Raw genomic sequence first — 115343 nt, 5'->3', positions numbered from 1 at the left:
CAGGATTTTTGTTCTATGCGCGTTATCACCTTCAATACCCAAGGTATTGAACAGGCTGCCGATAATGGTTTTTTCGACTGGATGGTCCAGCAGGACGCAGACGTTGTGTGTCTGCAGGATCTGCGCGCAAAAGAGTATCAGCTGGATGCGGACCGTTTTCATCCCGAAGGCTATGAAGCCTATTTCTTTGATGCCTTCGAGGACGGTTTCAGCGGTGTAGCCATTTACACCCGTGAAATTCCCAAAGCCATTATGACCGGGCTGGGGTTTGAACAGTGCGACTTCCACGGCCGTTTCATTCAGGCAGACTTTGATAAAGTCAGCGTTGCCTCATGGAGCATGCCATCCGGCCTGAAGAGCGATGAAGCCCAGGCGGAAAAAGAAGAATACATGGACCTGCTGGCGGGGCACCTGACTAAAACCCTGCGCAAACGCCGTGAGTTTATCTTCTGTGGCCCGCTTCACATTGCTCACAAACCCGTTGACCTGAGTAACTGGTACGTGAATCAGAGCGTATCCGGTTTCCTGCCCCACGAACGGGAATGGATGGCGGATATATTTGATGAGATGGGCTATGTGGATGCCTTCCGTCAGGTGAACCACGCTGATCATCAGTACACCTGGTGGCCGGAATACAACCGTGCCCGGGAACTGAACGAAGGTGCCCGTCTGGATTACCAGATCACCACAGCAAACCTGCGCAAAACCATCAAGTCTGCCCGTATCTACCGGGAAAAAGCCTTCTCGGCACACGCACCGGTGATTATCGATTACGATATCTGACACATAAAAATGCCGGCATACGCCGGCATTTTTGTATCAGTTCATGCTGTTATTCAGCATCCTTCTTCGCGGCCCGACGCAGTGCACGCTCCTCAAGAAAGGCAGGAATAATCTCTTCCTTATAGCTGTCATAATGCTGGCTGATAAAGCTTTGCTCATCCCATTCGCCCTGCAAAAACTCACGGGACTTAGGCGTACCGGCATATACAAACACCTGTGCTTCCTGACCGTCTTCCAGACGGATAATGGCCAGCTTGCGCATATACAATCCCACGTCGGCTTCTTCAAAGTCATCCAGAATCGCCAGCGACTCATCATCGACTTCCAGCAATACAGAGCCCTGAATCTGATTACCCGGTGACGGCACCGCCACCCCCAGATCCGACCAGCCTTCCATATGCAGAGTCAGGCGCTGATGGTTCAGTAATTCTGCAGATACCTTCTGAAACGTATTACCGGTCAGCTGCTGCACCAGCTCGTCATATTGCAGCACACCATAAACAAAAATATTGGTCGACATGAGATTACCGTCACTTATTCACATTCTCTGTCCGCCGGACCGCCCGGCGGCAAGGGGGTGATAATAATCGCCTTCGCGGAACGATGAAAGTAATGTCGTGTGTAAGGGTCAGAAGCGCCTGTGCAGGAAGGCACATTTTTTCTGCGAAACGTCGTTATCAGACAAGACATTACCTGTTTTTCGACACATTTGTTCCGGATCATTGCATTCGTATAACAAATTTGTAACATGCCCGCGAGAATGGTTCTTCAGGGAAGCTTTCCGGCCACCACAGATGGCAGCCGCAACACTTTCCGACGGATTAAAATGGGAATAGGAAAAGGCATCTGTCGCCACAGAGACCTCACCCCTAGCTACCCCCGTAACTGTATGCAGCGAATTCTGTTTGTTCGACTCAGGCCACTGGAGAAACCGGGAAGGCTGAACATATACGCAGACCTGCAAGCCAGGAGACCTGCCATTCCGATCGTCACCTACTAACATTGCGGGGCGCTGTGTTGGGCGGAAAACGTAACGGTGACAATACATAAATCTATTGTTGCTGAACGTGCCGCCACCCTGTGCTGTCACGTCTGTTCGCTTGCGCGGACGCCAGTTACACGACAACACAGGTGCTTTATGCAATTACGACACTCATTGTTAGCCTGCCTGCTGGCCGGCACCACTGTTTCTGCCCAGGCGCAGGAAATCATCATCACCGCGTCCAAGGTTGAAGCCAGCCGTGAAGAAACCGGGTCTGCTGTCAGTATCATTGATGCCGAGCACCTGGAAAACAACCAGATCACCCTGGTAACAGAAGCCCTGCGCGAAGTACCGGGGCTGGCAGTTAGCCGTACCGGCGGGATTGGCAGCACAACACAGATACGGATTCGTGGCGCAGAAGCTAACCAGACCCTGGTACTGATTGACGGTGTTGAAGTAAACGACAACAGTACCGTTGCCGAATTTAATTTTGCCGATCTGCTCAGCCTGGATATCGAACGGGTCGAAGTGCTGCGCGGTGCCCAAAGCGCTATCTGGGGCAGCGATGCGGTTGGCGGGGTGATCAACATCATCACCAAACAAGGTAAAGGCCCACTGAACGGTAGCGTCACTTTCGCAACCGGCAGTTACAACACCAACCAGCAAAGCTTCACCCTCAAGGGTGGTGACGATGAATATAACCTGGCACTGAGCGGTTCACTGCTCGACAGTGACGGTATATCCGCCGCCAGCAGCGACCGGGGCAACAGTGAAAAAGACGGCTACAGCAACAGCACCCTGAACTTTAAAGGGGGCATGCAGGCCACAGACAACCTGGAACTGAATCTGGTATTACGGCACGTAGACGCTTTTCAGGAAACCGATAAATCTGACTTTAACACCGGCACAATTATCGATGATGACAGCCACGCTGAACGGCAACAAAACTCCGGACGGGTTTCCGCCAAACTGGATCTGATGGACGGCGACTGGCAACAGGAAATCGGCTACGCCGTCACAAAAAGCCGCACAGAGAGCTTTTCCTCCACCTTCAACTCCGATGCGCTTGGAAAAAAGCGCAAACTTGATTATCAGAGTAACTACTTCATCCATACAGATGCTGCAGAACACCGCCTGACCTTTGTCGCGGAACGAGAAGATGAAGACTTTGATTACAGCAGTACGTATTCAACGGTTAAACAGAGCACCGACAGCACCGGACTGGTTGCCGAATACGGCCTGAATCTGGACGAAACTTACTACTTCACGGTTGCCGGCCGCCGTGATCTGAATGACCGCTTCAGCGATACCGATACATACCGTTTCAGCTTTGCTGCCTGGCTGAATGATGACTGGCGCCTGCACACCAGCCGTGGCACCGGCATCAAGAACCCAACCCTGTTTGAGCTGTTTGGTTCAACCTCTACCTTTACCAGCAACCCGGACCTGAAACCGGAGAAAAACACCACCACAGATCTGGGCCTCGAATACCACTTCAGCGACATTGACGGCTATATCGACGTGACGCTGTTCGATACTGATGTGGAAGATCTGATCAGCACAAACGCCACAACCGCTACCAATCAGGCGGGCACATCTGACATTAAAGGTCTGGAGTTAACCGCAACCCTGAATCCAACCGACCGGCTGCGCCTGACCGCCAGCTACACCTATAACGACGCAACCGATGCTGATGATCAGCAACTGATTCGCCGGGCCACACATATCGCAGGCCTGAACGCCAGCCAGCTGCTGGCGAATGGCAAAACCCGGATCAGCGGCGGACTGCAATATAACGGTAAACAATACGACACAGTGTTCGCGCTAAGCGGTAATCGCAGGGTCACACTGGACAGCTATACCCTTGCGAACCTTGCGGTGACACACGCCTACTCCGATAATGTAGAAATCTTTGCCAAGGTAAATAACCTGTTTGATGAAGATTACGAAGAAGTTTATGGCTTTGGCACTGAAGGCATTAACTTTACAGTCGGTATTAAACTGAGCGGCTCTCTCTGAGACCTCACTCCTCATAAGGCAGCACTGTGACAAAAAACAGATCACTAATAGCAATTGTTGCTGTGCTGCTTGGCGCCCTGTTACTGAGCCAGCTGGATATCCGTGCCGGCCTGTTCAGTAACAACGCCCTGACCGCTACACAGATCGAAGGAGATACATTCCCCAAAACCCTGACGGATGCCATCGGCGCCCGCTACACACTCGAACAGCCACCCCGGCGAATCGTCTCAATGACCATTGGCACTGATGAAATTCTTGCCAGACTAGTCCCGCCGGACCGGGTTGTGGGCATCACAGGGCTGGCGGATTATCCCTCACTTTCAAACGTCACCGGACACTATCCCCCGGCGACTAAGCGCTTACAGGGTAACATTGAAGAAATCCTCAGTCTGGAGCCGGATCTGGTATTTATTGCCAGCTACACCCAGGCTGAAACTGTCCGTCAGTTACTGGGAGCCGGTATTCCGGTGGTGCGGCTGACGGACTTCAGCTCCTTTAAGGATCTGGCAACCAATATCCGACTGGTGGCCGCCGCCACCGGCAGCAGCCCGAAGGCAGAACAACAACTGACAGAGCTGCAGCAATTACTGAACCGCATTAAAAACACCTATCGCAATGCCCCACAGCCAAGAGTGCTGTATTACAACCTCGACGGCACCACCACAGGCCCGGGCACCACCATTGACGAAATTATCCGGCTGGCAGACGGGTTTAATGTCATCAGTGAAACCGGCATCCAGGGCTCACAGACCATCAGTGAAGAACTGGCGATCAGCCTGGCACCTGACATTATCCTGATGGGCACCGGCGCACCGGATAATCAGGACAGTACCGCGATGCAGCTGATGCAGCGTCCGGCCTGGAAAAATGTGCCGGCTGTTATCAACCGGCAGGTATACAGCCTGAAGGGCGCCTGGCTTTTATCCACATCCCAATACAGCTGGCTGGCAATCGAACCGGTTGCCCGGCTACTGCACCCGGAGATCAAAAAATGACACCCCGTCTGATCTTTATCATCATGCCGGTATTGCTGATCCTCGCTGCCCTGGGGGAACTACTACAAGGACCGGCACAGATTCCTGTGGCTGAAACCATCGGCATTCTGTTACACAGCCTGGGCATGGATACCGGTGCAGATATCCGCCCCTGGATGGAAAGCATTTTGCTGGATGTGCGCCTGCCCAGAGTAATTATCGGCGCCTGTGCCGGCGCCTCACTGGCAGTCTGTGGCGCAGTCATGCAGGGCATGTTTCGCAACCCGCTGGCTTCACCTTCAATTCTGGGGGTGTCTTCCGGCGCCTCTCTGGGGGCCGTAATTGCCATCTATCTGGGCCTTACCAGTTTGTCCGTATGGATTCTGCCGGCCTTTGCCTTCAGCGGGGCCGGCATCACCCTGTGGATTGTTTACCGCATTGCCACTCAGCGGGGGCACACAGCCATGGGGACACTGTTACTGGCCGGCGTCGCCATCGGTGCACTGAACGTCGCAGCCGCTTCCCTGATTCTGGCGCTGTCCCTGAACGACTGGGATACCGGAAAAATGATTGTGTACTGGAGCATGGGCGGGCTGGAAGGCCGCACCTGGGACCATGTCCGGCTGATCGTCCCCTTTGCCCTGCTGGGCTGTGCGCTGGTGCTTTGTTTCAGCCGGGATCTGGATGCTCTGCTCATGGGTGAGGTACATGCAGCGTCTGTGGGCATTGATGTCCCCCGCACCCGCCAGCACCTGCTGATCATCACCGCCATGCTGGTCGGGGTATCCATTGCAGTCTGTGGCGGCATCGGTTTCATCGGTCTGGTCGTGCCTCATATACTGCGTCTTATCCTGGGGCCAAGGCACCGTTACCTGCTGCCGGCCAGTGCGCTAGGCGGAGCCATATGTCTGGTGACGGCAGACTTGCTGTTACGGGTCACACTGCCTGAAAAAGCCATTCCGCTAGGGGTGGTGACCGCCACACTGGGCGCACCTTTCTTTGTTTTCCTGCTGTTAAGGCAACGGACCCGGGGAGAACTGTAAACCATGGACAAGCATTCTGTGACCACATCCCTTTCCCTGAGCTGCAGTCAGCTCAGCTTTGCTTATCAGCAGCGGCAGATCCTGCAAGGCATCAGTCTGCAGTTCAGCCCCGGACAGTTCATTGGCCTGATCGGCCCGAACGGTGCCGGCAAATCCACTCTGCTTAAACTGTTAATGGGGCTGCTGCCGGCGGATTCCGGCGAGGTACGTCTGAATGACAAACCCTTATCCGGCTACCCCCGGCGGGACATTGCCCGGCATATATCGCTGGTCCCTCAGGATGTATCCACCGGTTACGGCTTTACAGTGGAAGAGATTGTCGCCATGGGCCGTACCCCCCATCTGGGCGCCTTTCAGCCGGAATCAGATCAGGATCTGCAACGCATTAATGATGCACTGGACAAGACCGGTCTGACGGCGATGCGTAACCGTCGGGCTGATCAGCTGTCCGGTGGAGAACGCCAGCGGGTATTTATTGCCCGGGCACTGGCACAGGAAGCGCCGGTACTGTTGCTGGATGAGCCCACCGCCAGCCTGGACATGTGCCATCAGCTGGATGTGCTGAGTCTGGTAAGGGAACTGACCGAAGAAGGGCATCTGGCGATCGCGGCCATTCACCATATGGATATGGCATCCCGCTTCTGCCACCGCTTACTGCTGCTCTCCGGCGGCAGCATCGTTGCTGACGGGGCACCGGATGCAGTGATTACCGAAGCAAATATGCTGGCGCACTTCGGCATCCACAGTCAGATTGAAACATCGCCGTACGGCATACGGGTCACCGCACTGGCATCAGCCAGCCAGCGCAGTGATTTACTATAAGCCCTACTGCAAACGGAAAGTAAACGAGAAGGTTTGTGTGGAAGCCACCGCCAGACCGTTACGGGTCGCAGGAACAAAACGTTCCTGCTGAACAAAATTCTGTACCGCCCTGTCCAGCAGTTTATAGCCACTGCTTTCGATAACTTCATAGCGCTCAACCTCGCCCCGGGCATTCAGAAACAGACGTAACTTCACCTGCCCCTGCTGATCACGGGCAATGGCCCGGCGGGGATATTTCGGCTTCTGGTCAGACATAATCCGGGCTTGCAGAAAATCTCCGTCGGCAGGCTGAGCTGCATCACCGACCTGCGCCGCATCCTCTGCAGCGGATGCCTGTTCAGCACTTTGTGATCCGGACTCTGTAGCTGATAATGCCTCTGCAAGCGGCGGTGCTTTTTCTAGAAACGGTTCCACAGGCTCTTCTACAGTCGGCTCCACTGGCTGCGGCTCTGACTTAACCACCTCCGTTTTTTCAGCCGGAACAACCGGATCATCCACTTTTACCGGGGGCTTTACCTCAGCAACCTCTGACGGTTTTGCCGCAGGCAGCGGTTTGGTTATTTTCTTTTCCACCGCAACAGGGGCGGCATCAGCAATAGATTCAGGTTTGATCTTCTGAGGTGGCTCTGCAGTCGGTTCTGCCGGTGCAGCGATACGCTCTGTCACCTGCGGCTTACTGGCCTCAGGTTTGACTGGCTGCACTACCGGTTCAGGTTTTTTATCGCTGACCGCAGGCGCTGCTTTAGCAGATACATTTTCCACCACTTCCGCTGCCGTTTCCGGAGCTGTTTCTAGAGCAAGCTCCGGAGCTTGCGCAACCGGTTGCTCAGTTGGTAATTCAGCCGGGGCTTCTGATGGCGGCGAAGCAAGATCCTGTGATTGGGCAGTATCAGCCCGCTCTTTCGAAGACATTGCAGATGTCTCTCTGGCTGTTCCGGCAGACAGATTCACCGTAATACTGCCACCACCGGCAGCTTTCTCCGGCACGTACGAAAGCCAGCCCCATGCAAGCAGGGCATGCAGGGCCAGGGAAATCAGGATCCAGATAAACGTACGTGACATATACAACGGCAATTGCTCGGTGAGGGCTTAAAACCAGCGGTCAAATTATAAGCGCCGCAGCATAACCGGGCAATTCGTCCGGTTATACAAACGCGACCTGAACCGGCTTGCGGCTGACATACTGCCCGGCAGGCAGCCTCCGGAAACAAATCCGGACTTCACCGGTCATATGCCTATCCCTTCCCATCAGACAATAAGGATATCTGATATGCGTTTTCGCAACCTACTCCCCCTGCTGTTACTGGCTGGCAGTGTTCAGGCAGCAGAAACAGAACTGAATACTCAACAAATCGACAGCCTGCTGAAAGGTAACACAACAGCCGGCGTACACTTCGGCGGTAAAACCTCCCAGTATTTTTCAGAATCAGGCCTGACCCTGTGGATGAAAGAAGGAGACGCCAAACCGTCTGAAGGCAAATGGAAAGCAGAAGATAACCGCTACTGTTCAGATTTCGGCTCAGGCTGGGGATGCTATTCAATCGTCAGCGACGAAGCCCAGGGGGTGTATTACTTCATGAAAGATGATTTCCGGGCCCCGTTCATTATGCAGGCCGGCTATCAGTTCGGACACTGATCACCCGGAAATGACAACCGCTGCCAGTCAGTTCTGGCAGCGGCTTCAGCCACTCAGCCCCACTTCCCGGCCGGCGACTCATACCCCTGATACGCCGCCAGCAATTGCTGAGGCTCGCTGGCCACAATGATCATGTCGGCAAACGCTTCCCGGGTAAATCCGGCATCCTTTGCACTGTGGATAAACGTCAGCAGGCTGTCATAAAAGCCATTTACGTTATACAACGCACAGGGCTTACGGTGGAGCCCAAGCTGCGCCCAGGTCCAGATTTCAAAAAACTCTTCCATGGTGCCAGCACCGCCGGGCAGGGCTACATAAGCATCCGCCAGTTCAGCCATTTTGGCTTTACGGGTATGCATATCCGGCACTTCAATCAGCTCAGTCAGGCCCGGATGACCTATTTCTTTATGCTGCAGATGAGTGGGAATAACCCCGATCACCTCACCGCCATTATCCAGCACAGCATCGGCAACGACGCCCATCAGACCGACTTTACCGCCGCCATAGACCAGTGAGATATTTTGTTCGGCAAAGTATTTACCCAGTGCGCGGGCCGCTTCAGCATAAACTTCATCATTGCCCATGCTGGACCCGCAATATACGGCTACCTTCATCGTATGTCCTTATTATTCAAAGATATTGCCCGCTTCGAGCCGGGCCGGGTAAGTGGTACCGCCACCGATCCAGGTAATCCGGTCAGCACCGTCACCAGTCATTTTATAGCAGCTCCAGCGACCGCCCCATTCAGAGCAGTATTCGTTACCATCGGTCTTCCAGGTGCCCGTTTCCAGCGGACGTGGCTCGTGGAAATACAGCGTTTTGCCATTACTGCTGAAGGTCTGTACCGCCCCGTTATCCAGATACGCGGTTTTTCCCGCCAGCAGTTGCTGAATCTCAGCACCGCTCAGCGGACGCTCTTCAGCGGCAACGGCTGCACCGGCCAGTAACATAGCCAGCAGTGCTGACAGCCCTGCCTGTAGTATTGAATTGAATCCGGCTAGCGCCATCCTGTTGCTCCTTAATCTGTTCCGGGACTGAGATAATTTCCCTTACATTGCCCGGTTCTATCCAATACTATTAAAGCTGTGTGCCACCGGGGAACGCCATTGTGAAACGTCTTTATCCATCATTCTGTGACCGATTACAACCAGCAGTTTTAGCGCTGACAATTTGTATTTCCATACTCTTCACCCAGTTCGCCAGCGCCGACATAACTGAACAGATCAACAGTACCCGCCAACAGCTGGATGCACTGGATGCCGATAATCCGGCCAACAGCAAAGAGCGGGAAATTTACCAGCAAATCCTTTCCGCATTACAGGAAACCAAACGGCTGGAAACCCGGGTAACCCGGCTGCGGGACAACCTGGCCAACCTCCCCGGTCTGATTGAAGAACTGCAGACTCAGCTGGCTGCACCGGAACCGGCAGTTGGCGCAAAAAACTGGCGCTCACAGCCGCTGGAAAAACTGGAAAACCGGCTGGCTCCGGCACAGGCAAACCTGCTGGCACTGGAGCAGCAATTTAACACCCTCGATAATCAGGTCAGCAATTATCAGGATAAATCCACCGGCCTGCGTGACCAGCTCACCAAGCTGAAGCAAGACTCGGCACCACCGGCCAGCGGTGAAAACGGCAGCCAGACACTGGCGGAAGCCCGCTTCGTTCTCAATAACACCCGCATTCAGGCCTTCGAGCTCGAGATTCTCAACATACCCAGCCAGCGGGACTACGACCTGCTGCAACTGGAGCTGCTGTCCCGCCAGATTGCGGCCCACAAAGCCTATCTGCAGGAATTGCAGGATCTGATTCAGACCAAACGCCGCCTTGAAGCCGAACAGGCCCTGGAAGCCCTGAAGAAAGACCCCGGTGAAGAAGAGTACCCCGAAGCACTGCAACCGATCGTTAAAAGCAATCAAAAACTCTCTGAAAAACTGCGCCACAGCCTGCAAAGCAGTGAGCAGGCCATTGCCCAGCGACGGACACTGGAACGCCAGCAAGCCCTGTTACGGCAAAGTTATAAAGCCATTGAGCAACAACTGGAGCTCACCGATACCACCTTCAGTCTGGAGCTGAAACAGCTCTCGGAACGGTTCGCCACCACCCAGGATACTGAGCCTAACCTGCAGCGGATTAATCAGGTCCGGCTGGCAAATCTGGAGCTGAATCAGCAGGCACTGAATCAGGCATTTAATGTCTCTGACCTCAACCCGGAAGCACAGCAGAGCGCCAAACAGCTGCTGGATGATATGGAAGGGCTCACCACCCGGCTGGAAACCGCCTATGCGCAGGAACTGGACGAGCGGGCGAAACTGCTCGGGGTTCAGAACGATATCAACAAACAGATCGAACAGGGGCAGGCGCTGCTGGAGCGTTACCTGATCTGGTTGCCCAATACCACTGAGATAAACCGCCGCTTCCTGCAGGATGTCGCCGACAGTTTCGGGGCGATTCAGCAACACACCCAACAGATTATCAGCAACAGCCAGATGAATGCCTCTGGTGCCTGGTTGCGTTCCCTGTTTACGCTGCTAGTGCTAACCGGGATCAGTTTTTACAGCTTCCGCTACCTGATCCGCCATGAGCAACAGTGGGCAGAACAGCTGGGCAATGTGGTACAGGACAAATTTACCCGCAGCCTGCGGTTACTGCTGCTGGCACCGGTGATCAGCTTACCGGTTCCGGCAGGGCTGTGGTTTCTCACCCAGAAACTGATTGCGGTGCCTGCCCCCGTCATGCAACCAATGAGCATCAGCCTGTCACTGCTGATGTGGGCTTACCTGTCGCTGCTGCTCTGGCTGCGCCGCCCATACGGACTGCTGTACCGCCATCTGGATGTGCCGGAAGAGCTGTGTGCCACCCTGGCACGCATTGCCCACCCGCTGTATTTACTGGGTATCCCGCTCACCCTGGCACTGATTTATCTGACCGCCACCCCTTCCGCCGAAGTCCACTCAGGCCTTGGCCGGGTAGTATTTATCTTGCTGGCGATGCTGGCCGGCGGATTCTGGGCAGCCTTATGGCGGGTTGCCCCGCAAATCAACGAAGCCACCGAAACCCGCCGGTGGTGGCAGCGTGCCCGGTTATGGCTGGCCATTCTGGTGCTGATACACGGAGTGCTGATTGCCGAAGCCCTGCTGGGTTATGTGCTCACCGGCGGCATTATCATGCTGCTGTTGCTGATCACCACAATGATCTTCTTCTCCGTATTCACCTTCTACCGTCTGGGGATGCGCTGGTTGCTGATCGAAGAACGCCGGCTGGCCTTTGACCGCGCCAAAGCCCGGCGCAGTGAAATTCTGGAAGCCCGGGAAAACAACACTGAAGTGCCTCCTGTGCAGGAAAACTTCCTGAACCTGAGCACCATTTCCGATCAGGCCAAGGTGCTGCTGAAAGCCACCAGCGTCAGCCTGTTGTTCGTTGCCCTGTGGCTGCTGTTTAAAGAGTTTATCCCGGCATTGCAGATACTGGATGAAATCGTCCTGTGGAGTAACACCGTGGTCACCAGCGGCGGTGTGATTGCCGAGAATATCACCCTGCTGGGCATCATTACCGGTTTGCTGGTGATCTCCCTGAGCATCCTCGCCGCCTATAACCTGCCCGGGCTGCTGGAGCTGCTGGTGCTGAAACATCTGGACCTGACTCCCGGCACCTCATACGCAATCACCACCATCACCAAGTACAGCCTGATTGTGGTAAGTATCCTCGCCGGTGCTTCTCAGATCGGGGTAGAATGGGCCAAACTGCAGTGGCTGGTAGCCGCACTGGGTGTAGGCCTGGGCTTCGGTCTGCAGGAAATCGTCGCCAACTTTGTATCCGGCATCATCATTCTCTTTGAAAAACCGATCCGTATCGGCGATACCGTCACCGTCGGCGGCCTCACCGGCACCGTGACCCGGATTCAGATCCGCGCCACCACCATTACCGACTGGGACCGCAAGGAAGTCATCATTCCTAACAAAACCTTCGTCACCGATCAGCTGATCAACTGGTCCCTGAGCGATCCGATTACCCGGGTAGTAATACAGGTGGGGGTTGCCTATGGCTCCGATACAGATCTGGTGCGGGCACTCATTCTGCAGGCGGCACGCAACCATCCGAAAGTGTTGCCGGAGCCACAGCCAGCGGCGTACTTCCATGCCTTTGGTGACAGTACCCTGAACTTTGATTTGCGGTTATATCTGAACAATCTGGACGACCGACTACCGGTCACCCATGACATTCTGCAGCAGATTAATGCGGACTTTGAGAAGCACGATATCTGTATCGCCTTCCCGCAACTGGATGTACGCCTGATTAAACAGGATGATGATAAATAAAATACGACCTCAAACGCGGCGCCATATATAAAATGGCCCGCGTGTTGAGCAGTAACCGTTTACAGATCCTTGCCAATCCAGACAACCTTGCCGATTACCTGCAGGTCATCGGCTTCGTTGTACGACACTTCTACCCGTTCATATTCTTTGTTATCACTGATCAGGATAAAGCCCTTTAAGGTATTCTGGATACGCTTCACCACTAAGTGCTCATTATTTCGGATCACATAAATACTGCCATCTTCCAGGCGCTGCTTACTGGTATCAATCATCAGTGTGTTGTTGTCACTGATCACCGGTTCCATGCTATCTCCCTTAGCAAATACCAGGACCAGATCTTTTTCTTTCAGACCACGGTATTTCAACCACTTATGGCGAAACGCAAGCTTACGGGTCGCCTGCTCATGCTCTGGCACGATACCAGTTCCTGCAGCCACCTGAATGTTATAGCCAGGTATTAACGCAAACTCCTGCTCCAACTCACTGGAAGATTCTGTGGCGCTGGCAGACATCGAACCTTTTCCGGTAATCAGCCACTCCAGCGAAACATTGGCAGCCTGTGCAATCAGTGCCGCGCGGTCAATGCCCGGAAAGGAACCGGTCAGATAACTGCGTAATGAACTTTCCCCAACCCCGCATTTTTTTGCGAAAGCATTTGTCGATTCGCCGGCAAAAGCCTCTCTGAGCCGGAAAGCAAACTGTTCAGAATCAACTAAAGGCACATCTGAATTGTTGGAACGGAAATTAGATTTCGGCATAACACGCCCATAAGAATTTGATTTTTTGAGAACAGGCCAGAATAAGTTCGCAATATTAACCGAACCCCATCAGACATTCAAAATATTTTTTAATTAGCTCTTGTCTGTATCGCAAAATAAACCTAATATTCGCAAAAACAAACGAACATAGATTGTATTCACAGCGGCTCTTTCAGACGAACAGAATAGCTTTCTCAGGATAAATTTCGCTGTTTATAGCGAACAACAACATTAATAAACGGAATGCTCGCAATAAGTCGCGCCTCACACCTTTGCTGACTTAGCCTTCCCGACCCGTAAATGTCCGCACCCCGGTCAGCATAACCGAACCGGAGGTTGCCATTCATCACTTGCAATAAAGGACTATCAACATGCAAAACCTTACTCAACAGACACCGGCATCAACCTCTTCAACTGACTTCTCAGCAGACCTGTTACGCCGTCTGGAAGACATTCCGGAAGAAGTCCAAAAAAAATGGCCAAAGGATCTGTCAGCCCTCATCGATATCTACAGCGCTTCACTGCAACGTTTAGGCTATAACCAACAGGAAGCCAGCAAAATCAGCCACATACTGTTAGCAGAACAGGCAGTGTACTGTGGAGGACGTTATTTTTACCTTCCCAAACCTGATGCGCTAAAAAAAGCGGTCAGAGATGTCGAGATACACCGGGACTGGAGCGAACGAAACATGTTACCTGAAGCGCTGGCGGCCAAATACCAGCTCAGCAATATCCATATCTATCGCATTCTGAAACAACAACAAAATTACCGCCGTCACACACGTCTGAAGCAGAACGACGGATAACACCACGATAATCGACTGACAGCCTGGCACTTGAATATCTAACTCAGGTTAATCCTTCCAGCCGGGCTGTAGCACTAACCTTTCCCCTGTCATTCATTCAATTCAACTTACAGGGAGCATTATGTCTGATTGTATTTACTACCTGAGCCAACGCTCACAGAACAAACTTTCTCAGGTCCACCCGGATCTGCGCAAAGTGATTGAACTGGCCATTCAGTACACGCCTGTTGATTTTACGGTGCTCGAGACAGTTCGCAGCTCACAGCGTCAGCAACAACTTATCGATGCAGGCCACTCACGTACAAACAACAGCCGGCACCTTGCCAGAACACCAAAATACAGCCCTGACCTCGGCAGTGTTTCCCATGCGGCGGATCTTGGCGCCCTGGTCAATAACCAACTGAGCTGGAACTGGCCGGATTATTTTCAGATTGCCGATGCTGTTCGGCAAGCCGCTCAAACACTGGAAATACCTGTCGTCTGGGGTGGTTGCTGGCAATTACTCAATGATGAAACACCTGCAAAACAGGCTCACCAGAGCTACTTAGGCCGGAAAAAAGCCCGAAAGCAGCCGGCATTCGCTGATGGGCCTCACTTCGAACTCAGCTGGGAGGCCTATCCGATATGAGTATCTGGAATATTCTTGGTGAACTGGTACGTCCGGTCAGCACACTGATAGACGAAATCCACACCTCTGAAGACGAACGCCTGCAAATCAAAGCAAGTCTGTTCGAAATGCAAACACATCTGGCGACACAGGTAATGGCATACGAAGCCCAATTACTGAAAGCCAAAACCAGCGTGATTACTGCCGAAGCCCAGGGGGCCAGCTGGTTACAGCGCAACTGGCGCCCCATCACAATGCTGACCTTTCTGACTCTGGTCGTTGCCGACACCTTTGGCCTCACAACCTTCCGCTTAGCAAGTGAAGCCTGGAGCTTATTGCAAATCGGTCTGGGGGGATATGTGGTGGGCCGGAGCGCAGAAAAAATCATACCCAAAATTACTGAAATCATGAGGAAAGACTAATGCCTGACATGCTCGATCAAGCGGAGTTGCTGGAATCCCGGCAACGTCTGGAAGCACTGTTACACGTGCAACAAAATAATTATGAACCGGAACAGTACAACCATGACGGTGAAGTCATCTGTATTGACTGTGACCTGCCCATACAGCCAAAAAGACTGCGTGCAAAACCCAATGCGGCGCGCTGCATTGATTGCCAGGAACTCTGGGAATTCAGCCATGTTCGCTAACTGGGATGCTGCCAAGTTCTGGCTGGATGCATCCCAGTGGATCTTTACCCTGGCCACAGCACTGTTTGTCTGGCTACGCACCGGCCAGGACCAGAACCGACAAAAAATTCAGGCGGTGGATAACCAGCTGGAACAACTGGAACATCGCATCATCACGATGGAAGAAAACCTGAAACACGCCCCTACCCATGAAGACATCTCCAGCGTCAGGGCTGAAATTGCCGGGATTAAGGCAAACCTGCAGCAAAACACCTATATGTTGCAGCGCGTCCACGACCATCTGATGCAGAAGCACTGAAGCCAGCTATCTCCCCCTCCTTCCCCTTTGCGCCCTTTCCGGCGCTTTTTTTCGACCATTAACAAAAATGTCTAACTCAGGTTAAACCCGCTGCATTTTTGCCATCGGTATTCTGTGCTCATCAATCGGGAGCACCGGGCAACAGAGCCCACCAGCCCCCTGTAACGAACAACAGCTCAAGAGGCTCACGCCAATGCTGGCAAATACCGAAACCACATTAATCAGCACCATCAGCGATACGCTGAGTGCCACCGTGCCAAACATTGCACGGCATCCGGGACGCTGGGACGCAAAAACCGTTAACACCCTGCTGACGACCGCCCCCGCTATTTACGTCAGCTTTAGTCAGGGTAGCTATCAGGAACTGTGGAGCGATCAGTTACTGGGGCGGTGGCACATTTTCCTGTTTGCCAAACATCTGAACGGTAACGCTTCAGAAATCGGCATCTACCAGATGATTGAACAGCTACTGCCCGCTTTACACGGTCTGGAATTTGGTCAGGAAGACGTCCTGCGACTGAAGCAAATCCGCAACCTTCTCAACTTTAAGAACCTCGAGTTTCAGCTGGATACCAGCAGCGTCAGTGCAGGTATCAGCTGTTACGAAATGATCTTTGAACTCCCGATGCGCTGGACGCAAAACAGCAGCGGCAGCATCGATCCGTGGCAGCGTTATCACGCTACCCACAACGACCTTAACAACAAGCCCCTGGCATCCGGCCAGGCAGAACTTCCGCAAGGAGATTAACCATGAGCAACAAAACCCTGTACCTGAAACCGGCTGAAGGCCTGATGGTACGTATGGAAGACGGTACAGATATGCCAGCCGAAGGCTGTGCCGTTCCGAACAACAGTTATTACCGCCGACGTCATCTGGACGGTGATCTGATCGTATTTACCCCTACCACAGCCACTGCCCCACAGGAGTCCTGATATGGCAATTTCTTTTGACGCTATCCCCGCCAGCCTGCGTACCCCGGGCGCTTACATCGAATTCAACAATGAGCTGGCCGGTGCCACCGGTTTCATGCACAAAGTGTTAGCCTTCGGCCAAAAACTGAGCACAGGCTCCCAGGCCGCTAACCAGCCTGTTCGGGTTACTAATCCGGCGCAGGCAACCACACTGTTTGGCCGCGGCTCAATGCTGGCCAATATGCTGAGCGCCTTCTTCAAAGCGAACACCGAAACTGAGCTATGGGTTATCGCGCTGGATGATGCATCTTCCGGTGTTAAAGCAGCAGGCTCTGTACAAGTAACAAGCGCGCCTACCGGCAGCGGCACTCTGGAACTGTACATCGGTGGTGAACGGGTACGGGTCGGCATTACAGCCGGTGCAACTGCAGAAGCCGTCGCCACAGCCATTAACGCAGCCATTAATGCAAAAGCAGATTTGCCGGTCACTGCATCGGTAAGCGCTGCAACCGTTACCGTGACAGCCCGCCACAAAGGCGAAGCCTTTAATGGACTGGACATCCGTGCCGGTTATTACGGCGAACAGATGCCTGCCGGTCTGGCACTGACTATCAACGCACTCAGCTCCGGCAGCGGTAACCCATCCGTCACACCGGCTATCGATGCAATGGGAGACGAGTGGTACAACTGGATCATCAATCCTTACACTGATACTGCCAACCTGGTCGCGCTGGAAACCGAACTGGATTCCCGCTGGGGCCCAATGCGTCAGATCGGCTGCCGCGCTTTCACCGCCATTGCTGGCACGCATGCAGCAACCGGTACTTTTGGCCGTGCCCGCAATAACCCTCACGTCACCTGTCTGGGCACCGGTAGCAGCCCTACCCCGGCTTACATTGCGGCAACAATCAACGCTGCCGTTGCAAGTTTGTCATTGAGTATTGATCCGGCCCGTCCGCTGCAAACCCTGAAACTGACCGGCTTCCTTGCTCCTTCACAGGACAAAACCTGGACCCGCCAGGAACGTAACCTGCAACTGTATGACGGCATCAGTACATTTACGGTAGACCGCGACGGTACAACCCGCATTGAACGTCAGATCAGCATGTACCAAACCAACAGCGCCGGTCTGGACGACGCCAGCTATCTGGATATCTGTACCCCGGAAACCCTGGAACGTATCCGCTTCGAACAGCGCCAGATGATCACTCAGAAATACCCACGTCATAAGCTGGCTGGCGACGGCACCAACTATGGTCCGGGTCAGGCCATCATCACCCCGAAAATCATCCGCGGCGAACTGCTAGCGCTGTATCAGGAAATGGAACTGAAAGGCTGGGTAGAAGATTACTCCGGTTACGACAAACAGCTCATCGTCGAGCGTGACGTCAGTGACCGGAACCGCCTCAACTGGCGCGACACTCCAAACCTGGTTAACCAGGCACGGGTCTTCGCTGGCAAGCAACAGTTCATCGTTTAACCGCCTGATTACAAGGAAATCTTATGAAAATCGCAAAAAAACTCTACTTCGACATTCCCGGCCTGGGCCGGCTTCACGCATCTTCCGGCTCATTCGATCCCGGCGGTGAAAAACGGGACGCGGTCATGACTGATCTGGGCGTCGCCGGTTACACCGAAGAACCGGTCGCACCCACTGTTCAGTTCAAAATACCCAACATTGCCGGTACTGATTTGAACCAGCTACGCAATCTGACCAACGTTAACGTCAATATTCAGGACGATAACGGCCAGTCATGGCTGGTACGCAACGCATGGACATCTCAGCCACCCAAACTGTCCGGTGGCGAAATTGACATGCAAATGACGGGCATTTCTGCAGACCCTGTTAGCTAAAAGGAGCCGGGCACATGACTCAACACACGGTAACACTGGAAAAAGGCCTGACAATCGGCGATGAGCGACACACCAAAGTAGTGCTGCGCGAATTATCAGCCGGCGATCTGATCGCTGCCATGGAAGAATCCGAACGCCTGATCATGGTGCCCGGCGCCAACGGTGCAGAACCGGCACTGGTAACCAGCAATACGCTAATGGGTATTAACACCCTGCGGCGACAGGTTGCCAGTATCGGCTCCGTTGACGGTCCTCTGGAACGGGAGCAGCTCAGCCTGCTCTCCAACAAGGATCTGGAGATTCTGCACCAGGGCGTCGCCGCACTGGACACAGCCATCGTCAATGCGCTTGAGGCGCGGGGGCGATCTGCAGCTGCGGACCAGACAAATTGAACAGGCCATCGTGACGCTGTCACTGCGCCTGCACTGGTCCCGCAGCAATTACCTAAACCTTTCCGAGCGGCAACTGATCGGGGTATTTACCTCGGTCAGAACCGCACTCACCCCCAGCGAACAGAGGGCTAACTATGAGCACTTATAATCTGACGCTTGCCGAAGCCCTGAGTGGACGAGGCGAAGCAAAGATTGCCAGCACCCTGCCTCTACAAAAACTGGAGACATCCACCAACCTGCAAGCAAGCTATCTGAACCTAAGCCGCGTTCTGGATGGAACCGCAGCTAAATTTCAGCAACTACAAACAAAAATTGATTCGATCCAAACAGGCAATAAGACCTCAGCAAAATCATCTGACCAAACACCTTTAGAACAAATAAAATCTCGCCGCGATCAGCTACTACTCGCACCGCTAAAGGGCATAGAAAACGCAGTTCAAGGGCTCAGTACTGATAACCAAAATGCCCTGATTACGGCGGCAGGGATTATTACTGCTGGTGTTGCTGGCATTGCGGCCACCGCAAAACTTGGCAAACAAGTCCGTACTGTTATTAAAGCCATAGAAAAAAATGGATTCCTGGGAGCTTTAACTGGCGGAGATAATCACAATGTCCAGCAAGTCCATGTCGTCGATTGGGACAAATCAGTTATTGCTTCAGTCAGAAACATCGGTGCTGGAGGCAACTACGGCCCGGACATCGGCGACAAGGATGGTAAAAAAAATCAAAACAAAAGCAAGTCGCGTCTCGGCAGATTAGGGAGTTGGATCAAAAATATTGGTCGTGGCGCTCTTAATGCAGGCAAAGCTCTGCCCGGAGCAACCGCAGGCATGCTGGGCATTACAGGTTCTGGCACCTATCTGAAAGCCAAGCTTTCCACAGCTGCACAAACAGCACATAAAGCAATCCATGACGTAACAGGCAAAGTTAAAAATAGCCTGAGTAGCTTTTGGTCCGCCGGTAAAAAACATACTTCCGGATTCTTTTCAAGCATAGGAACAAGCTTCACTAATCTGAAAAATGACACTGCAAATATCTCAAAAAACCTGATTTCCTCATCCAAATCAGGGCTCAATACTCTGTGGTCTTCAGGAAAAGAAGCTGCTGGCGGGCTATTCAAACAGGCTAAGAAATTCGGTCCGTTCCGAATGCTGGCGGCATACGACCTGTTCACTACCTGGAACAGTGATCAGAGCACCTCACAGAAAATCCAAGACACCGGCAACATCGCAGGCGGTATGGGCGGCGCAGCGCTTGGCGCTGCAATTGGCACCGCCATTTTACCTGGCGTCGGCACGATTATTGGTGGCTTGCTGGGAGGCTTAGGCGGTGAGTTAGCCGGCGGAGAACTCTCCCAGAAACTCTCTACTTATCTCGACATCAACGTCAAAGACGACCGCACTGAGGTCAAAGCACGCGGTGATGCAGCCCAACATACGGACATTTCCGGCAGCACCATGCTGGCACACTAAAGGAGAACAATCATGACTTGGCAACAACGTCTACAGCCAGCCTCCTTCCGTGGGGTGAGCTTTCATATCGACACTGCCACTGGCCAGGGAGGCCGCCGGGTTGCAGTGCACCAGTATCTGAACCAGTCACAACACTGGGCTGAGGATATGGGCCAGACAGCCGCTAATGAACGGCTGCAAATGTTCGTGATCGGTGCTGACTATGATCTGCAGCGGGAAAAGCTGTTTGCAGCATTGAACTCACCGGGCGCAGGCAAACTGATCCATCCTTATCTGGGCAGCATGTACATTCAGGTAAAAGATTTCAGCTGGACAATATCAACCCGTAAAGGAGGTTATTGTCAGATTGATCTGAACTACGTACGCGCTGGTAAAAGGCAGTATCCGATTGCAAAACTGACCAGCAAACACCAACTGGAACAAAGTTGTGACAGCAGCAAAGCTGCCGTCATGAAAGACTTTGAAGCAGTCTTCAAATTACAGCGCCAGGCGCAGTTTGTTCAGGATGCTGCTACCAGCCAGCTTAACCAGTTAACAACGGCCATCCGTGCTACCGGAGAGCAGGTTCAGGCGGTTGTGCAAGCAGCGGGCAATGCTGTTCAGACACTCACCAGCACTGTTCAGAGCGCTGCTGAATTAGCGCAAACACCGGCTCGCATATTGAAGACTCTGGATGATCAGCTTTATCAGGCCTTCCAGACAACCGACAACATTGATGACCTGTTCAGCCAATATCAGCAATTCAGTGGAGAGTTAACAACAGTAGCAGTGGTTAACAAAACGGATACTCCCAGCCGTCAGCAACTGGCTGTTAATCAGAATGCTCTGAATCAAAGTACTCAGGCATTAGCCTGCATCCGTATGGCCCTGAACATCAGCCAGCTACAAACGCCTTTCAGTACTTACAGCCAGGCGATTGCTGTACGGGATTTTTTGCTTAATCAGTTGGATACGGTGATCGAGCAAAGCAGCGATGCCGCTTACGGGCCGTTATCTGAACTGCAAACGGCCCTGATCCGGCATATTGAAACCGTTGCTCCGGGGCTGCAGCAAATCCGCAGCATTGAATTGCAACGGGCAGAGCCCGCTTTAGTAACAGCCCACCGTCTGTACGGTGATATCCAGCGCACCGCTGACCTGATCAGCCGCAACAATATCAGCCACCCGGGCTTTATACCTGCCGGACACGCTCTGGAGGTGCTGCTATGAAAGATGAACTGATTCTGCTTATTGAAGGCCGTACGCATCAGGGCTGGAGCAATGTCAGTATCACCCGATCCATTGAACAGGGTACACATCGCTTCAACGTCTCACTGACTGAACAAGCGCAGTCAGTGAATCAGCCCCACCTGATTCAGCCCGGTGCAGCCTGTCAGCTTTACGCCGGAAATGAGCTGGTAATCAGCGGTTACATTGATGACATTGAACGCAGTTACGACAGCACCCAGCACAGTGCATCCGTCAGTGGCCGCTCTAAACTGGCGGATTTGGTTGACTGCTCCTCCACCGGAAAGCAACAAACCAAAGGCCGCAGCCTGGAGAATATTGCTAAAGCCTTGTGTCAGCCTTTCGGCATTGACGTAAAAGTCGACCCGAGTGCCACGGAAGCCAACAAAGCGTTTAGCAAAGATTTGACGCTGGATAACGGCCAGCCTATCTGGGAATTTCTTGAACAACTGGCACGCCAGACAGGCGTACTACTGATCTCAGATGCTGATGGCAACCTGCTGATCACCCGAACCCGTACTCAGGAGACAGATACGGCAATTAACCTGGGAACCAATGTAACCTCTGCCAGCGGCTCATTCAGCCACCGGGACCTGTTCAGCGAATATATCGTCACCGGACAACGCCCGGATATTAATGGCCAGGACGCCCGTGCTAATCAGTCCCGTGGATCATTTAAGACTGAGCGCGGACGCTACCGCCCCACTGTCATCAGCGCAGATAATCCGGTTGATAACGAAGAATGTAAACGTCTTGCCCAATGGCATAACAACGTTCGCCGTGGCCGTAGCGAGACCATCAGCTACACCCTTTCCGGCTGGCGACAAACTGCAACAGGTAGGCTCTGGGCACCCAATGAACTGATTAATGTGAATGATTCTGTTCTTGGCCTGAAAGATACCAGACTGCTCATCACCGAAGTGACCTTCTCAGCGAACAACCAGGGCACGACCACCCGGCTGAAACTGATGTCCCCAAAAGCATTTCTGCTACCGGAAACCGGCAAAACACCCGTTGTCAGCCAACCGGTAGTAATCCCTGATCCGCACAGCGGTGCTGCTTTTGATGAAGCGGGGTACATCATATGAATCAGCTCAATCCTAATCAGCTTATCCGGGCAATTCAGGCCTTTACCTCGCCCCTGAGCCGAAAGCTGAAAATCATCCTGCAACGGGCCGCTTTGGTCCGGGCCGGTTATCGGGGAAAACGTCGTTTACTTCAGCTTCAGGTTGAAGGCGATCAAACCCTGGCGGATATCGAGCACCTGGAACCCTTTGGCTTTACCAGCCATCCGCTGAATGGCGCAGAAGCGGTTGCTCTGTCATTCAACGGTAACGGTAGCCATACCGTTGCACTGTTGATTGGCGATGCCCGTTACCGGCTGGAGGTAGCTGAAGGTGAGACCGCTATCTATAACCAGCAGGGTGACAAGGTACATATCCGGGCCGACCGGAGTATTGAAATTCAGTCAGCAAACAAGGTGCTGGTGAACGCTCCGGAGCTGTATTGCAGCGGGGTAATCAGGGCGCAGGACGTCATCTCGCACAGTAACGTCAGCCTGATTAATCACCAGCATAACGAAACCAATGGTGCGACAACCCATAAGGCAAATCCATCATGAAGCAAACCACCATGCCGGCACTGGGCTGGCACTCAACCAAACAACAACTTGATCTGAAACCCGCCCCTGCTGACCAACTGAGCTGGCTGCAAAACGCCGTCACAATATCCCTGTTTACGGATGCCCGGGCCAGCCAGGAGGAAGCCGGAAATCAGCAAGACTTACGGGGCTACTGGGGTGATTCAGAACTGCCAGACGGTGAAAGCCTGGGCAGCAAGCTATGGCTGTTACAGCGGGAAAAAGTCACCCGTGACGTCATCAGCAAAGCCCGTGATTTTGCCGAAGAAGCACTGCAATGGTTGGTTGAAGAAAACCATTTGCTAAGCCTTCAGGTCAGTGCCGAGCGCACTGATCTGGACAGCATCGCATTTCAAATTGGCTGCCAGCTTCCCGAAGGCAACTGGATCAACCTGTTCCGGGAACATCAGCTGGCACTGACAGCAACAGGAGGCTCACATGCCCTTCAGTCGTAAAACCCTGCCCCAGCTGCGCCAGCAAATCGCAGTAGATATCGAACGCTACAGCGGTCAGGCAGCCAGCAGCCGGGGCGACATCTATTATCCTCTGGCGCAGGCCGTTGCCGGTGCTGTGCATGGCCTGCACGGCCACCTGCAGTACACCGTTGAACAACTGTTCGACCAAAGCGCAGATGACACTAACCTGCTCCGCCGGGCTGCAGAAATGGGGATCTACCGTTTACCCGCCAGTCACGCCAGCGGACTGCTAACCCTGACCGGCAACAACGGAGTCAGCATTCCAGCGGAAACTCTGCTGCAAGATGACAACCAGAAAATCTATCGCAGCACACAAACGGTCAGCCTGACCAATGGTACTGCCAACCTGCCGGTAGAAGCAGCTGAAGCTGGCTCTGCTGGTAATCTTATATCCGGTACAACGCTCCAGTTTATTACTCCGGTATCCGGTGTGGATACTCAGGCCAGCGTGATCAGCCTTAGCGGTGGTGCCGATGCAGAAACCATCAGCCGGGTTCGGGAACGTTTAGCTGAACGCCGCAAGCATCCACCAATGGGGGGCAGTGCTCAGGACTATATCGCCTGGACCAAAGGTGCTCATGCGGACATTACCCGTGCTTGGTGTACACCGAATGCACTGGGCCTGGGAACAGTTGTGGTTCGTTTTGTCACCGACAATCTGACGACGCCTATTCCCACTCAGGCACATATCGATGCGGTAAAAGCACAGCTGGAATCAGTACGCCCGGCAGGTATGAAGCGATTAGAAATCTACGCGCCGGCAGCCAAAGCATTGAATCTGACCTTAACCCGGCTAACCCCGAATGACGATAAAACCCGCACCGCCATTACTGCAGAACTGAAAGACCTTCTGCAGCGGGAAGCAAAACCCGGCGGCACCATCTACCTGAGCCAGATTAATGAAGCGATTTCCCTGGCGACAGGAGAACGTGATCACCGCATTAATCTGAGTGACGACTTTACCTGCGCGGCAGGTGAGTTTCCGATTCTGGGAGACATCACATGGCCAACAGCATAGACGCTTACCGCGACCAGTTGCTCGCCCTGTTGCCGCAAGGGCAGGCCTGGCCCAAACACACCGACAGTGAACTGGCTAAGTTGCTTCAGGGCATCGCCCATGAGCTGCACCGCACAGAAAAACGGGCTGAAGATATTCTGGACGAAGCACACCCGAGCAAAGCCTTTGAGATGTTTGAAGAATGGGAAACGATGCACGGTTTGCCGCATGCCTGCGGAGGCAGCCAGAACTTTCAGGAACGGCGCAGCGCGCTGATTCAGGCTTACCAGTCCAGAGGCGGACAAAGCCGTGAGTTTTTTATTGCTCTGGCAGCCCTCCTTGGCTTCCCAATCACTATTACTGAATACCGTGAACGCTTGCATGGCGACAGCTTCAGCGAAGTTTTCGGCAATGAAGACAGCAACTACACCTGGCAAGTGAATGCGCCCATTCTGAACTATCAGGAGCGCCACTTCGGCCAGCCCCACGGTGACGTCTACCGCAGCTGGAACAACCAGCGTCTGGAGTGCGTGCTGCAACGCCTGGTTCACGCCCACCGATTAATGACATTCAGTTATCACTAACAGGAGAACACTATGGATTATCCTAAATCCGACGCCGGTGCCCGGCTACAAAACGGTAAATTTACCGACGGCGATCCCGTCAACAACATTCCCCCAAGTAAAGACTCAGCGATTTATCAGAATATGGTATTTGATGAGCTTATCAATGCCATCACTGAAGGTGGAGCCACACCTGATGAGACTAAATCTGATCAGCTTGCTGGCATTATCCGGCAATTAAAATCCGGTGGGAGAATCCTTGGAGAGCCTTTCTGGCATTTAGGGGAGACACCTCCAGCAAAAGCACTACAGTTTTCCGGACAATTACTTGATCGTTCTGAATACTCTGAACTGTGGGAAGCATTAAATAATGAAGACCGGAATATTATCTTTATTTCGGATACTGAATGGCTTAACGGGCGCTTTGGTTGTTGGTCTACAGGTAATGGTTCAACAACCTTCCGAGCCCCTATGACACAGGCAGATTTTATTCGAGTTTTTGATAACTCTCGTGGAATAAACCAGCAGCAGCTACTGGGACAATGGGAATCGGATGAATTGAAATCCCATAATCACACGACAACAGCAGATAATCGCCTGATTTTATCGAGACATGGAAGGGATGCAGGTGTTGATTACCATAGCTCTAAAGCACGAAACGATGATGCAAATTACAGTGGTAGTCAAATGACAGGGCATACAGGCGGATCAGAAACAAAACCACGAAGCGTTGCCTGGATGCAAAGCTTCTGGTTTCAATAAGGAGTCATACAATGTACTTAAACCACTATAGCCCTGACACAGGATTCTATACTCACCAAGCACCGGCAATACAAAATCCAAAGCAACCAGGCAAATACTTCGAACAGGCTTTCACTACTCCTGACCCTGTGCCGAACTTACAAAAAAATCAGATCGCCATCCGCAATAAAGAAAACACTGCATGGACAATATCTGAAGACTGGCGCGGCACGGTCTGGCACAAACACACTAAAGAGGCTGTTGAACACTCAGAAACAGGCCCACTGCCTGATCACCTTACAAGCATCGAACCCGGTGAATTTGATGAATGGCAGGAAGACAAATGGGTAACAAATCTGACCAAAAAACTGGTGGCCCAAAAAACCATGCTCAGCCAGCAACTCCAGGCCGATGCCTCATTTGCTCGCCAGCAAATCAGTAATGCTGCAGATATTTTGGTAACCATTGGCTGGGCCGAAAAAGCCCGCCGGGCTGAACGCGCAATCGCAGGCATGGGAACCGCTGCAGATTTAGCTGCTCTGCAGGCAGAGGCAACAGCCCGGAACCTGGGTGAAACACCGGAGCAACTGGCACAGCTGCAACTGAAAAAAGCCAACGCTTTACACTTAAAAACGGCCATTATTGACGGCTGGGTTAAAGCTGCAGGTAAACAGGTTTCAGCAATGGCAGATCCGACTGAAGCGGAAGCATTACTTATTAGCTTAAAGCAAAACCTCGACACCCAGCTAGCTTCTATCAGCTAACGTTCCACCCTATTCACCCTTTCCTCATAAGGCAAACCTGTCTTGCTGATAAACATCAGCAATGGAATTCGTTTGCCTTTTTTTCACCAAAAACAGGAGAATTCATATATGGATTACCCAGCATCCGACGCCGGTGCCCGACTGCATAACGGTAAATTCACCGACGGTGATCCGGTCAATAACATTCCGCCAAGTAAAGACTCTGCGACCTATCAGAATATGGTATTTGATGAGTTGATTAACGTTATTAAAGCCAGCGGTTTAACGCCAGACAGCACAAAAGCTGATCAACTTACATCTGCAATTAATGCATTAACTACAGCTGCTTTCACGCAAGTACGCTCTCCTATTTGCGGTGTAGTATTTATGGCAGGCACAAACGTCAGCATTAAAAGCTCTTTTGGAGTTAATAGTGTTTCCCGCATTAGCACTGGTCGCTACAGAATCAGCTTCACGGACTCGATGCCTTCTCTTAACTACGCTTCAGTTACTTCTGGCGGCAACCTTAACAATTTAATGAACCCATATGATGTCGCCCCTGCTAGTACAGATTACTTTGATGTATCAGTGGCTGAAAACAATGGTGTACCTACAGACCAGGCGTGTCTTTATACAGTAATGATATATGGAGATTTTTAATGCTGAACCTTATTCAAATAGACAACAATGATCATGTATCAGTCATTGGATTAAGTAACACTGCCAATATCCATGAAGAAGCCAAAAAAACAGGCGCGACAATTTATGAAGGGGATATTCCAAATTCACCCTATCTGATATTTAAAAATGGCTACGTAATTGAAGACAACACTGCCCTGTTGGAGGGCTCAAAACAGCAATGCTTAACATCTTTGGCAAGTCTGATTTTACGACACCATAACCTTGTTACCGGTAATGCTAACCAACATCAAATTACTAACTGGCCTGAAAAATCTCGCAGAGCTGAACGCATCGTATCAGGTAAAAGTTCAACCTCGGATATTTCCATTGTTTCAATAGAAACCGCAAAGCGTAACCGCGGTGAAACTATCAAAGAGCTAACTGAAAAACAGCTTCAAAAAGCAAATGATTACGCGATAAAAATGGCTTTAATAGACGGTATACAGGCTGATGCCAAACAACAGATAAACGCTGTTACTGACATCTCTGAACTAAAACCATTGATGTCTAAAATTGAAACTCTTCTTGAGCAAGAACTACATAAATTGTCTGTCCAGCAGCCACAATTGCCTGCTTCTGTAACAAATACTCTGATTTCCCAGACCTCTCAAAAACTCCGTAATCTGTTCCGTATCTAAACTACACAATCAACAAAAACGGGCAGCTATCAAACTGCCCGTTTTAATATCATTCAACTAAAAACCGGCTTACGCCCTTCCAGAAAAGCTGCCATGCCTTCTTCCCGGTCCGGGGTTGAAAAGCTCAGGCCGAATACATCACTTTCCATCACGCAGGCATTCTCCAAATCCAGATCCTGCCCGCGCTGTACCAGCTGTTTGGTCAGTTGTACTGCGGTCCTGCTCTTGGTGGCAATCTGCTCCGCCAGTTTCATGCCTTCGCCCAGCAGCTCAGCCTGTGGATAAACATGGTTCACCAGCCCACGCTGCTGCGCTTCTTCTGCATTCATCATCCGCCCGGTGGTCAGCAGTTCCATCGCCATGCCCCGGCCAACGAGACGGGTTAAACGCTGGCTACCACCAAAGCCCGGGGTCACCCCCAGGTTGACTTCCGGCTGGCCAAAGCGGGCATTCTCTGCCGCCAGCATGAAGTCGCAGCTCATGGCCAGTTCACAACCGCCCCCAAGCGCGTAACCATTCACCAGCGCAATAACCGGCACCGGCAGGTTTTCCAGCTTGCGGAACACCGCCATGCCCTGTTCAGCAAAATACTTGCCTTCCAGTGCGCTCAGTTGGCGCATATGGGCGATGTCGGCCCCAGCGACAAAGGCTTTTTCACCGGCACCGGTAATCAGCAACACTCTGATATCCGTCGCCTTCGCTACCAGATCCAGCGCCTGATCCAGCTCTGCCAGCGTGTCCGCGTTTAGTGCATTCAACACTTTCGGTCGGTTAATTGTCAGCAGGCTGATTCCTTCAGCGTGTTGCTCCAGCAAAATATTTTGCCAGTGCGCTGTTTCGTCTGCCACTTCCGATAAACAAACCGGTACCTGACTATTCATAACTGAAGAACCCCCGGCCGGTTTTACGGCCCAGATAGCCGGCATCTACCATCTGTACCAGCAGCGGACACGGACGGTATTTGGAATCTTTAAAACTGTCATACAGAACATTCATAATGCTCAGGCAGGTATCCAGGCCGATCAGATCCGCCAGCGCCAGCGGCCCCATCGGATGGCTCATCCCAAGCTGCATCACGGTGTCAATTTCTTCCGCCGACGCCAGCCCTTCATGCAGGCAGAACATGGCTTCGTTAAGCATCGGCAACAGAATCCGGTTGGCCACAAAGCCCGGTGCATCTTTCACATCGACAGGCACCTTACCCAGCGTCTCCGCCAGCGCCTGCACTGACCTGAATACAGTATCTTCTGTTTGCAGGGCGCGGATGACTTCCACCAGCTGCATCATCGGTACCGGGTTCATAAAGTGCATGCCAATCACCTGGCCAGGGCGCTGAGTAACGGCGGCAATACGGGTGATAGAAATTGAGGAGGTATTGGTCGCCAGAATGGCCTCTGGCTTACAGACGGCATCCAGACTGGCAAAGATCTTTGCCTTAATGGCTTCGTCTTCACTGGCCGCTTCCACCACGATATCCACATCTGCCAGCCCGGCAGTATCAGTCGTGACACGAATCAGTGCCAGTGCCGCATCAGCGTCTGTCTGACTGATTTTTTCCTTCTTAACCATCCGGGACAGGCTGCTGCTAATACTTGCCCGGCCCCGTTCCAGTGCTGCTTCATTAAGGTCGCACAGTACGACCGGTAAGCCGGCGGTTGCTGCTACCTGAGCAATACCCGCTCCCATCTGACCGGCGCCAACCACGCCCATCGTTGTTATTGTCATGGCGTTATACCCTTACTGCATTGAAACAGATATTTAGGCATTGCCGCCTGCCGGCGACAATCCCCCCTGAAGGTAGGCGATCAGATTCCTACGCTGAATGCCCATGATGGCATATCCTGCAAACAGAGTATCTGGCTAAGCCAGCCACTTGCGAGCACTTCCGGAACACCTGTCGCCCGGTAATCCTGACCGGCTCATGCCTGACAGTTATACGTAAACACAGCCGCTGAACGGCCAAATCCCACGATAAATAAGACAAATGTACCACCGGTGTTTTATTTGTTTTTTATTAGGTAGAATCGGCTCTTACCTTGTAGGAATCGGCATCAAGCCCCTCCAGAATCCAGCAAAATCAGCTGTTTACAAAAGCTGTTCGCAGAAACAGCCAGACAGATAACGCCATCCGGATTAATTTGCGAGCACAGTACAGCCATGAATAATAAGATTGCAGACGCAAACAGCGCCCTGAAAGAAATTTCAGCACAGTATCCCCAACTGACACCGCAACTGAAAAAAGCAGCAGATTATGTGCTGGAGCAACCGGTCAATGTTGCCCTGCTGTCCATCCGCAAAAGTGCAGAAGCCGCCGGTGTCACACCATCCACGCTGACCCGGCTGGCTAAATCGGTGGGATTTGACCGCTACGACAGCTTCCGACAGCTGTTTCAGACTGCAGTGAACACCCGTCAGCCAGCATCTTACTTCAGCGATCGTGCACAGTACTTGCAGGATATGGCAAGCAACAACCCGGAAAATAAAGTTTTCTTTGAGTTCGCAGATTCTGCATTCAACAACCTGGAACAGCTCTTTCAGGAAGACACCCGTAATAAACTGCAACAGGCTGCGCCGCTGGTCATTAATGCCCGTAAGGTATTCGCTCTGGGGTTCCGGGATACCTTCACCTGCGCTTACCACTTCACCTACGTGGGCAGCATCGCCTTTCCACATATTCAGCTGATCCGTGGCTATCAGGGCACCCTGCTCAGTGAACTGGGGGAAATCCGCAAGGATGATGTAGTCGTAGCCTTCTCCTTCGAGCCCTATACAACGGAAACTGTACAGGCAATCAACATTGCCCGGAATGCCGGTGCCAAAATCATCGCCATTACCGACAGCCTGCGCTCACCGATTGCCAGCGGCGCAGAAATCACCTTTACGCTGAATAATGACACCCCGCACTTCTTCCCAACCCTGACATCATCCATTGCCCTGATGGAAGCATTACTGGCGGAGTGCGTCTCCATTGGCAGTAAAGAAATGGTCAGTAACATTAACCGGTTTGAAGAGAATATCCGGCACCTGGGCGGCTATCACGAAGCCTGATTAATCAGATTCAATAGCCGAGCCCAAACGCAGCATATCCCACCAGCAGTGCCGGAACGGCGCTGTAAATGGTGGCATAGAGTGAAGCCTTCGGTGCCAGCGCCAGGGCCGGAAACAGTGCATCACCGTCATTACCGATGGCGTTTGCCAGTTGTGCAGACAAGGGCACAATGCCCTGCAGATACAGGGTCGTCATAATGATCTGCGGACCACATCCCGGTATGAATCCCACAACCACCGCCAGCAGAATCATCAGGTAGCCCAGATTGCTGAACAAACTCTGCATATCAAAACCGGTGAAATACACCAGCAATTCAAAACAGAGAAAGCCGGCAATGACCCATGCCGTAACAAAACTGGTTTCACTGGCAACCATGTCTACCAGCCGGTGCGGATTATGCTCCATATCCGCATGCGCAACTGCCCAGCTATAATTCGCCGGCTGGCTGAACCACACCAGTAAGCTCACCACTGCACCGCAGAATCCCAACCAGGTTGCCGGATGATAACTACTCCAGGCACCAAACAAACTGTCCGGCTCAATCTGAAACGCCGCCAGAACTCCCAGAATCAAACCGGGTAACAGTAGCAGCCGCCATACCCATGATAATGATGTGGGCACCACGCCCTGATTCAGACTGCAGGATACCGTCACCTGATGTTCATCCGGAGAGGAGTCAGGCCGCAGAAAGTCCTCGCCGTGTAAATACTGAATGAGATAGCCGAACAGCACCCCAGCCGCCAGTGACACCACCAGCACCAGCAAGGCCGTTTGCGGCTCACGGGCCAGTAACAGAAAACTGGCATCTCCCATTGTGGATATCAGCACCGCGACCAGCGCAGCAAATCCCACCCGGCCATGCACGAATTGTGTAACAACAATGATCGCCCCGCCGCAGCCTGGCAACATACCCAACAGGGCAGCAACCGGCACCTGCAGCTTGCGGTTACTGTTCAGGTAGCCAATCAGATCGGCCCCCAGATAATGCTGCGCGGAATAAATCAGCAGCAATGACAGCGCAACAAAAACACTGACCGCCAGATAGGCATCACTCAATGTGCTGACAATCAGCCATAACAACTCATTGTTTACTGCCCCCTGCAGCCAGCCAATGCCCAGCACACCGACAGCCAGCATGGTAAACAATGCACTTTTGGTCACTGGCAACGGATGTTGCCGGAGCCGTCCTGCTGCAGCATTCAGAGCATTCATTGGGCTACAGATCCCGTCAGGTATTCCTGCACCAACAGGTTGTGCTGAATGTTTTCGTTCAGCAGTGCATAGGCAAGATCGAACACTTTATAGTTGTAGCCAATGGTCATCGCACAGATGGCCTGCTGGTAATAGATAGAGGTTTTCTCCGCTTTCTCAATCTGCCCCAGCAGGCAAGAGGATGTGTCAGAGTCCGGTGGTAACAGTGCCAGTTGATAGCTGGGTGATTCATGCCCGTCCGGGCGTTCCTGCAATAAACGGATGCACTCCTGAAGGGTCTGGAAGTGGCTGAGGTCTTCTTCGTAGGCCGAGTAGGCCAGATCCCTGAACCCCACGCGGGCTTCATCCAGCTCCGCAGACTTCACCTGTCTATACAGACTGCAGGTCAGCAATTCATTCTGCGCCGCTTTCTGCAGCGCTTCTATCACAAGATCCTGCCGGTAATCCGGCTGAGGATAAGCCTCAATACGGTTAAGGGAATTCATAGAACTGTACCACCGAGCACTTAACAATAATGATAATAATTATCATTAACATAGCAAAGAGTGAATACTGATGCCACAGCAGAACCGTGTGAAAACTCAATTAATGTGTAAAAAACTGGCTACAGAAGCCATAAATAACAAAAAAGCCGGTAAAAACCGGCTTTTTGTATGTCGAACAGGCTGAATGCTCAGCGAATGACCAGCACTGAGCGGTCTGCGGTCTGAACCACTTTGGCAGTGACGGAGCCCATCATCATCTTCTCCATGCGTCCGTGTTTCAGCGCCCGGATTAGAATCAGATCCGCATCAATCTCATCTGCCCGTGCCACAATCCGTTTAGGTACCTTACCCGCCGTTACCCAGACCGAGACATTCATCTCTTTCACCAGATGCGCATCCGCCAGCCGGGTAAGTTCTGCCCGCATGGTATCCAGCGCCTGTTTCACCATATCTTCCGGAAAATAAGACGCCACCAGTGGCATCTTAAAGCCCGGCAACACAGCCACCAGCTCCACTTCCATACCGGGTGCCACATAATCATTCAGTGCCTGCAAGGTTGCCTCTGTTCCTTTGGCATCCTGCAGATCCACTGCTACCAGTAATTTCTTATACATAGATAATTACCCCTGTTCCCGACGGCGAATCTGCCACCAGCCAAGACCGAATAACACCAGCAAAGCAGGAATAAACATTAACTGCTTGGCTGGCCGGTCGGCGGCTATCTCAATGCTGTTGATCTGCCAGTCGAAGTCGATACCCACAGCCTCTGCATTACTGCCAAAGCCAACCTGATCAACCACTACGTTGCCTTCGTCTTCCCGCAGGAACAGACCGGCAGCCTCGACCCGGGCACTGGCGGTTTCCGCCGCGGGTATTGGCAGTTCAACGATTTTACTGACCATATCTCCGTCAATGGTTTCACCGCTCACCGCCATCCGCAGTTTCTGGTCTGCCGGCAGCTCTTCAACCACTGTGGTTATCTCAGTCGCGGCAACGCTTTGCACCGGCGGATAAATTTCATCCCACCAGAAGCCGGGCCGGAACATAGTAAAGGCCACCAGCAACAGGATGATGGTTTCATACCAGCGGGTTTTCACAAACCAGAAGCCCTGGGTTGCCGCCGAGAACACCAGAATGGCAATCACGGAGCTGACAATCACCAGCAACAGGTGGAATACCCCCTGAATGTCGATCAGCAACAACTCGGTATTGAAGATAAACATGAACGGCAGAATCGCGGTCCGGATATCGTAGGTGAAGCCCTGTATACCGGTTTTAATCGGATCACTGCGGGCAATCGCTGCGGCGGCAAAGGCCGCCAGCCCCACCGGCGGCGTGTCGTCCGCCAGTATGCCGAAATAAAACACAAACAGGTGCACAGCGATCAGCGGTACGATTAAGCCACTCTGGGCACCCAGAGTAACGATAACCGGCGCCATCAGGGTCGAAACCACAATATAGTTCGCCGTGGTTGGCAGGCCCATGCCCAGAATCAGACTGATCACTGCGGTGAAAATCAGCATCAGAATGATGTTACCGCCGGAAATGAACTCAACGAATTCAGTCATTACCAGACCGATACCTGTCAGGGTAACAGTGCCCACAACGATACCTGCGGCAGCAGTCGCCACGCCGATACCAATCATGTTCCGGGAACCGGTAACCAGCCCTTCCAGCAGATCATCCACCCCCTGTTTAATCCGTTGCCCCAGGGCGGTTTCACCCCGGTAAAAGGCTTTAATCGGCTTGTGAGTCAGCACGATGAAGACCATAAAGACGGTCGCCCAGAAGGCCGACAGACCTGGCGACAGACGTTCTACCGTCAGGCACCATACCAGTACGACCACAGGCAGCAGGAAGTACAAACCGGACTTCACGGTCGGGCCCGGTTCCGGCAATTCAACGACCGGCGAATTCGGATCGTCCATCTCCAGTTCCGGGTAACCGGAACAGAACTTCAGCAGCCCCAGATAAACCACCAGAATACCGATACCCAGTATCGGGCTGGCCCAGGCACCCATCACATCTTTCGTCCAGCCAACCCCGTAGTACACAGCCATCGACAGCACACAGACACCCAGAATAATCCCAGCCCAGCTTAGCAACGCCTGCGCCAGCGTCGGGTTATAGCGGCGCGGTAAGCCCTGCATACCGGCTTTCATCGCTTCCAGATGCACGATGTAAATCAGCGCGATGTAGGAAATCAGCGCCGGCAAAATCGCATGGCGGATAACATCGATATACGGAATACCCACATACTCCACCATCAGGAAAGCCGCAGCCCCCATGATAGGTGGCGTTAGCTGACCGTTGGTGGACGCAGCCACTTCCACTGCACCGGCTTTACTGCCGGGAAAACCCACCCGCTTCATCAGCGGAATGGTAAAGGTACCGGTGGTTACCACATTGGCAATCGAAGAACCGGAAATCAGCCCACTCAGGCCGGAAGAAACCACAGCAGCTTTTGCCGGGCCGCCACGCATGTGGCCCAGCAATGAAAAGGATACCTTGGTGAAATAGTTACCGGCCCCGGCTTTTTCCAGCAATGCGCCGAACAGCACGAACAGGAATACGAAGCTGGTTGAAACGCCCAGTGCAACACCAAACACCCCTTCAGTGGTCAGCCACTGGTGCGACATAGTCTTATTCAGACTGGCACCTTTGTGGGCAATCACATCCGGCATATACGGGCCACCAAAGGTGTAAATCAGGAAGACAGCAGCAACCACCATCAGCGGTGGTCCCAGTGCCCGGCGGGTTGCTTCCAGCAGCAACACCATACCGGCCACGGCAAAAATCAGGTCAGCGGTGATCGGTGCACCGGCCCGGTTGGCCAACTCCGCGTGAAAGATCACCAGATAAGAAGCACTGAAGGCACCGAGCAGTGCAAAGCCCCAGTCCTGCAAAGGAATATAGTCTTTCGGAGAGCGGCTCAGCGCCGGATAGGCCGTAAACGCCAGGAATATTGCGAAGCTCAGGTGAATCGCCCGCGCCTGGGTGTCATTAATCACGCCGAAATTGAATACGAAGGGCAGCGGTGAGGCGTACCAGAGCTGGAACAGTGCCCAGAACAGGGCAACCGACCAGAGTAAGGTTTTTGCTGCGCCAGACGGCGACCGGGCACCGGAATCCGTCTGTGCAACAATGTCTTCAGCAGATAGCTGCTCAGCAGCACCGGCAGAATGGTGATTGTTATCAGTCACAGTAATTTCCCCATATACGCTAAGGGAAGTTACGCACCGAGCCTCAAAGGGTCAGCACATAACAGTCCAACAAAAAACGGGGCCCGGTCGCCAGGTAAAACGATACCGGTTCCCAAAGACCCCGTCAGGCACGATGCGCAATAGCTGCTTACATCAGGCCTGCTTCTTTGTAGTACTTAGCAGCACCCGGGTGCAGCGGAGCCGACAAACCGTCACTGATCATTTCTTCTTTCTTCAGATTAGCGAATGCCGGGTGTAACTTGCGGAAAGTATCGAAGTTTTCGAATACCGCTTTAACCACTGCATACACCACATCTTCCGGTACAGCGGTGGAAGAAACGAAGGTTGCACCCACACCGAAGGTGTTGGTATCTGCATCGTTACCCCGGTACATGCCCGCCGGAATAGTCGCTGTACGGTAGTAGCTGTTATCAGCAACCAGCTTATCCACAGCAGAGCCGGTCACATTTACCAGCTTGCTGTCACAGGAGGTGGTGGCTTCTTTGATTGCACCACTTGGGTGACCCACGGTGTAGATCATTACGTCGATCTTGTTATCACACAGTGCGCTGGCCTGCTCAGATGCTTTCAGCTCAGATGCCAGGGCAAAGTCAGCATTGGTCCAGCCCATGGCTTCCATCAGCACTTCCATCGTACCGCGCTGGCCGGAACCCGGGTTACCGATGTTCACCCGCTTGCCCTTGATATCTTCGAAATTAGTGATACCGCTGTCAGCCCGTGCCACAACAGTGAACGGTTCAGGGTGTACGGAGAACACCGCACGCAGATCTTTGTTAGCGCCGGCATCAGCAAATTTGCTGGTACCGTTGTATGCGTGGAACTGCCAGTCAGACTGGGCCACACCCATGTCCAGCTCACCGGCACGGATAGTATTCAGGTTATAAACAGAACCACCGGTACTTTCTGTTGAACAGCGTACACCGTGGTCTTTACGGCCCTTGTTCACCAAACGGCAGATTGCACCACCAGTCGGATAATAAACACCGGTTACACCGCCGGTACCGATAGTGATGAATTGCTGATCAGCCGCCTGAGTTGCGACCGGCGCAGACAGACCAAGAGCCAGAGTAAACGCCAGCGTTGCCGCCTTAGTTGATTTAATCATTGTGAAGCACCCACATATATACGTTATTTTTTTTCTTTAAATGCTGTTGCCATACGTTACACCGGTACTACCCGAACCAGTTCTTCCAAACAGGAATACAAACGTATCGCCAATACAAACCATAGTTCATATCAGCAAGAGTACATCATGAATAATACATATGAGTCAACGATTTAAAACAATAGAATCATTTGTATTATTCATAATAAACCTTAACCAAAAACTCAGTAAGCATCTGATTATTAATAACAAAAACACTATTGAAAAAGTTACACAGCCCTCCGTGAAGTTTCCCTGATGGGTCGTAAAACGCTAAAACCCCAACAAAAAAGACAAACAAATCACTGAAAAAAACACGCTTACATCTACCCAATATGAGTAACGCATACTCGAAATAAGCCGGATATATCCCGAAATCTGCCACAACGATTCCCCTTTACTCTCGACAAAAGCGCTGAAAAAATCTTGTCAGTCCGGCCCTGTAGCCGTCTCTTTTCCCAACCGTACCGGCAGCAACTGAAAAGGTTCATCAGAGCCATTCCCAAGCAGCAATTTTGTTCAATACAGCAATATCACTGCCCATTAAGCTGTCAGCATCATTACCTCTGGAGCCTTCCATGCTGACAATCGTTTTATCTATGCTGGCATTTGCCCTGGTCGGTGCCATTTCACCGGGGCCAGTGAACATTGTTGCCACCGGAGCTGGCGCAAACTATGGCTTTCGCGGTGCTCTGCCCCATGTGCTGGGCGCCACCCTGAGCTATACACTGATCGTTTTTCTGGTGGGGGCAGGCCTGAACCGGTTACTGATTCAGTTTCCCGACTTTGCCATGATTCTGCAGTACGCAGGCGGTGCTTTTCTGTTATGGATGGCCTGGAAAATTGCTTCTGCCCGCCCGGAAAATCTGCAGTCTGATAAACAATCAGAGCCGCCCCGTTTGCTGGAAGGCGCGCTCTGTCAGTTACTCAACCCCAAAGCCTGGCTGGTATCAGCTTCCGGCGTTAGCCTGTTCGTCAGCAGCCAGCAACCGGCGGAACTCTTCTTACTGATTTTCTGTACGGTATCCTTTGCCATGTGCCTGATCGGCGTTGGCAGCTGGGCCCTGCTGGGGCAGCTGATCAGCCGCTACTTGTCGAACCCGGTACGTCAGGTTATGTTTAACCGGGTCATGGCGGCTCTGCTGGTCGCCAGTATTCTGACCATCATTAATGTTTAATCCGCCAGAGGCGCTGACGATGACTGCCAGCCACGCACCGGACATCCGTAATAACTGCTTCTTTGCCCGCAGCCCATCGCTGCCGCAGGCAGAGCTGCGTCTGGCAGATCATTCCAGTGCCTGCTACGGCGTTCATTCCCATGATGAAGTGTCATTCGGCGTCATTGATGCCGGCAGCGCCCGTTACCAGAACCGCCAGCGCAGCCACCGGATCGGGACAACAGCAACCGTGATGATGAATCCCGGCGACGCCCACTCCTGCAATCCGGATAACGGTGAATGGTCCTACCGGATGCTGTTCATTGACAGCCAGCTGATCGGAGAGTTACAGGCGGAAATATTTCAGTGCCAGGGGCAGGATTACCTGTCATTTCCAGGTCCTCTGGACACAGATCAGCAAAGCTACCAGGCATTCAACGCACTTTTCAGTGCCCTGCAACAACCGGATACAGGCATGGCTGAAAGCCTGCTGATGGACTATCTGGCCCTGCGGTATGCAACGGTGGCACCGCTGAATAAAGAGGTGATGAAGACCGATACTGCTGGCGTCCGTCAGGTACGGGAAATGATTCTGGATCAGTTGGATAGCAATCTGTCACTGGACAGCTTTGCCAGTGAAACCGGGCTGAGCCGCTACCACCTGATCCGCAGTTTCAAGAAGGTTTATGGCCAGTCACCCCATGCCTGGCAGCTGGATCAGCGCATCAAAACCGCCAAGCGATTACTGCGTGAAGGTGAAAGCCTTAGCGATACAGCCAGTCAGCTAGGGTTCGCTGATCAGGCACATTTTCAGCGTAACTTTAAAAAACGCCTGGCGATTACCCCACGGCTGTATCAGTCTTTTTTTATCTGAGCGCTTATCTGAACTTTTACTCTGAGCTCAGGCCCGGCAGGGAACATCACCGGGCTTTTTTCACCGTTATAAAACACAGGGAATGACTATGTTTGATCCAAGCCAGATTCTTGCCTACGCCACAGCACTGGCCATTGCCGCCATCATCCCGGGGCCGGGTATAACCGCATTAATTGCCCGCAGTATTAGCGGCGGCGCAATTACCGGTTTCAGCTTTCTGCTGGGTTTAGTTCTGGGTGATCTGATTTATCTGTCATTCGCAGTATTCGGGCTGGCACTGATTGCCGAACAGCTGAATACCCTGTTTATTGTCGTCCGCTGGGGCGCTGCTCTGTACCTGAGCTATCTGGCCTGGCAGTTCTGGTTTGCGGAACATCAGCCACTGGATACGGAACAAACTATCCGCCGTAAAGACCTTATCACCGCCAGTCTGTCAGGTTTAACCATCACAATGGGCAATCCGAAAACCATCGCCTTTTATCTGGCGCTGCTACCACTGGTAATCCCACTGGATGCCATTACCCTTCACAGCTGGGGGCTGGTTCTGATTCCGACAACCGTTCTGGTGCTACTTACTGTAGGAGGCGTCTATATTTCAGGCGCTGTCCGGATTCGCCGCTTACTCTCTCAGCTACATGCACAGCAAATAATGTTCCGCAGTGCCGCCGTTATGATGCTGTCTGCAGCCGGGTTGATGGTTGGTCGCAGCCAGTAATTCTGTAAGCATTCATCAGCCCCGGGGGCAGTAACAGTCTGAGTAAAATGCACCGTTCAGCTGAAATTTTCCAGCTGTAACCGATCATCAATGCTCGCATTACGGGTCGCACGGCGAATACTGGCCAGCAGCTCTTCCGGACCACAGGCATAAATCTGACAATCATCTGCCAGGTCCGTCAGCAACTCTGCCGGGTTAAGACGCTCTCCATCATGGCTGAAATAGGTAATCAGCCGTTCCCCCAGCAGGCTCTGCAATTCAGGGTAAAATGCCATCTGTTCAGAGCTTTTGGCGGCGTAGTGCAACTGAAACTCAGCTCCCCGCTGCAACAACGCCAGCGCCATGGATTTAAGCGGTGTAATGCCGATACCACCGGCAATCAGCAATGCCGGGCGGTTATCTTCATGGAGAGCAAAATGATTCTGAGGCTCGGTAATCTGTAACCGGGTGCCTAACTGATAATGGCGCTGCAGCGCTGCAGCCAGTTTGGAATCCGCTTTAGCCTGAACCGCTATCTGATATTCATGGTTGCCCGGCGCGCCGCACAGGGAGTAATGCCCCATGCGGATACCCTGAGGTGTCGGCACAGGCACCTGCAAATGCGCCCCCGGGCTGAAAGTTGGCAGTGGTTCCCCGTTCACTGACTGCAACTGATAACTGCGTACCTCAGGTGTTAGCTGGCTAACGCCGCTGATTTTCAGCCCTAACGGCCCGTCACCCAACACATTGTCAGATACCGGTACCGGCTGATCTGCTACCGGCGCTGCTACTTCAGGCACCGCCAGCGCCTGCCACTCCTGTTCCGTAAAACGGGGGGTAATATATTTGGGACAATTCCAGTCGAAGCCTTCCACATCAATCAGATAGCTCCGTTCCACCGGCGCCCGGAAATCCGCCTGTTCCAGCGCCGCCAGGGTTTTCAGATCCTGAGGGTCCACCAACCTGATACGGCCCAGCAGTTTTAACCGGGTACGGTTAACGTAATCCATAAAAAACAGCGCAACCCGGTTATCCCGGCGAAAATTACCCAGACTCACGTACTGCCGGTTACCACTGTAATCGGCAAATCCGAGGGTCTGTTTGTCCAGCACCCGGACAAAGCCGGCAGCCCCGCCACGATGCTGTACATATGGCCAGCCGGTTTCGCTGACACTCGCCATGTAAAAACTGTCACGGGCCTGAATAAAGCCCGCTTCCGCTGCACTTAACCGGCCATTGAAATCTTCGCCGCCCAAAAAGCCCTGATAAGCCTCCCGGCTGCCGTGCCGCTGCTGCTCCGCCAGCACGGATTCGGTAAAGACTATTTCTGCAAAACGGTGTCCCATAGCCGGCCCCTCCTGAATCGGTGAAACGCTGCACTGTGGTTCTCACAGTACAGCAGTCTTACTTTAAAAAACGCTCCGTCAGAAGCTGACGATCAGCCTGCCAACTTCAGATCCACTTCCGGGAAGTCGATGCTTACCTGGCTAGCTTTTGCCAGCATATTGGTCAGCAGGTTCATTGCCACATGGGTGATAATCTCAACGATCTGAGCATCGTTATAGCCTGCTTCACGCACCACCAGCAGTTCTGAATTGGTGACAGCACCGGTATTTTCCGCCAGAGAAAGGGCAAACTTCACCGCCACCGCTGCATTATCATCCAGGCTGGCACCCTCACGGTTCGCGGCAATTTCAGCACTTTCCAGACCGGCCTTACGGCCCAGGGCAGTATGCGCAGAAAGGCAGTACTGGCAGCTGTTGGTCTGGGCCAGTGCCAGTGCAATCCGCTCCCGGGTTTCACCGTCCAGCTCACCGTCACCGGCAACACCATGCAGCCCCAGAAACGCCTTCAGCGCCACTGGCGAGTTAGCAAACACCTTCAGAAAATTCGGGACCATGCCCAACTGTGCCTGAATCGCATCCAACAGTTCACCCTGCTCTGCACTGGCAGCATTACGTTCAACAACATTAATCCGGCTCATTGTGTCACTCCTTAGCGCTTGTGCGCTGTCTGGTTATAAAACCCGCGTTCACCTCAGCGGGTGAAGACACTATGAGCCATTACATTTCATTAAAGAATCACCTAAAATTTAATTTCATAATTACGATAAATGAAATAATAGGCAGACAGTCCATGGATCAGTTCCACCTTCTGAGGGTCTTCAGCGCCGTTGCTGAGCAGCAGGGATTCGCCGCAGCTGCCCGCCAGCTGCGCATTTCCGCCCCGGCAGTCACCCGCGCCATTGGTCAGTTGGAAGATCATCTGGGAGCAAAACTGCTGGAGCGCACCACCCGTCATGTACACCTGACGGATGTGGGTAGCCGGTATCTGGAAGATTCCCGTGCGGTGCTGGAACAGTTAGCGCAGGCGGATCAGGCCGCTGCCGGTATCAATGCAGCGCCCCGCGGATTGCTGACCGTTACGGCTCCCAGCCTGTTTGGCCGCCGTTTTGTTGCGCCGCTGATGCTGGAATATCTGCGCCGTTTTCCGGATGTACAGGTTAATGAGCTGTTTGTAGACCGCCGGGTAAATCTGGTGGAGGAAGGCATTGATGTGGGCATCCGCATTGGCGACCTGCCGGACTCAAACCTGCGGGCTCGCCGGGTAGGTACCGTCAGCCGGGTACTATGCGCCAGCCCCGCTTATCTGCAGGAGCACGGCAACCCTGAATCCCTCGGTGAACTGCAGCAGCATAACCTGATTGATGCCAGCCCGTCGCTGGACTGGCGCTTTCAGACCCCGGAAGGGTTGCGCACGCTGAACTTCCAACCCCGCCTGAGTACCTCCGATAACGGCACTGCTATTCATGCCGCCTGCGCCGGATTTGGCATTACCCGGGTGCTGTCCTATCAGGTGGCGGCTAAGTTTGCCTCCGGCGAGCTGATCCGCTTACTACCCGAATTTGAACCGGAACCCTGGCCGGTCAATATAATCCACCGGCAGGGGCCACAGGGGTCTGCCAAAGTCCGCAGTTGCGTGGATCTGCTGGCAGAGAACCTGCAGCAGGCACCTTGTCTGAAAGGCTGAATACTAAGTGGATATTTCACTGTGCAGCTGTTGCAGAAAACCTTCCATATAGTCAGTACGCCGCCGGGCCTCTGCTCTGGCGGCTGCGGTATTCATGGTATCGGCCAGCCGCAATAACTTAGTGTAAAAGTGATCCAGGGTGAACTGGCTGTCATCCGGCGCCCGCGATTCACAGAACGGATCATCCGGCTGATACAGAGCCCGCTGCAACCCGGTACCCACCTGCAGGGTACGGACAATGCCAACCGCCCCCAGCGAGTCGAGCCGGTCGGCATCCTGCACGATCTGAGCTTCCAGGGTTTCTGCCGGAATTCCGGCACTGAAACTGTGCGCTACAATGGCATGATGAATGGCATCATGCCAAACCTGTGGATAACCGATCTCCTGCAGAAACCGGCAGGCTTTATCGGCGGCCTGTTGCGAACTTAACCGCCGTTGCGGATGGTCTTTTGGATACGTAAAACAGTCATGTAGCCAGGCGGCGGGCATCACCACTTCAGCCTGTGCCTGCTCCGCTGCGCACAGCTGCCGGGCGGTCTTCACCACCCGCAACACGTGATTAAAGTCATGTGCCGTATCGGTGGTCATTTCCGCCTGAATAAAAGTCGCGAACTGCGCTTCAAAGTCTGTCACTGGCTGTTGATTCATGATCTGATCCGGGGATTTTTCAGCATTATTCCTCACCGGACAGCAGAAAACAAAAAGCCCGGTGCTCCTTACGAAGTACCGGGCAAAAACCTGTGTAGCACAGAACACAGGGGGTGAGCAGGAACAGTTGCGGCTCAGCACAGCCGGCAACTGTCCGGGTCTTACCTGTTACATCTTCATCCGTTCGCCTTTCGGATCGTACAGACCACGCAACGAAGCAGTCGCACTGACCGGCTCCAGTGCCACTTCGATCTCGAACCTGGCAGCCGCCAGCGCATCAGCGGTCAGGTTCGGCGCATTCACATACCCCATGCCGATGGCACCACCCACCGAGTGACCATACATACCGGACGTCAGGTAACCCACCACGTTACCGTCCATCAGAATCGGCTCGTTGTGATACAGCAGCGGCTCAGGGTCATTCAGTTTGAACTGCACCAGGCGGCGATCCGGCAGACCGGCAGCTTTCTGCGCCATAAAGGCTTCGCGGCCGATAAAGTCGCTGGCGTCCGGCTTGGCAGTGAAACCAAGGCCCGCCTGAATCAGGTTGTCTTCAGAGGCGATATCATGGCCCCAGTGACGGAAACCTTTCTCCAGACGTAGGCTGTTCAGCGCATGCAGACCCACATTGCACAGCTCGTATTCTGCACCGGCCTGATGGATCGCGTGGTAAACCTTTGCAGCATCCGCCGCCGGTACCATAATCTCCCAGCCCAGTTCACCCACGTAGCTAATCCGCTGCAGCCAGACTTCCACACCGGCCATCTGCGCATAGCGCCCGGTGCTGAAGATAAAGCCGTCGGCACTCAGATCCGTTTCGGTGATTTTCTCCAGTACCTTACGGGCATTCGGGCCCTGTACTGACAGACAGGCAAACTGCTGGCTAACATCTGTCAGCTGGCTATCACCCAACAGGTTACGTTTCAGGTGCCACCAGTCACGGTTAAATGAACCGATACCGGTGGTGACCCAGAAGCGCTCAGCGCCCATCCGGGCAATGGTCAGATCCGCCTCAATACCACCGCGCTCGTTCAGCCACTGGGTATACACCAGCTTGCCTTCAGGCACGTCTATATCCGCACAGCTGAGACGCTGCAAAGTCGCCATGGCATCTTTACCCACCACTTCAAACTTACCGAATGAAGAAATGTCGTACATACCCACGCTTTCACGGGTTGCCAGATGCTCGTCACGGTAGAAATCAAACCAGTTCTGACGCTTGTAGCTGTATTCATACTCCGCTTTGGCGCCGTTACGGGCGAACCAGTTGGCACGCTCATAGCCGCCCACTTCACCGAAACAGGCACCGGCTTCAGCCAGTTCGTTATGCAGCGGTGAATGCTGGATATCCCGGGCGGTGTGGTACTGATAGAACGGCCAGTGCATGGCATAGGTGTGACCCAGTGCTTCCGGAATACGCTGTTCAACGTAGCTCTGGGTACGCTGTACCGGGTGGTGACGACGTACGTCACATTCGGTGATATCACCGGACGGATAGCCATCGATGATCCAGTCAGCCATCAGTTTACCCAGGCCACCGCCGGCACCAATGCCTTTAGAGTTCAGACCACAGGCGACGAAGAAGTTATCCACTTCCGGGGTTGGGCCCAACAGGTGCAGGTTATCGCTGGTGAAACTTTCCGGGCCGTTAAACCAGGTACGGATACCCGCTTCACCGAAGGCCGGTAGCGTCTCCATACCGCGCATCAGGTACTCTTCAATGTGATCCATTTCACACGGGAACTGGTCGAAACAGAAGTCTTCCTGAATACGGCTCATCGGCAGGCCCTTGGCGTTATGCTCAAACCAGCCGACCAGTAACTTACCAGCGTCTTCCTTGAAGTAAACGCCCTTGTCGAAGTCCCGGAGTACCGGACGCTTGCTCATGGATTCCATTTCATCGGTCACTACGTAGTAGTGTTCGCAGGCATACAGGGGCAGATCCACACCGATTTTGGCAGCGATATCCCGTGACCACATTCCGCCGCAGAGAATGACCTTATCCGCACGGATTTCACCGGCATCGGTCTTCACGCCCACGGCTTTGCCATCTTCAACGATGATGTCGGTGACCTTGGTTTTCTCACGGATGTTGGCACCGCCCATTTTCGCGCCTTTTGCCAGCGCCATGGTGGTATCAATCGGGTTGGTCTGGCCATCTTTTTCAATGTACAGGGTGCCCACCACACCGTCAGTGTTGATGCCCGGATACAGTTCCGCCAGACGTTCGTTGTCGATCATTTCAGAATCCACACCGAATACCTTCGCCATGGATGCGGTACGCTTGAGTTCTTCCAGACGCTCTTCAGAACGGGCAATGGACAGCGAGCCGATACGGGCATAGCCGGTGGCCTGGCCGGTTTCTTCTTCCAGGCTGGCATACAGTTCGTGGCTGTATTTCGCCAGATTAGTCAGGGTCGGGGTTGGCCACAGCATGCTCACCAGACCGGCAGCATGCCAGGTGGTACCGCAGGTCAGTTGCTGACGTTCCAGCAATACCACGTCACTTACGCCACGTTTGGTCAGATGATAAGCAATAGAGGTACCGACGATACCGCCACCAATAATTACCACTTCAGCTTTTGCCGGCAAAGGTGCCTGGGTTGTTTCTTCAGTCATCACTCAAATCCTGTTTTTATTGCTTTTATCTGACACCTGCCGGCGATGAAAACCTTGCCGGGCTGGCGACCTGCAGAGCCTGCTTTGCAGCAGTGAATAGCCGCCATAATGACACAGAGGAAAAACCTCTCACAATTGATAAATATCTTCTTTATGGTAAGTTTTATTACCATTAAACATTCTTCTTCCCGAGCCGGTTTCTGTTATGGAAAAAGCCATCAATCACCGCAAGCTGCCACCGCTGAAAACCCTCAGTGGCTTTGAGGCGACAGCCCGCTTACTGAGTTTTCGCAAAGCCGCTCAGGAACTTAATCTTAGCCACCCTGCGATCAGCCATCAGGTGCTTTCACTGGAAATAAATCTTGGGGTTAAGCTTTTCAACCGCAAAGGCCGGCAGATGGTACTGACCCCGGAAGGTGAACGCTTTTATCCGATCGCCCGGCGGGCACTGGAAGAACTGATCAATGGCAGCGAAATGCTGCGCCGCAGTGCGGCCGTCAAACCCCTGAGAATTCAGACCTACATTTCGGTATCTATCCGCTGGCTGTCACACCGGCTGAGCCGTTTCCGGGCAGCCCATCCAGACATTGAACTGCAGCTGATCTCGAGTATTGAAGAACAGGACTTTGACGAAACCAATGCGGATATAGGGCTGATTTTCAACCGTTCCGCGGCGCCATCCCATCTGGCATGGGAGCCGCTGATCAGGCCTGCACTGCGACCGGTATGCCACCCTTCGCTGGTGAATCATCAGACGGATCTGCAGCCGGAAGAAATACTTCAATACCCACTGATCACGGTGACATCCGAACGCTGGCAGTGGCAGGACTGGTTTGAGGCAGCAGGGTTTTGCGCCTCACAACCGAATCGCCCTCTCAGCACCGACAGTACCGCCATTGCTCTGGAAATGGCGATGGACGGGGAAGGCATTGCCCTGCTGAACGGCCCGTTTGCGGATAAAGACTTGAAAGCCGGTCGGCTGATCCATCCCAGTGAACACGCGGTAAGCAACCTGGGGGAATGGGGTCTGACCTACCGGAAAGATACCCGGCCACAGCCGGATATTGAGGCGTTTGTCCGCTGGATGCTGCTGGATATCAGCAAGCATCCCTGATTACGGACATATTTTTTTTCAGAAGCGCATTTGTGCGCTGTGGAAACTGTTGTACAGCAGTGCTGCGGGAATATCGCTGACCGGCGTAACCACAGCCGCTTCAATTGGCACCGCTTTTCCCTGACGCTCGGCCTTAGGGGTGATATGCATGTGCGCTTTGTAGCATTTGCTGAAATGCGCCGCCGAGACAAACCCACAGGCTGCCGCCACATCGATGATCGGCCGGGAGGTTTGCTTGAGCAACTGACGGGCCGCCAGTAAACGCAGCTTGATGTAGTACTTCAGCGGCGTACAGTCCAGATGCTTCTTAAAGATCCGCTCCAGATGCCGGCGGGAAATACCTACATAACCGGCCAGCTCTGTCAGGGATAACGGCTCTTCCAGATTGGCTTCCATCAGGGCGATAATTTCCGCCAGTTTCGGCTGGCTGAGCTTCACCGGGTCTGGCAGATGAACAGACTGTTCCATCATGGACGATTCAAACATCAGCGCTTCAGCAACCGACTGCGCCAGTTCCTGGCCCTGATCATCAGCAATCCGGTTAATCATCAGTTCCAGCATTGCGCAACCGCCGGCACAGCTGAATCGCGCACCGCCGGTAGTAAACGGCTTCAGGGTAACCGCCACCCGTGGCCGTTCTTCCTGCAGAACGGTAGAAAACTCACGCTGCACGCTGCAGCTCTGGCCATCATAGAAACCGGCTTTTGCCAGTGCCACCACACCGCTGGCAACCCCACCCAGCGAAACACCACTGGCTGTACAGCGCTGTAAACGCGCCACCAGCATATTGGTCAGTTCAGGGACTTCGGAGCCGCCGACAACAATCAGCGTATCAATGGCTTTGCTGGCAATCAGCTCAGCGATGCTGAAATCCGGCACGGTAGTTACGCCGGTGGACGCCCGAACTTTTTCGCCGTCAACCGTCGCGGTGAAGTACTCATAGAGACATTCTTCCGCGACCTGATTGGCAACCTCAAGCGGCTCAAGCGCAGATGTGAATGACAACATGCTGAAGCGGTCTAACAGCAAAAATCCGATCTTTTTTTGGCTCATTATTATTGTCTCCAAAAGTATCTTAATCCGACTATTTTTATCCGGAAGATGGCCGTCGTGACGGCAGTGTAAATTTCTTCTGCATAAGGCTTCCCGCAACAGAAAGCCTTATGCAGAAGCACTGTTTCCAGTGCATGTCCGGGTGATCTGTGACGGGAACAGCGGTGCTGTTCCCGTTTGCAGAATACCGGCGATCAGACCCGCAGACGCTCGTTCTTCGGATCGTAGGCAGGCATCATCTCAACGTGGGCTTTACGCTCACCCAGAGAGGTTTCCACCATGACCTGCTGGCCGGTGACGTTGTGTTCAGGTTTCACGTAGGCAAATGCCAGGCTCTTACCGACACGGTGGCCAAACGCACCACCGGTGGTTAGACCGGTAACTTCACCGTCAACCCAGACCGCTTCGTTACCGAAGCATTCCGCTGGAATATCGTCATCAAACACCAGATAGGCGTTTACCATTTCCAGTCCGTTTTGCTGACGTTCACGGATATTTTCAGCACCGATAAAGTCCCGGCTCAGATCCATGAAGCGATCCATGCAGGCTTCTGCACCGGAAATTTCCTCAGTGAATTCATGGCCGTAAGCACGGTAGCCTTTTTCCATCCGCATGGAGTTCATGGCCATGCCACCGAAGTCACGCAGACCCAGCGCTTCACCGTTGTGGAACAGGGATTCATAGATAGACAGCACCTGCCAGGTCGGCATGTGCAGCTCCCAGCCCAGCTCACCAGCGTAAGAAACCCGCATGGCGAATACTTCCGCTGAGTCCACCTGAATCATCCGGCAGGACAACCACGGGAAACCGGCGTTGCTGATATCTTCCTCTTCGTCCAGGTGCTCCTGAAGGATTTCACGGGCCTTAGGACCGGTCAGTAACAGGCCACCCCAGGACTCGGTGATATCTTCGATGGTGACGTCATAGCCTTCTTTGTGCCATTCCATCCACTGGTAATCTTTCACCTGCGAGCCAATTGCGCCCATCAGAATGAAGTGATCTTCGGCGATCCGGCTGATGGTTTGTTCAGCCATGATGCCGCCGTTTTCAGCGTGGAACAGGGTCAGGGTGATACGGCCGTCTTTCGCCGGCAGCTTGTTACAGGACAGCTTATCCAGGAAGGCAAATGCATCCGGACCTTTCACCACAAACTTCGCCGTACCGCTCAGGTCAGCGATACCACAAGCGTTCTGTACAGCAGCACATTCTTCTGCCACGGCAGCGTGTGCTTCACTGTGCGCCCAGTTATGGGTTTCGCCACGGATCTCATCAGTAGTGAACCAGGAAGGTTTCTCGTAACCGGTATTCACCACATGCACAGCACCTTTCTGTGCCAGCAGGGTGTGCATCGGACTGACTCGCATCGGACGGCCGTGCGGACGGTTGTCGTTCGGCGCACCGAAGGAATACATACGCTCGTAAGATTCGATCGCCCGGGTGATGCAGTAGTTCTTATCGGCCCAGGTATCAAAACGGCGGCTGTCCAGTGACGCCATGTTCAGTTCTGTCTGACCGTGCACCATCCACTGCGCCAGATACTTACCGATACCGCCCTGGGCAATACCGATAGACGCACCACACAGGTTCCAGAAATTACGCAGCCCCTTCGCAGGACCTACCAGGAAGTTATCATCCGGGGTGTGGGTGATCGCACCGTTGATGATGGTACGGATACCCACTTCACTGAAGCCCGGCACCAGTTCCATACAACGTTCCAGGAACGGCATGATACGGACCAGATCGCCCGGGAACAGACCACGGTCGAAGTCCCAGTCCATGCCTTCCAGCGCCCATGGCTTGGCACCTGAGGTTTCATACGGACCAATCAGGAAGCCATTACCTTCCTGACGGATATAACTGGCCGCCCAGGAATCACGGGTAACGGGCATTTCACGGGCCAGCTTAGCCACTTCAGGGTGATCATCGGTTACCAGATACTGGTGTTCCAGATTCACGATAGGAATATGTACGCCCACCATGCGGCCGACTTCCGGTGCGAAACAGCCACCGGCGTTTACCACGTGCTCGGCAATGACCGTGCCTTTCTCAGTAATAACTTCGTATTCACCGCTTGGTAGCAGGTTGATATCAATCACCCGGTTGAAACGGGACACTTTGGCACCGTTTTCGCGGGCCAGCTGACCCAGTGGCATAACGATGGAGGTCGGATCGATGTGACCGTCATTCGGCGTGTACAGAATGCAACGGGCGTTATCGAAGTTCATCAGCGGATTAACTTCTTTGGCTTCTTCACGGCTGATGAAGCGCATTTCACAGCCCACGTTACGGGAACGGCTGATCACGTTACGGAACCACTGTTCTTCAACCTCGGTGTAACCTACCCGCAGACTGCCGGTACGGTGGAAGGTTGACGGCAGACCGGTTTCACGGGGAATGATCTCATCGTAAAGCTTGATGGTGTATTCGTGGATCTTCGACAGGGTGTGATTACCGTTAAAGTTCGGACACAGACCCGCCGCGTGCCAGGTTGAGCCGGAGGTAAGCTCACCCTTTTCGATCAACAGAACGTCGGTCCAGCCTTCTTTAGTCAGGTGATACATGAGGTTCACACCCAGTGAACCACCGCCGACGATAACAACTCTTGCTGTTGACTGCATACAATTCTTCTCCTTAAATTCATGCCCGTTGAAAGGCAGAACGGCGACCCGCACACACTGTGCAGGCCGCCATTAACAGGCAGTCATGCTGCCTGCAGAATATTTAACGGCCCATTTCCGATGCCGGAATATGAATGGTGTAGCGCTCACGGATAACCTGATCCACTTCATCACTGATGTGTTTCGGGAAATACGTGCTGAGAATGGTGTTCTTCTTCTCAATGGCTTTTTCCAGCAGCACCGGCTTACCCTTTTCCTGCCACACGTTCGGGCTGTCACGGTCACTCATCACCGGATAAATATATTCAGACTGCATCACTGACAGGGTCTGGCTGGACCCCAGGTAGTGACCCAGATCATTCAGACACACTTCCTTAAGGGTATCGAAGCTCAGGGACGCTTCATCGACCTTAATGCCCTTAGTCATACGCATACAGGCACCTAGTACATCGTTATCCATCAGGTAAGATTCCGGGCAAACACCCAGCAGGCTGGCATACATACCGCCGGACTCATAAATGATGTTGGCACCGGCCATCGCCGCCGCGGATGCGGTGTAACCCCGCTCAGCACCGGCCTGATAATCCGGGAACTTAGAGTCACTCATCCCCGCCGCGGTACCGGTTGGCAGATCAAAGTACTTACCCATCTGAGCGCAGGCTGCCGACAGCAGGCCCTGTTCAGGGGAACCGCCGCTCATGGCACCGGTACGCAGGTCACTGACAAACGGCCAGGTACCGATAATCGCCGGCGCACCCGGACGGATGGCATTCACGTACACCAGACCACCCAGACATTCCGCCCAGGCCTGCGCCACAGTACCCGCCAGCATCGCCGGTGCGGTTGCACCCGCCTGACCAGCCGACAGCAGCAGTACTGGCATACCGCGCTCCACACCGACCCGCAGACATTCCAGCGACTCTTCAGCAAACTTCATCGGCGGTACAACAAAGCAGTTAGACATGCTCACGAACGGACGGGCACGCCACTGCTCTTCACCACCGGCAATCAGTTCCAGCATGTCGATGGTTTCATCCACATGATCCGCTTCGGTAAAACTGGTACCCACGTGTTTGGTAGTCCCCATAACAGACAGGTAAGTGGTGTTCAGGTCCAGTTCCCGGGGATCAGCAATATCCCGCAATACACAGGTACGCTGGAACATATGAATGTGTTCGCAGTTATCAATGATCCGCGCCATGTCATACAGATCTCTGGCGGTAGAATCACGGTATTCGTTCTTCATCGGATCAGCGATCATTACCGCCGCACCTGCCGTTGAAAAGTGTACCCGCTGGCCACTCAGATCCAGATCGAACTCCGGGTCCTGAGCGTAGAGTTTCAGATTACGGTCAGCCTTATTCATCGCATCTTCAACGACAGCACGGGGGAACCGTAAACGGCCGTCCTCACCAACAACCGCGCCGACTTTCTGACAGGTTTCAATGCAGTGTGGCGTCGCCTGAGAAAAGCCAACTTCTTCCAGAATTTTGAAAGCAGTCTCAGCAACCGCTTCCATATCCGCCTGGGTCAGCGGCTGGTATGTCCCGCCGGTTTCACCGGGCAGAACCGGCTTGGAATCTTTATCAAGCGGCTTACTGCGCAGCGCCAGCATCGCCTTTCTACCACCAGATCTACGTGCCATGATCACTCCTGATATTTAAACTTCTTATTATTTACGACCTGTCAGGTCGCTTTTTAACTACTCTAAGGTCGTATTCGAGAAAATATTCCTCCTTCACAGCTGAATTCACAATTGATATATTCTTACCCACGGATTAGATAAACTAATCCGAAAGCACTTAACATAAGTCATTGATATCATGAGCAAAAAACTGTAGCGCCAAATCTATTTGCCCAAAAACCAGCAGAATATTGATACAGCGCATACCCCCTGCAGGGAAAAATACGGATACTTAGCGAGCACCGGACAACTGTTTAATAAATAAACAGACTGAAACACGTAAACCTCATAACAATTGGGAATAAAAACTGCCTATGGCCCGACGTCTCCCACCGCTGAACAGCATGAAAGCCTTTGAAGCAGCTTCCCGACGCCTCAGCTTCACCCTGGCGGCGGAAGAACTGCACGTCACCCAGGCGGCCATCAGCCATCAGGTAAAATCCCTCGAAGAATATTTGCAGACGCCACTGTTCGTGCGTTACCCCCGCAAGCTGGAACTGACTGAACCCGGCGAAGAGCTGATGCACAAACTCAGCAAATGCTTTGATGAAATGGACGCGGCTATCAGCGGCCTGTTACAGGAACATAACCGCCAGTCGCTGAAACTGCGGATGGGATCAGCTTTTGCCGCAAAATGGATGTCACCGCGACTTCCGGAATTCAGCCAGCAATATCCGGAAATCGATCTGTCGTTTAACTATTCGCAGGTCATCGCCGATTTCGATACGACTGATGTAGACATCTGTATCACCTTTGGCAACGGTGAATGGCCCGGTCTGGAAGCCTATCCGATCATCCATCTGGACTTCTTCCCGGTATGCAGCCCGGCGTTTCTCCACCGGCATGGTGAGATTACCTCTCCCCACCAGTTCGCGGATCTGCCACTGCTGCACGATCTCGATTACTACACCTGGACACAGTGGCTGTTGCAGGTAGGGGCGGATGGCGTAAATCCACGTAGGGGCAGCATTCTTGATGACAGTAACGTACTGATGCAGGCGGCGATAGACGGTCAGGGCGTGGCCATGTGTTCCACCGCGCTGGTGTCGGATCATCTGGCAGCAGGGCATCTGGTGAGGTTATTTGATGAGACCTTCGTCAGCCGCTGGGCCTATCACCTGGCTTATCCAAGCAAAAACGCCAACAACCCCAGCATCATCGCGTTCCGCGACTGGCTGCTGACCCATGCAAATCTGGAAATCTGAAAAAAATCCCGGGCAGGAAATTTGCTGACCTTTAAGAGCAGTCTCAGCAAACTCCAGGCAGGCCCGGGTGTATAAAGATGTACAACAAATTGAAGTAGACAGCACAAAACGCCGTAACGGATTACGGTACGCTCCGTACCTCATCATAAGCTACCGGAAGCGGCGGCACTTGCCTAACGAGTATTTCTTATAGATGCATATAGATTTTTAATAAGCAGTTGCTTAATTACCCGCCAGCCGTGGCCTGCAGCACGGCAAATCTGAACAGCTAAATTCCTTAAATCACCTTTTCCTGCGACATCAGCTCAGCTTTTCAACACAGAAATCGATAAAACACCGTACCTTCATCGGCAAAAACTGCCGCTGCGGATAGACTAAATAGAAAGGCGTTGCCGGTGGCGAAAATTCTGTCAGCAGCGCTTTCAGGGTGCCTTTTTTCAGATCTTCCCGAATCAGAAACTCCGGCAATAAGCTGATCCCCAGATCCCCCAGCGCCGCTGTGCGGGCCGCCTCCATACTGTTCACTGACAACCTGCCGTTCACTCTGATGTTCAAAGGCTCCCCGGACGGGGATGCCAGCTCCCAACTGCTGGAGCCGTCATCACAGAAAAGTACGCAGCTGTGGGCTGGCAGATCGTCCGGTGACTGCAATACAGCGGCTTCGGCCAGATAAGCTGGCGTAGCACACAGCAATGAAGACGACTCTCCCAGCTTCCGGACCACCAGACTGGAATCCTCCAGATGCGCCACAAAACGCACCGCCAGATCACAGCCTTCTTCCACCAGATCAATCACCTGATTGGTAAAGTGCAAGCTTACCGCCAGTTTTGGATAACGTTTCATAAACTCCGGCAACAGAGGTGCCAGTATGTTTTGCCCCAGTGCCAGCGGAGCAGTCACCCGCAGCCTTCCGGATGGTTGTGAGTGCAGCGCCTGAGTGCTTTCCCGCATGGCGTCAAAATCATCCAGTAAGGCTTCAGCCCTGACCAGAAAATTCTGCCCGGCCTCCGTTAAAGATACTTTGCGGGTGGTACGGGTAAACAAGCGCACCCCCAGGTCACTTTCCAGTTCTTTAACGTAACGGCTGATCACCGATGCGGCAGTATTCAGGTCCCGGGCAGCGGCGGAAAAACTTTCCCGCCGCGCGACCTGCGTAAAAGCACGGATTGCTGAGATATGATCCATTATTCGAATTTCTCGATTAATTATTTGCCAATATAGCCAATTATCATCATTTATGGATGAGTATAGAGTAATTCCCATGATGAACGACAACGCTTTAAGGAGTGAGTCATGGAACAACGTTATCAACAGCAGATAGCCCACACCTATTACCTGACAACCGGCAGCCTGCGCCTGCTGGAAGCGGCACTGACCAAGGGGCCAAAACAAACAATACGTGAGCTGGAACACAAAGGCTGCCCCTGCTGCCCGGAAAAATAAATAACCTTACCGGGCCGCATACCGGGCGGCCTGACGCCCATTTTCGGTACATCCGCACGGCGACGCCGGATCTGCACACCGCATTTTACTTCGCCGGATTATCCTGCTTATATGACAATCTCTACAAAGCCCTGCAGGAACATTCATGAATCAGTCCCGGATCGACACCAGTCTGCAGGCATTAGCGCTTCTGGACAGCGACATTGCCCGGGCGTTTGCTGAACTGGGCTCACCGCCGCCCCGCAGCCGGCCGGCGGGGTTCAGAACCTTTCTGAATATTATTGTCAGCCAACAGTTATCCACAGAGTCTGCGGCCGCCATCATGGGCCGGGTAGAAAGCCTGCTCACCACACAGGGCACACAACCATTACAGGCCAGCTGTATTGACGCCCACTCCGATGAAGCCTTACGGACGGCGGGTTTGTCTTTCAGAAAAATTGAATACATTCGCGGGCTGGCAGAGGCCGTAAACACCGGCCAGCTGGATATCGACGGACTGGCAGATTTACCGGACGATGAAGCCATCGCCGCCATCACTCAACTGAGGGGCTTTGGCCGCTGGAGTGCTGAAATCTACCTGATGTTCGCCCTGGGCCGGGAAGACATTTTCCCCGCGGAAGACCTCGCCGTGGTCACCGCCCTTGGCAAACTGAAGCGGCTGGACGGCAAGCCCAGCGCAAAAGAAGCCCGCGCAATGACCGCACACTGGTCACCTTACCGCAGCGCCGGTGCACTGTTCCTGTGGATGTATTACCGCGGCGCGCCGGTCTGAACAGGCAGTACATCCCTACTCTTTAAACTTCGCGTGACGAAGGGGTTGGACTCTCTTAATATACCCCCGCAAGCACAACAATCAGGTTCGCGAGATTTCCCATGACAGACCTCAGCCCGGCTAACATCATTCTTAATGCTGATTCCTACAAGGCCTCACACTTCCGGCAATATCCGCCGGAAACCACCCTGGTATCCAGCTATATAGAAGCCCGTGGCGGTGAATATACACAAACCGTGTTCTTTGGCCTGCAGATGTTCCTGCAGCAGTATCTGAGTAAGCCCATTACGGCGGCAGATATCGATGAGGCAAAAACCATCATTGAAGCCCATGGCCTGCCCTTCAATGAGGCCGGTTGGCAACACATTATAGAGAAGCACAACGGTTATCTGCCTCTGGAAATTCAGGCCCTGCCGGAAGGCTCCGTGGTCCCGACGCAGACGGCCCTGGTGCAGGTCATTAACACCGATCCTGAATGTGCCTGGCTGACCAGCTACATCGAAACCGCCCTGCTGCGTGCCGTGTGGTACCCAACGACCGTGGCAACCCTTTCATGGCACTGCCGCCAAACCATTCAACACGCCCTGATGAAAACCGCCGATACCTGCGACGGGTTAGACTTCAAACTCCATGATTTCGGCGCGCGGGGGGCCAGCAGTGAAGAATCCGCAGCCATCGGTGGCGCAGCGCATCTGGTGAATTTCATGGGCACCGACACCATCAGTGGCCTGCTGGCCGCACGCCGATATTACGGTGCAGACATGGCTGGCTTCTCCATTCCTGCTGCTGAGCACAGCACCATCACTGCCTGGGGGCGAGACAACGAAGCCGCAGCCTATAAAAACATGCTGGATGCCTTCGCCGGCCCCGGCAAACTGGTGGCAGTCGTCAGTGATTCTTACAATTTATGGCACGCCATCGACCATATATGGGGGCAGGAACTGCACGATGCTGTCACCGAAAGCGGCGGTACACTGGTGGTCCGCCCCGACAGCGGTGATCCGGTCAGCGTGGTCAGTGAGACGCTGGAACGGCTGATGAAGGTCTTCGGCTACCACACCAACAGCAAAGGCTTCCGGGTACTGCCGGACTGTGTGCGGGTCATACAGGGGGACGGCATCTCCCGCCTGAGCATTTCAGCGATTCTGGCAGAAATGGAACAGCGTGGCCTGAGTGCCGACAACATCGCCTTCGGTATGGGCGGCGAACTGTTGCAGAAGGTCAACCGCGATACGCTCAACTTCGCCATGAAAACCTCGGCGGTGAACATTGCCGGCCAGTGGAGGGATGTTTATAAAGACCCGGTCACTGACAGTGGCAAACGCTCCAAAAAAGGCCGTCTGGCGGTTATCCGCAGCCAGACAGGCGAACTGCAAACCATCCGCGAAAACGATCTTGGCAACCAGCCGAACCTGCTAACACCGGTTTTCCGCAACGGCGAAGTCCTGCAAACCGTCAGCTTTGATGAAGTTCGCCAACGGGCCCGGCAGGAAATCAGCTAAGCCGCCTATTAAAAAATCACAGACAAGAAGCCACAGGTACAAAAAAAGCTGAGGATTCACATCCTCAGCCTTTTTTATTCATTCATCCGACGTTTAGCTTTTCAGCGCCGCCTGCTGAATGGCGGTAATTTCCGCAATGCCTTTCTCTGCCAGTGCCAGCATCGCGTTCAGCTCATCACGAGAGTACGGCTCACCTTCTGCAGTGCCCTGTACTTCAACAAAACCGCCTTTATCCGTCATCACAACGTTCATATCGGTTTCGGCATCGGAATCTTCTGCGTAATCCAGATCCAGTACCGGCTCACCTTTGTAGATACCCACAGACACTGCAGCAATGGCATATTTAACCGGATCGCCTTTCATAGCGCCGTGCTTGTCCGCTTTCAGGAAGGCAATCGCATCCATCAGCGCCACATAGGCACCGGTGATTGATGCTGTACGGGTTCCGCCGTCCGCCTGAATGACATCACAATCAATAGTAATAGTGTTTTCACCCAGCTTGTTCAGGTTCAGACAGGCACGCAGTGAACGGCCAATCAGACGCTGAATTTCCAGCGTACGGCCACCCTGCTTACCGCGGGCCGCTTCACGGCCACAGCGGCTGCCGGTTGCCCGTGGCAGCATGCCGTATTCAGCGGTTACCCAGCCCGAACCTGAGCCGCGCAGAAAACGTGGCACACCACGCTCAACCGATGCAGTACAAATCACCTTGGTATTACCGAACTCCACCAGCACCGAACCTTCGGCATGCATAGTGTACTGGCGGGTGATTTTCACCTCGCGCATCTGATCCGCGTCGCGGTTGCTTGGGCGAATCGTCGCCACACCCAGGTTTTGTAACTGATCGGAGATAGAAGAGCTCATGAATACTAAATCTCTGCTTAGAGTTGCGCTGCGACATAGAGCCGAGCCAATCGGGCTGATAGAATGTCTTGGAAATGTGAATTCTAATCGAGAAAAGACAATATGACACGTAGTATGACCGCTTTTGCCCGTCAGGAAGTTCAACAAAGCTGGGGCAGCCTTACCTGGGAAGTGCGTTCGGTTAACCACCGCTACCTGGAACCGCACCTGCGTCTGCCGGAAAGTCTGCGGGATCTGGAAGGCCCGCTGCGGGAACAGCTACGTAAAAGTCTCAGCCGCGGTAAGGTTGAATGCACCCTGCGATTCGTACCGGAAGCCCAGTCCCAGACCCTGACCGTCAATCAGGATTTCGCTGGCGAACTGGTGGCTGCCGCGCAGCAGGTTGCCAGCATCATCCCCAATGCACAGACACTGGACCCGCTGGAAGTGCTGCGCTGGCCGGGCGTTTTGCAGGACACCAAACTGGATATGGATGCGGTTAAAAAAGCCGGGCTGGAATTGTTCAGCCAGGCACTGGCCGAACTGATCGAAAACCGTGGCCGGGAAGGCGCCGAACTGGCCAACCTGATCGACCAGCGTCTGGATGCCATCACCGACATCGTCACCGATGTGCGCGCTAAGCTGCCGGGCATTCTGACCAAGCAGCGGGAAAACCTGCAGGCCCGTCTGGACGAATTACAGGCCGAACTGGACCCGACCCGCCTGGAACAGGAAATGGTCATTCTGGCCCAGAAAGCTGACGTCGACGAAGAAATGGACCGCCTCAACACCCACGTTCAGGAAGTAAAACGGGTCCTGAAGCAAAAAGGCCCGATTGGCCGCCGGCTGGACTTCCTGATGCAGGAACTCAACCGCGAAGCCAACACCCTGTCATCCAAATCCATCGTCAGCGATACCACGCAAAGCGCTGTGGAACTGAAAGTCCTGATCGAACAGATGCGCGAGCAGATTCAGAATATTGAGTGATACTTGCTTCATAAAAAAGCCCTGATTATTCAGGGCTTTTTTATGTTTGCATGCTTCGCGGGCTAACTATAGAAGCGGAATAACGCCGCTAACGCTGCCATTCAGACCCACTGCGGTGTTCAATAAATCCCGGAAATGAATTATCCGGGGTTATCTCGGTACGTTTAATAAACGCCCGGTGAATCCACTTCTGAACCTGAGAAGAGTCATCTGACCACTCGTAGATCTTTGCGAATCCACACTTAACATTATCAGCCAGCCGTGGCGGAACGGTTTTTTCAAAGTATTTACGGTGATGATTATTTGCCGCATTCCGATAAGCAGCCGTGTGCAACTGGCTCTGTGCTGGCGGCTGATACGAGGGTAATAAAATTCCGACCAGGCCGGAACAAGGATTATGCTCAGTATGCCGGACAGATGAACCAATCTCCCAGTCCACATATCTGCGCCGCCAGGTGTCCGAACCGATCAGCACAACCGTCACTGTGGTATCTCTCAGATAATCATCCCGGACAATCTGACGTATATACTCCGGCGCTTCATATTCATCGATATCACCGATGGGCTCAGATGGTGACACCGTGATGCTACTGTCATCTGCAAACAACTGCTCAAACCGGTCACGGTATGCCTGATCACTGGCGTGGTGGTAACTGACAAAAACCTTATATGGCTGGCTCATTCCTGAATTCCTTTTCTGCATAATTAATCGCAATATCCATTGCTGGCGCTGTATCGCCTGTCAGATAAATTACCCATATGCATTTGAATTGCAAGCCGAAACAGTTTCATCCTCTGCGGTGATTTATGACCTGGCAAGACACAGCCGTAACAGACTCAGCCCGACTTTCGAAACAGCCCTCCGCCACCACAAACCTCTGCAGGCTGACCGGATATTCACCTCTAACATTCTGCAAATCCTAATTTGCGACACACCATCCGCCCGATCTGTGTATATACTTCAGAGAACAGCCGTCACTTATCCGTATAATCCATGAAAACCCTACAGGCAGAATCGTTACTGAAAGAATTCGGCCTCCCGTATTTCAGGGAACTGGCCAGCTTTGGTGCACTGTCTGACGAAATGATCCGCAACATGGTTCACAAGGGGGTCTGTGTACAGTTGGAACAGGGGGAAATTCTTAAACCTTACGAATCCCCGGTGGACGGCTTCAGCATTGTACTGAAAGGCGATATCGCCTTTTACAAACACTGTGAAACCCATGATGTTCTGACCCGTCACTTCCTCGCCGGCGAACAGATCGGCTTTGACTCCATGATCGCCATGATCCCCAACAGCGGCACTGAAATCGCCTTTGATGACAGCATAGTACTGCAAATAAGCGCCACACAGTTCTTTGATTTACATGTGGATTTTCCCAATGACTTCGGCCTGTTCATGATCAATCTCTCGCGGGAACTGTCCCGGGAAATCGCCATGCTGGAAGACGTGGTTGGTAAAAGTACCGGCTGGCAGGCCTGACCCATCAACCATTAAGGCAAGTAGGCTGTCTTTCTAACCCACCTGTACCCCGTTCATCGCATCGTCTATATTGTTCGAACGCCGGATTTCTGCGGCAGCCCGGACGCCGATTTTCAGCTGAAGTAACTCAACTTAAAGGAATAACAATTATGATTACTCAAGCCAGCAAGCAGTTGGGGATTCTGTCGGCATCGTTGCTGCTGTCCCTGCAACTGCATGCCTCATCTCAGGTGGCTGATTCAGTTGCGCCGGAAACAGCCAGTGGTCTGCAGAGCAAGCAGGCCGTTACGGCGAATGATTTTATGGTGGCGGCAGCCAATCCTCTGGCGGCGCAGGCCGGATATGATGTGCTGAAAAACGGCGGCACCGCGATGGATGCCATGATCGCAATTCAGGCCATGCTGGGGCTGGTTGAACCGCAGTCTTCCGGTCTGGGTGGTGGTGCCTTTCTGGTGTATTACGATGCCGAGCGCAAGCAGCTGACCACCTTTGATGGTCGCGAAACCGCACCGCTGGCGGCAACACCTGAACTGTTTCAGGATGCCGACGGTAAACCACTTAAGTTCTACGAAGCCGTTGTGGGTGGCCGTTCTGTCGGTACCCCCGGTACCGTTAAACTGATGGCGGATATGCACGCCCGTTACGGTAATCAGGACTGGGCAAGCCTATTGAAACCCGCTCAGGATATGGCAGCTAACGGTTTCCGGGTATCTGCCCGTCTGGCCGGTGCAATCGCTAATGATAAAGAGCGCCTGAGTACCTATCCTGATACCCGGTCTTACTTCTTCAGCGCTGACGGTAAACCGCTGCAGGAAGGCCATCTGCTGAAGAATCAGGCCTATGCCGATACCCTTGCTCTGCTGGCGAAAGACGGCGCCGATGCCTTTTACAACGGCCCGATAGGCAAAGCCATCGTCGCCAAAGTAAACAGTATTGAAGATAATCCAGGCATTCTCAGTGAACAGGATCTGGCGATCTACAGCGTGAAGGAACGCCCGGCGGTCTGCGCGCCTTATCGTCAGTACGATATCTGCGGCATGGGGCCGCCAAGTTCCGGTGCGCTGACCGTCGGACAGATTCTGGGCATCAGCAGCAATTTTGATCTGGCAGGTATGGGCGCTGACAGCCCGACAGCCTGGCAGGTTATCGGTGATGCATCCCGTCTGGCATTTGCTGACCGCGGCCGCTATATGGCCGACAGCGATTATCTCCCCATGCCTGAGGGCCTGCTGGATAAGGACTATCTGGCCCAGCGTGCTGAGCTGATTAAGGAAGGGAAAGCCCTGACAGAAGTCGCTCCCGGTGAGCCCCGCTGGGAACAGGCGGTTGCACAGGCTGACGACATAGCCATTGAGCTGCCGTCCACCTCACACTTCGTGATTGTGGATAAAGCCGGCAATATCCTCTCGATGACCACCACCATCGAAAACGGCTTTGGCTCCCGGGTAATGAGTAACGGCTTCCTGCTGAATAACGAGCTGACTGATTTCTCATTCGCGGCACAGAAAAACGGCTATCCGATTGCTAACCGTATCGAACCTGGCAAACGCCCCCGCTCGTCCATGTCACCAACCATCGTGATGCGTGACGGCCAGCCTTACATGGCAGTCGGCTCACCCGGCGGCTCGCGGATTATCGGTTATGTGGCCTCGACTTTGATCGCTCATCTGGACTGGGGTATGGGCATTCAACAGGCCATCGACCTGCCACACCTGATCAACCGCTTCGGCACCTATGATCTGGAAAAAGGCACCGCCGCTGAAGGGTATCAAGCAGCTCTTGAGGAAATGGGGTTCAAGGTTAACGTTCGTGACCTGAACTCCGGCCTGCAGGCCATCATTCTGGATAACGGCAAACTGACCGGCGCAGCCGACCCCCGCCGTGAAGGTCTGGCACTGGGCGACTAACCCGTTCCACCGCTTCCTGCCCCGCTCCGGGGCAGGGATTTCTGCTATAAAGTCTTAGATAAGAATAACTTGCTCACCGTTTTGGGTAAGCAACGTCCTACATAAGCCATTCCTGAGCGGAAGGCTGCCCGATCCTTGCCTATGTTTAATTCAGAGGTCTTTTTCTGAATTAAACCTGAGGCAATATTCATGCTGACGCTGCATCATCTGAAATATTTATTACGGCCCCGTATCGTGGGGCTGAGGGCAGTCATTCTTGTCTGCCTGATGCTGATCAGCAGCGCCTTGCAGGCAACCCCCTTCCGTATCGGTCTTGCCACCTGGAGCGGTTACCCGGAAAGTGTCCGGGGGTTTAAGGCAGGGCTGGCAAATGCCGGCTTTATTGAAGGTCTGGACGTCACATTCATCGCCGGTGAACAGGGTGCCGATGTAAAGTTGCAAACCCGGGTCGCTGAAACGTTTCGCAATGAAGGGGTGGATCTGGTCTATTCCCTGACCACACCGGGTACCACCGTGATGAAAGAGGTATTGCCCAGCAGCACGCCGATTGTATTCTCTATCGTGACCTACCCCGCTGACTCAGGATTGATTGAGTCGTTCGAATATTCCGGAAACAATCTGGTAGGCACCAGCAACTACGTGCCGATCCGTCACTATCTGTACCTGCTAAAGCTGATTTATCCACAGGTAAACCGTATTGCAATCTTTCACCGGAAAGGAGAAGCAAACTCCCAAATCCAGTCCGCCAATCTGCTGCGTCTGTTCCGCCGGGAAGGCATTGAGGTAGTCGAATTTAAACCGGAGAACCTGCAGCAACTCAAACGGCTGGCAGAGCAGGTTGTCGGGCAGGTTGATGCCTTTATGACCACCACCGATACCTTAATACAGGCCGGTGGAGAGCAAATCCTCATTGAGCTCTCTCTTGAACACGGCATACCGGTCCTGAGCTCCAATAAAAAAGGCATTGAACAGGGCGCAAGTTTTGGCCCGGTGGCTGACTTTTACACGCTGGGATATATGGCTGGCCAGAAAGCAGCCCTCATTCTGCGGGACGGAACAGCCCCGACTAAACTGGAATCTGAAATACAAAATCCGCCTCTGTTTCTGGTGAACCGCAACACCATTAATCATCTGGGCATACCGCTTTCACCGGAAGCCCTGCGCAATGTGACCTGGACTGACGAATGAAATTAACGGCTAAAATCGTATTCACCGGCACCCTTGCCGTCGGCCTGATTATGAGTGCTATCGGCTACCTGATTGTTTCCGGGATCGACCGTGAAATGACCCGTAACCTCGACAACTGGCTCGCCGGTGACGCAAAGTTTGCCGCCGCACGGATTAACGAAAAAGCCACACATGTCAGCGCCATCACCCAGGCCATCGCCAAATCAAGAGAAATCCCCCGGGCACTGAGCACTTACGAAAGCCGGGGCATTAACGCCATCCTTAACGACCAGATCGCTATCTACCCGTTCATTAACTACATACTGGTGACAGAAAATGACAGTAGCGTCTTTGCCGCCAGTACCCTGGACGGAAACCTCAATAAAACCCGCGGGGAAGATCTGTTACTGGAACGGGCACAGGAACACCCCATGTATCTTCCCGACAGCAGCCGCCAGCCGGTCAGTGTTGGCAGGATCGGCTACGACCCTTACCTGGCGATTATCGGTCTCAACCGGGGCTATGCGCAGTGGTTTGCAACGGATATTGAACACAGAGGCGAAATCGTCGGCCAGGTCATTGTCTCCATCGACTGGGAAACTATTCATACCGCTCTGCTGGATGATATCGTCAAAGAGCTCAGCGACACCGGTAACCCCATCGACGCCGCGTTTGTCACCGACAGTAAACAACGGATCCTCAGCCATAATACCGACAGTAATCATGAGCATACCCACAGCGATCACTGGGAAGAAAGCGCCACACCGGAGGAACATCAGCTCACCGGGCAGCAATCCGTCAGCTTTGGTGACCATACCTATATCGTCAATATTGTATTTGACCGGGAACAGGCCATGCATCCCATCGACACCCTGAATCAGCGGGCGTTTCTGGCAACGTTTCTGGGCAGCTGTCTGCTGGGAGTCGTGTTATTCATCATGCTGCGCCGCTCAATTCTCAAGCGCATCGACAGCCTTCACACGGCCATGTTTCAGCTTGGCTCAGGAGACCTAAGCTACCGGGTACCGATATCCGGCAATGATGAAATAACCGATCTGGGACGGGCCATTAACGAAATGACGGAGAATCTTGGCACCAAGACCACCTCCATCGACCGGCTCAATGAAGAGATCAACCTGCGCAAACAGGCCCTGCAGGAAAAACGTGAGCGGGAAATTGAGCTGGCCCAGAGCCGCAAATACATCGACGACATTACCCACAATGCACCGCAGCTGCTCTCCTATGTGGATACCAGCCAGCACTACCGCTTTGTAAACAAATCCTATGAGCGCTGGTTCGAAGTTCCGCTGGACCATTTCCACGGCAAGCATGTACGGGAAAGCCTGGGAGAAGAGGCTTACAACCTTATTCTCCCCTACATGCGTAAAGCCCTGAACGGCCAGATGGTCAACTACGAATCGGAAATTCCCTATTCAGAAGGCGGCAACCGGTTCGTCAATGTGACCTATACCCCGGACAAAAACACCGACGGTGAGGTGCAGGGATTCTTCGTCTCCGTTGAAGACATCACCGGCATCAAAGAATCTGAGAAGAAAATCCAGAACACCCTGAACCTGCTGGAAGCCACACTGGAAGCCACTGATAACGGCATCATGGTGACCGATGAATACGGTCAGATGATCAAGGCCAACCAGCGCTTTGCAGAAATGTGGCAGGTACCGGATGAGCTGCTCAGCAACGCTGACACCGACGCCATACTCAGCCTGATGGTTGACCAGATGAACGATCCGAAAACCTTCCTTGAAGGGGTGAAGCAGCTACACGCAGAAGACAATATTAAAGCACTGGAAACCCTGGCCTTCAGAGACGGCAGAGTCTTCGAACAGGTATCCCTGCCCATTATCAACAGCAGTAAATCCATGGGCCGGGTCTGGAGTTTCCGGGATATCTCACAACGTCAGCGCTACGAAGATGGCCTGCTCGAAGCCAAAAATGCGGCCGAAACAGCCGCGCAGGCAAAAAGTGAATTCCTTGCCAACATGAGCCATGAAATCCGCACACCGATGAATGGCGTACTGGGCATGCTCTCACTGTTACAGGATACCGAACTGGACGAACAGCAGCGGCATCAGGCCAGCCTGGCCACCAGCAGCGCTGAAAGTTTACTCAACCTGATCAACGACATTCTCGACTTTTCCAAGGTGAATGCCGGCAAGCTGGATCTGGAAAACATCGACTTTGACCTGCACAGCATGCTCAACGAATTTACCGAAACCATGGCATTGCAGGCCCACGACAAAGGTCTGGAGCTGATCCTCGACACCACCGAACTGGGGCATAGCCATGTACGGGGCGACCCTACCCGATTACGGCAGGTCATTACCAATCTGACAGGCAACGCCATTAAGTTCACCGGTTACGGCGATGTCACCCTGAAAGTGACCCTCAGCGACCTGTCGCCGGAAGAAGCCAGCAGCAGCGGCAAAGACCTGCGGCTGCATTGCAGCATTACTGACACCGGCATTGGCATTGCCGAAAGCAAACTCCCCGGGTTATTTGACTCCTTCAGTCAGGTGGATGCCTCCACCACCCGGCAATACGGCGGCACCGGGCTTGGCCTGAGCATTACCAAAATGCTGTGTGAACTGATGCAGGGCAGCATCAGTGTGACCAGCACTGTGGAGAAAGGCAGCTGCTTCAGCTTTGATATGCTGTTAAACCGCAGTGAAATGGATGAAAAAATACCGGATACAGACCTTAAAGGTCTGGAAATTCTGGTCGTGGACGACAACAGCAACTGCCGCAGCGCCCTCAGCCGGCAGCTGAGGATCTGGGGGGCAAACGTCACCGAAGCCGCTAACGGTTTCATTGCCATGCAGGAATGCCAGGAACGGGCGCAGCTTGCCAGCCTGCCCCTGTTTGACCTGGTGATGCTGGACATGGAAATGGCCGACATGGACGGCGAAGCCTTTACCAACCGGCTGCACTCCGAACCAAAGCTTCAGCACATCAAACTGGTCATGATGACCCCTTCCCTGAACTGCGAACCAACCCGGCGTTATGCAGAAAAAGTAGCCGACAGCTACTTCGCAAAACCAATCACCATCCCCACCCTGCTCAAAGCCCTGAACACGGCCATTGAGCGGCCACTGCTGATGCTGCTCGAACCGGAAATACAGCCCAAACCCAAGCGCCATCAACCGGTTCAGAATGCCGCACAGGTCACCCATAACATGAAACACATGCACCGGGTGCTGCTGGTTGAAGACAACAAGGTTAACCAGATGGTCGCCACCGGCATCCTGCAAAAACTGGGACTGCGGGTAGATGTTGCCGATAACGGGCTGGAAGCCATTGGTAAACTCACCACCAGCGCCATGCCTTACAACCTTATATTCATGGACTGCCAAATGCCGGAAATGGACGGCTACGAAGCCACCCAGCAAATCCGTGAGGGTAACGCGGGGGAAGAAAACCGGCGCATTCCGATCATTGCCATGACCGCCAACGCCATGAGTGGCGACCGGGAAAAATGTATCACCGCCGGCATGGATGACTACCTGACTAAACCAGTAATACTCGCTGATCTGGAATGCGTCCTGCAACGTTGGCTGCATCAGCATGCCCCGCAAAGCAACGATACAACTGCAGATATCGCACCCCCGCAAGATACCGGCGAGCATCAGGAAGAACTTGTCAGCTGGGATAAATCAGAAGCTCTGGAACGGGTCATGGGGGACGAAGGCTTCCTGCACAGCCTGCTGGAAATCTACCTCAGCGACAGCCAGCCACTGATCAGTGAGCTGCAGAGCGCACTGCACGACGGTAACTGCGAACACGCCCAACATGCCATTCATGCACTGAAAGGCATGGCTGCAAACCTCTCAGCCCATTATCTGCATAACCTGGCACAGCAGATCGAACAACTGATCAAGCAGAATGAAATCGACGAAGTGATGCAACGTTTACCGGAGTTTCTCAACGCCTGTCAGGAACTGGAAGATCTGTTCAATACCAGCCTGTCTCACTGAGCCCGGTGTTACTGAGGCAGGTATTAGTGAGTACCGCAACGGTATTTACACACCAGCCGCTCAAGTTCGCCCTGCTGTTCAAGCCGGGCGATACTTGCATTCAGTTGCTGCAGCAAGGCACTGCGGGCACGGTGCAAACGGAATGTCACTGCATTACTGGCATAAGGCAGGGAAATCTCATAATTCAGGTTTTCTTCTGACTGATACCGCAGCGCCGTGGCCTCGTTAATCAGCCCGATCTGATTCCAGCCCCGGTGCACCCGCTGCGCAATCTGCCACTGGCTGGCAAAATCCTCCCGGATGAGGTTATCCGGTACGGACGCCCCCCGCACTGTTGCGACCCGCTGTCCTTCAAGATCTTTCAGAATAAACACCGGAAACGACAGTTCCGGGCGGTAAATAATCACCTCATTCACAATGCCGAACGGAATACTGTAGAGGGACACCTGCTGCAGCGCATCCGGCACGTCCAGCTGAGGTGATACACCGGCCTCAATATCAATCTCTCCGGCAATGAACAGACGCTGTAAACGGGCCTGGGACAAGGGTATAAAATCCAGCTCAACGTCTAAGTCTTCTGCGATCAGCCGCAGGGTATCCGCATAAATGCCCTGAAACGCCCCCGTCTCATCCTGCCAGAAAAACGGAATCTGCCCCGGCAGGGGCATGCCCACGCGCAGTGTTCGCCCCGCATCAGACGCTGTTTCCGGTGCTGCCTGTAACGGAAAACTGACAAGCAATACCAGCCACAAACTGCTGAAAAACTGCAAAGTGGCACGAAAGGACATATTTACTGACTCACTGTGATATTCTGGGCTACTGATAACAGGCATGAGAATAACCTAAATTCATGCCACCTTCTGCAATTAAACGCATCAGCGGCAAAGATAACCCCTTTTATGCAGACCAACAGCGCCTCCGCCAGACTGCTTGAACCGGTTTTACAGTTGGCACGCCACTTTCCACAGCAGGGCGAGCGAACCCTGCATCAGCAACTGCTCGACAGTGCCGGCCTCAGCGAAGCGGAATTCAGCAAGCCCGGTGCCCGGTTTGCCGTCAGCCGGTACCCTGCAGTGTTACAAACCCTGGCCGAAGCCAGTGGCAACCCGCTGATTACCCTCAGCCTTGGAGAAGCCACCCAGCCGCGGCTGCTGGGTTCCATCGGCTTTCTGATGGCAACAGCCACCACGCTGGAGCAAGCTTACCAGAGCCTGATCGATTACCTGCCTCTGCTTATAGAAGGGGCTGTGCTGGAAATGCAACACACAGCGGAAGGCAGCCTGCTGACACTGGAACTGAATCAGAACGACCCCGGGACTATCGAATATTTTCTCGCCTGTCTGGTGAACTGGCCCCGCTGGCTCACCGGCCGGCAGGTACCCGCGCATGCGGTACGGCTGGCCTTACCCGAACCGGATAATATCCAGCCCTACCAACAGTTCTTTGCCGCAGAAGTCGAATTCGGCGCAGCCCGGCATCAGGTCCTGCTCAACAGTGAATACCTCAGCCTGGGCTGTCTGGATGCCAACGGCGAAATGCACCAGCTGCACCGGGAATTTGCCGATTCACTGCTCAGTAAAAGTAACCAGCAGGGAGCACTGATCGCCCAGACCCGAAACCTCATCCGCCAGCAGCTGGCAGAAGGCGGCAGTGCCGTCCGTCGGGAAGAAGTCGCCGCCACACTGGGCCTGAGCCTGCGCACCCTGCAACGCAAACTGGGCGTACTGGGTACTAACTTTCAGGACCTTTACGACCAGACCCGGCGGGATCTGTGCCTGCAGCTTATCCAGCGGGGACAGTTCAGTTTCGGAGAAATCACGTTTCAGCTGGGCTTTGCTAACCAGTCAGCCTTTCAGAAAGCGTTTAAACGCTGGATGGGCATTGCCCCCAGCCAGTACCGTAAACAGATAAAACCCCATATACCCGACCCACTAAACATTGATACAGGGCCGGTGAATGATGCCGACTGGCTACAGGAGGACAACCGGGAAGAAGCCTTTCGGCAGCGGCTGAACAGCCTCACCAGTTTCAGCCGTGAACTGCTGGACATTGCCGCCATAGGTGGCGTCAGTAACGACCTATCAAAACTGGCCCGGGTGACCGGCAACCCGATCGCCCGGCTGGCCATTCATCTGTGGCCGGCAGAACAGGCAGGCGTTCTTGTCCGTGAGGAACATACACCGGAACAGATCAGCTACCATTTTGCCGACCCTGAACTGCAGACAATTCTCTGCGGGCAACTCAGCCACGACGAACAACAACACCTGCACCGACAGTTTGCTCTAACGCTCTATAAGGATTTGCAGGCAGATTCCAGCCAACCCGGCCCGGTGCTGAGACACCTGAACCGTCTGGACACCCCGCCGCCAGAGCTGCACAGGCAAACATTAAACCTGCAGGCGGCCGAGCATGCCCGGCAAAACAAAGACTATGCGCAGGCCGCACGGTATCTGCAATATGCTGTCACCGATGCCAGCGATACTTCTCAGCAAACGGACCTGCTATTACAAAGCGCCGAGCTGCACCTTCTCAGCAGTGATATCCGCCAGGCAGATAACTGCCTGCAAGCAATCCGGCAACAGCCGGACACATCTGAACTGCCGCCACATTATCAGACCCGCCACGCTCTGTTGCAGGCCCGTCTGTACCAGGCACAAAACCGGTCTGAGAATGCCCTTGAAGTACTCTGCCGGCAACTGGCAACAGATCATCAGCCATTACCATCCGGACACGGTGAACAGTTAAGCCTGCTGCTCAGCCAGTTGGAACGGATCAGCCAGATTTCCAGCCACAACAGCCGCCACAATGAACTGCCAGACGACAATCTGCAGCTGGAACTGCTGGAGCACATCAGCCTGCTGGCCCGTCAGCTCAGCCAGCCATTACTGGCGGCCTGTGCCATTGGCCAGATGACGGAGCACTGCCTGCTGCACCCGGGCTCTGCGCTTGCCGCATTTGCCTTCAGCAGTTATGCCTGGGTCGCCAGCTGGTTCTGTGCCGATACGCAACTGGCCCGCAGCTTTACCAGTAAGGCGATGCATCTGGCAGACAGTACAAACCATCCTGCTCAGACAGGCAGCGCGGCCCTGCGCCTGAACAGTCAGGTACAACACTGGTTCACCCCGTTACAGGAAGTCCGTCAGCAGCTTGCCCATACGCTGGAACTGGCCGGCAACCACCATCAGTGGCCTACCCTTAGCGAAGGACAACTGCTGGCGGCCCATCTGGACCTGTTCAGCAACACACCGCTGAACGAACTGTATCCACAACTGCAGCAGCAACACCAACAGATGCTGAACCGGCAACAGCACACACAGGCTGCCTGGCTGGAAGAGTCCGTCCTGACAGCCATCCACCAGCTGCAGGGCAAAGAACCGCCTCCGGCCAGCCTAAACTACCAACACGGATGGCAGGCGGTCAGTTGCTGCATCAGCGCACTATTGCTGGATCAGCAACATCTCTGGCCAGATCTGTACCGCTGGGAAGCCCGGCTGGAAAACGAACTGGCAGGCTATTTCGGCGTCAGCGAAGCCCTGTTCTGCACCACCCTGATGCGGCTGATTCAGGCCGGCCAGCAACAGGCCATCAGCCGGCGGCGTCAGCTGGAAACTGAGCAACTGATCTCCCGGCTGGAGCTCTGGGCCACCCAAAGCCCGGACAACTTTAACTGCCAGCTGCAGTTGTTAAAGGCTGAACAAAGCCGCTTTCAGCCGGACAGCCAGATCACCGCCCTGTACTTCGAACAGGCACTACAGGCGGCCGAACGCCAGCAATTCAGTTTCCACCGGGCACTGGTTAACGAACGCTACGCCGACTTTCTGCAACACAACGGTCAGACGACTCTGGCCCGATACTGTTTACAGGAGGCAATGGACTTCTATCGCCACTGGCAGGCGGACGCAAAAATAAAACAACTGGCACAAACACTGGAATTGCTGGCAAAATAACCAATCACGCAAAACCGACAGAAATCAGATAACGGCGAACATGACCCCCTGGAAAGTACTGATAGTTGACGATGAAGAAGGCATTCACGGCATTACCCGGATGATCTTCCGTGGCTACGAATTCGAACAGCGTGGCATCGAACTGATCAGTGCAATGAACGGCGCCGAAGCCAGGCAGATTCTGGAAGACCAGCAAGACATCGCCCTGGCCCTGCTGGACGTGGTCATGGAAACCGATCACGAAGGTTTACAACTGGTGGATTTCATCCGTAACCAGCTGAATAATCAGGATATCCGCATCATTCTGCGTACCGGCCACCCGGGCTATGCTCCGGAAGCCCAGGTCATTGTTAACTACGACATTAACGACTACCTGAGTAAGGCCGAACTGTCTGCTTCACGCCTGCTCACCTCAGTAGTGGTGGCATTACGCTCCTACCGGGATATCAAAACCGCCCGCCAGCAATCGAATCAGCCTGCCGGTAACCACCATCAGGATGGCTTACTGCAGTCTGCTGCCAGCGAACTGCAACAGCAGGTCACCCCGCTGCTGCAACAAAGCCGCCGCTTGCAGCAACTGGATCTGAACCCGGTTGCCCGGGATCTGAGCCATGAACTGCATGCCCGGCAACAGCGCCTGCATAACAGTGTCAGCCTGCTGCAGAACCCTGCTACAACAGAAGCATCCCGGCCAATAAGCCTCAGCAATCTGCTCAATGAAGTGTTACAGATATTCCTGCCCCAGAGCCGCCGGGAAGGCTGGCTGCTGGATTACAGCCTGGATGAACAATTACAGTCAGACATTCAGAGTGCACCGCAAACACTGCAGCAATTGCTGATCACCGCCATTGAACTGGCCATTCTGCAGGCCGGCGGACAGGATCTGAAACTCAGCGTCAGTGCATCCGGCAGCTCGCAGCTACAGCTGAACCTGACCCAACCTGATGGTCAGCCGGTTTTCACCCGCACCCCGTGGAGCCAGCACCTGCAACAACAGCTGCACAGCCTCTGTCAGCAACTGGATGGTCAGTTGCTGGATGCCGGTGACCAGAGCGCCATCCGCTGCCTGTTGCCTCTGCATCTGTAACGGCGTTAAAACCCTTATTTTGTAAGGAATCTCAGTGCCCGAAATCCGAGCAGAACAACTATGGTGTAAGGAAAAGTCTGCAACATACCTGCAGCAAGCAGTCGATCAAAGACTGAAAGGTTCAGGCCTGATCAGGCCTGTATTCCGGAAGTGAAAGCACATGCCATGCAGCTGCGCGGCATGTGCACAATCTGTCTTCAGTTCTCTGACAACAGATAAACAGTGCCTTCCTGGCGCTGATGGTCAATCCACTGTTCCGCTTCTTCACGGCTGCGGCCAAAGAAAACCACCCGGGACATATGCTTAAGCATACCTCCGGACATGATTTCATGGCGGTATACCCACCAGCTGTCAGCAGCAATTTCACGGATTTTTAAAACGAATTCGATAGGTGTTACAGGTTGATATGCGTCTGTTACGTTCATCGGTCTGCCGGCCCCTGAGGCCGTTTGTTGTTAGGTTTCAGTTAAGTGAAGTCCGGTCACACCGTCTGTGCGGTTTAGTGACCGGCCATCAGAATCGGCTTTGGCTCAGGCCTGATCCTTCAGCAATCAGGGCAGATTACGCCTGCTATGAGAAATTCCCCTTCACAAACATAGCAAACAACCTGCCCTTAACAAGTAAAACTGACCGGGTCAGTTTTTCAGCAGCATCACCGAGCATCCGGCCCGTTCTGCTACCCGTGCTGAGACAGAGCCCAGCAGGAATTCATTCATTCGGGAACGGTGATGGGCGGACATAACCACCAGATCAATTTCCTTTTTGCGGATGTAGCGGATAATCATTTCCGCAGGCGATCCTTCGTACACTTTCAGTACCGGATGAACACCTTCCGGCAATACTGAATCCGCATATTTTTTGAACTTGCGGGCGACTTCCGTCATAGCCTGCTGATGATCGCTTTCACTGAAAAACGAGGCCACCAGCGAGTTACTGAATCCGGACACCACTGTGACCAGATGCAACTCAGCCTGATTATCCTGTACTTCCCGCAGCGCCAGCTTCAGTGCATCCTGAATAAACTCAGGTTCAGACACATCAACCGGTACCAGTACTTTCTTAAACATCACTCAATCCTCGAATGTGCCGGCACCCCATCCTGTGGGCTGCCGGATAATAATTGCCGTTGCGGGTTACGCTTCGGCGGGAGTCAGCTTAGCCAGTGCATTGCGACGTCGCCGTTGCAGAGCAATCAGCCCCAGCAGCAGTATCCCGGCAGGGATGTACATCAGCTGCTTGGCAGGTTGCGCCTGCGGTGCCTCGACACCGGTAATCACCTGATCAAAGGCGAGTCCGGCACGCTCTGCAGCGCTGTCGAAGGCAACAAAGTCCACGACGGTCTTACCGTTATTTTCCAGCAATTCCACACCGGTGTTGGCCAGGCGCTCGGCGCCATCGGCACCTTCACCCAGCACCAGATTGGCCAGGAATGAACGCTGGTTACCGACAGCATCCTCGCCGTCAATCCAGAAGCGCAGTTCGGTTCCCGGGGCGATATCATCCGCCGCCTGAACCAGTGCCTGAGGCGCAATCTGCTGGTAAGGCTCAACGATCCGATCCATCCAGAACCCCGGACGGAACAATGAAAAGGCAATCAGCAACAATAAGACAGTTTCGTACCAACGGTTACGGGCGAAGAAATACCCCTGGGTCGCAGCGGTAAAGATCAACATCGCAATGGTTGCCACGATGAAGATCTGGATTCCTTCAAGCCAGGTCACGTCTATCAGCAACAGATCGGTGTTGAAGATAAACAGGAACGGCAGCGCCGCCGTACGCAGGCTGTAGCTGAAGGCGACAAAACCGGTCCGGATGGGATCACCACCGGACACTGCCGCCGCGGCAAAAGAGGCCAGACCGACCGGTGGGGTCACGTCTGCCATAATGCCGAAGTAGAATACGAACAGATGCACCGCAATCAGCGGGACGATCAGTCCGGATTCCTGGCCCAGTGAGATAACCACCGGTGCCAACAGAGAAGAAACAACAATGTAGTTTGCCGTGGTCGGCAGGCCCATACCCAGAATCAGACTGAGAACGGCCGTCAGGATCAGCATCAGCAGCAAGTTGCCCATGGACAACACTTCCACCAGATCCGCCAGCACGGAGCCAACGCCGGTCTGGGAAACCGCACCCACGATGATACCCGCCGTGGCAGTCGCAATACCGATACCGATCATGTTCCGGGCACCAACAATCAGGCCATCTACCAGCTCGTTCGCACCCTGACGCAGGCGATGTGCGATACCCTGTTCATTACGGAACCAGGCAATCAGTGGACGCTGGGTGACCAAAATGAAGATCATCAGTACGGTCGCCCAGAATGCGGACAGACCCGGCGACAAGCGCTCAACCATCAGACACCAGACCAGCACCACAACCGGCAATAAGAAATGCAGACCAGACTTAACTGTCGGGGCCACTTCCGGTAGCTGCACCATCGGTGAGTTCGGATCATCCAGCTGCAGATCAGGCACTTTCGCCGCATAGCTGAGCAGGAACAGATAGGCTCCACCCAGTAACAGCGCAATCACAATGCCTGCATAATCGCCAAACATCGGCTTAATCCAGCCAATGCCGAAGTACACCGCCGCTGCCAGACCAGCCGTCAGCAGGAAGCCAGTCAGCATACCGAAAATACGCAGCTGCCATGGTTTCACCGCACCGCGGCGTGGCAGGCCCTGCATATCCAGTTTCAGCGCTTCAAGATGCACGATATAAATCAGTGCCAGGTAGGAAATCAGCGCCGGCAGGAAGGCATGGGTAATGACCTGTACGTAAGAAATACCGACATATTCCACCATCAGGAAAGCCGCAGCCCCCATTACCGGAGGCATAATCTGACCATTCACTGAAGATGCAACTTCAACAGCACCGGCCTTCTCAGAGGTAAAGCCCACCCGCTTCATCATCGGGATGGTAAAGGTACCGGTGGTCACGACGTTGGCGATGGATGATCCGGAGATCAGCCCGGTCAGGCCGGAAGACACCACGGCCGCCTTGGCAGGGCCGCCGCGCATGTGGCCCAGCAGAGAAAATGCTACCTGAATGAAGTAGTTACCAGCACCAGCTTTATCCAGCAGCGCACCGAACAGAACAAACAGGAACACGAAACTGGACGATACGCCCAGTGCAATACCAAACACACCTTCGGTAGTCAGCCACTGGTGGTTCACCAGTTCTTCCAGCGACACACCTTTGTGCGCAATGATTTCCGGCATATAAGGGCCGGCCAGCGAGTAAGTCAGGAACACAATCGCCACAACCATCAGTGGCGGTCCCAGTGTCCGGCGAGCGGCTTCCAGCAACAGCACCAGACCAATCACAGACACCACCAGATCCTGCGTATTCGGCAGGCCCGGACGGCTGACTAACTGGTCATAGAACAGGAAAATATAAGAGGCACTGAATGCGCCGATCAGGCACAGGCCGATATCCAGCAAAGGAATATGATGACGTGGAGAACGGGTCAGCGCCGGGTAGGCGGTGAATGCCAGGAAGGTGGCAAAACCTAAGTGAATTGCACGGATTTCAGTGTCGTTGAAAATGCCGAAACTGCCGATTAAAGGCCAGTCATAAAAAGGAAGTGGCGAGGCGATCCACAGCTGGAACAGTGACCAGAACAGTGCAGCACCGAGTAGTACCTTACCCTGCCAGCCTTCAGGAATACGGGCGCCGGTATCATTGGCGGCAACCATGTCCTGAAGTTCTTGCTCTTCAACCTCTCCCTGTCTGTTTTGCGTAGTTGTCATAATCAGCTCCAAAAAACAGCATGGCTAAAAAAAGAGCCCTCCGTATTCAGCCCCTCAGACCTAACTGTCTGTGGGTGCCCGGCTGATGGAGGGCTCGGCAGAGAGCAGGCTCTCTGCGAGGGACATGAAAACAGTCAGCCGATCAGGAGAACGTCTGACCGTTTTCTCATGTAAAAAAGATGCCTGCAGGCCATAATCGACAAGTGAGCGTTGCAGGCATCTGAAAACGTGTCCGTTTGAGGGGATTCGGCTTACATCCAGCCCTGTTCTTTGTAGTAACGAACAGCACCTTCGTGCAGCGGTGCAGACAGACCGTTAGCGATCATCTGCTGTGGATCCAGGTTAGCGAACGCAGGGTGCAGACGCTTGAAGCGGTCGAAGTTATCGAAAACAGCTTTTACAACCTGGTAAACAGTGTCAGCATCAACCTTGGCAGAAGTCACCATAGTTGCAGCGTTACCGAAGGTTGCCACATCGCTGTCGCTACCTTTGTACATACCGCCAGGGATAGTTGCTGGCGCGTAGAAATCATTTTCAGCAATCAGCTGATCGATTACGTCACCGGTAACAGGAATTACTTTTGCATCACAGGAAGTAGTCGCTTCCTTGATCGCACCGGACGGGTGACCAACTGCGTAGATCATTGCGTCGATCTTGTTGTCACACAGAGCCTGTGCCTGTTCTGCAGATTTCAGCTCAGCCGCCAGCTTGAAGGTCTCGTTAGTCCAGCCCTTCTCTTCCATGATGACTTCCATGGTGCCACGGGTACCGGAACCCGGGTTAGTCAGGTTAACGCGCTTACCTGGCAGATCATCGAAAGACTCAATGCCGGAATCCGCACGGGCAACAACGGTGAAAGGCTCGTTGTGTACTGCGAACAGTGCGCGCAGATCTTCGAACTTACCCTGTGCCTTGAAGGTGTCGTGCTTGGAACCGTTCAGTGCGTGGAACTGCCAGTCAGACTGAGCCATGCCCATGTCCTGCTGACCCTGACGAACAGCGTTGATGTTGGCAACAGAACCACCGGTAGAAGGCGCAGTACACTTGATACCGTGATCATCTGTCTGACGGTTTACCAGGCGGCAGATAGACTGGCCTACCACGTAATAAACACCTGTCTGGCCACCAGTACCAATGGTTACGTAGGTCTGGTCAGAGCTGTTAGCTGCAGTGGCACCGAAAATACCGGCGAAACCTACCGCAGAGGAAAGCAGAGTCGTTGCTAATTTGTTCTTCAGAGACATGGTCATACCTTGTTATCGTTATTATCCCGCCTGGCGGGGTCTGTTTGAGCCGGCAGCGGTAAATGAGAGGAGTTATCCACCGCAGCCGGGTTTGTCAGGAAACCGCTACAACATAAAAGAAACATCCTGAAGCCATGACCGCCAGCCATGCCAATAAAACCTCCTGCCGTGCCAATCACGGTAAAATACTGGCAGCGGGGGCTGATTTGCTTAAGGTAGAAGGAGAATTACAATGGGCACACAGTCATTACCAGGCACACTCAGTTCACATGATCTTATTGCAGCGTCTTAATCAGCTCCGTTATCAGAAACCTCTGGGCATCCGCCTGCTGGCCGCTATTCTGCTGTGCAGTTCGGCCATCACCCTGATCGCCACGGGCACCCAGCTGTGGCTGGATTATCGCTATGAGCTGTCCGCCATCGACGAGCGCCTGCAACAGATTGAAACCAGCTCACTGAACAGCCTGTCCAACAGCCTCTGGGAAATCAGCCCGGCACAGATTCAGGTTCAGCTGGACGGTTTACACCAACTGCCAGATATCCGTTATCTGGAAATAAGCTCCCAGTACGGTGATTACTACTCCGCCGGCAGCCGTCCTGAAGAAGGTCCCATCGTTGAACGTAACTATCACCTGACCCATCAGGGCGCCGACGGCACCATTTTCCCGGTGGGCGATCTGACACTGGTGATCAGTCTGGATGAGGTCTACCGCCGCTTAACCGACAAAGTGCTGGTGATTCTGGCGTCTCAGGGCATCAAGACATTTCTGGTATCGATCTTCATTCTGACCATCTTCCACCGGCTGATTACCCAGCACCTGGGCACCATGGCCAGCTACGCCCGCCGTCTGAAACTCGATCAGCTGGACCTTCCTCTGGTCCTGAAACGCAATAAAAAACATAAGGATGATGAAATCAGTCAGGTGGTGGACGCCATGAACAGCATGCGGGAATCCATGCTGCACGATATGAGTAAACGGGAAGATGCCGAGCGCTCACTGGCTAAGCTAAACGCCGAACTGGAGCAGCGGGTAACCGACCGCACCCGAGAGCTGGAAGAACGTAACCGGGAACTGCACGATACCCTGGAAACCCTGCGGGCTACCCAGCGTCAGCTGGTTGAGTCGAAGAAGCTGGCCGCACTGGGCGGGCTGGTTGCCGGTGTGGCGCATGAAATCAACACCCCGATTGGCATTGGCTTTACCGCCGCCTCATTCCTGTCGGATCAGGCAAAAGAACACCTGCAGCGGCACCCGAACGATGAGCTGGCCGCCACAGCTGCCGAAAGCAGCCATCTGATCTGCCAGAATCTGGAACGGGCGGCACAGCTGGTCCGGGCCTTCAAACAGGTATCGGTAGACCAGTCCAGCGAACAGCGCCGGCCCTTCGACCTGATGCAGTATATGGATGAAATTCTGCTGTCACTGAAACCCCGCCTGAAACGCTGCCATCCACACATCAGCATCAGTGGGCCGGATCAGTTACTGCTGGACAGTTATCCGGGCAGTTATTACCAGATCTTCACCAACCTGATTCTGAATTCCTTGCTGCACGGCTTTGAAAACCAGCCCGGCGGCAATATCAGCATTACCATCCGGCAGGAACAGCACAGGGTGATCATTGACTATCGGGATGACGGTACAGGCGTGCCGGACGGCTGGCACCAGAAACTCTTTGAACCCTTCATGACTACCAAGCGGAATCAGGGCTGCAGCGGTTTAGGCATGCATATCGCCTTTAATATCGTGAGTCAGTTACTCAAGGGCCATATTGATTCACTGCCGGCGGAAAAGGGCGCGCATTTCCGCCTTGATCTGCCGGTGGAAATCGGTTATCAGAACGCTCACTGATCAGAGTAACCCCGCTTCGCGGAAGTAGCGTACCGCCCCCGGATGCATGGGGGCTGCCAGCGGCGCGGTAACCATCTGTTTGATATCCAGCCCGGTGAACGCCGGGTGCATCCGCTGAAAGCGTTCAAACTGACTGAACAGCGCTTTGACCACCGCATACACCGCCTCTTCAGAAGCGTCCGCCCGGGTAAACATGGTGGCGTTGACACCGGCGGTCTGCACCCCCTCTGTCAGGCCGTATAACTCGGTATTCAGCATCTGCGGATAATAATGCGGATTATTGGCCGTGAGTGCTTTTATATCTGCCGGGCTGAGGCTGATCAGCTTACTGTCGCAGTCCCGCACCGCTTCTTTAATCGCGCCACTGGGATGCCCCACCACATACAAGGTGGCATCAATACGGTTTTCACACAGCGCCCGGGCCTGCTCTGCCGGGGCCAACCGATGTACTTCAGCAAAATCTTCAAGCTGCCAGCCGCGGGCTTTAATCAGCGCACCGAAAGTAATCTGCTGGCTACTGGTTTCCTGGCCGATGTTAATCCGTTTCCCCAGTAAATCAGCAAACTGCTCTATGCCGCTGTCACTGCGCACCAGCACCGAAATATATTCAGGATACAGGCTGAACAATGCCCGCAATTCGGTATCTGCTTCCTGAAATTTGCCCCGGCCATGGAGCGCATCATAAAGCTGCCCTGCCTCGGCAATGCCCAGATCCAGCTCGCCATTGCTGACTTTTTGCAGGTTGTTCACTGAACCGGGGGTGCTCAGCACCACACAGTGTAAACCGTGCTCGCTGCGGGTCCGGTTTACCAGCCGGCACAAAGCACCGCCGGCTGGATAATACAAACCGGTTACGCCGCCAGTCCCCAGAGAGACAATATTGCTCTGCGCTGCTCCCGGCAGGGAAAACATTGCTCCACAGAGAAGCAACAGACAGGACTGCCACCAATACTTCATGCTTGTTCTCAACTTACCGGCCCACTGTTCAGACGATTGGCGGCAGTTTAACAGATCCGCCTGAACACACCTAAAACAGCCGGTAACCAGCACCATCCTCATGTCGGCCGGTTATTCACAGCACGGGGCAAGATATCAGCGGCGTGCGGTTCTGCCCGCCAGAGTTTACTCGTTCAGCGTGACCGTCATCGTCACAGGTTTCGCCGTGAAAACGGGCTCATTCAGGGTAAATTTCACCTGCTGCCAGTCCGGCAGATTATCTGCCTCCGCCCAGCGAATGCGGGATACCCCGAACGGCTCGGAAGGGCCGGTAAAGACGTTGTAATCAAACTCATGATTACTGTTCAGGTCATGCACCACCTGCAGGGCATATTCCCCCGGCGGTAACTCTCTGAAGGTGTAGCTGACCGCCGGAACCCGGGTTGCAATGATCCGGCTCTGCAGCACCGCAGCATCATCTTCAGCTTCATACATGTGCCGGTTCACCAGCTTAATAATGACCTTGCCTTTGTCTGACTGCAGATTCTCAACATTCACCCGCAGGTCCGCTGCCTGTACGGCACCGGTCATCAACCCTGCCACTAACCAGCCAACAATTTTTTTCATATCCTTTACCCTTTTGTTTACCAACACATCATTAAATCAGTCAGACGGTTAAGGCAGGGTTAGGACGACGCTACTGTGAAAAACTGAATTTCCCTTCTGCGACCCACTGGTCGATAAAATCCAGCAGGGCCTGCAATTTACGAGGCTTATTTACACCGCTGCGATACACCAGGTAAATTGGCATCGGCGGCACACACAGGCCATCCAGTACCGCCACCAGTGAACCGTTTTCCAGTTCTTCCCGAGCAGAGCTGACCGGCAACTGGGTAATGCCCAGCCCGCGTAATGCGGCATTTTTCAGCGCTTCTATATTGCTGCAGTAAAAGTTGCCACGCACCGGCACCGAGCAGGTGTGCTCACCGCAGGTCAGCACCCAGTCGGTATCGGTGGGGTTGTACTGAAAACGCAGACAATTATGTTCCGCCAGATCCTGCGGCTCTTTAACCGGAGGGTGCTGTGCCAGATATTCCGGGCTGGCCACCAGAATCCGTGATGACGAACCGATCTGCCGGGCAACCAGACGGTCGTCGGCAATCTGGCCAATGCGGAATCCCAGATCAATGCCCTGTGCAAACAGGTCATCAAATGAATAGGACAATTCCAGTGCCACGGTAATTTTCGGCCACTGCTGCATAAAGTCCGCCAGCAGCGTCCCCGCCAAATACTCACCCAGCACAGGTGGAGCGGTCAGTTTCAGAAGCCCCTGCACCTGTGTTTCCAGCGACTGCACATCCTGACGCAGGGAACGGAATTCTTCCACCAGTTGAAAGGCACGTTCATAGACCAGCTTACCAGCCTCGGTGAGGCTGACCTTTCGGGTAGAACGCTCCAGCAAACGGCTGTTCAGATGCTCTTCCAGCCGGGAGACTTCTTTACTGACAGTGGACTTTGGCAACGCCAGTAATTCAGCACTCTGTGTCAGGTTCAGGGTCTGGCAGACGGTAACGAATATCGACAGGGTGCGAAACCCTATTGTCTCTAAATCACGAACATTCAATTTCAAATTACCTAATTGTTTCCGATTAATTCAAAACATAATCTAAGCTCACTCAATGAGCAACCTCTTCCCCGGGTAACGCTCACAGCACAAAGAGATACACAGATGACAGAAACAACCCTGACACGCATCGAAGATTTTCCGATCAGCCAACGCTGGCCTGCCAGCAATCCGGAGATCCTGCAGCTGTATTCTTACCCCACCCCGAACGGCGTAAAAGTGTCTATCGCACTGGAAGAAATGGACCTGGACTATGAAGCACACCTGGTAACACTGGCCGACAGTGATGTTAAAAGCCCGGAGTTTCTGTCCCTCAACCCAAACAACAAGATTCCGGCGATCATTGACCCTGACGGCCCGGACGGCCAGCCAATCGCACTGTTCGAGAGCGGTGCAATTTTGCTGTATCTGGCGGAAAAAACCGGCAAGTTGCTGGGTAACGGACCGGCGGAAAAAGCCAAAATCACCCAGTGGCTGATGTTCCAGATGGGCGGTGTCGGCCCGATGCTGGGCCAGCTTGGGTTCTTTTTCGCATTTGCCGGTAAAGACATTGAAGATCCCCGCCCCCGGGAGCGTTACATTAACGAAGCCAAACGCTTACTCAATGTGATTAACCAGCAACTGGAAGGTCAGGAGTGGATTGCCGGTGATTTCTCCATCGCCGATATCGCCATCGCCCCCTGGCTGCAAACCATCGAAAGTTTCTACAAAGCCGGTGAAGTAACAGAGTTCCGCAACTTTAAGAATGTTGTCGCCTACGTGGAACGTTTCAGTGAACGCCCGGCGGTACAGAAAGGCTGGAATATACCGACCAGAACCTGACATATCATCTCCTGACGTACTCAGCCCTGCTTCTGCAGGGCTTTTTTTGTTTATATGACCTAACTTCTGCTCAGCTACTTCTCAGCTATATCTAAGCTTGAGCGCGATCATCAGGCCGCTCATACCGGCCGCAAGGTGTTTCAGTGAATGGCCGCTGATCAGCTGTTCTGTCAGGTGATACAGATGCTCATCGGTCACCTCAGTCGCCTTGGCAACCAGATAACACAGCAAGGCTAGCCACAGCCACCGGGTACCTGTTCCCCGGGTTCGCAGAATAATGACCGGTAATAGCAGCATCGCACCGTACTGTAATAACAGGTAAGGGCGCAGATCATCCACCCAGCCCCAGTAAACAACGGTAGCCACGCCCGTTATCAGTAATAACGGCAACGCAACAGCGCCCATCTTCCGGTCAATTCGTTCGGCAATCACCAGAGCGACCAGCCCGGCAAAACAGACCGTCATTGCCAGCCGATCCCAGATCAGCGTCTGATTATCCGGCGCCAGATGGTAATAACCGGATCCGATGCCGGTGAGAATCAGGCCGGCAAAAAAGGTGACATAACCGGCCCTGACACTGGATGCCAGCTCAGGTTTCAGCCGCATCCAGATCAGCCCTAACAAACCGACGATCACAAACGGTAAATTAGACAGGACGTCAGCGGCATTCGTGATACCCAGCGCAGAGCGCTGATCGGCAAAGCTGTGATATTCCAGCGGCTGCTCTATGGGCTGTGAAACAAGCAGACTCAGGCCGACGAACAGCACCAGCCCCAGCAGGATTTTCAGCCTGCCAACTGATTTATTCAGATGTTGAGTTGATGGCTTATCAGTAAACATAGTATTGGTTCCTCCCCGGTGCTGTTTAGCGCAACATTGGGCAAGCCAAACCGGTAAGGCAATTTGTTCTGTTCCTGTATTATATAATTCAACTCAAAGTTGCGACGGGTAATACTATGGCTCAGCGGACGGCACTGATCGACGCCCTGAAAAGGGAACTGAAACAACAGGGAAAAACCTACAAAGATGTCGCACAGATACTGAATTTATCTGAAGCCAGTGTTAAGCGGCTGTTTGCCGAACACAATCTCAGCCTGGAACGGTTGGATCTGTTATGCGACTGGCTGGATCTTGAGTATGCCGACCTAGTCACACTGATGGCGCGCAGCCAGCGCCGGACCTCCCGCCTCACCCTGCAACAGGAGCAGGAGCTGGCGGCGGACCGTAAACTGTTATTGCTGGCCCACTTTCTGATTAACGGTCTTAGCTTTTCTGAAATTATCGGCCAATACGCCATTGAAGAGCATGAAGGCATCCGCTTACTGGCTAAACTGGATAAATTGAAAGTCATTGAGTTATTACCCAACAACCGGGTAAAGCTGCGTATTGACCGCCAGTTTGAATGGATTCCTAACGGACCGATTGCCCGTTTTTATGAACAACATATCCAGACTGACTTTCTGAAATCTTCGTTCAGTGGCGAAGATGAGATCAGGCTATTCTTGTCCGGATTACTGACCCGCGGCTCGCACACTGAGCTGCTGAACCACATCCGGCAACTGAACCATAAATTTGCGGACCTCAGCCAAACAGATCAGTCCGCCATGCAGTCTGAACGTCATGGTACCAGCCTGATTGTGGCAATGCGCCCGTGGGAACCTGAAGTGTTCCGCCCCTTACGCCGGCCGGTTAAACAAACATCTGGGAATTAAAAACACTTCAGAGCGTCTGCCGTGCCACCGGACACTGACTGAATATCAGTTGGTTAATCAGATCCCGCATCCAGCGGTGTGAAAGATCATCGTGGTAACGTTTGTGCCAGAACAACCTCATTGGCACCGCCGGTATGTTCTCTTTAGCGGCAAAGGGAATCACCACGGTTTCTGCTGCCCGCGGCGCAAACTGCGACAGTTTTTCCCCGCCAACCATTACCAGCTGCCCGTCACAGATAGCGTTCTGGGCGGTCACCATATTATTGGTTTGCAAATGGGGATCAGGAATATTCATCATCCAGTCCGGCAGGTTCTCATCGGAAAACCCCGGCAACATAAAATCCACCTTCTTCTGGCAGATAAACTCTTCATAACTGACACTGCTGTTGCCCGCCAGCGGATGATCCGGCCCCACCACGCAGACCGGCCGTTCTTCAGCCAGCATCCGTGAATGAATATTCGCCGGCGCCTCATTGCCGAAATTGATAATAAAATCCAGTTGCCCGGCAATCAGCAAATCCATGCTGTAATCTTCCAGGCTCTGGATTTTCAGTGTCACCTGCGGGGCATGTTCCTGCAGATGGCTGAGCAGCGGCGCGATCAGAGTCTGAGAAATCGGATCAATCATACTCAGGCTGAAACAGCGTTTTAAGGTTTTCAGCTCCAGCTGAGCCGGGGCCACCAGCCGCAGAATGCTATCCAGCAAAGGCCGCATCTGCAGGTGCAGCTGTTCTGCCCGGGGGGTTGCCGCCAGCCCGTGAGACTGGCGGGTAAACAATTCATCGGCAAACAGAATACGCAGCTGGCGCAGGTTGCGGCTCATGGCAGGCTGGGACGACGACAGACGGTCCGCCGCCCGGGTCACACTGAGCTCTTCCATCAGGGCATTAAATGCCACCAGCAGGCGCATATCAATCTGACTTAAATCATCTACTTTCACGGTTTGCTGATCTCACTCTGCGACTGATACTTAATCCGGTATGCCATGGTATACAGCACCGGCACAATGATCAGGGTCAGGATGGTTGCGACCCCCAGGCCAAAGCTGATGACCACCGCCATACTGGCAAAAAAGTCATCAAACAGCAGGGGAATCATCCCCAAAATGGTCGTAATTGCCGCCATACACACCGGCCGTACCCGGGAAACCGCCGAATCAAACACCGCTGCGTAAGGGTCTTTGCCGGCATCCAGCTCCAGATTGATCTGGTCCAGCAGCACAATACCGTTTTTCAGCAACATACCTGACAGACTCAGGAAACCGAGCATCGCCATAAAGCCAAATGGCAGGTTAAGCGCCAACAATCCCAGGGTTACACCGGTAATCGCCAGTGGCACGGTTGCCCAGATAACCAGCGGTTTACGCACCGAGTTAAACAGCACCAGAGTAATCAGGAACATGGCCAGGAATCCCAGCGGCATGGCCTTGAAAATAGGCGCCTGGGCATCCCGGGAGCTTTCGTCTTCACCGCCCCACTCCACGCTGTAGCCCGGTGGCAGTTCCAGTGCTTCAATCTTCGGTTTCAGCCGGCTCAGCAGCGCAGCGGCCGTATCGTCGGCAAACAGATCCGGGTCTGTCATCAGTGTCAGGGTACGCTTGCGGTCGCGCCGCACAATCAGTGAGTCTTCCCAGACGACATCAAAGCTACCCACAATCTGATCCACCGGAATCCAGCTTTTATAGCGGGGGCTCCAGATGGTCAGGTCAGGCAGGTTATCGATGTTCAGCCGTTCGCTGTCCGGGGTCCGGGCAATGATCGGCAACAGAGTCGTTCCGTCACGGTACAGACCAATGTTTTTACCGCTGAAGTTCAGCTGCAGCATGGCATCCAGATCCTGCTTGCTGATGCCTGCCCGGCGGGCCTGTGCTTCGAGAAACTCAGGACGGATCAACTTGGAACGCTCGCGCCAGTCGTGACGGATATTGGTTGCCACAGGATCATCCCGGAACACCGTCATTGCCTCACTGGCAATCTGACGCAGTACATCCGGGTCCGGGCCGTTAATCCGCAGCTCAATTTTCGCATCGGTCGACGGACCGATTTCCAGACGCTTCAGCTTAAACTGAGCCTGTGGATAATTATCTTTCAGCTCCTGATCCAGGTCCGCCAGTACCGCCTGAATCACTGTATTATCAACGGTTCGCACCATCAGCTGACCATAAGCGGCATACTGTTTCTCCGGCGCGTACGTCAGCATATAACGCAATGCCCCCTGGCCAGTGGTGGTCGCGACGTACTCAACCCGCTCGTCTTCAAGCAACCAGTTTTCGATATCCTTCATGTCTTCTGCGGTAACCCGGATGTCAGTCCCCTGGCTGCGCCAGTAATCCACCAGGAACATCGCGGTGGTTGAAGGCGGGAAGAACGCCTGCTTCACCTGTGAGAAGCTGACAATGGCCAGTACAGTTGCCCCCAGCACCACGGTCAGGGTTGCCCAGCGCCACCGCAGGCACAGATCCAGCAACGATTTATAGACCACAAACACAAAGCCCTGATATGGATCGCTGTCCGCCTGATCCGCATCCTGCTGCTGTTCTTTAAATAACAGTTCGCAAAAGAACGGCGTCAGGGTAATCGCGGTGATCCATGACAACATCAGGGAAATCAGCAGCACCCAGAACAGCGAACCGGCAAACTCACCAGTAGCGTCCGGGGACAGGCCAATCGGCGCAAACGCCAGTACCGCAATGATTGTCGCGCCTAACAGGGGCCACTGGTTCTGAGTCACAACCTGCCGGGCAGCGTCCAGCTTTGTGTAGCCCCGCTTCAGGTTAATCAGCATCCCTTCGGTGACTACGATGGCATTATCCACCAGCATCCCCAGGGCGATAATCAGCGCCCCCAGCGAGATGCGCTGCAGGTTAATGTCCATCACACTCATGAAGATGAACGAGCCCATGATGGTCAGCAGCAAAACCGCACTGATCAGTAAACCACTCTTAAAGCCCATGAACACCAGTAACACCAGCGCAACAATCACAATGGCCGCCAGCAGGTTATTGATGAAGTTGTTTACCGAGGCATCCACTTCAACCGGCTGGTTATAGAGGGTATACACCTCCATGCCGATTGGCCGTTCATACTCCAGCTCTGCCAGCCGCTTTTCCAGTGCGGCCCCCACGTCCACAACGTTCACACCGCTGCTGAAGGATACCCCCACATGCAACGCCTGCTCGCCGTTATAGGACACCAGATTATCCGGCACTTCCGCATAGCCACGCTTGATATCTGCCACATCTCCCAGGCGGATCAGTTGTGAAGACCCTGCCTCACTGATAATCAGCCGGTTCAGCTCAGACACATCGGTAAACTCACCGGTGGGTGAAATACGGATATATTCACTGCCCACCTGCACCGAACCGGCATTCGACACCACGTTCTGCGTGGCCAGCAAGTCATAAATCCGGTTGATAGAAATACCCAGTGAATTCAGTTTAATACGGGAAATTTCCACAATTACCTGTTCAGACTGAGCACCGGCAACGCTGACCTTACTCACGCCGTCCACCAGCACCAGTTCACGGCGCAGGAAATCGATATAATCTTTCAGCTCTTCATAGCTGTAACCGTCACCGGTAACGGCAAATAGCACGCCGAAGACATCACCAAAATCATCATTCACCCAGGGGGCATTCACACCCGGTGGCAATGCGCCCTGATGATCGTTCACCTTACGGCGCAGTTCATCCCAGATTTGCCTGAGCTGATCACCGGCATAGATACTCTTAATTTCAACGGTAATCTGCGACAGGCCCGGGGATGAAATAGACTTCACCTTATCCACCCAGGCAAGCTGCTGAATCTGGTTTTCCAGCGGATAGGTAACTTCTTCTTCCACCTGCTGTGCTGAAGCGCCCGGATACGTGGTGATCACCAGTGCTTCCTTGATGGTGAACGGCGGATCTTCTAACTGCCCGAGGCCGAAAAACGATAAGGTGCCACCAATGCCCAGCAGCAGGACAAACATCCAGCTGGTGACTTTATGGCGGATAAAATACTCTGCACTGTTCACTTACAGCCCCCTCTCACGCTTCAGCGGACGAACTTTCATACCTTCACGTAAGTAGTTGGCACCGGCAGTCACAATGATGTCCCCCGCCTCAAGACCAGACTCAATCTGCAAACCTTTAGCTGTCAGGCTGCCAACGGTGACATCGGCCCGGTACACCGACATATCATCCGGATTCACCTTCCACACCTGCCGCAGTTTGCTGTCGACCGGCTGATCATCCGCAGAAATAATGGCCTCCACCGGCAGAACAAAGCCGTTGGCATTGATCACAAAGACCTTACCCAGATCAAAGCTGACACTGGCAGACATCCCCGGATACACCTGTAACGATGCAGGCTTGGCCATCTTCATGGTAATGGTGTAGGCACCGGTGGCAGGATCTGCTTCGGCGGTACGCTCGTGGTATTTCGCCTTGAATACTTCACTGGGGTTGGCATCAAAGGTGACATCCGCCAGGCTTTCTTCGGCATCCGGCAGGGTTTCCAGCGAGATGATGGATTCCGGCAACTGGAATTCAATCTCCAGCTCGTCACTGGACTGCAACACCAATACCGGCTGCTTAGCCTGTAAATTCTGATAGTTCTCCACCAGCAGCTGGGAAATCTGACCGTCATACGGCGCATGAATCTCGGTATACTCCCGGTTCAGCCGCGCCTGCTTCAGCCCTGCTCTTTTAATGCTCAGCTCAGCGGCCTTCTCATCGTACTGAGACTGGGACACCAGCTTGCGCTTCAGCATGGTTTTGATCCGCTGAAACTGCTGATCAGCCAGCTTATATTCCGCCTGATAACGCTGCAGGACAACGTCATAGTCTGTGGGGTCAAGCCGGGCCAGTAACTGCCCTTTCTTCACCTCTTCACCTTCCCTGATATCCAGTTCCGCCAACTCTCCGGCAACCCGAAAAGCCAGTTCCGTCCGGCTGCTGGCCTTTACTTCCGCAGGAAAGGTACGCATCGACGCATCATCCGGGCTGGTTAATACCAGTAATTTAGCTGGCCTGATTAATTCTGAGCCCATTACCTGTGAGACCGCCGTCATATTCAGACTGGCCACCGCGGTCACGGACAAAGCAAGCCACAACTTGCGTAACTTCATAGTAAACACCTATATAAACGGACTGGATAACTGATATTCGCGAAGTATATTTTTCAACCACAGGTAATAACATAGACCAAAACTGATAGATGATATCCATTAAGTGAATATCTAGAGTGGAATTACGCGGCTGGCATAAAAAAACCCCATGACTCTTTTAACCAGAGTCACGGGGCCTTATATGAATTTCAGATAATATTCGGACAAGCCACCTGTCACGGACGACAGGCTTAATCAGATGTTGTTACCGGATATGAAGGACGGGACAGTTGAGCATCATTGAACAGGCCCGTCACCGGTATACCCTGCCACAAGGTGCAGAAGTAAGGTTTTATGGCATGTACACTAATTCTTTTGACACCAGAATGGTTGAGCGGGACCAGTCCACAAAATTCAGCTCATCAGCGTAGAACTTCTTAATAAAATCCTGCACCTTTTTCGTCGGCCATTCTTTCTCGAGAAAATCTCTTTCAATCCAGATTTCTGCCACACCGTCAAACTCCGGCAGCAGCCCTGTCCGCACACTCACAACCGCCTCACGCTCCGGGATATCCAGGCTGTGCAGCTGGATGTAGCGTTTAACGCCCAGCGCTTCAAAAGAACCTTCGCCACCGGCTGCCGGATGCTGATTTGACCAGTAATCCAGAAACTCTTCACGGGTCATACCGGCCTTACGGCTCATCAGATAACTGATTTTAATCATGGGTTTTGCATCACGCCCTTCAGATGCCGGCTTTTGAGGTGTACCGGTTGCTGCTACTTCACTGCCAGCCACACTGAGTGAAGGTATGAACAGGGTCAGTAACAATAAGCTGAGCAGAGCCATGCTTTTAGTGAAGTACGGTAGTTCTTTAATCATTACAAATATTCTCCGGTTAGGATGGAAACGGCGTTATGCCGTTCAAATAATTATTTTCCGCAAGCCCTGATCTCAGCAGTTTGTTACCGGTGGACATGCAGTTTGTTACCAGCAGACGCCTTCCCTGCTAGCCCTGACCTGACGCGTTAAGTCAGCCTTTGCTGTTCAGCAATCCACGTCTGAGGCATCCTTGTCGGTCTTATGGTATAAATATGCCATAAGGCCGCTTTTTCACTGTTAGTATATTTTATATACCGTAAGACACAGATATCTTCAGATCAAGTACGCACCGTTTGTAAACCAGGTTTATTAAAGGTAACTAATGAATAAAAACAATGAGTTAGAAAATCCAGGCAGTTGCTCTGAAAATCAGGAATGTCCGGTTACGAACGCCATGGACGTCATCGGCGGAAAATGGAAAGTAATCATTCTGTATCATCTGCGGGATAACACGCTGAGGTTTGGCGAACTCAGAAAGCGTATTCCGAAAATTACCCAGAAAATGCTGACACAGCAGCTGCGTGAGCTGGAAGCCAATCATCTGGTTGAACGTACAATCTATGCCGAAGTACCGCCCAGAGTTGAATATACGAGCACTTACATCGCCGATGAGCTGCGCCCCATCATGGATATGCTGTGCGACTGGAGCACACGTCACAAAGAACAGCTGAATGCTGATGAAGAGTAAGTCGAACCACGGCGCATCAGTTTTCTTACGGACACAAAAAAGCCCCGTTTATTATTTCTGAAATAACAAGGCTTAATCGGAATTCTTAAGTGGTGCCCGGACGCGGATCAATACGCGTAGCGCATTAAAACATCGGCGCTTGCGACGATAGCCCGCAGGGTGAGCGAAGCGAATAATCGAACCAGGTTCGGTTTCGCTTCCGGGAATTTCAGACACAAAAAAGCCCCGCTTGTCTTTAGTCGAGATTACGAGGCTTGATATGAGTTCTTAAGTGGTGCCCGGAGGCCCGGTTCCGAATAAGCCGAACCACGACGCGTCAGTTTTCTTACGGGCAAAAAAAGCCCCGTTTATCATTTCTGAAATAATGAGGCTTAATCGGAATTCTTAAGCGGTGCCCGGAGGCCCGGTTCCGAATAAGTCGAACCACGACGCGTAACTTTTTACGGACACAAAAAAGCCCCGCTTCTCTTTAGTCGAGATTACGAGGCTTGATATGAATTCTTAAGTGGTGCCCGGAGGCGGAATCGAACCACCGACACGAGGATTTTCAATCCTCTGCTCTACCGACTGAGCTATCCGGGCACTTAAGAGGTGCGTATTAAACTGATTTCGCGGCGCAGTGTCAACAGCTAATTAGTGCTTTTCTGCAATCTTACCGAAACAAAGGATTTGTTTATGAAATCCGACAGTTAAAACGCTCAAAAAATGATCACTTGGACGGCGGAACGTAACCTTCAGCCTTTTCGTAGTCTTCACCGTCGAGGAATTTCTGTAATTCAGACTGCAGGAATTCACGGGTCTTCGGATCCATCATGCTGAGATGCTTCTCGTTGATAATCATGGTCTGGTGGTTAGTCCATTCCTGCCAGGCTTTCTTGGACACGGTATCGTAGATTTCCTTACCTTTAGGGCCCGGGTACGGCGGGTTATCCAGACCTTCCAGCTCTTCTTTGTACTTACGGCACATTACGGTGCGGGTCATGATGTTCTCCAGAATTACTTACGTGCCTGCAGCAGCTTCTTAACCGGGGCTGCCAGGCCAATCTTTTGCGGTTGGCTGATGTTATACCAGAGTGTCGCGGCACCTTCCATGACACGATTTGTAGGGGTATTGCGTAACTTCACCTGCATGGGGGTAATATCCAGATGAAAATGGCTGAATGTGTGCCGCAAAGGAGCTTCAGCCTCAGCGCTGTCCAGATCAAGCTTGAGACCTGTCTCCTGCTCGGCATCCCGCAGATCCTGGGTTTGCGGCAAACTCCACAGGCCGCCCCACAGCCCCGTTGGCGGGCGCTGATACAGGAGCACATTGTTATCTGCATCCTTTATGATCAGCATCAGGGTTTGCTTCACCGGCAAGACTTTTTTCGGCCGTGAAGCCGGTAGCTCATGGGTACGGTTCTGCGCCAGTGCCTGACAGCCGGTCTGTAATGGACACAGCAGACAGGCAGGCTTACTGCGGGTACAGAGCGTCGCCCCCATATCCATCATCGCCTGGGTGTAGTCACCACAACGGCTGGCGGGAGTATTACGCTCAGCGTATTCCCATAGCTCCTGCATTACCTTATTGTTTCCCGGCCAGCCTTCCACTGCGTAATAACGGGCCAGTACCCGCTTTACATTGCCATCCAGAATGGCAGCACGACGGCCACCGGCAATTGACGAAATGGCACCGGCGGTGGAACGGCCAATACCCGGCAGGCTTTCCAGATCATCCACATCTACCGGAAATTCACCGCCGAAATCGCTGACCACCATTTTGGCAGCTTTATGCAGGTTCCGCGCCCGTGCGTAATAACCGAGGCCGGTCCACAGATGCAGCACGTCATCAATATCAGCAGCCGCCAGATCCTGCACGGTCGGGAACTGCTCACGGAATTTCTGAAAGTAGGGGATCACCGTGGTTACCTGAGTCTGCTGCAGCATGATTTCAGATAACCAGGTGAAATAGGCAGTTTTCTCAGCCTGCCATGGCAAATCATGACGGCCATGCTGATCAAACCAGTCGAGCACAGCCGCCGCAAACGGCGGCTGGATTACTTCAGATACAGCGTTTTGTTCTGAACGGTTAGTTGTGGTGTTAATTGAACAGCCCTTTTAATAAGCCTTTGGCTTCATCACCCAGTTTATCCTGCAGGGCTTCTTCCACTTTTTCTTTAGCCTTAGTTTCCACTTCGGCCTTCAGTTTTTTCTTCAGCTGAGCTTTAATCACATCTTCGATTACACTCAGATCAGGCTTACACAGCTGCGCCGGATCATCATCAAAGCTGCCTTTACAGTTAACCGGCCACTCAACACCTTCCAACGCGTTGTTCACTGAGCAGGTCTGCTTGAACAGGTTTTCTTCAATGGTCAGGCCCAGACGGTAATCCAGATTAGACGCCGGAACATTCACCTGGCCGGCACCTTTCACGGTAATGGCATCCAGTTCGGCCTTCAGATCACGGTTATCCACAAGGCCGTTCTTGATCTTAAAGTTACCGTTCAGGTTGGCAAACGGCGTGGACTGATCCACCTGTTCCGTGTTCAGCCCCAGGCTGCCAACGGTATTAAAGCCCTGACAGATGGTCTGGGCGATACCGATGCCCTTAATCTCACCGTCTTTCATGTTTACCGATGCGGTACCGGTCATGCTGTTCACGATGTCATACACAGAGCGACCACGGGTATTCACATCAGACTTGCTGCTCAGAGACCCGGTAATACGGTCTACCTGTGCCAGATCTTGCAGCAGGTCACCGATCTGAATATTGCTGATGTTCTTTTTCGTGTTCATCGCTACCGGAGTTTTACGCACATCCAGCGTGACACTGTTACGCACAGTACCACCATACAGATCAGCGTTAATCTTGCTGGCTTTAACCAGACCGCCGTGGGCAGACACATCCAGCAGGATGTTATTCACCGTCAGGCCGGAAATCAGCAGCTTTTGCAGCCCCAGGGTTGCATCTACATTCAGGCCTTTCAGTGGTTCAACCGGTATAACAGGTTCTTTGGAATAGCGCTCACCACCAGCCTTGGCAGATGTTGCAGAAGCATCAGCACCGGAACCGGACGCTTCTCCCGATGCGGCTTCACCTTCAGCTTTTGGCGGCAGATAACGGTCCGCATCAATGCTGTCACCCTTCAGGTTCAGCGCCAGCGCACCATCCGCCAGGTTATATGCCAACTGGCCGTTAAAGGTGGTGTCATCCAGCTTCAGCTGTAACTGCTCCAGCACCAGTGTATTAGCAGGTCCCGCCAGTTTGGTGTTCAGGCTGATCGCCTTCAGCACATTCGGATCAGTGGTTTCAACCGCCGCCTGACCCAATGCGTCCATCAGAGCATTCAGTTCAAAGCTGGCCACCGCAAGGTCACCGCTGAATGCAGGCTTGGCAAAGTTATTCACAGTGACATCACCGTTCGCCGCCAGATTCGCCAACTTCAGAGTCAGGCCCTTCAGGCTGACCTGCTGATTAGCCACGTCTGCAGTGATATCTGCATTCAGTTCCAGCGGTACGGTTTTACCGTTAAAGGCTGCGCCCTGTAATCCCAGCGTGCTGGTCAGGCCTTTAATTTGATACTGCTGCTGTGCCAGATTCAGGAAGAACTGAGCATCAAGCTTAGCGTCCACCGTCATCTGCTTCTCGCCGCCCTGATATTGCTCAGCTTTAAAGCTCAGTTGGGCAGGGAAGAAAGCATTAGTCACCACCTTGCCGGAGGTCACATTCAGGTCATTCAGGAGAACTTTGCTGTCCGCTGTTTTATCGGTGTAAGTCAGCTGACCATTGGTAATCGCAATGCTCTCGATATCCAGCCCCAGTGCGGCACCGGAATCGGCTGAAGCATCCGCAGACGTGTCTGAGCTGCTGTCTGATGCAGGCTCTGCAGCGGAGCTGTCAGCTGCATCTGAAGTCTGCGCAGCTGACCAGTTGTTATCAGTCGGGGACTCAGCAATCAGATCCAGCGTCAGCCCGTCCAGCACCACGCTTTTCATCTTCACGTTGCCGGAAAGCAGGGCGGGTAACTCAACGGCTACCTGCGCCTGATTCAGTGCAGCAAACTGCGGTTTACCCGGGTAATTCACCTGAATCTGATTAATTTTCAGGCCCAGCCACGGGAAGACCGACCAGTCGATATCACCGCCGATTTTTAATTCCACGCCGCCGTTATCCAGCGCCAGCTTTTGGATTTCCTGCTTGTATTCGTTCGGATCAAACAGGGTGCCGAGCAGTATCCCGCCAGCCACCACCAACACGACCAGCAGGGCAACTAAACCGCCAACCAGCTTCAATAACGTCTTCATGAATCCTCCTTGGTGCTCAGCGCTAACCGACTGAAAGCAGAGCTGTTTAATAAAGAATGATAACCCCATAAAGAGTAGCTGTCAGGCATTAAGAAAATCTTAACAACGGGGAATTTTCCCGGCCGGTGAGCAGCTATTCTCAAATAACCCCGGCACGGTATTAACAAAGCCACCGGGCTGCATATCGAAAGTGTAATCAAGAGGTGCGCATTCTCTGCACAATGCGGGTATAATGCGCCCTCTGGAATCATTGGCTAACCAATGCTGACCAGCCTAATTACTAGCATGGATACTGCAGCTACATACGAGCATGACTCGCTGCAATATTCGCCAAGCGGAGAGCAACAATGGCTGAACGTAAAGCCGCCGTCACCCGTGACACCCTGGAAACCCAGATCAGCGTAGCCGTTAATCTGGACGGTACCGGTCAACTTGATGTTGATACCGGCGTACCTTTCTTAGAGCACATGCTGGATCAGATCGCCCGTCATGGCCTGATCGACCTGAAGATCCACGCCAAAGGTGACAACCATATCGACGACCACCACACCGTTGAAGATATCGGTATTACGTTGGGTCAGGCATTTGCCCAGGCGGTTGGCGACAAAAAAGGCATCATGCGTTACGGCCATGCTTACTGCCCGCTGGACGAAGCACTGTCCCGCGTAGTGATCGACTTCTCCGGCCGTCCGGGTCTGGATATGAAGGTTGAGTTCACCCGCGCCAACATTGGCCGTTTTGACGTGCAACTGTTCTGGGAATTCTTCCAGGGCTTCGTTAACCACGCCGGCGTGACTCTGCATATCGATAACCTGAAAGGCTTTAACGCTCACCACCAGGCGGAAACCATCTTCAAGGCCTTTGGCCGGGCGATGCGTAACGCACTGGAAGTCGACAGCCGTGCTGCCGACCGGATTCCTTCTACCAAGGGCTCCCTGTAATTATTCAGAGTAAGGTTCAGTAATGAGCACTATTGCAGTAATTGATTATGGCATGGGCAACCTGCACTCGGTTGCCAAAGCGCTGGAACACGTTGGTGACGGCGTTGAAGTATGGGTTACCGCCGATCCGGACAAAGTCCGTGCAGCTGACCGGGTATTACTGCCCGGCGTTGGCGCAATCCGCGACTGTATGGCTGAAATCCGCCGTTTAGGCGTAGATCAGGAAGTAGCCGAAGCCATCGCATCCGGCAAACCGTTCCTGGGCATCTGTGTGGGTTATCAGGCCCTGATGCAGCATTCTGAAGAAAACGGCGGTGTTGATTGCCTGGGCCACTTCGAAGGCCGGGTAAACTACTTCGGCGACGAACTGGAAGAAGCGGGCGAGCGCCTGAAAGTTCCGCATATGGGCTGGAATCAGGTGTCTCAGACCATCGATCACCCTCTGTGGGCGAACATTCCGGACGACAGCCGTTTTTACTTCGTACACAGCTACTACGTGAAAGCTCAGCAGGCAGACCTGGTTGCCGGCCGCACCCGTTACGGAGTGGACTGCGACGTCGCTATGGCCCGGGATAACGTGTTCACCACACAGTTCCACCCGGAAAAGAGCCATACTGTAGGTCTGCAGTTACTGAAAAACTTCCTCAGCTGGAACGGCAAGGTATAAGGGCACGCATTATGGCTTTAGCAAAACGCATTATTCCCTGTTTAGATGTTGAGAACGGCCGCGTGGTCAAAGGCGTGCAGTTCGTCGACATCCGTGACGCCGGCGACCCGGTTGAAGTAGCCAAGCGCTACGACGAGCAGGGCGCAGACGAAATCACCTTTCTGGACATCACTGCCACCCACGAAGGCCGTGACACCATGGTTCACACGGTTGAGCGCATGGCTTCACAGGTATTCATTCCACTGACGGTTGGCGGCGGTATCCGCACCTGTGACGATATCCGCACTATGTTGAATGCCGGTGCCGACAAGGTATCCATCAACAGCGCAGCGGTGTTCAACCCTGAATTTGTTCGCGAAGCCGCTGAGCGTTTTGGCTCGCAGTGCATCGTGGTAGCCATCGACGCCAAGAAAGTCTCCCAGCCCGGCGAAGCCGATAAGTGGGAAATCTTCACCCACGGCGGCCGCAAACCAACCGGCATTGATGCGGTTGAATGGGCGAAGAAGATGGTTGATCTGGGGGCAGGGGAAATCCTGCTGACCTCGATGGATCAGGACGGTGTGAAAAACGGTTACGATCTGGGTGTGACCCGTGCAATCAGTGAAGCGGTTAACGTTCCGGTAATCGCTTCTGGCGGGGTAGGTAACCTGGATCATCTGGTTGACGGCTGTATTGAAGGTAAGGCGGATGCGGTTTTGGCGGCGTCTATCTTCCATTTCAATGAATACAGTATTCCGGAAGCCAAGAAGTACATGCAGGAGAAGGGGATCGAGGTGCGCCTCTGATCGCTCTTTTTTGCTATTAAACGGTCGCCTTAGTGCGGCCGTTTTTTTTGGTTTTTTCTTGGTTCCCTTTGCTACTGCAGTTCAGGAATGGGGGTGTTCGACTTCGTCGAATGGCAGGCTGATGGTTAGGTGTATTTCTTTATTAGCCTGCCGGCTGAGGTTTCAGATGATCTTTTTCGCTTACGCGACTCAAGACCTTTAAACGGCTAAAGGTCTTAAGAATCTAAAGGCCGCCCCAATGCTTGTCCGGCTACGCCGGATACCCTGCGCGTTTCGTGTCTGAATGGCATCGCAAAAACTCGACCGCTGCGCGCTCTCAAACAGTTTGCGATACTGATCATTCAGCCACTGCAATGCTCGGCAGCGCATAAGGGGAAGAGGGGTGCCAACTTCATGTGATGAGCTTAGTTAAAGCAAAAAACAAGACCTGACCTCGTTACCCAACAAACATTAAACAAATTAAATCAATTGTTTATATGAAATTTCACCATAACCATATCAGACCACCTGCCATAACGATCCCAAGCAAAAATACCTGATTAAAAGTGATGTCCGGACGTCCTTTTGTAAGATGATGCTCAGGATAGTTTATTGGCCACTTTTTCAACAATGCTGACTCAAGCAGCATTTGAGGAGTTACTTTAATGGTTATAACTTGTTCATAAGGCGGCTTAAAGAATAATGCCCCCAAATTCCAGCCTTCTTCCCCATGGTGGAAGTACCAAAGATACACCTCCATATTCACGCAGTATTTCTCAGAAAATGAATCGATAAGATCTGCAAAATCATCAGCCTCTATACCTAAGTCATATCTGAGATCCACTTCTGGAGACAGTTGAGATTTTCTTACTCCGCTTTCTTCGATCAGAAAAATATAGATTTCTTCAATATCCATGAGGGTCCAACAATCTAACATGCTGATTTGATAAGAGTATAAGTCTATTTAGGCATACTGAAAAAAAGACAACAGACAGGAGAATAAAGACATCCATCCTTAATAAGTGGTTTGAAGTACCTGTCACTCATGCACACCAGTCCAGCCTGCCATAATTTACGATAACTTCAATTCATCCCTTATACGGAAATCTAGACGCAGAAAACTGGTTGATCTCTATAGGCTTAAATAAATCTTTCCCTACTGGCACGGCCTCAGCTTCCCCTTCTGCGACGCCGAGTATTGCAGTGGCTGAATGATCAGCAGCGCAAACTGTTTGAAGGAGCGCAGCGACTGAGTTTTTGCGATGCCATTCAACCACGAAACACGCAGGGAACCCGGCGAAGCCGGGCAAGTAGTGGGGCGGCCTTTAGATTCTTAAGACCTTTAGCCGTTTAAAGGTCTTGAGTCGACGAAGTCGAAAAAGATCATCTCAAGTAAAAATTCAGCACAAGAAAAACGATAGGCTCAAAATGCGCAGGGTATCCCGCGCAGCCGGACTCGCTATAAGGCGACCTTTAGATTCTTAAGAACTCTTATTTACAAGCGTTAGCCGTTTAAAGGTCTTGAGTCGACGATGTCGAAAATGATCATCCGAAATAAAAATTCAGCACCACAATAAAGAAGTAAACCAGCCCCCCGAATCTACCCACCGTCGCGCCAGCGACAAAACCAATTATTGCCACACATCACACGACGATAACCTTCGTCGATTAACTATTCCGCCCACTCCAAGAGTTCTGTCATAATGGTGTCATCTAATTTCAGTTAAATGATGCTGTAGCCCACAAAGCTACTCCGCAAAGGAAAACGCCCGTGTCTTTTACCAACAGCCAACGCTTTTATCCTGAAACCCGTATGCGCCGTATGCGTGCAGACGACTTCTCCCGCCGCCTGATGCGCGAAAACGTACTGACGGTTAACGATCTCATCTACCCGATGTTCGTCATCGAAGGGGAGAACCAGCGTGAAGCCGTGCCATCCATGCCCGGCGTTGAGCGCTTAACCATCGACCTGTTAGTAAAAGAAGCCGCAGAACTGGTTGCGCTGGGCATTCCGGCCATCGCCCTTTTCCCGGTGACTCCGGCCTCCGCAAAATCTGAATTTGCTGAAGAAGCCTACAACCCGGACGGGCTGGCACAGCGTGCCGTAAAAGCCCTGAAAGACGCTCAGCCGGATCTGGGTATCATGACCGATGTAGCACTGGACCCGTTCACCACTCACGGTCAGGACGGCATCATCGATGCCAACGGTTACGTGATCAATGACCGTACCATCGAGACACTGGTCTTACAGGCGCAGTCCCATGCAGAAGCCGGTGCAGATATCGTTGCGCCAAGCGACATGATGGACGGCCGTATCGCCTGTATCCGGGATATTCTGGAAACCGGCGGCCACGTCAACACCCGCATCATGGCATACTCCGCCAAGTACGCAAGTGCTTACTACGGACCTTTCCGTGATGCAGTCGGTTCTGCCGGTAACCTGGGTAAGAGCAACAAGTTCAGCTACCAGATGGACCCGGCTAACAGCGACGAAGCTCTCCATGAAGTGGCGCTGGATCTCGCGGAAGGGGCTGACATGGTGATGATCAAGCCGGGCATGCCGTATCTGGATATCGTGCGCCGGGTTAAAGATGAACTGAAAGCACCGACCTTTGTGTATCAGGTGAGCGGCGAATACGCCATGCACATGGCTGCCTTCCAGAACGGCTGGCTGGATGAGCGTTCCGTCACGTTGGAATCCCTTACCTGTATTAAACGCGCCGGCTGCGATGGCATTCTGACCTATTTTGCCAAGCGTGCGGCACAGTTACTGAACGAGTAAAACTGTCTCCGGCAGCACAAAAAACCGCTGCCGGAAGTCCTTCACAAGGGTCAGGTGAAGGAGAATAACGAAGGAATAGCAGATGACAGAACAGAGCACAGAGCACGACATGACAACCGATACCGCTGTTAATGAAGAACTCAGTAAAGAAACGCACGAAGCGTCGATGGCTCTGGTGGAAAGCCGGGAAGCCATCCCGGTTACCGAACCGGTCGAGCAGCCTCCTGTCGACCTGAAAGCCCCGGAGCTTTATATCAACCGGGAGCTGAGTCATCTGCAATTCAACATCCGCGTGCTCGAACAGGCGCTGGATGAGTCCCATCCGTTACTGGAACGGCTGATGTTCCTGCTGATTTTCTCCAGCAACCTGGATGAGTTCTTCGAAATCCGGGTCGCGGAAATGATGCACCAGCTGAAGTATGGCCGTGAGGCGGCAGGGCCTGACGCTTTACACCCTCAAACCGTTATCAGCCGGATTCTGGAAATCTGTAATACCCACGTTGAGCGTCAGTATAAGATTCTTAACGAAACCATTTTCCCGGCGCTGGAAAAGCACAACATTCATTTCCTGCGCCGTCGCCTGTGGAGCGATGAGCAGACCGCCTGGATCAAGAACTACTTTGAAGAAAAGGTTCTGCCGGTGGTCAGCCCTATCGGGCTTGACCCGTCGCACCCGTTCCCGCGGCTGATCAACAAGAGTCTTAATTTCATCGTTGAGCTGGACGGCAAAGATGCCTTCGGCCGGGAAAGCGGCATGGCCATTATTCCGGCACCGCGCTCCCTGCCACGCCTGATCCGCCTGCCGGATAACCTGTGCGACGGTGGCGATAACCTGATTTTCCTGTCTTCGATTATTCACGAATTTGCCGAAGACCTGTTCCCGGGCATGAAGGTAGAAGGCTGTTACCAGTTCCGCATCACCCGTAACGCCGACTTGAGCTTCGACTCCGAAGAAGTGGAAGATCTGGCACGTACCCTGCGGGGCGGCCTGCACTCCCGGAAATACGGTGATGCCGTGCGGCTTGAAGTGGACCAGCGTACGCCGGAAAATCTGATCAACTTCCTGCTCCATGAATTTAATCTGGATGAAACCCACACCTTCCGGGTAGACGGTCCGGTAAACCTGACCCGGATGATGGCCGTGAGAGATCTGGTGGATCACAAACACCTGCGCTGGAAGCCTTTCACGCCGGGCATCAACAACAAGCTGAAGCTGAAGCAGGGCAATATTTTCGACGCCCTGCGGGTGAAAGATTACCTGCTGCACCACCCATTCCAGACCTTCGCCCCCGTGGTAGATCTGCTGCGTCAGGCGGCGAAAGACCCACAGGTGATTGCCATCAAGCAAACCCTGTACCGTACTGGTGTGAACTCAGACATTGTTAACGCACTGGTTGAGGCCGCCCGCAGCGGTAAAGAGGTCACCGTGGTGATTGAACTGCGGGCCCGGTTTGATGAGGAAAGTAACCTGCATCTGGCCAGCCGCCTGCAGGAAGCCGGTGCACTGGTGGTATACGGTGTGGTTGATTGTAAAACCCACGCCAAGATGATGCTGGTCGTGCGCCGTGAAGGTACCCGCCTGGTCCGTTATGTTCATCTTGGCACCGGTAACTATCACTCCGGTACCGCCCGCCTGTACACCGATTACAGTTACCTGACCAGCGATGCGGATGTGGGGGAGGATGTTCACAAGATCTTCCAGCAGCTGACCGGCATGGGCAAGATCCTGCGGTTAAAGAAACTCTACAACGCACCGTTCACCCTACACTCGAAAATGCTTGAGCTGATCAGCCGGGAAGCCAAGCTTGGCAAAAAAGGCCATATCGTGATCAAGGTTAACGGCATGACCGAACCCCAACTGATCCGGGGGCTGTATAAAGCCTCGCAGGCTGGTGTGAAAATCGAACTGATCGTCCGGGGCATGTGCCGTCTGCGCCCGGGGCTGCCGGGAATCTCCGAAAACATCACCGTACGTTCAATTGTTGGCCGCTTCCTGGAACACACCCGGGTATATTACTTCGGCAATGGCGGCGATCCGGAAGTTTTCTGCTCCAGCGCAGACTGGATGGAACGTAACATGCTCAACCGGGTAGAGACCGGCTTCCCGCTGTATGGCAAGTTTGCCGACCGGATTAAGAAAGACCTCGATCTGTATCTGGCCGACAACAGCCACAGCTGGGAACTGCATTCCGACGGCAGCTATACCCTGAACCAGCCCGCTGAAGATGAAGAGACCATCAGTGCCCAGTCGCTGTTACTCTCTGATTTCGCAAGCTAACCCCCCAGAAATGCGGCGCAAGCCGCTTTCAGGCCATTAATTAAAGGATTAATTATGCCTGCCAACACTTCATACCTATGGACTTTCAGCTTTTTACTGTCAGCTCTGTACTCCTCATTCGTGACCGCTCAGGGCAGCTATACCCTGAACCAGCCCGCTGAAGATGAAGACTCTTTATTAAGAGCTCAGTCAGCGCCCAGTCGCTGTTATTCTCTGATTTCGCAAGCTAATCCTTTGTTTCTTATAGGAAAAACAGAAAACAGCGCTCACCGGCGCTGTTTTTCGTTTTAAAATTTCTCAGCACATTCACCACAAAACGCAGCATTTCACGGCATTTGCGTGCAAACTGTGCGACTAAAGTATCTTTTTATTTGCTTATTTTTGACTATCCGGGCAAAATCGCCGGCCGTTCTTTTGAAAAAGAGACAACTCTTTAAGTATTGCGCAGACGATCCTGCGGTTGCTTGACAGAGAAGGCTGCAATCTGCACATTATTTGCCTTGTCTGCGCAAAGAATAATAATTGGAAGCCTTACCATGGCCACAGATAAGACAGCGCTAGAGCTGCAAGATATCCACAAATCCTTCGGTAATCTCGAAGTTCTCAAGGGTGTTTCCCTGACCGCCAAAGACGGCGACGTAATCTCCATTCTGGGTTCCAGTGGTTCAGGTAAAAGTACCCTGCTGCGCTGTATTAACCTGTTGGAAAACCCCAGCCAGGGCAAAATCATCATGGGTCAGGAAGAGCTCCAGCTCAAGCCGGGAAAAGACGGCAACCTGACTGCAGCCGACCGTAAGCAGCTGGAAAGCATGCGTTCACGGATCGGTTTCGTATTCCAGAGCTTTAACCTCTGGCCGCACAAGACCATTCTGGAAAATATCATTGAAGCGCCGATGCAAGTGCTGAAGCAGCCTAAGGCGCAAGCCGTAAAGCGGGCTGAAGAATTACTGGAAAAGGTTGGTCTGGCGGATAAGCGCAACGCCTACCCGGATAACCTGTCCGGCGGGCAGAAGCAGCGCATAGCCATTGCCCGTACGCTGGCAATGGACCCGCAGGTACTGTTATTCGACGAACCGACTTCCGCGCTCGACCCGGAACTGGTGAACGAAGTACTGAGCGTAATGCGTGAACTGGCGGATGAGGGCCGCACCATGCTGATCGTGACTCACGAGATGCGTTTCGCCCGCGATGTGTCCTCGCAGGTTGTGTTCTTGCACGAAGGCCAGATTGAAGAAATGGGGCCGCCGGAGCAGGTATTTAACAATCCTAAATCCAAGCGTGTTCAGGACTTTATGTCCAGCCACCAATAAGATTTAACAAGTTACTTCACGATACCTGTAACTCAGGCTAAATTAAGCCCTGTTACAGAAAGATACGTGAAGGGTTATTAAACCCTAATAAAAACATAAAGAAGGGACAAATACATGAAGATCCGTAAGTTATTCACCGCCGCTGCTCTGATCACCGGCACTCTGCTTTCTGCTCAGTCTGCATTTGCAGGCGACAAAATCCGCATCGCAACTGAAGGTGCATACGCGCCATTCAACATGGTTGATGCCAGCGGTAACCTGATAGGTTTCGACGTAGACATCGCTAATGCGCTGTGTGCACAGATGAAAGCTGACTGTGAAATCGTTGCACAGGACTGGGACGGTATCATCCCGGGTCTGCGTGCTAAGAAATACGACGCGATCATCGCTTCCATGTCTATCACTGAAGAGCGTCTGCGTGTTGTAGACTTCTCTGACAAGTACTACTCCAACCTGCTGGCGTTCGTAACGGCTGACGGTTCTAACATCGAAACCACCAAAGAAGGCCTGAAAGGTAAGACTGTTGGTGCACAGCGTGCAACCATCGCCGGTCAGTACCTGGAAGACAACCTGGGCGACGTTGTTAACGTTAAGCTGTACGACACTCAGGACAACGCTTACCTGGACCTGAAGTCTGGCCGTCTGGACGCTCTGCTGTCTGACAAACTGCCGGCATACGACTGGCTGGAAACTGACGAAGGTAAAGGTTTCGCCTTCACCGGTGAAGCAATCGACATTAAAGACCAGATCGGTATCGCAGTTCGTAAAGGCGACGACCTGAAAGGCAAATTCAGCGAAGCAATCAAAGCGATCGTTGCTGACGGCACTTACGAGAAGATCAACGCGAAATACTTCCCGTTCTCTATCTACTAAGCACGTCTTCTTAAGCTACTTAAGCTAAAGCAGGAGCGGTGGGTTCCAGCCGGAACCCACTGCCCCTAAGCAGGTTGTTTTCATGGATTTACAAGGCTTCGGTCATCTTCTCGTTTCCGGTACCTGGCTGACCATTCAACTGGCTCTGGCAAGTCTCTTTTTCGGCTTGATTCTGGGTCTGATGGGTGCATCAGCAAAGCTCTCGGATAATAAGTTTGCCCGCTGGGTAGCCACTGGCTATACCACGTTAATTCGCGGTATTCCCGAACTGTTACTGGTACTGACCATCTATTTCGGCGGTGCTCAGGTGGTTATGGCGGTCGCCAGCCTGTTCGGCTACGACGAGTATATTGAAATTGGCCCGTTTATAGCCGGTGTCGCAGCGTTATCAATCGCCTTTGGCGCATACGCAACCGAAGTATTCCGCATGGCCATGCTGGAAATACCCAAAGGCCAGTGGGAGTCAGGACTTGCCTGTGGCATGAGCCCGACCAAAACATTTTTCCGTATTATCCTGCCGCAGGTATGGCGCCTGGCCATCCCAGGGCTGGGTAATCTGTTTCAGGTCCTGCTGAAAGATACCGCACTGGTATCCGTTGTTGGCCTGAACGACATCGTTCGTCAGTCGCAGGTTGCGATCAGCGCTACCAAGGAACCGTTCACCTTCTTCCTGGTGGCTGCATTTATTTATCTGGCACTGACAGCAATTGCCAACACGGTTACCCACATGCTCGAGCGAGCCAGTAATCCTGTTCTGCGAGGAGGCCGCTAATGGGTTGGGAATGGGAAGTTATCTTCAAATATTTTCCACGCTTGCTGGAAGGCGCCTGGCTAACACTGGAACTGGTGGTGATCTCCGGTCTGATCGGTATTGCCCTGTCCATTCCGCTGGCACTGCTGCGTACGTCACCTAATGCCTGGGTACGGGCGTTACCGTATGCTTATATTTATTTCTTCCGTGGCACACCACTGCTGGTACAGATCTTTCTGGTGTATTACGGCGCATCCCAGTTTGAAGTGATCCGTGAATCGGTTCTGTGGCCGGTACTGAAAGAGCCGTACTGGTGCGCCATTATCGCTTTCAGTCTAAACACGGCTGCTTACAGTGCAGAACTGTTCCGGGGTGCGATTCAGGCAATTCCTAACGGTGAGATTGAAGCCGCTGAATCACTGGGTATGAGCAACGCACTGCTGACCCGCCGGATCATCCTGCCGCGGATGTTCGGTATTGCATTACCAGGCTACGGTAACGAAGTGATTCTGATGCTTAAGGGCAGCGCGCTGGCCAGTACCATTACCCTGCTGGATATTACCGGTATGGCCCGTACGGTTATTGCCCGTACCTATACGCCTCTGGAAATGTTCCTGGCTGCCGGTGTGGTTTACCTGCTGATGAGCGGTATCATTATCGCGCTGTTCCGCTTTATGGAAAGCCGCTTTAACCGCTACCAGAGCTACAATCCTGACCGGGACGCCTAAGCGAACTGCTGCAGTAAAACAGGGTGCCTTGAGCACCCTGTTTTGTTTTTAGCCTTCGGACTTCTGCGCCATAAATTCCCGGATCAGGTCTTTATAACCTGCCCGGAAATCCGGATATTCAAACCGATAACCACTGGCATGTAAGCGCCGGTTAGTGCACTTCTTACTGCCACCGCTGCGGGGCGCAGCCTCTTCGGTAATCTCTACCCCCATTTCCTTCGCCAGCCAGTGGCTGACTTCATGCAATCCGGAAGGGTAGTCATCGCTGGCCAGATAAATATCTTCCAGCGGCTCACCCTGCAGCTCCAGATTAATCAGATGGGCCAGCACACCGGAACAGTCATCCCGGTGAATCCGGTTACTGAACTGTGCCGGCTCAGCGCTGTAACCCTTACCCTGATACACCTGGCTCAGCAAATGACTGCGGCCGGGGCCGTAAATACCGCTGAAGCGCACCACCGTACCGGGGATGCTGTGATTCAGTACCTGTTGCTCCGCTTCCAGCATCACCTGACCATTAAAGCGGGGTGGGGCCGTGGGCGACGTCTCATCCACCCAGCTATCGTCATTCTGGTGATACACCGCGCTGCTGGATACAAACAGAATGCGCTTTACCGGCTGTTCTGCCAGCACCTCCTGCAGGTTCGCCAGCCCCTGCACATAGGCCTGCCGGTAGCCGGCCTCATCCCGCTGGCTTGCCGCAACACAATAGACCAGCATATCGATTGCCGGTAAGCTACGTAGCTGAGAGAGTTGAGACAGATCACCAAGATCAGCAGAAATGCCGTGGATTGCCTCCGGCAGCTGGTTTATATTACGACGCAGGCCATATACTTTATGCCCCTGCCGGCTGAGCCGCAGCGCCAGATGAATGCCAATATCGCCACAACCGGCGATCAGCACCCGCTGTGAAGTCTGAGTTGTCTCTTTGATTTGCATAGGTAAACAGGCCATCCCTTGGATTACGTTTGCCGTATCATAGCTGTTTCAGAAAAAAGGACCTACCGGATGACGCTGACCGAGTTACGTTACATCGTTACCCTCGCCCAGGAACAACATTTTGGCCGCGCCGCCGAGCGTTGTTTTGTCAGCCAGCCAACCCTGAGCATCGCGGTTAAAAAACTGGAAGACGAGCTGGGCACAGCCCTGTTTGAACGCAGTAAGCATGCGGTACGAGTCACTCCGATTGGCGAAAAAGTGGTCCGCCAGGCACAAACGGTTCTGGAGCAGGCCGAGTCCATTAAAGAGCTGGCGCAGGAAGGCAAGGACCAGTTGGTCAGCCCGCTGCGGGTCGGGGCAATTTATACCATCGGGCCGTATCTGTTCCCTCATATGGTTGCCCAGATGCAGGTCCGCGCACCGCAAATGCCGCTCTACATCGAAGAAAACTTTACTGAAAATCTGCGCCTGAAGATCCGCAACGGTGAGCTGGATGCCATCATCATTGCGCTACCGTTCAGTGAGCCGGACATTCTGACCCGGCCGCTGTACGAAGAACCCTTCATGATGCTGCTGCCGAAAGATCACCCGTTATCGGATAAAGAACAGATCGACAGCCAGGTGCTGCACGAGCAGGACTTACTGCTGCTGGGTGAAGGTCACTGTTTCCGTGACCAGGTGCTGGAATCCTGCCCGACCCTGGGCGGCGGCAAAGACAAAGTCAGCCTGACCGAAGGCAGCTCACTGGAAACCATCCGCATGATGGTTGCCTCAGGTCTAGGCTCCAGTGTTATCCCGATGTCTGCCACCGGTGGGCATTATCAGTCTGAACTGGTGGTTACCCGGCCATTTAAAATTCCGGCGCCGACCCGTACCGTGGCCATTGCCTGGCGCGCCAGCTTCCCCCGCCCACAGGCCATCGATTTACTGATCGATGCCATCAGTTGCTGTCCGTTAAATACTAAGCCATGACACAAGGGTTAGCCACGCAGCCGGTCACCTCGCTGAAAGGCGTTGGGGCCGCACTTCAGGAAAAGCTCGCCAAGCTGGATATCCTGACTCTGCAGGACTTACTGTTTCATTTGCCAATGCGTTATCAGAACCGTACCCGGATTATGCCGATCGGTTCCCTGCGCCCCGGTGATGAAGGGGTGATCGAAGGGGATATCAAAGGCGCAGATATCGTCATGGGCCGCCGGCGCAGTCTGGTGTGCCGTCTGCAGGATGGCACCGGCACCATAACCCTGCGTTTTTTCCATTTCAGCGCCGCTCAGAAGAACAACCTGAAGGTGGGTAGCCGCTTACGCTGTTTCGGCGAGATCCGCACCGGTGCCAGCGGGCTGGAGATGTATCACCCAGAATACCGCAAAGTGGACGACAGCGTCCTGACTCCGGTTGAAGAAGCCCTCACGCCGATATATCCCACCACCGAAGGGCTCAATCAGGCACGTTTTCGCGCGCTTACTGAGAACGCACTACTGGCGTTGGAAAGCGGTACCCTGAATGAACTCCTGCCGGAAGACATTCTGCACCGCTGGCGTTTACCGCCACTCAACGAATCCGTCCGTTATCTGCACCGCCCACCGGTGGATGCCGATACCGAATCACTGGCAGAAGGCACCCATCCGGCACAGCGCCGGCTGGCCTTTGAAGAATTGCTGGCACACCATCTGTCACTGCAAAAACTGCGACAGAAAACCCGTGAAAAAGGGGCGCCACAAATGCCCCTGAACAGCTCCTATATTCAACAGTTTCTGGATCAGTTGCCATTCCCTCTGACCGGCGCTCAGCAACGGGTCGGTAATGAGATCGCTCAGAATCTGGCTGAGCCGTTCCCTATGCTGCGTCTGGTGCAGGGCGATGTAGGTTCAGGAAAAACCGTAGTCGCCGCACTGGCAGCCCTGCAGGCCGTCGGCGGCGGCTATCAGGCAGCGATTATGGCGCCAACCGAAATACTGGCGGAGCAGCACTTCAATAACTTCAGCCAGTGGCTGGAACCGCTGGGCTTAAACGTCGCCTGGCTGGCGGGCAAGCTGAAAGGCAAAAAGCGCGACGCCCAGATGGTCGCCATCAGCAGTGGCGATGCTCAGGTCGTCGTGGGTACTCACGCACTGTTTCAGGACGATGTCACCTTTGCCAACCTGGGGCTTGTTGTCGTGGACGAGCAGCACCGCTTTGGCGTCCACCAGCGCCTGGCCTTACGGGAAAAGGGCCGTACCGATTCCCGGGCACCGCACCAACTGATCATGACCGCCACGCCAATTCCCCGCACTCTGACCATGAGTGCCTACGCGGATCTGGACTGTTCCATCATTGATGAGCTGCCGCCGGGCCGTACCCCGGTTAACACCGTGGTGATCTCAGACCAGCGCCGACCGGAAGTGGTTCAGCGGGTGAAAGAGGCCTGCGAACAGGGCCGTCAGGTGTACTGGGTCTGTACCCTGATTGAAGAATCCGAAGCCCTGCAGTGCCAGGCCGCAGAAGTCACTGCAGAAGAATTACAGACAGCGTTGCCGGGCCTGCGTATCGGTCTGGTCCACGGCCGGATGAAACCGGCCGAGAAGGCTGAAGTCATGGGCCGCTTTAAAGCCGCCGAGCTGGACTTACTGGTGGCCACTACGGTCATCGAAGTGGGCGTGGACGTCCCCAATGCCAGCGTGATGATTATCGAAAACCCGGAACGGCTCGGCTTATCCCAGTTACACCAGCTGCGTGGTCGGGTAGGGCGGGGATCAGTCGAGAGTTTCTGCCTGTTGATGTATCATGCGCCTTTGTCACAGCACGGCCGGGAACGTTTAGCCGTCATGCGGGAAACCACCGATGGCTTCCGTATTGCTGAAAAAGATCTCGAACTGCGCGGCCCCGGTGAAGTACTGGGTACCCGGCAAACCGGTATGATGGCGTTTAAAGTCGCCGACCTGCAACGTGATAGTGATTTACTGACCCGGGTAAAACAGGTCGCCGGACAACTGAATATTAACAACGGTCAGCATGACGCCATTATTCAGCGTTGGTTAGGCAGGGATGAACAGTACGCCAACGTCTGAAGACGCTCTGCTGCAATGAAGTACTTAAAGTTATGACAATACCTCCCTGCCGATTCTCTATCGCCGCCAGCGATGCTCCGATTGAGCTGTTGCCCCGGGACCTCAGCGCCTACCGGGAAGGCAACTGCGGGGTGGATTACGTCCACTGCCTGGATTCAGGTATCCCCGGCCCGAGCATTACCATTGTCGCTCTGAATCACGGCAACGAGCTGTGCGGCGCCAATGCCCTGTGTTACCTGCTGGATAACGGCATCATGCCGGTAAAAGGTGATCTGACGCTGGTATTTGCCAATATTGAGGCATACCAGACCTTCGATCCGCAGCGGCCCTTTGCCAGCCGCTGTCAGCAGGAAGACATGAACCGGCTGTGGAATGCCTCACGGCTGGTACGGCCGGACAGCCCCGACTGCCAGCGGGCTGCTGAAATCGAAGCTTTCATTGCCAACGCCGATCATCTGCTGGACCTGCATTCCACCACCCATCCGGTGTGCCCGATGCTGATTTACCCGGATACCCAGACCAATCACGACTTCGGCAATGCTCTGGAATATCCGTTTCCCAAGCTGTATTACCGCCCTGAGGTTTACCATGACGGTCTGCTGATCAATTATCACCAGCAACTGCACCCAGGGGCGATTTCGGTAGTGGCCGAATGCGGCCAGCATTTCTCAAAAGCCGCCACTAAACAGGCGATCAGTACCACCCTGCGGTTTATCCGCCAGTTTGATATGCTGGACCCGGCACTGGAATTACCCGAATACGGCTATGATCACAGCCCCCATGCCGGCGAATACCGCATTCATCAGGTGCTGAACGCCACCTCGGACCACTTCAGCTTTACCGACAGCGTACTGGGATTCGAACGTTACGGGCAGGGTCAGACCTTTGCCCATGACGCCGGCAATGACCTGCAAGCCCCGTTTGATAACTGCACCCTGATCATGCCGGCCCGGGTACCGGTAATGGACGAAGAAGCCGTTACCCTGGCCGAATTCGTCGCCTGACAGCCCCTAAGCCTTAGCCAACGCCACAGGACACTTATTTGTGACTATTACCCCACAGCAACTTGAACTCATCACCCGCCAGCTGGGCCGCGAACCCCGAGGGCTGGCAGCTATTGCCTGGCAGTCTGAGCAGGGCATTCCGGCGGTGCTGCAAATGCGTTCGCTGGTTGATGACCAGCCATTCCCAACCCTGTACTGGCTGTCATCCCGGGATATTTATCAGGCGATTGCCGAAATCGAAACCGCCGGCTGGGTAAAAATGATCGAACAGGAAATCAGCACTGACGAAGCGCTGAAACAGGCTCACTGGCAGGATCAGGAACGCTATGTTGCCCGTCGCTGGGCACTGATGCGTGACGAAGACAAACAGCGCATTGAAGCGCTGGGCTTTACCGACCTGTTCCACAGTTACGGCATTGGCGGCATCCGCCACTGGGATAAAGTCCGCTGCCTGCACATGCAGTATGCCTACCACCTGGCGATGAGTGCAGAAGGAGGCACCACGATCGGCCGCCGCCTGGATGCGGAATTCGCCCTTAATGAAATGACCATCAGCCTGTAGGCCCTTCCTATGAACCGCCGCAAAAAAATCAACGATACGCTGAAGAAAAAAGCTAAAAAGGCCAAAGCGCACCTGAAGGTGTCTAACAAGCCCCGTTACATTTCCAAGGCTGAGCGGGCAAAACTGGCTGAAAATCAGCCGGATAGCCAAACAGATACTCCGGCAGACATCCAGCCTGAACACATAGAAGCTTCATAAATTTCAGGCAAAAAAAAAGGGCTGCCAGTGGCAGCCCTAAAGGAGTCTCGTTACGACCAATCACGGTCCCGAAAAATTTAAACGAGTGCTATAAACGGTGTGGCTTTTCTCAAGCCGGCTTTACTGTTTAGTGCATTTAAGCTCATCAATTCCAAACAATAAAACACTGAAATCTGTGTGTTGAATACGGCTTGCTCAGCAACGTAAGATCCTTATCTGTTTACGACAATTCCCGGCGTTTACTACTAAACCATTAGCAATTCCGCGCATTAGGATGTGGATCATCTTCAACGTGATGCTTATACTAAAGTCTCTTCAGGTTAATAACAAACGACAGTTTTTCAGCTAAATGGTGAAATAAACTCACCAATTGAGGTGCTTATCAGACGCTTACCCCCACTCAATGCCCTGCGCAGTTTTGAAGCGGCCGCCCGTCTGGGGAGTTTTATCAAAGCCGCCGAAGAGTTGTTTGTGACCCCCTCAGCGGTCAGCCACCAGGTTAAGTCGCTGGAAGACTTCCTCGGTTTAAAACTGTTCCACCGGGAAAAGCGTCAGGTACATATCACCATTGCCGGCGAAAAATATCTGGTTGCCGTACAGCACGCCCTCGATGAACTGGACAGCGCCACCCGCCGGCTGATGTCTGCCCCGAACACCAGCTCGGTTACCTTTGAAGCGCCACCGGCCTTCCTGAACCGCTGGCTGATGCCAAAAATCAAAGACTTCCAGACCCGTCACCCGGAAGTGGAACTGCGCCTGAGTGCCGCTATCGGCACCTCCCGGATCGACTTCGATCATAATGATCTGGATATGGCGGTATACTTCGGTGAAAAAGCCCCGGACGGCGTAACCTCCTATCTGGTGCACCGCTCCCATATCGTGCCCGTGTGCAGCCCGCGCATGCTGGATGACCACGAAGCCATCAGCAGCATGCACGATCTGATCAACTGGCCCCTGATCCACGTCAGCAGCCGTAAAGACGAATGGCCCAAAATGATGCAGCAGGCCGGCGTCAGCATGACCGGGCTGGAAAAAGGCCTGTCATTTTCCAGCACACAGCTGGCCCTGGGTGCAGCGCTGGAAGGTCTGGGGGTTGCCCTGTCTGACCGTGGCCTGGTTGCCCGGGAATTACAGTATGATCAGCTGATCATTCCGGTGGACCTGGAACTGATTACCGGTAAAGCCTTCTACCTGATTTACCCGGATGATCTGCAACTCACCTATGGCATGCGGGTCTTCCGTGACTGGCTGCTGGAAGTCATGGGGCTGGCCAATCCTACCGGTGAATAGCCTCAGCTCCTTTCCCTCCACGAACAATCATAGCTTTCCGCACTGTTAACCGGCCGGGTACAGATTCCGGCCGGATACTGACCCGCCAAAACCTTGATCCACCGCAGCGTAATGAGAACCATTGCTCTTTTATACTGCCACCTGTCACTTCTCTAACTTTCCCGAGGTAACGCCATGTTACGCCGTACTCTGCTCCGTTCCTGTCTGGCAGTATCTGTAATGTTGTCCGCCGGTTTTGCGATGGCAGAACAGCAGGCCCACCAGATTCATATGATGCACCAGACGTCCCACGTGGAAGTGGAAGACATCACCAAGATGTTTCGCTTTGAGCCGGATTATCTGGTGATTCAGCCCGGAGACACGGTCCGATTCAGCGGTACCGTCGGGGAACACACCATTACATCGGTCTCCCGGATGTTGCCGGAAGGGGCGGAAGCAATCGAAATAAACTCTACGCCCAGCAAAGAAATGCGCTTCGACATTCCCGGCGTTTACGGCCTCAAGTGCCGGGTCCATAACCGCTACGGAATGGTGGCGTTACTGGTGGTTGGCAGCCCGGAAAGTAACCTTGAAGAAGCCCGTACATTCCGCCTGAAACGTTTCGGCAAAAAACGCATGACCGAACTACTGGACCGTGCAGCAGAAGAATTTTCACTGCCGCAGTAAAACCGCTTGACCTCAACTGTGGTTGAGGTTTTATCCTCCCGCGACTTTCAATTTACTGATCCGCAAGCCAAGATCAGTATATCGCTCTGAAGTTCGGGAGAACGGCTTAATGGCCAACACCAGCGCCACTGACAAAACTTTTTCAGACAAACCCGGCAAGGCAGAAATCCACGCAGAACGTCAGCGCGGCTGGCGGACCCTGCGCCGGGTATCTCCCTTCCTCTGGCCGGACGACCAGCCCTGGGTAAAACGCCGGGTTGTGCTGTCACTGCTCCTGCTGCTGACCGCTAAGCTGATCATTGTCGGCACCCCGTTCCTGTACAAAAACGCTGTGGATGCCATGGCAGGAGAAACCAGTGATCCCGGCTGGTTGCTGGCTGTGGGCACCACCGGACTGGTCATTGCCTTCGGTATGGCCCGCCTGATGAGCGTACTGTTCGAGGAGTTACGGAACGTTGTTTTCGCCCGGGTCGGCCAGCGGGCGTTACGGGTGCTGGCCCGTGAAACCATCAGCCATGTGCACCGGCTATCGCTGCGCTATCACATCAGCCGTAAAACCGGCAGCCTTAACCGGATCATCGAACGGGGGGTTAAAGGGGTCGACTTCCTGCTGCGGTTTATTCTGTTCAACATCGGTCCGCTGGTGCTGGAACTGCTGCTGATATCCCTGATTCTGATATTTGTATTTGATG

General features: G+C 53.4%; 106 protein-coding genes, 1 tRNA gene and 1 riboswitch (1 of these 108 cut by a window edge). Of the genes, 66 read left to right on the top strand and 41 right to left on the bottom strand.

Annotated elements, in window-relative coordinates; genetic code table 11:
- Positions 1-15 precede the first annotated feature (15 nt).
- Positions 16-783, top strand: a complete 768-nt coding sequence (locus JYB63_RS08185; RefSeq protein WP_205657370.1) for an exodeoxyribonuclease III — start codon at positions 16-18, stop codon at positions 781-783.
- A gap of 49 nt (positions 784-832) precedes the next feature.
- Here JYB63_RS08185 and JYB63_RS08180 read toward each other — a convergent pair whose 3' ends face one another.
- Entirely contained in the window at positions 833-1303 is a 471-nt protein-coding gene (locus tag JYB63_RS08180; protein WP_205657369.1) for a gamma-glutamylcyclotransferase family protein, read from the bottom strand.
- A 258-nt stretch (positions 1304-1561) separates the two neighbouring features.
- Positions 1562-1779: riboswitch (cobalamin riboswitch) on the top strand.
- Positions 1780-1921: 142 nt separating this feature from the next.
- Between JYB63_RS08180 and JYB63_RS08175 the strand changes: the two genes are divergently transcribed.
- From JYB63_RS08175 to JYB63_RS08160, 4 genes are read left to right on the top strand one after another with little or no spacing between them, the layout of a single operon-like run.
- A complete protein-coding gene (locus tag JYB63_RS08175) occupies positions 1922-3784 on the top strand; it encodes a TonB-dependent receptor plug domain-containing protein (protein WP_205657368.1) in 1863 nt (620 codons plus the stop codon).
- Positions 3785-3810: 26 nt separating this feature from the next.
- Positions 3811-4779 (top strand): ABC transporter substrate-binding protein, encoded by a 969-nt coding sequence (locus tag JYB63_RS08170; RefSeq protein WP_205657367.1) that lies wholly within the window; start codon positions 3811-3813, stop codon positions 4777-4779.
- Positions 4776-5801, top strand: coding sequence for a FecCD family ABC transporter permease (locus tag JYB63_RS08165; protein ID WP_205657366.1), 1026 nt, complete (start codon positions 4776-4778; stop codon positions 5799-5801). The genes JYB63_RS08170 and JYB63_RS08165 overlap by 4 nt, the downstream gene beginning before the upstream one ends.
- Before the next feature lie 3 nt (positions 5802-5804).
- Entirely contained in the window at positions 5805-6623 is an 819-nt protein-coding gene (locus JYB63_RS08160) for an ABC transporter ATP-binding protein (RefSeq protein ID WP_205657365.1), read from the top strand.
- Between the two features lie 3 nt (positions 6624-6626).
- Here JYB63_RS08160 and JYB63_RS08155 read toward each other — a convergent pair whose 3' ends face one another.
- Positions 6627-7685, bottom strand: a complete 1059-nt coding sequence (locus tag JYB63_RS08155; RefSeq protein WP_205657364.1) for an energy transducer TonB — start codon at positions 7683-7685, stop codon at positions 6627-6629.
- A 208-nt stretch (positions 7686-7893) separates the two neighbouring features.
- On the opposite strand from JYB63_RS08155, the gene JYB63_RS08150 reads away from it, so the two are divergent.
- The gene (locus JYB63_RS08150) at positions 7894-8259 is read left to right on the top strand and encodes a hypothetical protein (RefSeq protein WP_205657363.1); all 366 of its coding nucleotides are present in this window, start codon (positions 7894-7896) and stop codon (positions 8257-8259) included.
- Positions 8260-8312: 53 nt separating this feature from the next.
- On the opposite strand, the gene JYB63_RS08145 is transcribed toward JYB63_RS08150, so the two are convergent.
- Complete coding sequence (locus JYB63_RS08145; RefSeq protein WP_205657362.1) at positions 8313-8873, bottom strand: LOG family protein; 561 nt, start codon at positions 8871-8873, stop codon at positions 8313-8315.
- 12 nt (positions 8874-8885) lie between these two features.
- Entirely contained in the window at positions 8886-9266 is a 381-nt protein-coding gene (locus tag JYB63_RS08140; protein WP_205657361.1) for a hypothetical protein, read from the bottom strand.
- Positions 9267-9367: 101 nt separating this feature from the next.
- On the opposite strand from JYB63_RS08140, the gene JYB63_RS08135 reads away from it, so the two are divergent.
- Positions 9368-12577 carry a mechanosensitive ion channel domain-containing protein gene (locus JYB63_RS08135; protein ID WP_205657360.1) on the top strand — a complete coding sequence of 1070 codons (3210 nt, stop codon included), beginning with the start codon at positions 9368-9370 and terminating at the stop codon, positions 12575-12577.
- A gap of 59 nt (positions 12578-12636) precedes the next feature.
- Here the strand turns inward: JYB63_RS08135 and JYB63_RS08130 are convergent, their stop codons facing one another.
- Positions 12637-13335: a LexA family transcriptional regulator gene (locus JYB63_RS08130; RefSeq protein WP_205657359.1), complete on the bottom strand. Its 699-nt coding sequence runs from the start codon at positions 13333-13335 to the stop codon at positions 12637-12639.
- A 371-nt stretch (positions 13336-13706) separates the two neighbouring features.
- On the opposite strand from JYB63_RS08130, the gene JYB63_RS08125 reads away from it, so the two are divergent.
- The 21 genes from JYB63_RS08125 (at position 13707) to JYB63_RS08025 (ending at position 28030) form a co-directional block, all read left to right on the top strand.
- A complete protein-coding gene (locus JYB63_RS08125; protein WP_205657358.1) occupies positions 13707-14141 on the top strand; it encodes a Mor transcription activator family protein in 435 nt (144 codons plus the stop codon).
- Positions 14142-14262: 121 nt separating this feature from the next.
- Positions 14263-14769: a M15 family metallopeptidase domain-containing protein gene (locus JYB63_RS08120; RefSeq protein WP_205657357.1), complete on the top strand. Its 507-nt coding sequence runs from the start codon at positions 14263-14265 to the stop codon at positions 14767-14769.
- Positions 14766-15170, top strand: coding sequence for a 3TM-type holin (locus tag JYB63_RS08115; RefSeq protein ID WP_205657356.1), 405 nt, complete (start codon positions 14766-14768; stop codon positions 15168-15170). The genes JYB63_RS08120 and JYB63_RS08115 overlap by 4 nt, the downstream gene beginning before the upstream one ends.
- Positions 15170-15397, top strand: a complete 228-nt coding sequence (locus JYB63_RS08110) for a TraR/DksA C4-type zinc finger protein (protein ID WP_205657355.1) — start codon at positions 15170-15172, stop codon at positions 15395-15397. The genes JYB63_RS08115 and JYB63_RS08110 overlap by 1 nt, the downstream gene beginning before the upstream one ends.
- Entirely contained in the window at positions 15387-15695 is a 309-nt protein-coding gene (locus JYB63_RS08105; RefSeq protein ID WP_205657354.1) for a DUF2730 family protein, read from the top strand. Before JYB63_RS08110 ends, JYB63_RS08105 begins: the two co-directional genes overlap by 11 nt.
- Before the next feature lie 193 nt (positions 15696-15888).
- On the top strand, positions 15889-16443 hold the full coding sequence (locus JYB63_RS08100; RefSeq protein WP_205657353.1) for a phage protein Gp37: 555 nt from the start codon (positions 15889-15891) through the stop codon (positions 16441-16443).
- A gap of 2 nt (positions 16444-16445) precedes the next feature.
- Positions 16446-16628, top strand: coding sequence for a DUF2635 domain-containing protein (locus JYB63_RS08095; RefSeq protein WP_205657352.1), 183 nt, complete (start codon positions 16446-16448; stop codon positions 16626-16628).
- 1 nt (position 16629) lies between these two features.
- Positions 16630-18087, top strand: coding sequence for a phage tail sheath subtilisin-like domain-containing protein (locus JYB63_RS08090; protein ID WP_205657351.1), 1458 nt, complete (start codon positions 16630-16632; stop codon positions 18085-18087).
- Positions 18088-18110: 23 nt separating this feature from the next.
- Positions 18111-18461, top strand: coding sequence for a phage tail tube protein (locus JYB63_RS08085; RefSeq protein ID WP_205657350.1), 351 nt, complete (start codon positions 18111-18113; stop codon positions 18459-18461).
- A 14-nt stretch (positions 18462-18475) separates the two neighbouring features.
- Positions 18476-18853, top strand: coding sequence for a phage tail assembly protein (locus JYB63_RS08080; RefSeq protein WP_205657349.1), 378 nt, complete (start codon positions 18476-18478; stop codon positions 18851-18853).
- A 134-nt stretch (positions 18854-18987) separates the two neighbouring features.
- Positions 18988-20325 (top strand): glycine zipper domain-containing protein, encoded by a 1338-nt coding sequence (locus tag JYB63_RS08075; RefSeq protein ID WP_205657348.1) that lies wholly within the window; start codon positions 18988-18990, stop codon positions 20323-20325.
- A 12-nt stretch (positions 20326-20337) separates the two neighbouring features.
- Positions 20338-21534: a DNA circularization protein gene (locus tag JYB63_RS08070; protein WP_205657347.1), complete on the top strand. Its 1197-nt coding sequence runs from the start codon at positions 20338-20340 to the stop codon at positions 21532-21534.
- Positions 21531-22640 carry a phage baseplate assembly protein gene (locus JYB63_RS08065; RefSeq protein WP_205657346.1) on the top strand — a complete coding sequence of 370 codons (1110 nt, stop codon included), beginning with the start codon at positions 21531-21533 and terminating at the stop codon, positions 22638-22640. Before JYB63_RS08070 ends, JYB63_RS08065 begins: the two co-directional genes overlap by 4 nt.
- A complete protein-coding gene (locus JYB63_RS08060; protein WP_205657345.1) occupies positions 22637-23173 on the top strand; it encodes a phage baseplate assembly protein domain-containing protein in 537 nt (178 codons plus the stop codon). The genes JYB63_RS08065 and JYB63_RS08060 overlap by 4 nt, the downstream gene beginning before the upstream one ends.
- Positions 23170-23646, top strand: coding sequence for a phage GP46 family protein (locus JYB63_RS08055; protein WP_205657344.1), 477 nt, complete (start codon positions 23170-23172; stop codon positions 23644-23646). Before JYB63_RS08060 ends, JYB63_RS08055 begins: the two co-directional genes overlap by 4 nt.
- On the top strand, positions 23630-24685 hold the full coding sequence (locus JYB63_RS08050) for a baseplate J/gp47 family protein (RefSeq protein WP_205657343.1): 1056 nt from the start codon (positions 23630-23632) through the stop codon (positions 24683-24685). Before JYB63_RS08055 ends, JYB63_RS08050 begins: the two co-directional genes overlap by 17 nt.
- Positions 24670-25248, top strand: a complete 579-nt coding sequence (locus JYB63_RS08045; protein WP_205657342.1) for a YmfQ family protein — start codon at positions 24670-24672, stop codon at positions 25246-25248. Before JYB63_RS08050 ends, JYB63_RS08045 begins: the two co-directional genes overlap by 16 nt.
- 12 nt (positions 25249-25260) lie before the next feature.
- A complete protein-coding gene (locus tag JYB63_RS08040) occupies positions 25261-25989 on the top strand; it encodes a hypothetical protein (protein ID WP_205657341.1) in 729 nt (242 codons plus the stop codon).
- Positions 25990-26117: 128 nt separating this feature from the next.
- A complete protein-coding gene (locus JYB63_RS08035) occupies positions 26118-26732 on the top strand; it encodes a hypothetical protein (protein ID WP_205657340.1) in 615 nt (204 codons plus the stop codon).
- A 108-nt stretch (positions 26733-26840) separates the two neighbouring features.
- Positions 26841-27371 carry a hypothetical protein gene (locus tag JYB63_RS08030; RefSeq protein WP_205657339.1) on the top strand — a complete coding sequence of 177 codons (531 nt, stop codon included), beginning with the start codon at positions 26841-26843 and terminating at the stop codon, positions 27369-27371.
- Positions 27371-28030, top strand: coding sequence for a hypothetical protein (locus tag JYB63_RS08025; protein ID WP_205657338.1), 660 nt, complete (start codon positions 27371-27373; stop codon positions 28028-28030). Before JYB63_RS08030 ends, JYB63_RS08025 begins: the two co-directional genes overlap by 1 nt.
- A 53-nt stretch (positions 28031-28083) precedes the next feature.
- On the opposite strand, the gene JYB63_RS08020 is transcribed toward JYB63_RS08025, so the two are convergent.
- Together JYB63_RS08020 and JYB63_RS08015 are read right to left on the bottom strand one after the other, a co-directional pair.
- Positions 28084-28911 (bottom strand): enoyl-CoA hydratase-related protein, encoded by an 828-nt coding sequence (locus JYB63_RS08020; protein WP_205657337.1) that lies wholly within the window; start codon positions 28909-28911, stop codon positions 28084-28086.
- A complete protein-coding gene (locus JYB63_RS08015) occupies positions 28904-29755 on the bottom strand; it encodes a 3-hydroxybutyryl-CoA dehydrogenase (RefSeq protein ID WP_205657336.1) in 852 nt (283 codons plus the stop codon). The genes JYB63_RS08020 and JYB63_RS08015 overlap by 8 nt, the downstream gene beginning before the upstream one ends.
- Before the next feature lie 432 nt (positions 29756-30187).
- Here JYB63_RS08015 and JYB63_RS08010 point away from each other — a divergent pair, with 432 nt between their 5' ends.
- Entirely contained in the window at positions 30188-31078 is an 891-nt protein-coding gene (locus tag JYB63_RS08010) for a MurR/RpiR family transcriptional regulator (RefSeq protein WP_205657335.1), read from the top strand.
- Between the two features lie 10 nt (positions 31079-31088).
- Here JYB63_RS08010 and JYB63_RS08005 read toward each other — a convergent pair whose 3' ends face one another.
- From JYB63_RS08005 to JYB63_RS07985, 5 genes are all read right to left on the bottom strand, one after another.
- Positions 31089-32291: a putative manganese transporter gene (locus JYB63_RS08005; RefSeq protein WP_205657334.1), complete on the bottom strand. Its 1203-nt coding sequence runs from the start codon at positions 32289-32291 to the stop codon at positions 31089-31091.
- The gene (locus JYB63_RS08000) at positions 32288-32776 is read right to left on the bottom strand and encodes a ferritin family protein (protein ID WP_205657333.1); all 489 of its coding nucleotides are present in this window, start codon (positions 32774-32776) and stop codon (positions 32288-32290) included. Before JYB63_RS08000 ends, JYB63_RS08005 begins: the two co-directional genes overlap by 4 nt.
- A gap of 188 nt (positions 32777-32964) precedes the next feature.
- Positions 32965-33390 carry a universal stress protein gene (locus JYB63_RS07995; protein WP_205657332.1) on the bottom strand — a complete coding sequence of 142 codons (426 nt, stop codon included), beginning with the start codon at positions 33388-33390 and terminating at the stop codon, positions 32965-32967.
- A gap of 6 nt (positions 33391-33396) precedes the next feature.
- Complete coding sequence (locus tag JYB63_RS07990) at positions 33397-35979, bottom strand: TRAP transporter fused permease subunit (RefSeq protein WP_205657331.1); 2583 nt, start codon at positions 35977-35979, stop codon at positions 33397-33399.
- A 148-nt stretch (positions 35980-36127) separates the two neighbouring features.
- A complete protein-coding gene (locus JYB63_RS07985) occupies positions 36128-37105 on the bottom strand; it encodes a TAXI family TRAP transporter solute-binding subunit (protein ID WP_205657330.1) in 978 nt (325 codons plus the stop codon).
- A 617-nt stretch (positions 37106-37722) separates the two neighbouring features.
- Between JYB63_RS07985 and JYB63_RS07980 the strand changes: the two genes are divergently transcribed.
- From JYB63_RS07980 to JYB63_RS07970, 3 genes are all read left to right on the top strand, one after another.
- Positions 37723-38322: a LysE family translocator gene (locus tag JYB63_RS07980; RefSeq protein ID WP_205657329.1), complete on the top strand. Its 600-nt coding sequence runs from the start codon at positions 37723-37725 to the stop codon at positions 38320-38322.
- A gap of 19 nt (positions 38323-38341) precedes the next feature.
- Complete coding sequence (locus JYB63_RS07975; RefSeq protein ID WP_205657328.1) at positions 38342-39175, top strand: AraC family transcriptional regulator; 834 nt, start codon at positions 38342-38344, stop codon at positions 39173-39175.
- Between the two features lie 88 nt (positions 39176-39263).
- Positions 39264-39890, top strand: a complete 627-nt coding sequence (locus JYB63_RS07970; RefSeq protein ID WP_205657327.1) for a LysE family translocator — start codon at positions 39264-39266, stop codon at positions 39888-39890.
- Positions 39891-39946: 56 nt separating this feature from the next.
- Here JYB63_RS07970 and JYB63_RS07965 read toward each other — a convergent pair whose 3' ends face one another.
- Together JYB63_RS07965 and JYB63_RS07960 are read right to left on the bottom strand one after the other, a co-directional pair.
- Positions 39947-41215, bottom strand: coding sequence for a pyridoxamine 5'-phosphate oxidase family protein (locus JYB63_RS07965; protein ID WP_205657326.1), 1269 nt, complete (start codon positions 41213-41215; stop codon positions 39947-39949).
- A gap of 92 nt (positions 41216-41307) precedes the next feature.
- Positions 41308-41853, bottom strand: a complete 546-nt coding sequence (locus JYB63_RS07960) for a carboxymuconolactone decarboxylase family protein (protein ID WP_205657325.1) — start codon at positions 41851-41853, stop codon at positions 41308-41310.
- A 152-nt stretch (positions 41854-42005) separates the two neighbouring features.
- Here JYB63_RS07960 and JYB63_RS07955 point away from each other — a divergent pair, with 152 nt between their 5' ends.
- Positions 42006-42899, top strand: a complete 894-nt coding sequence (locus JYB63_RS07955; protein ID WP_205657324.1) for a LysR family transcriptional regulator — start codon at positions 42006-42008, stop codon at positions 42897-42899.
- Between the two features lie 3 nt (positions 42900-42902).
- Here JYB63_RS07955 and JYB63_RS07950 read toward each other — a convergent pair whose 3' ends face one another.
- Together JYB63_RS07950 and JYB63_RS07945 are read right to left on the bottom strand one after the other, a co-directional pair.
- Entirely contained in the window at positions 42903-43547 is a 645-nt protein-coding gene (locus JYB63_RS07950; RefSeq protein ID WP_205657323.1) for an HD domain-containing protein, read from the bottom strand.
- A gap of 168 nt (positions 43548-43715) precedes the next feature.
- Complete coding sequence (locus tag JYB63_RS07945; RefSeq protein ID WP_205657322.1) at positions 43716-46166, bottom strand: GcvT family protein; 2451 nt, start codon at positions 46164-46166, stop codon at positions 43716-43718.
- A gap of 205 nt (positions 46167-46371) precedes the next feature.
- Between JYB63_RS07945 and JYB63_RS07940 the strand changes: the two genes are divergently transcribed.
- Positions 46372-47280 (top strand): LysR substrate-binding domain-containing protein, encoded by a 909-nt coding sequence (locus JYB63_RS07940; protein ID WP_205657321.1) that lies wholly within the window; start codon positions 46372-46374, stop codon positions 47278-47280.
- Positions 47281-47298: 18 nt separating this feature from the next.
- Here the strand turns inward: JYB63_RS07940 and JYB63_RS07935 are convergent, their stop codons facing one another.
- The 3 genes from JYB63_RS07935 to JYB63_RS07925 form a co-directional block, all read right to left on the bottom strand.
- Positions 47299-48333: a GlxA family transcriptional regulator gene (locus tag JYB63_RS07935; RefSeq protein WP_205657320.1), complete on the bottom strand. Its 1035-nt coding sequence runs from the start codon at positions 48331-48333 to the stop codon at positions 47299-47301.
- Positions 48334-48527: 194 nt separating this feature from the next.
- Entirely contained in the window at positions 48528-50951 is a 2424-nt protein-coding gene (locus tag JYB63_RS07930; protein ID WP_205657319.1) for an FAD-dependent oxidoreductase, read from the bottom strand.
- Positions 50952-51054: 103 nt separating this feature from the next.
- Positions 51055-52596 (bottom strand): trimethylamine methyltransferase family protein, encoded by a 1542-nt coding sequence (locus JYB63_RS07925; RefSeq protein ID WP_205657318.1) that lies wholly within the window; start codon positions 52594-52596, stop codon positions 51055-51057.
- Between the two features lie 353 nt (positions 52597-52949).
- Here JYB63_RS07925 and gcvA (JYB63_RS07920) point away from each other — a divergent pair, with 353 nt between their 5' ends.
- Positions 52950-53840 (top strand): transcriptional regulator GcvA, encoded by an 891-nt coding sequence (gene gcvA, locus JYB63_RS07920; protein WP_205657317.1) that lies wholly within the window; start codon positions 52950-52952, stop codon positions 53838-53840.
- A 300-nt stretch (positions 53841-54140) separates the two neighbouring features.
- Here the strand turns inward: gcvA (JYB63_RS07920) and JYB63_RS07915 are convergent, their stop codons facing one another.
- Positions 54141-55025: a LysR family transcriptional regulator gene (locus tag JYB63_RS07915; protein ID WP_205657316.1), complete on the bottom strand. Its 885-nt coding sequence runs from the start codon at positions 55023-55025 to the stop codon at positions 54141-54143.
- 108 nt (positions 55026-55133) lie between these two features.
- Here JYB63_RS07915 and JYB63_RS07910 point away from each other — a divergent pair, with 108 nt between their 5' ends.
- The 3 genes from JYB63_RS07910 (at position 55134) to JYB63_RS07900 (ending at position 57557) form a co-directional block, all read left to right on the top strand.
- Positions 55134-55283: a hypothetical protein gene (locus JYB63_RS07910; RefSeq protein WP_205657315.1), complete on the top strand. Its 150-nt coding sequence runs from the start codon at positions 55134-55136 to the stop codon at positions 55281-55283.
- A gap of 145 nt (positions 55284-55428) precedes the next feature.
- Positions 55429-56055 carry a DNA-3-methyladenine glycosylase family protein gene (locus JYB63_RS07905; RefSeq protein WP_205657314.1) on the top strand — a complete coding sequence of 209 codons (627 nt, stop codon included), beginning with the start codon at positions 55429-55431 and terminating at the stop codon, positions 56053-56055.
- Positions 56056-56156: 101 nt separating this feature from the next.
- On the top strand, positions 56157-57557 hold the full coding sequence (locus tag JYB63_RS07900) for a nicotinate phosphoribosyltransferase (protein ID WP_205657313.1): 1401 nt from the start codon (positions 56157-56159) through the stop codon (positions 57555-57557).
- A 93-nt stretch (positions 57558-57650) separates the two neighbouring features.
- On the opposite strand, the gene rph is transcribed toward JYB63_RS07900, so the two are convergent.
- Positions 57651-58421, bottom strand: a complete 771-nt coding sequence (rph, locus tag JYB63_RS07895) for a ribonuclease PH (RefSeq protein ID WP_205657312.1) — start codon at positions 58419-58421, stop codon at positions 57651-57653.
- Positions 58422-58523: 102 nt separating this feature from the next.
- Between rph and JYB63_RS07890 the strand changes: the two genes are divergently transcribed.
- On the top strand, positions 58524-59387 hold the full coding sequence (locus JYB63_RS07890) for a YicC/YloC family endoribonuclease (protein ID WP_205657311.1): 864 nt from the start codon (positions 58524-58526) through the stop codon (positions 59385-59387).
- 88 nt (positions 59388-59475) lie between these two features.
- Here the strand turns inward: JYB63_RS07890 and JYB63_RS07885 are convergent, their stop codons facing one another.
- Entirely contained in the window at positions 59476-60069 is a 594-nt protein-coding gene (locus JYB63_RS07885) for a TIR domain-containing protein (protein WP_205657310.1), read from the bottom strand.
- Between the two features lie 312 nt (positions 60070-60381).
- Here JYB63_RS07885 and JYB63_RS07880 point away from each other — a divergent pair, with 312 nt between their 5' ends.
- The 4 genes from JYB63_RS07880 (at position 60382) to JYB63_RS07865 (ending at position 67936) form a co-directional block, all read left to right on the top strand.
- Positions 60382-60870, top strand: coding sequence for a cyclic nucleotide-binding domain-containing protein (locus JYB63_RS07880; RefSeq protein ID WP_205657309.1), 489 nt, complete (start codon positions 60382-60384; stop codon positions 60868-60870).
- Between the two features lie 149 nt (positions 60871-61019).
- Positions 61020-62777: a gamma-glutamyltransferase gene (gene ggt, locus JYB63_RS07875; protein ID WP_205657308.1), complete on the top strand. Its 1758-nt coding sequence runs from the start codon at positions 61020-61022 to the stop codon at positions 62775-62777.
- Between the two features lie 189 nt (positions 62778-62966).
- Positions 62967-63965, top strand: coding sequence for an ABC transporter substrate-binding protein (locus JYB63_RS07870; protein WP_205657307.1), 999 nt, complete (start codon positions 62967-62969; stop codon positions 63963-63965).
- Entirely contained in the window at positions 63962-67936 is a 3975-nt protein-coding gene (locus JYB63_RS07865; protein WP_205657306.1) for a response regulator, read from the top strand. Before JYB63_RS07870 ends, JYB63_RS07865 begins: the two co-directional genes overlap by 4 nt.
- Before the next feature lie 23 nt (positions 67937-67959).
- Here JYB63_RS07865 and JYB63_RS07860 read toward each other — a convergent pair whose 3' ends face one another.
- On the bottom strand, positions 67960-68724 hold the full coding sequence (locus tag JYB63_RS07860; protein WP_205657305.1) for a substrate-binding periplasmic protein: 765 nt from the start codon (positions 68722-68724) through the stop codon (positions 67960-67962).
- A gap of 111 nt (positions 68725-68835) precedes the next feature.
- On the opposite strand from JYB63_RS07860, the gene JYB63_RS07855 reads away from it, so the two are divergent.
- Positions 68836-71883: an AraC family transcriptional regulator ligand-binding domain-containing protein gene (locus tag JYB63_RS07855; protein ID WP_205657304.1), complete on the top strand. Its 3048-nt coding sequence runs from the start codon at positions 68836-68838 to the stop codon at positions 71881-71883.
- A gap of 40 nt (positions 71884-71923) precedes the next feature.
- On the top strand, positions 71924-72970 hold the full coding sequence (locus JYB63_RS07850; protein WP_205657303.1) for a response regulator: 1047 nt from the start codon (positions 71924-71926) through the stop codon (positions 72968-72970).
- 197 nt (positions 72971-73167) lie between these two features.
- Here JYB63_RS07850 and JYB63_RS07845 read toward each other — a convergent pair whose 3' ends face one another.
- The 4 genes from JYB63_RS07845 to JYB63_RS07830 form a co-directional block, all read right to left on the bottom strand.
- The gene (locus JYB63_RS07845; RefSeq protein ID WP_205657302.1) at positions 73168-73395 is read right to left on the bottom strand and encodes a hypothetical protein; all 228 of its coding nucleotides are present in this window, start codon (positions 73393-73395) and stop codon (positions 73168-73170) included.
- Between the two features lie 210 nt (positions 73396-73605).
- On the bottom strand, positions 73606-74037 hold the full coding sequence (locus JYB63_RS07840) for a universal stress protein (protein WP_205657301.1): 432 nt from the start codon (positions 74035-74037) through the stop codon (positions 73606-73608).
- Positions 74038-74103: 66 nt separating this feature from the next.
- On the bottom strand, positions 74104-76722 hold the full coding sequence (locus JYB63_RS07835; RefSeq protein ID WP_205657300.1) for a TRAP transporter permease: 2619 nt from the start codon (positions 76720-76722) through the stop codon (positions 74104-74106).
- A gap of 251 nt (positions 76723-76973) precedes the next feature.
- Positions 76974-77966: a TAXI family TRAP transporter solute-binding subunit gene (locus JYB63_RS07830; RefSeq protein ID WP_243431877.1), complete on the bottom strand. Its 993-nt coding sequence runs from the start codon at positions 77964-77966 to the stop codon at positions 76974-76976.
- 134 nt (positions 77967-78100) lie between these two features.
- Between JYB63_RS07830 and JYB63_RS07825 the strand changes: the two genes are divergently transcribed.
- Positions 78101-79816, top strand: coding sequence for a sensor histidine kinase (locus JYB63_RS07825; protein WP_243431876.1), 1716 nt, complete (start codon positions 78101-78103; stop codon positions 79814-79816).
- Here the strand turns inward: JYB63_RS07825 and JYB63_RS07820 are convergent, their stop codons facing one another.
- The 3 genes from JYB63_RS07820 to JYB63_RS07810 all read right to left on the bottom strand — a co-directional run bounded on the left by JYB63_RS07820 (position 79817) and on the right by JYB63_RS07810 (position 82376).
- Entirely contained in the window at positions 79817-80773 is a 957-nt protein-coding gene (locus JYB63_RS07820; RefSeq protein ID WP_205657298.1) for a TAXI family TRAP transporter solute-binding subunit, read from the bottom strand.
- 165 nt (positions 80774-80938) lie between these two features.
- Positions 80939-81379, bottom strand: a complete 441-nt coding sequence (locus JYB63_RS07815) for a DUF2141 domain-containing protein (protein WP_205657297.1) — start codon at positions 81377-81379, stop codon at positions 80939-80941.
- A 70-nt stretch (positions 81380-81449) separates the two neighbouring features.
- The gene (locus JYB63_RS07810) at positions 81450-82376 is read right to left on the bottom strand and encodes a LysR family transcriptional regulator (RefSeq protein WP_205657296.1); all 927 of its coding nucleotides are present in this window, start codon (positions 82374-82376) and stop codon (positions 81450-81452) included.
- Between the two features lie 105 nt (positions 82377-82481).
- Here JYB63_RS07810 and JYB63_RS07805 point away from each other — a divergent pair, with 105 nt between their 5' ends.
- Positions 82482-83198 (top strand): glutathione S-transferase N-terminal domain-containing protein, encoded by a 717-nt coding sequence (locus JYB63_RS07805; RefSeq protein WP_205657295.1) that lies wholly within the window; start codon positions 82482-82484, stop codon positions 83196-83198.
- Positions 83199-83279: 81 nt separating this feature from the next.
- Here JYB63_RS07805 and JYB63_RS07800 read toward each other — a convergent pair whose 3' ends face one another.
- Complete coding sequence (locus JYB63_RS07800; protein WP_205657294.1) at positions 83280-84038, bottom strand: ceramidase domain-containing protein; 759 nt, start codon at positions 84036-84038, stop codon at positions 83280-83282.
- 116 nt (positions 84039-84154) lie between these two features.
- On the opposite strand from JYB63_RS07800, the gene JYB63_RS07795 reads away from it, so the two are divergent.
- Positions 84155-84910, top strand: coding sequence for a helix-turn-helix domain-containing protein (locus tag JYB63_RS07795; protein WP_205657293.1), 756 nt, complete (start codon positions 84155-84157; stop codon positions 84908-84910).
- 7 nt (positions 84911-84917) lie between these two features.
- Here the strand turns inward: JYB63_RS07795 and JYB63_RS07790 are convergent, their stop codons facing one another.
- From JYB63_RS07790 to JYB63_RS07775, 4 genes are all read right to left on the bottom strand, one after another.
- Positions 84918-85850: a LysR substrate-binding domain-containing protein gene (locus tag JYB63_RS07790; RefSeq protein WP_205657292.1), complete on the bottom strand. Its 933-nt coding sequence runs from the start codon at positions 85848-85850 to the stop codon at positions 84918-84920.
- On the bottom strand, positions 85847-88924 hold the full coding sequence (locus tag JYB63_RS07785; RefSeq protein ID WP_205657291.1) for an efflux RND transporter permease subunit: 3078 nt from the start codon (positions 88922-88924) through the stop codon (positions 85847-85849). The genes JYB63_RS07790 and JYB63_RS07785 overlap by 4 nt, the downstream gene beginning before the upstream one ends.
- Complete coding sequence (locus tag JYB63_RS07780) at positions 88925-90019, bottom strand: efflux RND transporter periplasmic adaptor subunit (RefSeq protein WP_205657290.1); 1095 nt, start codon at positions 90017-90019, stop codon at positions 88925-88927.
- A 331-nt stretch (positions 90020-90350) separates the two neighbouring features.
- Positions 90351-90878, bottom strand: coding sequence for an EthD domain-containing protein (locus JYB63_RS07775; protein ID WP_205657289.1), 528 nt, complete (start codon positions 90876-90878; stop codon positions 90351-90353).
- A 322-nt stretch (positions 90879-91200) separates the two neighbouring features.
- Here JYB63_RS07775 and JYB63_RS07770 point away from each other — a divergent pair, with 322 nt between their 5' ends.
- Positions 91201-91566: a winged helix-turn-helix transcriptional regulator gene (locus JYB63_RS07770; protein WP_205657288.1), complete on the top strand. Its 366-nt coding sequence runs from the start codon at positions 91201-91203 to the stop codon at positions 91564-91566.
- Between the two features lie 506 nt (positions 91567-92072).
- Here the strand turns inward: JYB63_RS07770 and JYB63_RS07765 are convergent.
- The 4 genes from JYB63_RS07765 to JYB63_RS07750 all read right to left on the bottom strand — a co-directional run bounded on the left by JYB63_RS07765 (position 92073) and on the right by JYB63_RS07750 (position 95851).
- Positions 92073-92148 (bottom strand) — tRNA-Phe (locus JYB63_RS07765).
- A 127-nt stretch (positions 92149-92275) separates the two neighbouring features.
- The gene (locus tag JYB63_RS07760) at positions 92276-92548 is read right to left on the bottom strand and encodes an oxidative damage protection protein (protein ID WP_205657287.1); all 273 of its coding nucleotides are present in this window, start codon (positions 92546-92548) and stop codon (positions 92276-92278) included.
- A 14-nt stretch (positions 92549-92562) separates the two neighbouring features.
- Positions 92563-93603: an A/G-specific adenine glycosylase gene (gene mutY, locus JYB63_RS07755; protein ID WP_205657733.1), complete on the bottom strand. Its 1041-nt coding sequence runs from the start codon at positions 93601-93603 to the stop codon at positions 92563-92565.
- Positions 93604-93646: 43 nt separating this feature from the next.
- Complete coding sequence (locus JYB63_RS07750) at positions 93647-95851, bottom strand: AsmA family protein (protein ID WP_205657286.1); 2205 nt, start codon at positions 95849-95851, stop codon at positions 93647-93649.
- Positions 95852-96198: 347 nt separating this feature from the next.
- Here JYB63_RS07750 and hisB point away from each other — a divergent pair, with 347 nt between their 5' ends.
- From hisB to hisF, 3 genes are read left to right on the top strand one after another with little or no spacing between them, the layout of a single operon-like run.
- A complete protein-coding gene (hisB, locus tag JYB63_RS07745; RefSeq protein WP_205657285.1) occupies positions 96199-96792 on the top strand; it encodes an imidazoleglycerol-phosphate dehydratase HisB in 594 nt (197 codons plus the stop codon).
- Between the two features lie 22 nt (positions 96793-96814).
- Positions 96815-97459 (top strand): imidazole glycerol phosphate synthase subunit HisH, encoded by a 645-nt coding sequence (gene hisH, locus JYB63_RS07740; RefSeq protein WP_205657284.1) that lies wholly within the window; start codon positions 96815-96817, stop codon positions 97457-97459.
- 11 nt (positions 97460-97470) lie between these two features.
- Positions 97471-98244 (top strand): imidazole glycerol phosphate synthase subunit HisF, encoded by a 774-nt coding sequence (gene hisF / locus JYB63_RS07735; protein WP_205657283.1) that lies wholly within the window; start codon positions 97471-97473, stop codon positions 98242-98244.
- Positions 98245-98728: 484 nt separating this feature from the next.
- On the opposite strand, the gene JYB63_RS07730 is transcribed toward hisF, so the two are convergent.
- On the bottom strand, positions 98729-99139 hold the full coding sequence (locus tag JYB63_RS07730; protein WP_205657282.1) for a DUF1493 family protein: 411 nt from the start codon (positions 99137-99139) through the stop codon (positions 98729-98731).
- 855 nt (positions 99140-99994) lie between these two features.
- Here JYB63_RS07730 and hemB point away from each other — a divergent pair.
- From hemB to JYB63_RS07700, 6 genes are all read left to right on the top strand, one after another.
- Positions 99995-101005 carry a porphobilinogen synthase gene (hemB, locus tag JYB63_RS07725; protein WP_205657281.1) on the top strand — a complete coding sequence of 337 codons (1011 nt, stop codon included), beginning with the start codon at positions 99995-99997 and terminating at the stop codon, positions 101003-101005.
- A gap of 166 nt (positions 101006-101171) precedes the next feature.
- Complete coding sequence (gene ppk1 / locus JYB63_RS07720; RefSeq protein WP_243431899.1) at positions 101172-103283, top strand: polyphosphate kinase 1; 2112 nt, start codon at positions 101172-101174, stop codon at positions 103281-103283.
- A gap of 536 nt (positions 103284-103819) precedes the next feature.
- Entirely contained in the window at positions 103820-104593 is a 774-nt protein-coding gene (locus tag JYB63_RS07715; RefSeq protein WP_205657280.1) for an ABC transporter ATP-binding protein, read from the top strand.
- Between the two features lie 114 nt (positions 104594-104707).
- On the top strand, positions 104708-105466 hold the full coding sequence (locus tag JYB63_RS07710) for an ABC transporter substrate-binding protein (protein WP_205657279.1): 759 nt from the start codon (positions 104708-104710) through the stop codon (positions 105464-105466).
- Positions 105467-105548: 82 nt separating this feature from the next.
- Positions 105549-106238 carry an ABC transporter permease gene (locus JYB63_RS07705; protein ID WP_205657278.1) on the top strand — a complete coding sequence of 230 codons (690 nt, stop codon included), beginning with the start codon at positions 105549-105551 and terminating at the stop codon, positions 106236-106238.
- Complete coding sequence (locus JYB63_RS07700) at positions 106238-106945, top strand: ABC transporter permease (RefSeq protein WP_205657277.1); 708 nt, start codon at positions 106238-106240, stop codon at positions 106943-106945. Before JYB63_RS07705 ends, JYB63_RS07700 begins: the two co-directional genes overlap by 1 nt.
- A gap of 48 nt (positions 106946-106993) precedes the next feature.
- On the opposite strand, the gene JYB63_RS07695 is transcribed toward JYB63_RS07700, so the two are convergent.
- Positions 106994-107884, bottom strand: coding sequence for an SDR family oxidoreductase (locus JYB63_RS07695; protein WP_205657276.1), 891 nt, complete (start codon positions 107882-107884; stop codon positions 106994-106996).
- Positions 107885-107953: 69 nt separating this feature from the next.
- Here JYB63_RS07695 and JYB63_RS07690 point away from each other — a divergent pair, with 69 nt between their 5' ends.
- From JYB63_RS07690 to JYB63_RS07655, 8 genes are all read left to right on the top strand, one after another.
- Positions 107954-108856 (top strand): hydrogen peroxide-inducible genes activator, encoded by a 903-nt coding sequence (locus tag JYB63_RS07690; RefSeq protein ID WP_205657275.1) that lies wholly within the window; start codon positions 107954-107956, stop codon positions 108854-108856.
- Positions 108853-110931: an ATP-dependent DNA helicase RecG gene (gene recG, locus JYB63_RS07685; RefSeq protein ID WP_205657274.1), complete on the top strand. Its 2079-nt coding sequence runs from the start codon at positions 108853-108855 to the stop codon at positions 110929-110931. The genes JYB63_RS07690 and recG overlap by 4 nt, the downstream gene beginning before the upstream one ends.
- A 32-nt stretch (positions 110932-110963) precedes the next feature.
- Entirely contained in the window at positions 110964-111935 is a 972-nt protein-coding gene (locus JYB63_RS07680) for a M14 family metallopeptidase (RefSeq protein ID WP_205657273.1), read from the top strand.
- A gap of 40 nt (positions 111936-111975) precedes the next feature.
- Entirely contained in the window at positions 111976-112497 is a 522-nt protein-coding gene (locus tag JYB63_RS07675) for a DUF501 domain-containing protein (RefSeq protein WP_205657272.1), read from the top strand.
- A 9-nt stretch (positions 112498-112506) separates the two neighbouring features.
- Positions 112507-112695, top strand: a complete 189-nt coding sequence (locus tag JYB63_RS23630) for a DUF2986 domain-containing protein (protein WP_205657271.1) — start codon at positions 112507-112509, stop codon at positions 112693-112695.
- 375 nt (positions 112696-113070) lie between these two features.
- The gene (gcvA, locus tag JYB63_RS07665) at positions 113071-113985 is read left to right on the top strand and encodes a transcriptional regulator GcvA (protein ID WP_336510862.1); all 915 of its coding nucleotides are present in this window, start codon (positions 113071-113073) and stop codon (positions 113983-113985) included.
- Positions 113986-114159: 174 nt separating this feature from the next.
- Positions 114160-114651, top strand: a complete 492-nt coding sequence (locus JYB63_RS07660; RefSeq protein WP_205657270.1) for a plastocyanin/azurin family copper-binding protein — start codon at positions 114160-114162, stop codon at positions 114649-114651.
- 109 nt (positions 114652-114760) lie between these two features.
- Positions 114761-115343: the beginning of an ABCB family ABC transporter ATP-binding protein/permease gene (locus JYB63_RS07655; protein ID WP_205657269.1), read on the top strand. Its footprint extends 1313 nt past the window's final position; the window shows 583 of its 1896 coding nt (coding positions 1-583); the start codon lies at positions 114761-114763; its stop codon lies off the right edge, out of view.

The sequence above is a fragment of the Aliamphritea spongicola genome (assembly GCF_017051665.1).
In the GTDB taxonomy this organism is placed as follows: Bacteria; Pseudomonadota; Gammaproteobacteria; order Pseudomonadales; family Balneatricaceae; genus Amphritea; species Amphritea spongicola.
This window is presented reverse-complemented; position numbering and strand designations above follow the sequence as displayed.

Coding starts and splice junctions, on each gene's coding strand:
- JYB63_RS07805 (WP_205657295.1), top strand. CDS start 82,482: ATGACAGAAACAACCCTGACACGCATCGAAGATTTTCCGATCAGCCAA.
- JYB63_RS07855 (WP_205657304.1), top strand. CDS start 68,836: ATGCAGACCAACAGCGCCTCCGCCAGACTGCTTGAACCGGTTTTACAG.
- JYB63_RS07690 (WP_205657275.1), top strand. CDS start 107,954: ATGACGCTGACCGAGTTACGTTACATCGTTACCCTCGCCCAGGAACAA.
- JYB63_RS08045 (WP_205657342.1), top strand. CDS start 24,670: ATGGCCAACAGCATAGACGCTTACCGCGACCAGTTGCTCGCCCTGTTG.
- JYB63_RS07775 (WP_205657289.1), bottom strand. CDS start 90,878: ATGATTAAAGAACTACCGTACTTCACTAAAAGCATGGCTCTGCTCAGC.
- JYB63_RS08140 (WP_205657361.1), bottom strand. CDS start 9,266: ATGGCGCTAGCCGGATTCAATTCAATACTACAGGCAGGGCTGTCAGCA.
- JYB63_RS07995 (WP_205657332.1), bottom strand. CDS start 33,390: ATGTATAAGAAATTACTGGTAGCAGTGGATCTGCAGGATGCCAAAGGA.
- JYB63_RS07700 (WP_205657277.1), top strand. CDS start 106,238: ATGGGTTGGGAATGGGAAGTTATCTTCAAATATTTTCCACGCTTGCTG.
- JYB63_RS07830 (WP_243431877.1), bottom strand. CDS start 77,966: ATGTCTCTGAAGAACAAATTAGCAACGACTCTGCTTTCCTCTGCGGTA.
- JYB63_RS07960 (WP_205657325.1), bottom strand. CDS start 41,853: ATGAGCCGGATTAATGTTGTTGAACGTAATGCTGCCAGTGCAGAGCAG.
- JYB63_RS07965 (WP_205657326.1), bottom strand. CDS start 41,215: ATGGGACACCGTTTTGCAGAAATAGTCTTTACCGAATCCGTGCTGGCG.
- recG (WP_205657274.1), top strand. CDS start 108,853: ATGACACAAGGGTTAGCCACGCAGCCGGTCACCTCGCTGAAAGGCGTT.
- JYB63_RS07820 (WP_205657298.1), bottom strand. CDS start 80,773: ATGAAGTATTGGTGGCAGTCCTGTCTGTTGCTTCTCTGTGGAGCAATG.
- JYB63_RS08155 (WP_205657364.1), bottom strand. CDS start 7,685: ATGTCACGTACGTTTATCTGGATCCTGATTTCCCTGGCCCTGCATGCC.
- ppk1 (WP_243431899.1), top strand. CDS start 101,172: ATGGCTCTGGTGGAAAGCCGGGAAGCCATCCCGGTTACCGAACCGGTC.
- JYB63_RS07760 (WP_205657287.1), bottom strand. CDS start 92,548: ATGACCCGCACCGTAATGTGCCGTAAGTACAAAGAAGAGCTGGAAGGT.
- JYB63_RS07800 (WP_205657294.1), bottom strand. CDS start 84,038: ATGTTTACTGATAAGCCATCAACTCAACATCTGAATAAATCAGTTGGC.
- JYB63_RS08075 (WP_205657348.1), top strand. CDS start 18,988: ATGAGCACTTATAATCTGACGCTTGCCGAAGCCCTGAGTGGACGAGGC.
- rph (WP_205657312.1), bottom strand. CDS start 58,421: ATGAGCTCTTCTATCTCCGATCAGTTACAAAACCTGGGTGTGGCGACG.
- JYB63_RS08105 (WP_205657354.1), top strand. CDS start 15,387: ATGTTCGCTAACTGGGATGCTGCCAAGTTCTGGCTGGATGCATCCCAG.
- JYB63_RS08060 (WP_205657345.1), top strand. CDS start 22,637: ATGAATCAGCTCAATCCTAATCAGCTTATCCGGGCAATTCAGGCCTTT.
- JYB63_RS07840 (WP_205657301.1), bottom strand. CDS start 74,037: ATGTTTAAGAAAGTACTGGTACCGGTTGATGTGTCTGAACCTGAGTTT.
- JYB63_RS07730 (WP_205657282.1), bottom strand. CDS start 99,139: ATGGATATTGAAGAAATCTATATTTTTCTGATCGAAGAAAGCGGAGTA.
- JYB63_RS07835 (WP_205657300.1), bottom strand. CDS start 76,722: ATGACAACTACGCAAAACAGACAGGGAGAGGTTGAAGAGCAAGAACTT.
- JYB63_RS07825 (WP_243431876.1), top strand. CDS start 78,101: ATGACCGCCAGCCATGCCAATAAAACCTCCTGCCGTGCCAATCACGGT.
- JYB63_RS07935 (WP_205657320.1), bottom strand. CDS start 48,333: ATGAGCCAAAAAAAGATCGGATTTTTGCTGTTAGACCGCTTCAGCATG.
- JYB63_RS23630 (WP_205657271.1), top strand. CDS start 112,507: ATGAACCGCCGCAAAAAAATCAACGATACGCTGAAGAAAAAAGCTAAA.
- JYB63_RS07795 (WP_205657293.1), top strand. CDS start 84,155: ATGGCTCAGCGGACGGCACTGATCGACGCCCTGAAAAGGGAACTGAAA.
- JYB63_RS07905 (WP_205657314.1), top strand. CDS start 55,429: ATGAATCAGTCCCGGATCGACACCAGTCTGCAGGCATTAGCGCTTCTG.
- gcvA (WP_205657317.1), top strand. CDS start 52,950: ATGGCCCGACGTCTCCCACCGCTGAACAGCATGAAAGCCTTTGAAGCA.
- JYB63_RS08080 (WP_205657349.1), top strand. CDS start 18,476: ATGACTCAACACACGGTAACACTGGAAAAAGGCCTGACAATCGGCGAT.
- JYB63_RS08125 (WP_205657358.1), top strand. CDS start 13,707: ATGCAAAACCTTACTCAACAGACACCGGCATCAACCTCTTCAACTGAC.
- JYB63_RS07770 (WP_205657288.1), top strand. CDS start 91,201: ATGAATAAAAACAATGAGTTAGAAAATCCAGGCAGTTGCTCTGAAAAT.
- JYB63_RS07860 (WP_205657305.1), bottom strand. CDS start 68,724: ATGTCCTTTCGTGCCACTTTGCAGTTTTTCAGCAGTTTGTGGCTGGTA.
- JYB63_RS07695 (WP_205657276.1), bottom strand. CDS start 107,884: ATGCAAATCAAAGAGACAACTCAGACTTCACAGCGGGTGCTGATCGCC.
- JYB63_RS08110 (WP_205657355.1), top strand. CDS start 15,170: ATGCCTGACATGCTCGATCAAGCGGAGTTGCTGGAATCCCGGCAACGT.
- JYB63_RS07705 (WP_205657278.1), top strand. CDS start 105,549: ATGGATTTACAAGGCTTCGGTCATCTTCTCGTTTCCGGTACCTGGCTG.
- JYB63_RS08095 (WP_205657352.1), top strand. CDS start 16,446: ATGAGCAACAAAACCCTGTACCTGAAACCGGCTGAAGGCCTGATGGTA.
- JYB63_RS08015 (WP_205657336.1), bottom strand. CDS start 29,755: ATGACAATAACAACGATGGGCGTGGTTGGCGCCGGTCAGATGGGAGCG.
- JYB63_RS07750 (WP_205657286.1), bottom strand. CDS start 95,851: ATGAAGACGTTATTGAAGCTGGTTGGCGGTTTAGTTGCCCTGCTGGTC.
- JYB63_RS07710 (WP_205657279.1), top strand. CDS start 104,708: ATGAAGATCCGTAAGTTATTCACCGCCGCTGCTCTGATCACCGGCACT.
- JYB63_RS07970 (WP_205657327.1), top strand. CDS start 39,264: ATGTTTGATCCAAGCCAGATTCTTGCCTACGCCACAGCACTGGCCATT.
- JYB63_RS08090 (WP_205657351.1), top strand. CDS start 16,630: ATGGCAATTTCTTTTGACGCTATCCCCGCCAGCCTGCGTACCCCGGGC.
- JYB63_RS07940 (WP_205657321.1), top strand. CDS start 46,372: ATGGAAAAAGCCATCAATCACCGCAAGCTGCCACCGCTGAAAACCCTC.
- hisF (WP_205657283.1), top strand. CDS start 97,471: ATGGCTTTAGCAAAACGCATTATTCCCTGTTTAGATGTTGAGAACGGC.
- JYB63_RS07880 (WP_205657309.1), top strand. CDS start 60,382: ATGAAAACCCTACAGGCAGAATCGTTACTGAAAGAATTCGGCCTCCCG.
- JYB63_RS08025 (WP_205657338.1), top strand. CDS start 27,371: ATGCTGAACCTTATTCAAATAGACAACAATGATCATGTATCAGTCATT.
- JYB63_RS08165 (WP_205657366.1), top strand. CDS start 4,776: ATGACACCCCGTCTGATCTTTATCATCATGCCGGTATTGCTGATCCTC.
- JYB63_RS08130 (WP_205657359.1), bottom strand. CDS start 13,335: ATGCCGAAATCTAATTTCCGTTCCAACAATTCAGATGTGCCTTTAGTT.
- ggt (WP_205657308.1), top strand. CDS start 61,020: ATGATTACTCAAGCCAGCAAGCAGTTGGGGATTCTGTCGGCATCGTTG.
- JYB63_RS07945 (WP_205657322.1), bottom strand. CDS start 46,166: ATGACTGAAGAAACAACCCAGGCACCTTTGCCGGCAAAAGCTGAAGTG.
- hisH (WP_205657284.1), top strand. CDS start 96,815: ATGAGCACTATTGCAGTAATTGATTATGGCATGGGCAACCTGCACTCG.
- hisB (WP_205657285.1), top strand. CDS start 96,199: ATGGCTGAACGTAAAGCCGCCGTCACCCGTGACACCCTGGAAACCCAG.
- JYB63_RS07890 (WP_205657311.1), top strand. CDS start 58,524: ATGACACGTAGTATGACCGCTTTTGCCCGTCAGGAAGTTCAACAAAGC.
- JYB63_RS07955 (WP_205657324.1), top strand. CDS start 42,006: ATGGATCAGTTCCACCTTCTGAGGGTCTTCAGCGCCGTTGCTGAGCAG.
- JYB63_RS07845 (WP_205657302.1), bottom strand. CDS start 73,395: ATGAACGTAACAGACGCATATCAACCTGTAACACCTATCGAATTCGTT.
- JYB63_RS07660 (WP_205657270.1), top strand. CDS start 114,160: ATGTTACGCCGTACTCTGCTCCGTTCCTGTCTGGCAGTATCTGTAATG.
- JYB63_RS07930 (WP_205657319.1), bottom strand. CDS start 50,951: ATGCAGTCAACAGCAAGAGTTGTTATCGTCGGCGGTGGTTCACTGGGT.
- JYB63_RS07975 (WP_205657328.1), top strand. CDS start 38,342: ATGACTGCCAGCCACGCACCGGACATCCGTAATAACTGCTTCTTTGCC.
- JYB63_RS08020 (WP_205657337.1), bottom strand. CDS start 28,911: ATGAATAGTCAGGTACCGGTTTGTTTATCGGAAGTGGCAGACGAAACA.
- JYB63_RS07680 (WP_205657273.1), top strand. CDS start 110,964: ATGACAATACCTCCCTGCCGATTCTCTATCGCCGCCAGCGATGCTCCG.
- JYB63_RS07870 (WP_205657307.1), top strand. CDS start 62,967: ATGCTGACGCTGCATCATCTGAAATATTTATTACGGCCCCGTATCGTG.
- JYB63_RS08055 (WP_205657344.1), top strand. CDS start 23,170: ATGAAGCAAACCACCATGCCGGCACTGGGCTGGCACTCAACCAAACAA.
- JYB63_RS08115 (WP_205657356.1), top strand. CDS start 14,766: ATGAGTATCTGGAATATTCTTGGTGAACTGGTACGTCCGGTCAGCACA.
- JYB63_RS08120 (WP_205657357.1), top strand. CDS start 14,263: ATGTCTGATTGTATTTACTACCTGAGCCAACGCTCACAGAACAAACTT.
- JYB63_RS08145 (WP_205657362.1), bottom strand. CDS start 8,873: ATGAAGGTAGCCGTATATTGCGGGTCCAGCATGGGCAATGATGAAGTT.
- JYB63_RS08180 (WP_205657369.1), bottom strand. CDS start 1,303: ATGTCGACCAATATTTTTGTTTATGGTGTGCTGCAATATGACGAGCTG.
- JYB63_RS08160 (WP_205657365.1), top strand. CDS start 5,805: ATGGACAAGCATTCTGTGACCACATCCCTTTCCCTGAGCTGCAGTCAG.
- JYB63_RS07850 (WP_205657303.1), top strand. CDS start 71,924: ATGACCCCCTGGAAAGTACTGATAGTTGACGATGAAGAAGGCATTCAC.
- JYB63_RS08030 (WP_205657339.1), top strand. CDS start 26,841: ATGGATTACCCAGCATCCGACGCCGGTGCCCGACTGCATAACGGTAAA.
- JYB63_RS07885 (WP_205657310.1), bottom strand. CDS start 60,069: ATGAGCCAGCCATATAAGGTTTTTGTCAGTTACCACCACGCCAGTGAT.
- JYB63_RS08100 (WP_205657353.1), top strand. CDS start 15,889: ATGCTGGCAAATACCGAAACCACATTAATCAGCACCATCAGCGATACG.
- JYB63_RS08085 (WP_205657350.1), top strand. CDS start 18,111: ATGAAAATCGCAAAAAAACTCTACTTCGACATTCCCGGCCTGGGCCGG.
- JYB63_RS07715 (WP_205657280.1), top strand. CDS start 103,820: ATGGCCACAGATAAGACAGCGCTAGAGCTGCAAGATATCCACAAATCC.
- JYB63_RS07980 (WP_205657329.1), top strand. CDS start 37,723: ATGCTGACAATCGTTTTATCTATGCTGGCATTTGCCCTGGTCGGTGCC.
- JYB63_RS07910 (WP_205657315.1), top strand. CDS start 55,134: ATGGAACAACGTTATCAACAGCAGATAGCCCACACCTATTACCTGACA.
- JYB63_RS07985 (WP_205657330.1), bottom strand. CDS start 37,105: ATGATTAAATCAACTAAGGCGGCAACGCTGGCGTTTACTCTGGCTCTT.
- JYB63_RS07815 (WP_205657297.1), bottom strand. CDS start 81,379: ATGAAAAAAATTGTTGGCTGGTTAGTGGCAGGGTTGATGACCGGTGCC.
- JYB63_RS07900 (WP_205657313.1), top strand. CDS start 56,157: ATGACAGACCTCAGCCCGGCTAACATCATTCTTAATGCTGATTCCTAC.
- JYB63_RS08065 (WP_205657346.1), top strand. CDS start 21,531: ATGAAAGATGAACTGATTCTGCTTATTGAAGGCCGTACGCATCAGGGC.
- JYB63_RS08070 (WP_205657347.1), top strand. CDS start 20,338: ATGACTTGGCAACAACGTCTACAGCCAGCCTCCTTCCGTGGGGTGAGC.
- JYB63_RS08185 (WP_205657370.1), top strand. CDS start 16: ATGCGCGTTATCACCTTCAATACCCAAGGTATTGAACAGGCTGCCGAT.
- JYB63_RS08010 (WP_205657335.1), top strand. CDS start 30,188: ATGAATAATAAGATTGCAGACGCAAACAGCGCCCTGAAAGAAATTTCA.
- JYB63_RS07915 (WP_205657316.1), bottom strand. CDS start 55,025: ATGGATCATATCTCAGCAATCCGTGCTTTTACGCAGGTCGCGCGGCGG.
- JYB63_RS07925 (WP_205657318.1), bottom strand. CDS start 52,596: ATGGCACGTAGATCTGGTGGTAGAAAGGCGATGCTGGCGCTGCGCAGT.
- JYB63_RS08175 (WP_205657368.1), top strand. CDS start 1,922: ATGCAATTACGACACTCATTGTTAGCCTGCCTGCTGGCCGGCACCACT.
- JYB63_RS07865 (WP_205657306.1), top strand. CDS start 63,962: ATGAAATTAACGGCTAAAATCGTATTCACCGGCACCCTTGCCGTCGGC.
- JYB63_RS08000 (WP_205657333.1), bottom strand. CDS start 32,776: ATGAATTCCCTTAACCGTATTGAGGCTTATCCTCAGCCGGATTACCGG.
- JYB63_RS08005 (WP_205657334.1), bottom strand. CDS start 32,291: ATGAATGCTCTGAATGCTGCAGCAGGACGGCTCCGGCAACATCCGTTG.
- JYB63_RS08150 (WP_205657363.1), top strand. CDS start 7,894: ATGCGTTTTCGCAACCTACTCCCCCTGCTGTTACTGGCTGGCAGTGTT.
- JYB63_RS08050 (WP_205657343.1), top strand. CDS start 23,630: ATGCCCTTCAGTCGTAAAACCCTGCCCCAGCTGCGCCAGCAAATCGCA.
- JYB63_RS07780 (WP_205657290.1), bottom strand. CDS start 90,019: ATGAAGTTACGCAAGTTGTGGCTTGCTTTGTCCGTGACCGCGGTGGCC.
- JYB63_RS08040 (WP_205657341.1), top strand. CDS start 25,261: ATGGATTATCCTAAATCCGACGCCGGTGCCCGGCTACAAAACGGTAAA.
- JYB63_RS07950 (WP_205657323.1), bottom strand. CDS start 43,547: ATGAATCAACAGCCAGTGACAGACTTTGAAGCGCAGTTCGCGACTTTT.